Annotated in this window: 110 protein-coding genes, 1 tRNA gene, 2 pseudogenes and 1 riboswitch (2 of these 114 running past the window's edge); of the genes and pseudogenes, 52 read left to right on the top strand and 61 right to left on the bottom strand. The window is 58.7% G+C overall.

Going from position 1 to position 112,895, the window contains the following annotated elements:
- On the bottom strand, positions 1-1,022 hold the 5' portion of the coding sequence (locus tag I9185_RS12270; RefSeq protein WP_210093200.1) for an FAD-binding protein. Its footprint begins 79 nt before the window's first position; the window shows 1,022 of its 1,101 coding nt (coding positions 1-1,022); its start codon is at positions 1,020-1,022; its stop codon lies off the left edge, out of view.
- Between the two features lie 24 nt (positions 1,023-1,046).
- The gene (locus I9185_RS12265; RefSeq protein ID WP_210093199.1) at positions 1,047-2,495 is read right to left on the bottom strand and encodes an FAD-linked oxidase C-terminal domain-containing protein; all 1,449 of its coding nucleotides are present in this window, start codon (positions 2,493-2,495) and stop codon (positions 1,047-1,049) included.
- An 88-nt stretch (positions 2,496-2,583) separates the two neighbouring features.
- Here I9185_RS12265 and I9185_RS12260 point away from each other — a divergent pair, with 88 nt between their 5' ends.
- Together I9185_RS12260 and I9185_RS12255 are read left to right on the top strand one after the other, a co-directional pair.
- Positions 2,584-3,294, top strand: coding sequence for a DUF599 domain-containing protein (locus tag I9185_RS12260; protein WP_210093198.1), 711 nt, complete (start codon positions 2,584-2,586; stop codon positions 3,292-3,294).
- A gap of 35 nt (positions 3,295-3,329) precedes the next feature.
- Positions 3,330-3,677, top strand: coding sequence for a hypothetical protein (locus I9185_RS12255; protein WP_210093197.1), 348 nt, complete (start codon positions 3,330-3,332; stop codon positions 3,675-3,677).
- Positions 3,678-3,680: 3 nt separating this feature from the next.
- On the opposite strand, the gene I9185_RS12250 is transcribed toward I9185_RS12255, so the two are convergent.
- The 4 genes from I9185_RS12250 to I9185_RS12235 all read right to left on the bottom strand — a co-directional run bounded on the left by I9185_RS12250 (position 3,681) and on the right by I9185_RS12235 (position 6,559).
- A complete protein-coding gene (locus I9185_RS12250; protein WP_171724095.1) occupies positions 3,681-4,166 on the bottom strand; it encodes an NAD(P)H-dependent oxidoreductase in 486 nt (161 codons plus the stop codon).
- Between the two features lies 1 nt (position 4,167).
- Positions 4,168-4,638, bottom strand: coding sequence for a 23S rRNA (pseudouridine(1915)-N(3))-methyltransferase RlmH (gene rlmH / locus I9185_RS12245; RefSeq protein WP_171233682.1), 471 nt, complete (start codon positions 4,636-4,638; stop codon positions 4,168-4,170).
- Positions 4,639-4,682: 44 nt separating this feature from the next.
- Positions 4,683-5,042, bottom strand: a complete 360-nt coding sequence (rsfS, locus tag I9185_RS12240; RefSeq protein WP_058276550.1) for a ribosome silencing factor — start codon at positions 5,040-5,042, stop codon at positions 4,683-4,685.
- Positions 5,043-5,206: 164 nt separating this feature from the next.
- Positions 5,207-6,559: a mechanosensitive ion channel domain-containing protein gene (locus tag I9185_RS12235; RefSeq protein WP_210093196.1), complete on the bottom strand. Its 1,353-nt coding sequence runs from the start codon at positions 6,557-6,559 to the stop codon at positions 5,207-5,209.
- 115 nt (positions 6,560-6,674) lie between these two features.
- On the opposite strand from I9185_RS12235, the gene I9185_RS12230 reads away from it, so the two are divergent.
- From I9185_RS12230 to I9185_RS12205, 6 genes are all read left to right on the top strand, one after another.
- A complete protein-coding gene (locus tag I9185_RS12230; protein ID WP_224857982.1) occupies positions 6,675-6,770 on the top strand; it encodes an isopropylmalate isomerase in 96 nt (31 codons plus the stop codon).
- Positions 6,771-6,813: 43 nt separating this feature from the next.
- On the top strand, positions 6,814-8,217 hold the full coding sequence (gene leuC / locus I9185_RS12225) for a 3-isopropylmalate dehydratase large subunit (protein WP_210093195.1): 1,404 nt from the start codon (positions 6,814-6,816) through the stop codon (positions 8,215-8,217).
- 37 nt (positions 8,218-8,254) lie between these two features.
- Positions 8,255-8,797, top strand: coding sequence for a DUF308 domain-containing protein (locus I9185_RS12220; RefSeq protein WP_210093194.1), 543 nt, complete (start codon positions 8,255-8,257; stop codon positions 8,795-8,797).
- A gap of 41 nt (positions 8,798-8,838) precedes the next feature.
- Positions 8,839-9,444 carry a 3-isopropylmalate dehydratase small subunit gene (leuD, locus tag I9185_RS12215; RefSeq protein WP_171635578.1) on the top strand — a complete coding sequence of 202 codons (606 nt, stop codon included), beginning with the start codon at positions 8,839-8,841 and terminating at the stop codon, positions 9,442-9,444.
- A gap of 331 nt (positions 9,445-9,775) precedes the next feature.
- Entirely contained in the window at positions 9,776-10,606 is an 831-nt protein-coding gene (locus I9185_RS12210) for a hypothetical protein (RefSeq protein WP_171635576.1), read from the top strand.
- Complete coding sequence (locus tag I9185_RS12205; RefSeq protein WP_210093193.1) at positions 10,603-11,631, top strand: endonuclease/exonuclease/phosphatase family protein; 1,029 nt, start codon at positions 10,603-10,605, stop codon at positions 11,629-11,631. Before I9185_RS12210 ends, I9185_RS12205 begins: the two co-directional genes overlap by 4 nt.
- On the opposite strand, the gene I9185_RS12200 is transcribed toward I9185_RS12205, so the two are convergent.
- Entirely contained in the window at positions 11,623-12,531 is a 909-nt protein-coding gene (locus I9185_RS12200; protein ID WP_210093192.1) for a sugar nucleotide-binding protein, read from the bottom strand. The two genes, I9185_RS12205 and I9185_RS12200, sit on opposite strands and share 9 nt — an antisense overlap.
- 84 nt (positions 12,532-12,615) lie before the next feature.
- On the opposite strand from I9185_RS12200, the gene I9185_RS12195 reads away from it, so the two are divergent.
- Positions 12,616-13,509: a LysR family transcriptional regulator gene (locus I9185_RS12195; RefSeq protein WP_210093191.1), complete on the top strand. Its 894-nt coding sequence runs from the start codon at positions 12,616-12,618 to the stop codon at positions 13,507-13,509.
- 3 nt (positions 13,510-13,512) lie between these two features.
- Here the strand turns inward: I9185_RS12195 and I9185_RS12190 are convergent, their stop codons facing one another.
- Positions 13,513-14,040, bottom strand: coding sequence for a redoxin domain-containing protein (locus tag I9185_RS12190; RefSeq protein ID WP_210093190.1), 528 nt, complete (start codon positions 14,038-14,040; stop codon positions 13,513-13,515).
- A 91-nt stretch (positions 14,041-14,131) separates the two neighbouring features.
- Here I9185_RS12190 and leuB point away from each other — a divergent pair, with 91 nt between their 5' ends.
- On the top strand, positions 14,132-15,235 hold the full coding sequence (gene leuB / locus I9185_RS12185) for a 3-isopropylmalate dehydrogenase (RefSeq protein WP_210093189.1): 1,104 nt from the start codon (positions 14,132-14,134) through the stop codon (positions 15,233-15,235).
- Positions 15,236-15,293: 58 nt separating this feature from the next.
- Here leuB and I9185_RS12180 read toward each other — a convergent pair whose 3' ends face one another.
- Positions 15,294-17,471, bottom strand: a complete 2,178-nt coding sequence (locus tag I9185_RS12180; protein WP_171724088.1) for a PBP1A family penicillin-binding protein — start codon at positions 17,469-17,471, stop codon at positions 15,294-15,296.
- 258 nt (positions 17,472-17,729) lie between these two features.
- Here I9185_RS12180 and I9185_RS12175 point away from each other — a divergent pair, with 258 nt between their 5' ends.
- Together I9185_RS12175 and I9185_RS12170 are read left to right on the top strand one after the other, a co-directional pair.
- Positions 17,730-18,068 carry a P-II family nitrogen regulator gene (locus I9185_RS12175; RefSeq protein WP_152459713.1) on the top strand — a complete coding sequence of 113 codons (339 nt, stop codon included), beginning with the start codon at positions 17,730-17,732 and terminating at the stop codon, positions 18,066-18,068.
- A 34-nt stretch (positions 18,069-18,102) separates the two neighbouring features.
- On the top strand, positions 18,103-19,431 hold the full coding sequence (locus I9185_RS12170) for an ammonium transporter (protein WP_171724087.1): 1,329 nt from the start codon (positions 18,103-18,105) through the stop codon (positions 19,429-19,431).
- A 70-nt stretch (positions 19,432-19,501) separates the two neighbouring features.
- Here I9185_RS12170 and I9185_RS12165 read toward each other — a convergent pair whose 3' ends face one another.
- The 4 genes from I9185_RS12165 to I9185_RS12150 all read right to left on the bottom strand — a co-directional run bounded on the left by I9185_RS12165 (position 19,502) and on the right by I9185_RS12150 (position 22,441).
- Complete coding sequence (locus tag I9185_RS12165) at positions 19,502-20,686, bottom strand: amino acid aminotransferase (protein ID WP_210093188.1); 1,185 nt, start codon at positions 20,684-20,686, stop codon at positions 19,502-19,504.
- The gene (gene sseA, locus I9185_RS12160; RefSeq protein ID WP_210093187.1) at positions 20,686-21,540 is read right to left on the bottom strand and encodes a 3-mercaptopyruvate sulfurtransferase; all 855 of its coding nucleotides are present in this window, start codon (positions 21,538-21,540) and stop codon (positions 20,686-20,688) included. The genes I9185_RS12165 and sseA overlap by 1 nt, the downstream gene beginning before the upstream one ends.
- Positions 21,541-21,611: 71 nt before the next feature.
- Positions 21,612-21,881 (bottom strand): hypothetical protein, encoded by a 270-nt coding sequence (locus tag I9185_RS12155; RefSeq protein ID WP_152459709.1) that lies wholly within the window; start codon positions 21,879-21,881, stop codon positions 21,612-21,614.
- Positions 21,878-22,441, bottom strand: a complete 564-nt coding sequence (locus I9185_RS12150; RefSeq protein ID WP_210093186.1) for an XRE family transcriptional regulator — start codon at positions 22,439-22,441, stop codon at positions 21,878-21,880. Before I9185_RS12150 ends, I9185_RS12155 begins: the two co-directional genes overlap by 4 nt.
- Positions 22,442-22,548: 107 nt before the next feature.
- Here I9185_RS12150 and ilvD point away from each other — a divergent pair, with 107 nt between their 5' ends.
- Entirely contained in the window at positions 22,549-24,381 is a 1,833-nt protein-coding gene (gene ilvD, locus I9185_RS12145; protein WP_171635553.1) for a dihydroxy-acid dehydratase, read from the top strand.
- A gap of 199 nt (positions 24,382-24,580) precedes the next feature.
- Here ilvD and I9185_RS12140 read toward each other — a convergent pair whose 3' ends face one another.
- Positions 24,581-25,399 (bottom strand): sulfotransferase family protein, encoded by an 819-nt coding sequence (locus tag I9185_RS12140; RefSeq protein WP_210093185.1) that lies wholly within the window; start codon positions 25,397-25,399, stop codon positions 24,581-24,583.
- 143 nt (positions 25,400-25,542) lie between these two features.
- Between I9185_RS12140 and I9185_RS12135 the strand changes: the two genes are divergently transcribed.
- Positions 25,543-27,120, top strand: coding sequence for a DUF5928 domain-containing protein (locus I9185_RS12135; RefSeq protein WP_210093184.1), 1,578 nt, complete (start codon positions 25,543-25,545; stop codon positions 27,118-27,120).
- Between the two features lie 331 nt (positions 27,121-27,451).
- A complete protein-coding gene (locus tag I9185_RS12130) occupies positions 27,452-31,051 on the top strand; it encodes a flavoprotein (protein WP_210093183.1) in 3,600 nt (1,199 codons plus the stop codon).
- Here I9185_RS12130 and I9185_RS12125 read toward each other — a convergent pair.
- The 3 genes from I9185_RS12125 to I9185_RS12115 form a co-directional block, all read right to left on the bottom strand.
- Complete coding sequence (locus I9185_RS12125) at positions 31,048-32,211, bottom strand: hypothetical protein (protein ID WP_210093182.1); 1,164 nt, start codon at positions 32,209-32,211, stop codon at positions 31,048-31,050. The genes I9185_RS12130 and I9185_RS12125 overlap by 4 nt on opposite strands.
- A 20-nt stretch (positions 32,212-32,231) precedes the next feature.
- Positions 32,232-35,507: an adenylate/guanylate cyclase domain-containing protein gene (locus I9185_RS12120; protein WP_210093181.1), complete on the bottom strand. Its 3,276-nt coding sequence runs from the start codon at positions 35,505-35,507 to the stop codon at positions 32,232-32,234.
- 116 nt (positions 35,508-35,623) lie between these two features.
- On the bottom strand, positions 35,624-36,508 hold the full coding sequence (locus tag I9185_RS12115) for a LysR family transcriptional regulator (RefSeq protein ID WP_171635540.1): 885 nt from the start codon (positions 36,506-36,508) through the stop codon (positions 35,624-35,626).
- A 103-nt stretch (positions 36,509-36,611) separates the two neighbouring features.
- On the opposite strand from I9185_RS12115, the gene I9185_RS12110 reads away from it, so the two are divergent.
- The 6 genes and pseudogenes from I9185_RS12110 to I9185_RS20445 all read left to right on the top strand — a co-directional run.
- A complete protein-coding gene (locus I9185_RS12110; RefSeq protein ID WP_171635538.1) occupies positions 36,612-38,054 on the top strand; it encodes an aldehyde dehydrogenase family protein in 1,443 nt (480 codons plus the stop codon).
- Positions 38,054-39,028, top strand: coding sequence for a membrane dipeptidase (locus I9185_RS12105; protein WP_210093180.1), 975 nt, complete (start codon positions 38,054-38,056; stop codon positions 39,026-39,028). The genes I9185_RS12110 and I9185_RS12105 overlap by 1 nt, the downstream gene beginning before the upstream one ends.
- A gap of 4 nt (positions 39,029-39,032) precedes the next feature.
- Positions 39,033-40,721, top strand: coding sequence for a hypothetical protein (locus I9185_RS12100; protein ID WP_171635534.1), 1,689 nt, complete (start codon positions 39,033-39,035; stop codon positions 40,719-40,721).
- A complete protein-coding gene (locus I9185_RS12095) occupies positions 40,718-41,347 on the top strand; it encodes a DUF3726 domain-containing protein (RefSeq protein WP_210093179.1) in 630 nt (209 codons plus the stop codon). Before I9185_RS12100 ends, I9185_RS12095 begins: the two co-directional genes overlap by 4 nt.
- An 11-nt stretch (positions 41,348-41,358) precedes the next feature.
- Positions 41,359-42,375: an Ldh family oxidoreductase gene (locus I9185_RS12090; RefSeq protein WP_210093178.1), complete on the top strand. Its 1,017-nt coding sequence runs from the start codon at positions 41,359-41,361 to the stop codon at positions 42,373-42,375.
- A 120-nt stretch (positions 42,376-42,495) separates the two neighbouring features.
- A pseudogene (locus tag I9185_RS20445) lies at positions 42,496-42,673 on the top strand (IS5/IS1182 family transposase); the annotation flags it as partial.
- 551 nt (positions 42,674-43,224) lie between these two features.
- On the opposite strand, the gene I9185_RS12085 reads toward I9185_RS20445, so the two are convergent.
- Both I9185_RS12085 and I9185_RS12080 read right to left on the bottom strand, forming a co-directional pair.
- On the bottom strand, positions 43,225-44,160 hold the full coding sequence (locus tag I9185_RS12085; RefSeq protein ID WP_210093177.1) for a mechanosensitive ion channel domain-containing protein: 936 nt from the start codon (positions 44,158-44,160) through the stop codon (positions 43,225-43,227).
- A gap of 55 nt (positions 44,161-44,215) precedes the next feature.
- Positions 44,216-45,031 carry a response regulator gene (locus I9185_RS12080; protein WP_210093176.1) on the bottom strand — a complete coding sequence of 272 codons (816 nt, stop codon included), beginning with the start codon at positions 45,029-45,031 and terminating at the stop codon, positions 44,216-44,218.
- A 57-nt stretch (positions 45,032-45,088) separates the two neighbouring features.
- Between I9185_RS12080 and I9185_RS12075 the strand changes: the two genes are divergently transcribed.
- Genes I9185_RS12075 through I9185_RS12060 form a run of 4 tightly spaced genes read left to right on the top strand, consistent with a single transcriptional unit; the run spans position 45,089 to position 49,092 of the window.
- Entirely contained in the window at positions 45,089-45,313 is a 225-nt protein-coding gene (locus I9185_RS12075) for a NepR family anti-sigma factor (protein WP_245218085.1), read from the top strand.
- The gene (locus tag I9185_RS12070) at positions 45,306-45,851 is read left to right on the top strand and encodes an RNA polymerase sigma factor (RefSeq protein ID WP_171635524.1); all 546 of its coding nucleotides are present in this window, start codon (positions 45,306-45,308) and stop codon (positions 45,849-45,851) included. The genes I9185_RS12075 and I9185_RS12070 overlap by 8 nt, the downstream gene beginning before the upstream one ends.
- A gap of 6 nt (positions 45,852-45,857) precedes the next feature.
- Complete coding sequence (locus tag I9185_RS12065) at positions 45,858-47,618, top strand: sensor histidine kinase (protein WP_171724075.1); 1,761 nt, start codon at positions 45,858-45,860, stop codon at positions 47,616-47,618.
- Positions 47,596-49,092 carry a phospholipase D family protein gene (locus tag I9185_RS12060; RefSeq protein ID WP_210093175.1) on the top strand — a complete coding sequence of 499 codons (1,497 nt, stop codon included), beginning with the start codon at positions 47,596-47,598 and terminating at the stop codon, positions 49,090-49,092. The genes I9185_RS12065 and I9185_RS12060 overlap by 23 nt, the downstream gene beginning before the upstream one ends.
- On the opposite strand, the gene I9185_RS12055 is transcribed toward I9185_RS12060, so the two are convergent.
- The 4 genes from I9185_RS12055 to I9185_RS12040 are packed head-to-tail and all read right to left on the bottom strand — an operon-like array spanning position 49,089 to position 51,754.
- Entirely contained in the window at positions 49,089-50,090 is a 1,002-nt protein-coding gene (locus tag I9185_RS12055; RefSeq protein WP_210093174.1) for an AI-2E family transporter, read from the bottom strand. The two genes, I9185_RS12060 and I9185_RS12055, sit on opposite strands and share 4 nt — an antisense overlap.
- A 9-nt stretch (positions 50,091-50,099) precedes the next feature.
- A complete protein-coding gene (locus tag I9185_RS12050) occupies positions 50,100-50,861 on the bottom strand; it encodes a DUF883 family protein (protein ID WP_210093173.1) in 762 nt (253 codons plus the stop codon).
- Positions 50,854-51,252, bottom strand: coding sequence for a phage holin family protein (locus tag I9185_RS12045; protein WP_171724072.1), 399 nt, complete (start codon positions 51,250-51,252; stop codon positions 50,854-50,856). Before I9185_RS12045 ends, I9185_RS12050 begins: the two co-directional genes overlap by 8 nt.
- On the bottom strand, positions 51,245-51,754 hold the full coding sequence (locus tag I9185_RS12040; protein ID WP_171724071.1) for a hypothetical protein: 510 nt from the start codon (positions 51,752-51,754) through the stop codon (positions 51,245-51,247). The genes I9185_RS12045 and I9185_RS12040 overlap by 8 nt, the downstream gene beginning before the upstream one ends.
- 211 nt (positions 51,755-51,965) lie before the next feature.
- Here I9185_RS12040 and I9185_RS12035 point away from each other — a divergent pair, with 211 nt between their 5' ends.
- From I9185_RS12035 to I9185_RS12025, 3 genes are all read left to right on the top strand, one after another.
- Positions 51,966-52,163 carry a CsbD family protein gene (locus I9185_RS12035; protein WP_210093172.1) on the top strand — a complete coding sequence of 66 codons (198 nt, stop codon included), beginning with the start codon at positions 51,966-51,968 and terminating at the stop codon, positions 52,161-52,163.
- A 94-nt stretch (positions 52,164-52,257) separates the two neighbouring features.
- Complete coding sequence (locus I9185_RS12030) at positions 52,258-52,878, top strand: PRC-barrel domain-containing protein (RefSeq protein WP_209834280.1); 621 nt, start codon at positions 52,258-52,260, stop codon at positions 52,876-52,878.
- Positions 52,879-53,033: 155 nt separating this feature from the next.
- Positions 53,034-53,603 carry a PRC-barrel domain-containing protein gene (locus I9185_RS12025; protein WP_171635506.1) on the top strand — a complete coding sequence of 190 codons (570 nt, stop codon included), beginning with the start codon at positions 53,034-53,036 and terminating at the stop codon, positions 53,601-53,603.
- Positions 53,604-53,690: 87 nt separating this feature from the next.
- On the opposite strand, the gene I9185_RS12020 is transcribed toward I9185_RS12025, so the two are convergent.
- On the bottom strand, positions 53,691-54,440 hold the full coding sequence (locus I9185_RS12020) for a Crp/Fnr family transcriptional regulator (protein ID WP_171635504.1): 750 nt from the start codon (positions 54,438-54,440) through the stop codon (positions 53,691-53,693).
- A gap of 63 nt (positions 54,441-54,503) precedes the next feature.
- Here I9185_RS12020 and I9185_RS12015 point away from each other — a divergent pair, with 63 nt between their 5' ends.
- Positions 54,504-54,902: a hypothetical protein gene (locus tag I9185_RS12015; RefSeq protein WP_210093171.1), complete on the top strand. Its 399-nt coding sequence runs from the start codon at positions 54,504-54,506 to the stop codon at positions 54,900-54,902.
- A 93-nt stretch (positions 54,903-54,995) separates the two neighbouring features.
- Here I9185_RS12015 and I9185_RS12010 read toward each other — a convergent pair whose 3' ends face one another.
- Complete coding sequence (locus I9185_RS12010) at positions 54,996-55,187, bottom strand: PLDc N-terminal domain-containing protein (protein WP_171172676.1); 192 nt, start codon at positions 55,185-55,187, stop codon at positions 54,996-54,998.
- A gap of 187 nt (positions 55,188-55,374) precedes the next feature.
- On the opposite strand from I9185_RS12010, the gene I9185_RS12005 reads away from it, so the two are divergent.
- Positions 55,375-56,229: a formate/nitrite transporter family protein gene (locus I9185_RS12005; RefSeq protein ID WP_171724068.1), complete on the top strand. Its 855-nt coding sequence runs from the start codon at positions 55,375-55,377 to the stop codon at positions 56,227-56,229.
- Between the two features lie 166 nt (positions 56,230-56,395).
- Here the strand turns inward: I9185_RS12005 and I9185_RS12000 are convergent, their stop codons facing one another.
- On the bottom strand, positions 56,396-56,680 hold the full coding sequence (locus I9185_RS12000) for a hypothetical protein (protein ID WP_171635497.1): 285 nt from the start codon (positions 56,678-56,680) through the stop codon (positions 56,396-56,398).
- A 123-nt stretch (positions 56,681-56,803) separates the two neighbouring features.
- On the opposite strand from I9185_RS12000, the gene I9185_RS11995 reads away from it, so the two are divergent.
- From I9185_RS11995 to I9185_RS11980, 4 genes are all read left to right on the top strand, one after another.
- Positions 56,804-56,965 carry a DUF1328 domain-containing protein gene (locus tag I9185_RS11995; protein ID WP_093961673.1) on the top strand — a complete coding sequence of 54 codons (162 nt, stop codon included), beginning with the start codon at positions 56,804-56,806 and terminating at the stop codon, positions 56,963-56,965.
- Positions 56,966-57,016: 51 nt separating this feature from the next.
- Positions 57,017-58,642 (top strand): acetolactate synthase large subunit, encoded by a 1,626-nt coding sequence (locus I9185_RS11990; RefSeq protein ID WP_210093170.1) that lies wholly within the window; start codon positions 57,017-57,019, stop codon positions 58,640-58,642.
- Between the two features lie 70 nt (positions 58,643-58,712).
- Positions 58,713-59,213 (top strand): DNA starvation/stationary phase protection protein, encoded by a 501-nt coding sequence (locus I9185_RS11985; protein ID WP_171635495.1) that lies wholly within the window; start codon positions 58,713-58,715, stop codon positions 59,211-59,213.
- A 124-nt stretch (positions 59,214-59,337) separates the two neighbouring features.
- Positions 59,338-59,712, top strand: a complete 375-nt coding sequence (locus I9185_RS11980) for a DUF202 domain-containing protein (RefSeq protein ID WP_171635494.1) — start codon at positions 59,338-59,340, stop codon at positions 59,710-59,712.
- Between the two features lie 44 nt (positions 59,713-59,756).
- On the opposite strand, the pseudogene I9185_RS11975 reads toward I9185_RS11980, so the two are convergent.
- From I9185_RS11975 to I9185_RS11965, 3 genes and pseudogenes are all read right to left on the bottom strand, one after another.
- A pseudogene (locus tag I9185_RS11975) lies at positions 59,757-60,285 on the bottom strand (integrase core domain-containing protein); the annotation flags it as partial.
- Complete coding sequence (locus I9185_RS11970; RefSeq protein WP_210093169.1) at positions 60,230-61,300, bottom strand: AAA family ATPase; 1,071 nt, start codon at positions 61,298-61,300, stop codon at positions 60,230-60,232. The gene I9185_RS11970 and the pseudogene I9185_RS11975, both read right to left, overlap by 56 nt.
- A 308-nt stretch (positions 61,301-61,608) precedes the next feature.
- Positions 61,609-61,685: transfer RNA gene (locus tag I9185_RS11965), tRNA-Arg, on the bottom strand.
- Positions 61,686-61,800: 115 nt separating this feature from the next.
- Here I9185_RS11965 and I9185_RS11960 point away from each other — a divergent pair.
- Together I9185_RS11960 and I9185_RS11955 are read left to right on the top strand one after the other, a co-directional pair.
- Complete coding sequence (locus tag I9185_RS11960; protein ID WP_171635491.1) at positions 61,801-62,826, top strand: LacI family DNA-binding transcriptional regulator; 1,026 nt, start codon at positions 61,801-61,803, stop codon at positions 62,824-62,826.
- The gene (locus I9185_RS11955) at positions 62,823-64,043 is read left to right on the top strand and encodes a crosslink repair DNA glycosylase YcaQ family protein (protein ID WP_210093168.1); all 1,221 of its coding nucleotides are present in this window, start codon (positions 62,823-62,825) and stop codon (positions 64,041-64,043) included. Before I9185_RS11960 ends, I9185_RS11955 begins: the two co-directional genes overlap by 4 nt.
- Positions 64,044-64,046: 3 nt before the next feature.
- Here I9185_RS11955 and I9185_RS11950 read toward each other — a convergent pair whose 3' ends face one another.
- Entirely contained in the window at positions 64,047-64,745 is a 699-nt protein-coding gene (locus I9185_RS11950; RefSeq protein WP_210093254.1) for a fumarylacetoacetate hydrolase family protein, read from the bottom strand.
- A gap of 607 nt (positions 64,746-65,352) precedes the next feature.
- The gene (gene hpaR, locus I9185_RS11945) at positions 65,353-65,787 is read right to left on the bottom strand and encodes a homoprotocatechuate degradation operon regulator HpaR (RefSeq protein WP_171206457.1); all 435 of its coding nucleotides are present in this window, start codon (positions 65,785-65,787) and stop codon (positions 65,353-65,355) included.
- A 232-nt stretch (positions 65,788-66,019) separates the two neighbouring features.
- On the opposite strand from hpaR, the gene I9185_RS11940 reads away from it, so the two are divergent.
- On the top strand, positions 66,020-66,790 hold the full coding sequence (locus I9185_RS11940) for an HpcH/HpaI aldolase/citrate lyase family protein (RefSeq protein ID WP_210093167.1): 771 nt from the start codon (positions 66,020-66,022) through the stop codon (positions 66,788-66,790).
- A 4-nt stretch (positions 66,791-66,794) separates the two neighbouring features.
- On the opposite strand, the gene I9185_RS11935 is transcribed toward I9185_RS11940, so the two are convergent.
- Positions 66,795-67,937, bottom strand: a complete 1,143-nt coding sequence (locus I9185_RS11935; RefSeq protein WP_210093166.1) for a DUF3095 domain-containing protein — start codon at positions 67,935-67,937, stop codon at positions 66,795-66,797.
- 141 nt (positions 67,938-68,078) lie between these two features.
- Here I9185_RS11935 and I9185_RS11930 point away from each other — a divergent pair, with 141 nt between their 5' ends.
- The 5 genes from I9185_RS11930 to I9185_RS11910 all read left to right on the top strand — a co-directional run bounded on the left by I9185_RS11930 (position 68,079) and on the right by I9185_RS11910 (position 73,704).
- On the top strand, positions 68,079-69,251 hold the full coding sequence (locus I9185_RS11930; protein WP_210093165.1) for an MFS transporter: 1,173 nt from the start codon (positions 68,079-68,081) through the stop codon (positions 69,249-69,251).
- A complete protein-coding gene (locus tag I9185_RS11925) occupies positions 69,241-70,326 on the top strand; it encodes a glycosyltransferase family 4 protein (protein WP_245223540.1) in 1,086 nt (361 codons plus the stop codon). Before I9185_RS11930 ends, I9185_RS11925 begins: the two co-directional genes overlap by 11 nt.
- Before the next feature lie 95 nt (positions 70,327-70,421).
- The gene (locus I9185_RS11920) at positions 70,422-71,444 is read left to right on the top strand and encodes an aspartate-semialdehyde dehydrogenase (RefSeq protein ID WP_171635479.1); all 1,023 of its coding nucleotides are present in this window, start codon (positions 70,422-70,424) and stop codon (positions 71,442-71,444) included.
- A gap of 150 nt (positions 71,445-71,594) precedes the next feature.
- Positions 71,595-72,521, top strand: a complete 927-nt coding sequence (locus I9185_RS11915) for a DMT family transporter (RefSeq protein ID WP_210093164.1) — start codon at positions 71,595-71,597, stop codon at positions 72,519-72,521.
- Positions 72,522-72,786: 265 nt separating this feature from the next.
- Positions 72,787-73,704 (top strand): endonuclease/exonuclease/phosphatase family protein, encoded by a 918-nt coding sequence (locus tag I9185_RS11910; protein WP_171724046.1) that lies wholly within the window; start codon positions 72,787-72,789, stop codon positions 73,702-73,704.
- Positions 73,705-73,751: 47 nt separating this feature from the next.
- Here the strand turns inward: I9185_RS11910 and I9185_RS11905 are convergent, their stop codons facing one another.
- Complete coding sequence (locus I9185_RS11905; RefSeq protein ID WP_210093163.1) at positions 73,752-74,288, bottom strand: SRPBCC family protein; 537 nt, start codon at positions 74,286-74,288, stop codon at positions 73,752-73,754.
- 98 nt (positions 74,289-74,386) lie between these two features.
- Complete coding sequence (locus I9185_RS11900) at positions 74,387-75,037, bottom strand: carbonic anhydrase (protein ID WP_152459543.1); 651 nt, start codon at positions 75,035-75,037, stop codon at positions 74,387-74,389.
- A 144-nt stretch (positions 75,038-75,181) separates the two neighbouring features.
- On the opposite strand from I9185_RS11900, the gene I9185_RS11895 reads away from it, so the two are divergent.
- The 3 genes from I9185_RS11895 to I9185_RS11885 all read left to right on the top strand — a co-directional run bounded on the left by I9185_RS11895 (position 75,182) and on the right by I9185_RS11885 (position 77,751).
- Positions 75,182-75,571, top strand: coding sequence for a hypothetical protein (locus I9185_RS11895; RefSeq protein ID WP_170345768.1), 390 nt, complete (start codon positions 75,182-75,184; stop codon positions 75,569-75,571).
- Between the two features lie 63 nt (positions 75,572-75,634).
- On the top strand, positions 75,635-77,017 hold the full coding sequence (locus I9185_RS11890; RefSeq protein WP_210093162.1) for a leucyl aminopeptidase family protein: 1,383 nt from the start codon (positions 75,635-75,637) through the stop codon (positions 77,015-77,017).
- Positions 77,014-77,751, top strand: coding sequence for a C40 family peptidase (locus I9185_RS11885; protein WP_171724044.1), 738 nt, complete (start codon positions 77,014-77,016; stop codon positions 77,749-77,751). Before I9185_RS11890 ends, I9185_RS11885 begins: the two co-directional genes overlap by 4 nt.
- Here the strand turns inward: I9185_RS11885 and I9185_RS11880 are convergent.
- From I9185_RS11880 to I9185_RS11820, 13 genes are all read right to left on the bottom strand, one after another.
- A complete protein-coding gene (locus I9185_RS11880; RefSeq protein ID WP_117871396.1) occupies positions 77,748-78,098 on the bottom strand; it encodes a DUF2794 domain-containing protein in 351 nt (116 codons plus the stop codon). The two genes, I9185_RS11885 and I9185_RS11880, sit on opposite strands and share 4 nt — an antisense overlap.
- A 73-nt stretch (positions 78,099-78,171) precedes the next feature.
- On the bottom strand, positions 78,172-79,836 hold the full coding sequence (locus I9185_RS11875; RefSeq protein ID WP_171230091.1) for an iron ABC transporter permease: 1,665 nt from the start codon (positions 79,834-79,836) through the stop codon (positions 78,172-78,174).
- Between the two features lie 122 nt (positions 79,837-79,958).
- Positions 79,959-81,176, bottom strand: a complete 1,218-nt coding sequence (locus I9185_RS11870; RefSeq protein WP_171635786.1) for a phenylacetate--CoA ligase family protein — start codon at positions 81,174-81,176, stop codon at positions 79,959-79,961.
- A 19-nt stretch (positions 81,177-81,195) separates the two neighbouring features.
- Positions 81,196-82,029, bottom strand: a complete 834-nt coding sequence (locus I9185_RS11865) for an ABC transporter ATP-binding protein (RefSeq protein WP_171724042.1) — start codon at positions 82,027-82,029, stop codon at positions 81,196-81,198.
- Between the two features lie 107 nt (positions 82,030-82,136).
- Positions 82,137-83,420 (bottom strand): ABC transporter substrate-binding protein, encoded by a 1,284-nt coding sequence (locus tag I9185_RS11860; RefSeq protein WP_171635465.1) that lies wholly within the window; start codon positions 83,418-83,420, stop codon positions 82,137-82,139.
- A gap of 74 nt (positions 83,421-83,494) precedes the next feature.
- A complete protein-coding gene (locus I9185_RS11855; RefSeq protein ID WP_171635463.1) occupies positions 83,495-84,571 on the bottom strand; it encodes a branched-chain amino acid ABC transporter permease in 1,077 nt (358 codons plus the stop codon).
- A gap of 3 nt (positions 84,572-84,574) precedes the next feature.
- The gene (locus tag I9185_RS11850) at positions 84,575-84,832 is read right to left on the bottom strand and encodes a hypothetical protein (RefSeq protein WP_210093161.1); all 258 of its coding nucleotides are present in this window, start codon (positions 84,830-84,832) and stop codon (positions 84,575-84,577) included.
- Positions 84,833-84,835: 3 nt separating this feature from the next.
- Positions 84,836-85,822 (bottom strand): branched-chain amino acid ABC transporter permease, encoded by a 987-nt coding sequence (locus tag I9185_RS11845; RefSeq protein WP_171635458.1) that lies wholly within the window; start codon positions 85,820-85,822, stop codon positions 84,836-84,838.
- Between the two features lie 29 nt (positions 85,823-85,851).
- Positions 85,852-86,670 carry an ABC transporter ATP-binding protein gene (locus I9185_RS11840; protein ID WP_171116793.1) on the bottom strand — a complete coding sequence of 273 codons (819 nt, stop codon included), beginning with the start codon at positions 86,668-86,670 and terminating at the stop codon, positions 85,852-85,854.
- Between the two features lie 78 nt (positions 86,671-86,748).
- Complete coding sequence (locus I9185_RS11835; RefSeq protein WP_171724166.1) at positions 86,749-88,692, bottom strand: AMP-binding protein; 1,944 nt, start codon at positions 88,690-88,692, stop codon at positions 86,749-86,751.
- Between the two features lie 173 nt (positions 88,693-88,865).
- Positions 88,866-89,264: a (deoxy)nucleoside triphosphate pyrophosphohydrolase gene (locus I9185_RS11830; protein WP_171635455.1), complete on the bottom strand. Its 399-nt coding sequence runs from the start codon at positions 89,262-89,264 to the stop codon at positions 88,866-88,868.
- Positions 89,261-90,487 carry a bifunctional glutamate N-acetyltransferase/amino-acid acetyltransferase ArgJ gene (gene argJ, locus I9185_RS11825; protein ID WP_210093160.1) on the bottom strand — a complete coding sequence of 409 codons (1,227 nt, stop codon included), beginning with the start codon at positions 90,485-90,487 and terminating at the stop codon, positions 89,261-89,263. Before argJ ends, I9185_RS11830 begins: the two co-directional genes overlap by 4 nt.
- A gap of 6 nt (positions 90,488-90,493) precedes the next feature.
- Entirely contained in the window at positions 90,494-91,342 is an 849-nt protein-coding gene (locus I9185_RS11820) for a peptidylprolyl isomerase (protein WP_171635453.1), read from the bottom strand.
- Positions 91,343-91,518: 176 nt separating this feature from the next.
- Between I9185_RS11820 and secA the strand changes: the two genes are divergently transcribed.
- The 3 genes from secA (at position 91,519) to I9185_RS11805 (ending at position 96,834) form a co-directional block, all read left to right on the top strand.
- Positions 91,519-94,236: a preprotein translocase subunit SecA gene (gene secA / locus I9185_RS11815; RefSeq protein ID WP_210093159.1), complete on the top strand. Its 2,718-nt coding sequence runs from the start codon at positions 91,519-91,521 to the stop codon at positions 94,234-94,236.
- A 99-nt stretch (positions 94,237-94,335) separates the two neighbouring features.
- Entirely contained in the window at positions 94,336-95,253 is a 918-nt protein-coding gene (locus I9185_RS11810) for a hypothetical protein (protein WP_210093158.1), read from the top strand.
- Positions 95,254-95,277: 24 nt separating this feature from the next.
- Positions 95,278-96,834: a phosphate ABC transporter substrate-binding/OmpA family protein gene (locus I9185_RS11805; protein WP_210093157.1), complete on the top strand. Its 1,557-nt coding sequence runs from the start codon at positions 95,278-95,280 to the stop codon at positions 96,832-96,834.
- 3 nt (positions 96,835-96,837) lie between these two features.
- On the opposite strand, the gene radC is transcribed toward I9185_RS11805, so the two are convergent.
- The 13 genes from radC to dnaK form a co-directional block, all read right to left on the bottom strand.
- Positions 96,838-97,593, bottom strand: coding sequence for a DNA repair protein RadC (gene radC / locus I9185_RS11800; RefSeq protein ID WP_210093156.1), 756 nt, complete (start codon positions 97,591-97,593; stop codon positions 96,838-96,840).
- A gap of 35 nt (positions 97,594-97,628) precedes the next feature.
- On the bottom strand, positions 97,629-98,363 hold the full coding sequence (locus tag I9185_RS11795) for an ABC transporter permease (protein ID WP_152459564.1): 735 nt from the start codon (positions 98,361-98,363) through the stop codon (positions 97,629-97,631).
- Positions 98,360-99,088: an ATP-binding cassette domain-containing protein gene (locus I9185_RS11790; RefSeq protein ID WP_210093155.1), complete on the bottom strand. Its 729-nt coding sequence runs from the start codon at positions 99,086-99,088 to the stop codon at positions 98,360-98,362. Before I9185_RS11790 ends, I9185_RS11795 begins: the two co-directional genes overlap by 4 nt.
- Positions 99,085-99,759 carry a thiaminase II gene (gene tenA / locus I9185_RS11785; protein ID WP_210093154.1) on the bottom strand — a complete coding sequence of 225 codons (675 nt, stop codon included), beginning with the start codon at positions 99,757-99,759 and terminating at the stop codon, positions 99,085-99,087. The genes I9185_RS11790 and tenA overlap by 4 nt, the downstream gene beginning before the upstream one ends.
- Positions 99,756-100,691, bottom strand: a complete 936-nt coding sequence (locus I9185_RS11780; RefSeq protein WP_171635434.1) for an ABC transporter substrate-binding protein — start codon at positions 100,689-100,691, stop codon at positions 99,756-99,758. The genes tenA and I9185_RS11780 overlap by 4 nt, the downstream gene beginning before the upstream one ends.
- A gap of 20 nt (positions 100,692-100,711) precedes the next feature.
- Complete coding sequence (locus tag I9185_RS11775; protein WP_210093153.1) at positions 100,712-101,677, bottom strand: HesA/MoeB/ThiF family protein; 966 nt, start codon at positions 101,675-101,677, stop codon at positions 100,712-100,714.
- Positions 101,674-102,270 (bottom strand): thiamine phosphate synthase, encoded by a 597-nt coding sequence (locus I9185_RS11770; RefSeq protein ID WP_210093152.1) that lies wholly within the window; start codon positions 102,268-102,270, stop codon positions 101,674-101,676. Before I9185_RS11770 ends, I9185_RS11775 begins: the two co-directional genes overlap by 4 nt.
- Entirely contained in the window at positions 102,267-103,031 is a 765-nt protein-coding gene (locus tag I9185_RS11765; RefSeq protein WP_171635428.1) for a thiazole synthase, read from the bottom strand. The genes I9185_RS11770 and I9185_RS11765 overlap by 4 nt, the downstream gene beginning before the upstream one ends.
- 2 nt (positions 103,032-103,033) lie before the next feature.
- The gene (gene thiS / locus I9185_RS11760) at positions 103,034-103,228 is read right to left on the bottom strand and encodes a sulfur carrier protein ThiS (protein WP_171635425.1); all 195 of its coding nucleotides are present in this window, start codon (positions 103,226-103,228) and stop codon (positions 103,034-103,036) included.
- Positions 103,212-104,189, bottom strand: coding sequence for a glycine oxidase ThiO (thiO, locus tag I9185_RS11755; protein WP_210093151.1), 978 nt, complete (start codon positions 104,187-104,189; stop codon positions 103,212-103,214). Before thiO ends, thiS begins: the two co-directional genes overlap by 17 nt.
- The gene (gene thiD / locus I9185_RS11750; RefSeq protein WP_210093150.1) at positions 104,186-104,989 is read right to left on the bottom strand and encodes a bifunctional hydroxymethylpyrimidine kinase/phosphomethylpyrimidine kinase; all 804 of its coding nucleotides are present in this window, start codon (positions 104,987-104,989) and stop codon (positions 104,186-104,188) included. Before thiD ends, thiO begins: the two co-directional genes overlap by 4 nt.
- Before the next feature lie 44 nt (positions 104,990-105,033).
- A riboswitch (TPP riboswitch) is annotated at positions 105,034-105,139 on the bottom strand.
- Positions 105,140-105,377: 238 nt separating this feature from the next.
- The gene (gene dnaJ / locus I9185_RS11745) at positions 105,378-106,526 is read right to left on the bottom strand and encodes a molecular chaperone DnaJ (RefSeq protein WP_171635418.1); all 1,149 of its coding nucleotides are present in this window, start codon (positions 106,524-106,526) and stop codon (positions 105,378-105,380) included.
- 74 nt (positions 106,527-106,600) lie between these two features.
- Entirely contained in the window at positions 106,601-108,508 is a 1,908-nt protein-coding gene (dnaK, locus tag I9185_RS11740; protein WP_209834348.1) for a molecular chaperone DnaK, read from the bottom strand.
- 212 nt (positions 108,509-108,720) lie between these two features.
- Between dnaK and I9185_RS11735 the strand changes: the two genes are divergently transcribed.
- Complete coding sequence (locus I9185_RS11735) at positions 108,721-109,323, top strand: alpha-ketoglutarate-dependent dioxygenase AlkB (RefSeq protein ID WP_210093149.1); 603 nt, start codon at positions 108,721-108,723, stop codon at positions 109,321-109,323.
- Here I9185_RS11735 and I9185_RS11730 read toward each other — a convergent pair.
- Positions 109,320-110,144 carry an ABC transporter permease gene (locus tag I9185_RS11730; protein ID WP_171616598.1) on the bottom strand — a complete coding sequence of 275 codons (825 nt, stop codon included), beginning with the start codon at positions 110,142-110,144 and terminating at the stop codon, positions 109,320-109,322. The genes I9185_RS11735 and I9185_RS11730 overlap by 4 nt on opposite strands.
- 122 nt (positions 110,145-110,266) lie before the next feature.
- On the opposite strand from I9185_RS11730, the gene cysQ reads away from it, so the two are divergent.
- The 3 genes from cysQ to galE all read left to right on the top strand — a co-directional run.
- On the top strand, positions 110,267-111,064 hold the full coding sequence (cysQ, locus tag I9185_RS11725; RefSeq protein ID WP_171724025.1) for a 3'(2'),5'-bisphosphate nucleotidase CysQ: 798 nt from the start codon (positions 110,267-110,269) through the stop codon (positions 111,062-111,064).
- On the top strand, positions 111,064-111,864 hold the full coding sequence (locus I9185_RS11720; protein WP_210093148.1) for a manno-octulosonate cytidylyltransferase: 801 nt from the start codon (positions 111,064-111,066) through the stop codon (positions 111,862-111,864). The genes cysQ and I9185_RS11720 overlap by 1 nt, the downstream gene beginning before the upstream one ends.
- A 70-nt stretch (positions 111,865-111,934) precedes the next feature.
- A protein-coding gene (gene galE, locus I9185_RS11715; RefSeq protein ID WP_210093147.1) for a UDP-glucose 4-epimerase GalE crosses the window boundary here: on the top strand, positions 111,935-112,895 show its 5' portion. It continues 23 nt past the right edge of the window; only the first 961 of its 984 coding nucleotides appear in the window; the start codon lies at positions 111,935-111,937; its stop codon lies beyond the right edge, outside the window.

Genomic DNA, 112,895 nt, shown 5'->3' with positions numbered 1-112,895 from the left:
GTGGGCTCCGGATGAAATCGCCCCAGTTTTCTGATCGAGTCGTGGTCAGATCGTACCAAAGTGGCATGACCTGAAAACGCGCCAAGCCGGGCACGCACATCCGTGCCAGCCGGGACCAGCAGCCAGACAAGACCGCCGCCCCAGTCAAACAGCGCTTGATCCGCTTCGGCGCGCGCCGAAATCTCTGCCGCGTCACCCGGTTTTACCGAAAGCCGCCAGACGTCCCCGTCCTTTCCCTGAAATGGGTGAACGTCGCGGATCCCGGTCCAAGGCGCTGCGGCGTCTCCCTCGTCTGTCACCTCACCAAAATCTGCCAGTAAGGCGGTCAAACGACCGATCCTGTACGTCACCGATTCTGCAAACCCCTCGACCCTAAGCAGGGCATTGCCACCCGCCGGGTCATAGGCGGCACCCGTCACTTCAAAAGGTGATTTCAACGCAGCGGAAAGAACTTTCACCGCTCTGCCGGCATCCCGAACGGCGACGGACAAAGTCGCCGCTTTTTCCGGCTTGGGCAGTACCTTCAACGACACTTCGGTCAAAATTCCCAGTGTTCCCCAAGACCCACCCATCAATTTAACGAGATCATAACCGGTGACGTTTTTCATAACTCGCCCACCGTTCTTGACCACCTGTCCGCGCCCGTCGACGAAACGCACACCTAGCAGGAAATCCCGGCAGGCACCGACCTGAATCCGCCGCGGGCCCGAGATATTGGCCGCGACGACACCGCCGATCGTTGGTTCACCTTGAGTTTCAAGCAAACTTCGGTGATCCATCGGCTCAAACGCCAGCTGCTGACCTTCCGCCTCCAGCACGGCCTGGATCTCTGCCAATGGTGTCCCGGCCTTGGCCACAAGAGTAAGTGCTCCGGGTTCGTAAAGCGAAATGCCACGCAGAGCCCCGGTTTCGATATTCGCTTCGGGGCCGGTGATCGCGCGCGTGCCGCCACCGATGATGCAAACAGGGTCTTTCAATCCGGCCACCATGTCGGCCAGTTCAGATTCTGATTCAGGTTTCATGGCAAAATCCGTTATTAGAGCCTGTTACTCGGCAGCAATCTGCGCGTGGCGACGGGTTTCCGAAACGTTCAGTGGAAACACCTTGGCAGGGTTCAGCAGCCATTTGGGGTCAAAAACGTCCTTGACCGCCATCTGCGCCTCAAGATCGGCAGGCGCATATTGATGCGACATGAGATCCCTCTTCTCGATACCCACGCCGTGCTCACCGGTCAGACAACCGCCTTCGTCCACGCATAATTTCAGAATTTCGGCCCCGAATGCCTCGCATTTTTCCAGATCACCCGGTTTGTTGGCATCGAAAAGGATCAGCGGATGCATGTTCCCATCCCCTGCGTGAAATACGTTGCCAACAGGCAGACCGAATTCTTCACTCAACTCACCGATACGGCGCAGCACCGTCGGCAGGGCCGACACCGGGATCGTACCGTCAAGGCACATATAGTCGTTCAACTGCCCCATGGCGCCGAATGCGGATTTCCGACCAAGCCATATTTTTGCACTTTCTTCGGCTGACTGGCTTTCTCGCAGTTCGACCGGGTTGTGTCGTTTGGCGATCTCGATGATTTTCGCCAATTGATGGTCAATTTCGGCTTCAGACCCTTCCACTTCGACAATCAACAGCGCATGGCAATCGGGGTATCCAGCGTGCGCAAAGTTTTCGCAGGCTTTTATGCACAGCGTGTCCATGAACTCGATCGCGACCGGCAGAATGCCCGATTTGATAATGTCAGAAACACACTGACCCGCGACTTCGTTGTCGTCGAACCCCATCAGAACCGGCCGCGCGCCTTCGGGTTTGCGCAGAATGCGCAGTGTTGCTTCGGTCACCACGCCCAGCTGACCTTCCGAGCCGCAAATGACGCCCAACAGGTCCAGACCGGGTGCATCCAGATGCGCGCCGCCGATCTCGACGACACTGCCATCCATCATCACCATGGTCACGCCCAGAAGGTTGTTCGTTGTCACGCCATATTTCAGGCAATGGGCGCCACCTGAATTCATCGCGATATTGCCGGCAATGGCACAGGCCAGTTGCGAGGAAGGATCAGGCGCATAAAAGAAGTCTTCTTCCTCGACCGCGCCGGTCACGCTCAGATTGGTGCGGCCCGTCTGCACCCTGATGAAACGGTTTTCATAGTCAACCTCCAGCACCTCATTCATCCGCGCAACGCCCAGAATGACGCAATCAGCCGTTGGCAATGCCCCGCCGGCCAGCGACGTACCCGCACCGCGCGGCACGACCGGCACGCCTTCTTCATGGCAAATGCGCAAAACATCCGAGACTTCCTGCGTGCTCGACGGCAGCACGGCCAGCATCGGCGGGCATTTGTAAGCCGTCAGGGCATCGCACTCATAGGCTCGGGTTTCAGCCGGATCATGGATAATTGCCGTATCTGGCAGAACGCGCGACAGCCGCGAAACGATCGTGCTTTTCCGGTTCAGTACGTCCGGGCTTGGCTTTGGCATTTCCATGGCATCCCTCCCCTTCCTCTCTTTGGTAAAATAATATTACCAATTTACCACTCTGGCAAGTTGCGATGTCCGGTCTTACTGTCGCGCCATGACCTGGATCGAACGTGCCGCCCTGTTTTCCCTTCTGGATTATGCTGCCATGGTGATATTGCTGGGTGCGTGGCTATGGATCGGATGGAAGATCGAACACCCGTCACCACAGAAGCCGTCCGTCGCCCTTGTGATGGATGGCTACCGCCGCGACTGGATGCACGAGATGGTGACGCGCCAGCCACGGATGTTCGATGCGCAGGTCGTGGCTGCCATGCGGCAAGGCAGCACCTTTTTCGCCTCAACCACGATGATTGCCATCGGGGGCGGTCTGGCCCTGTTGGGCAATACCGAGCGATTGGCCGGGGTGGCGACGGATCTTGCCATCGGCAGCGCACCGGCGATGGTCTGGGAAATCAAGATACTTGTGGTTGTCCTGCTGCTGGCCAATGCCTTTCTGAAATACGTCTGGGCACATCGCCTTTTTGGGTATTGCGCCGTTTTGATGGCCTCGGTTCCAAACGATCCTGAAGACCCAAACGCCTATCCTCGGGCCGGTCAGGCGGCCGAGATCTGCGTGACCGCTGCCCGAAGCTTCAACCGCGGTCTCCGCGCCACATATTTCGCCCTTGCTTCGCTGGCGTGGTTTCTCGGGCCGATGGCATTGGTGTTGGGCACAATGATCACATTCGGTGTCCTGTATCGCCGCGAATTTGCATCGCATTCCCGCGCGATCCTCATGGCCCAAACGTCGAACACAGAGACGTGATCCCCAAGCGCGACATTAAACCCTAGGTTCGAACCATGCGATATGTGATTCTCAGCGCCCTTCTGGCTGCACCTGCCCTCGCCGACCCGCCGACAATCGAACAGGTCCGCGCCAGCACCACCGGTGACACATGGCGGTTCGATGTGACGATTCGGCATCCCGATACAGGCTGGGATCATTACGCCGACGGCTGGCGCGTTCTGGACATGGACGGGAATGAACTGGGAATGCGGGTGCTGCACCACCCGCACGAGACAGAACAACCCTTTACCCGCTCGCTTGGTGGCGTGGTGATTCCGGAAAACGTGTCACAGGTGCAGATTCAGGCCCGGTGCAATGTGGATGGCTGGAACGAAGACACGACATTGGTCGAACTGAACTGACCTTCAGAAAATCCCCATGGCCAGGCCCGCACCCAGCGCGGCGCCGATCTCGCGACACCGATCCAGCTGATCTTCAGGAATGGTTTTCCGGGCCAGAATGGCCTCGGGCGTTTGCGCATGCGTGCAGACAATCAGCGGCGACTGGACCTTTTTCAACCGCCAGCCAGTGGCGATCCGTGCGATCTGGCGGGCTGCATTCTCTCCGTCTGATCCGGCGCAAATCATCTGCGCATATGGACGACCTTCGATCTGTCCCAGAACCGGATAATAGCAGCGATCGAAGAACTCCTTCATCAAGCCCGAGATCGCCGCCAGATTCTCTGGCGCGCAGAAAATGTAGCCATCGGCGGCCAGCACATCCTCCGGCCCCGCTTGATCCGCAGGCACAAGTTCAACCTCGGTCTCAGCCCGCGCCGATTCAGCCGCCGCTTCGGCCATCTGCCGGGCACCACCTGTGCGCGAATGGTAAACGATCAGAAGCTGCGCCATGTCAGACCCGGTGATAGGGGCCACCAGACAGAATGGTCGCGGCCCGATACAGTTGCTCGGCCAGCATCACACGGACCAGCATATGAGGCCAGACCATCGACCCGAACGAGAGGGAAAAGTCGGCTTCCGCCCGCAAAGCAGGGTCTATTCCGTCCGCTCCGCCGATGATCAGCGCCAGATCCTGCCGCCCGGCATCGCGCCAACTACCCAGTTTCTTGGCAAAATCGGGCGAGGACATCACGCGCCCACGTTCGTCCAGCGTACAGATCACCGCGCCCTTGGGCAGCGCCTTGCGCAGCAACGCGGCTTCGGCCCCCATGCCTGCGTTTTTCTTGTCCTCGACCTCGATCACCCGCGCGGGACCAAGGCCCAGGCCACGACCGGTCCGGTCAAAGCGGGTCAGGTAATCATCAAGCAGGGACTTCTCCGGTCCGGCGCGCAATCGCCCGACCGCAACTATGCTGATACGCATATCTCTCTCGCCTCCGGCCCCTCAATACAGGCCGGGATGGCGCCTCAGTTCGCCGAGGCGCTGCCGCCCTGGGGCAGCCACATCTTTTCCAGCTGGTAGAATTCGCGCACTTCGGGGCGGAAGATATGGACGATCACGTCGCCCGTATCGATCAGCACCCAATCGCCGGCATCCTTGCCTTCGACCTTCGAGGTGAAACCGAATTCCTGCTTGATGCGATCCGTCAGCTTTTCCGCCATGGCCGAGACCTGACGGGTCGACCGACCCGAAGCAATGACCATGTGATCCGCGACCGACGACTTGCCTTGCAGGTTGATCTGCACGACGTCTTCGGCCTTGTCATCGGAAAGTGAGGAAAGGATACGCTCAAGCAGCTTGTCGCTGATTGACTGAGAGTGGGCCATTACACGGGACCCGTCTTCGGCGGGCAAACCCGCCTGTGTATGTAGAGACAGGACATAGTCCTCCTTTGCTGCGCGCCGTGAAACCCCGGCGCCAGGGTACTAATAAGGTAGCAAGGGGAATGCAACATTTCAATGAAAGCGCGTCCGGCCCCGCGCAGGGGTGATCACTCTTCTGCGATTTGTTGCATGTTTGCGTTTTCCGACAAAAGCCGAACCTCGCGCTGCGGGAAGGGGATCGAGATGCCTTCGTCCTGAAACGCATCCCACAGCGCAAGATAGACATTTCCCCTGATATTGGTCAGCCCTTTGGTCGGATCGCTGATCCAGAACCGCAGAACGTAATCCACGCTGCTGTCGCCAAAACCGGTGATATGGCATACCGGTTCATGTTTTCCGCCACTCAATACGCGGGTCACTGCCTTTACAGCCCGGATCGCCGTTGCCCGCACTTTGTGGGGGTCATCCTCATAGCTGGTGCCGAAATCCAGATCCAACCGCACGAATTTGTCGGAATGCGACCAGTTCACCACCTGGTTGGTAATCAGGTCCTCGTTCGGGATCAGGTATTCCCGCCCGTCCCGCGTGACAACCGAGACATAGCGTGCGCCCAGCGCATTGATCCAACCAAACGTATCGCCCAGCGAGATCACATCGCCTGGCTTGATCGACCGATCCATCAGGATGATGATCCCCGATATGAGGTTTGACACCACTTTTTGCAGGCCAAACCCGATGCCGACGCCGATTGCGCCCGACAGCAGCGCAATGCCGGTCAGATCGAAGCCCAGCGTGCGGATCGCAGCCAGAAAGACCGCGCCGTACAGCAGCACCTGAATTCCCTTGGCCAACAACACCTGCATGGATGGGGTGATGTCGTCATTGCTCTGCAATCCACGCTCGGCCGCGCGGGTGCCGATGCGGGCCAGCGTCAACAGGACCCCGATCAGCAGGATGGCCTTGAGAATGCCCAGCAAGGAAATATGCAGGTCACCGACGGAAATCGCGACCCCATCAAGGAATTTGGCCACGTCATCCGTCAGATTCAAAGCAACAAGCGTTGCATAGACCCACATTGCCCACTTGAATATCCGCCGCAGCGTCCGGTTGCGGACAAGCCTCGCGACCAGTGCAATCGCCAGCCACGCAGTTGCCAGAGTTGCAATGATCCCAATGAGATAACTGCGCGACGGCCAGGTGGCATGCTGCATAACCTGATACAAGAGCCAGGACAGCAGCACGAAATAGACCAGTGTCAGCCGCTGCATCAGCTGTACCATGGTGCGAAGCCGCCATTTCGGCCATCCGGTGCGTGCGCGTGTCCAGGCATCCCATCGTTGCTGTGTCAGAACTTTCAGAAGGAAAGCCAGCGCCCAAAGGAAAAGGATGATGACCAACTGATACTGCCGCCAGCCCGGCGTAACCACCAACTCGACCAGTTCTTGAAGCTCGGAAGAGAACCCCGCGACCATGTTGTTGTAAAGGTCTGTCAGCGAGCTGGGGATCAGGTCTTGGTTCATACGCGCCTCCTGGACGGCAGCTTGGACAGCAATGCCAGGCGATGCAAGTCTGACACCGGTTTTGAACCTTGATTGCAGCAAAGGCGCGGTATATCTGAACCGCATGAGACTCAATGTGGCCCAAGAACAGAATCTGGAAGACCGTGCGCGTCTGCGCGAACGGTTCTTTGGGGCTGCCCGCACGGTCCTGGCGCGCCTACCCGTCGCCTGAGCCAACTCGCCAGCTATTTCTCATTACATACGGGAGAGGACACATGTCCCCCAAAACACTCTATGACAAGATCTGGGATGCCCATGTCGCGCACGAAGCCGATGATGGCACCTGCCTGCTGTATATCGACCGCCATCTGGTCCACGAGGTCACCAGCCCGCAGGCGTTCGAAGGCCTGCGCATGGCGGGCCGCAAGGTGCGCGCGCCGGAAAAGACAATCGCCGTACCGGACCACAACGTACCCACCACACCGGACCGGGTGAACGGTATTGAAAACCCCGAATCGCGCATTCAGGTCGAAGCACTGGACAAGAACGCCCGGGATTTCGGCATTCACTATTACCCGGTGAATGACGTCCGTCAGGGCATCGTGCACATCGTCGGCCCCGAACAAGGCTGGACCCTGCCCGGCATGACCGTTGTCTGCGGCGACAGCCATACCGCCACCCACGGCGCCTTCGGCGCGCTGGCCCACGGCATCGGCACGTCCGAGGTCGAACACGTTCTGGCCACGCAGACACTGATCCAGAAGAAATCCAAGAACATGAAGGTGGAAATCACCGGCAAATTGCAGCCGGGCGTGACCGCCAAGGACATCACCCTGGCCGTGATCGGCAAGACCGGCACTGCTGGCGGCACCGGCTATGTCATCGAGTATTGCGGCGAAGCCATCCGCAACCTGTCGATGGAAGGCCGCATGACCGTCTGCAACATGGCCATCGAAGGTGGCGCACGCGCAGGGCTGATTGCACCGGATGAGAACACGTTCGAATATGTCAAAGGCCGTCCGCATGCGCCGAAAGGTGCGCAGTGGGAAGCCGCGATGAATTGGTGGAAAACACTCTACACCGACGAAGGCGCGCATTTCGACAAGGTTGTCACGATTCGTGGCGAAGACATCGCGCCTGTCGTCACCTGGGGCACCAGCCCCGAGGATGTTCTGCCGATCACGGCAACCGTGCCGCACCCCGAGGATTTCGAAGGCGGCAAGGTCGAAGCGGCCCGCCGGTCAATCGAGTATATGGGTCTCAAAGCCGGTCAGAAGCTGAGCGATGTCGAGATTGACACCGTCTTTATCGGGTCCTGCACCAACGGACGTATCGAAGACCTGCGTGCCGCGGCCGAGATCCTGAAAGGCAAGAAGATCAAGGACGGGATGCGCGCCATGGTGGTGCCGGGTTCGGGGCTGGTCCGCGCTCAGGCCGAAGAAGAAGGCCTGGCCGACATCTTCAAAGAGGCCGGGTTCGAATGGCGTCTGGCAGGCTGTTCGATGTGCCTGGCGATGAACCCCGACCAGTTGCAACCGGGCGAACGCTGTGCCGCAACCTCGAACCGCAACTTCGAAGGCCGTCAGGGCCGGGGCGGGCGCACACATCTGCTGAGCCCGGCAATGGCTGCCGCAGCGGCAATCACGGGACGGCTGACAGACGTCCGTGAATTGTTGTAAGGTGCCCTCATATCTAGATATTTGAGGGATTGAACAAATGAGTGACTGGGTCAAATGGCTATTGCTTGGACTTCTGTCCATAGTGTTCGGCATCTTTGTGCTGGGCGCACCGGTCGTGGCATCAATCACCGTGACGGTGGTCACAGGTGTATTGCTGCTGATTTCAGGCGCGTTACAGGTTGTTGGCGGCTTCACCGTTGATGGGGCCGGCAACAAGATACTGTCACTTATCATGGGTGTCGTGATGCTGTTTCTGGGCTGGTCCTTTCTGGATCACCCACTGCAAGGAACGCTGACACTGGCAACTGTCTGCCTGATCCTGTTCATGGCTGGCGGCATTGCCCGCGTGATCCTGTCGTTCCAGATGCGCGGAACGCAATATTTCTGGGCGACGCTGGTCTCGGGCATCATGTCGATTGTACTGGCGATCCTGATCTGGCGCTTTGCCTCAATGGACCCTTCGGTGCTGCTGCAATTGCTGGGCATCCTGCTGGGGATCGAGATGATCTTTAACGGGCTCGGCCTTGTCTTCATGGCGTTCTTCGTCAAGGACGCACCAAAAGAAACGAAACAAGCTTAACGCGGGGCCTGGGCGCGGCCCTCTCCCGCAGGAGTGTGAACATGGATAAGTTTGAAAAAGTCCACGGGGTGGCCGCCCCGATGCCATTGATCAATATCGACACCGATATGATCATTCCCAAAGTGCATTTGAAAACCATCAAACGGTCCGGCCTCGGCGTCGTGCTGTTTGACGAAATGCGTTATCATGATGACGGGCGCGAGAACGAAGAGTTCGTCCTGAACAAACCCGCCTATCGCGAGGCCGAAATTCTGGTCGCCGGAGACAATTTCGGCTGCGGCTCGTCGCGCGAACACGCACCCTGGGCGATCAAGGATTTCGGCATCAAGGTTGTGATCTCGACCAGCTTTGCCGACATCTTCTTCAACAACTGCTTCAAGAACGGCATCCTGCCGATCGTGGTCGAAGAAGAGCATCACGCGATCCTGATGGAAGACGCGCATAAAGGCGAGAATGCCCGCATGACGGTACATCTGGAAGATCAGCAGATCACCACTTCGGATGGTGTCGTGATCGAGTTTGATATTGACCCGCATCGCAAACACTGCCTGCTGAACGGTCTGGACGATATCGGCCTGACGATGGAGAAAGATCACCACATCGACAAGTTTGAGGAACACGCCAGCCAGGCCCGCCCCTGGGTGTAAGGCCCAAGCGATTCTTTGAACACTCAACCTAACGGGGTCGCCAATGTGGCCCCGTTCTCATTCTTGGGGTTGATTTTCGCAAAACCACAACATCTTGGTCTCATATTGAGATACACGTCGGATTTGCGTCGAAAATGATGCAATCCCGCACCAGTTGCGCCATCATTTTGCCCGAAATCACGTGTTTTCTGCACCCTGTCTTGAGCGAAATGCCGCTTATCGTCCATGTTGGCGCTAAAGAGGCATCCGTCAAAAACTCGAGACGATGGGCACAAGTTGGAATGTAAGTCGGCGAAGATCGACTTATCCGGTTTGAAAAAGGGTTCGGATAGTGATTGCGCGCACAACAGGGGCGGCGATACGCGGAATACTTGTGGCACTGATGGTGCTGACACCCGCGTTGTACCTGCCTGTATCATCGACGAACGGGACCGAGATTCTGGTCTTCCTCGCGATTCTCGCGTTCATCCTGACATTCGCCGAGTACAATTCTGCTTTTCCCAGTTTTATTGAATTTCGCGATGCGCCGCCGGTGAACCGTCTGCGGTTTGTCGGGCTGATGTCGATGGTCACCTTTCTGACGCTGGTTTGCAAAAACACCTATGAGCCGACTGAACTGACCGCGTTCGCCTACACCGCAGGTCTGGCCGTCGCGAATGTTGCGGACTTTCCCTATTCTCCGGTTCGGTTGATCGTGCTGATGCTACCCTTGGATGCCGGTCAGCCGTTGATCGAATTGGTTCGGATCGCAGCCAGTGTGGCCTATGTGGCCGCCTTGGTCACCGTCGCCAGCTTTGCCTATGCGGTCAAAGTGCGCGGCTGGCCCACGGGCAATGGCGCCTTCAACGTATGGACCAATCTGCCGTTGTTTGATCCCACCAAGGGCGGCGATGTTGTCACCCGCCTGCAACGTGATGGTCGCCTGAATATCTGCATTGGCGTTCTGCTCCCCTTCCTCATTCCGGCTGTCATCAAGCTCATGAGCAGCGTCGTTGCCCCGATCTCGCTGAGCAATCCGCAAACATTGATCTGGACCATGTGCGCCTGGGCCTTCCTGCCCGCCAGCATGATCATGCGCGGCATGGCGACGCTTCGCATCGCGGGTCTGATCGTGGAAAAGCGCCGCGCCTATTCGACAAACGAGACAACGCAAGCCGCATGATCCGTGCCCTTGCTCTGCTGCTGTTGCCTTTCTCGGCACAGGCAGAGGTTTATCGCATCGCCACCTACAACACTGAACTCAGCAGAAACGGCCCCGGCCTGCTGCTGCGCGACATCCAGCGGGATGATGCGCAGGTTGAAGCCGTTGTCGAGGTCATTGCTGCGGCGCGACCTGATGTCATTGCCCTGCAAGGCATCGACTGGGATCTGGACGGCGCGGCCCTGAGCGCCCTGTCCGAGAAACTGCGCGAGGCGGGCCTGGATTTCCCCTATCACTTTTCCGCCCAACCAAATGCTGGGTTGGAAACGCCGCTGGATCTGGACGGAGATGGCCAAACGCAAGGCCCCGGCGACGCGCAGGGCTGGGGGAAGTTCACCGGCCACGGAGGGGTGGCGGTGTTGTCCCGTTTCGAAATCATGACCGAAGACGTTCAGGATTACACCAATCTGCGGTGGAAAGACCTGCCTGGGGCTGATTTGCCATTCAGGGATGGGCTCCCCTTCCCGTCTGAAGCTGCGCACGACATTCAGCGCCTGTCCTCGACCGTGCATTGGGTGCTTCCGATCGAAACCCCGCAGGGGCGAATTAGCCTGATGACCTTTCACGCTGCCCCACCGGTTTTTGACGGACCCGAGGATCGCAACGGTCTGCGCAACAGGGACGAGATTCGCCTGTGGTCGGTTTTGCTGAATGGCGGCCTGGGGCCAGTTCCTCAAGGCCCCTTCGTGATGGCCGCGGACGCCAATCTCGACCCGACCCGCGGAGAAGGCCACAAGCAGGCCATTCGCGCGCTTTTGGCCGATCCCCATGTGCAGGATCCGATGCCAAAGGACCCATCGGGTTCATCAGCAACGGTCGAATGGAAAGCCACCGGGGAAATGCGCGTTGACTATGTGTTGCCGTCCAGTGATCTGCAAATCTCGGAAACCGGCATTGTCTGGCCCGTGGAAGGTGGCACGCTGTACGACAGTGCCCGACGCGCCAGCAGGCATCGACTGGTCTGGGTTGACATAATCCTACCCTAGAACCTCGCCCCTGTTCCCGGCCGTCGCCGATGAAACGGCACGTTGGGACGAAATGGCGGAACGCAAGGCATCCTCCAGCTTCGTTTCAGAAAACGAGGTCAGCAATTCTTTCATATAACCGCCATCCAATTGATGCGGCACGTGCCAGAGGTACCGCATCTCGATCAAATGAGGGGCCATGCGCCAGAATGGGCGGGCCAACTGCAGAGGCCACCATTTCATACGCCGCACTGTAACCGGCCGGCCGGTGACTTGCGAAAGCGATTGAGCGATCTGCGTCCCGGTCAAAGTGTACCCTTCAAATGGAACATCGCAGAAACGGGGAAGGTCTTGCCGCATCTCAGCCAGCGCGACGGCGGCGCGGGCCAGATCAGGCAGAAAGGCCCAAGCGTGCGGTGCGTCCGGATCACCGGGATAAACGAACTGACCGCGCGAAAGACGCTTGATCATGACCTGATCGAACCAGTTTCCGGATGCATTGGTGTCGATGAAATCCCCGGCGCGCAAAAGGATGGTGCGCACGGTTGACGCGCGATAGGCCTCTTCCATCTCGATCCGAACCCGGCCCAAAGGGTTGGTGGCTCGATGCGGCGTCCCGCCCGACCATGGGCCCGGCGTATTCCCACCAAATACGTAGACATTGCCCGGTACGATCACGGTCGCCCCCGTATCTGAGGCCGCATCTATCACCCGTTTGGTCAGTACCGGCACATCGCGTGCCCAATCGGGATAGGGCGGATTCCATCCGTTCACGATGACGTCCACGCCGCGCGCCGCCTGTGACAGCGAATCAGACCTGCGGTCAAATTCCGTCACATCCCAGCCCGCGCGCCTGAACGCCAGGGCTGCGTTGCGTCCAAAACGACCTGTTGCGCCCAGTACCAGTGCAGATTGTGCCATGTTTGCCTCCTGTCTGAGGTCAATCTACCCATTCACTTCGCGCAAGGAATTGCCGCAATTCGCAGAACGTGTATTCATTTCTGAATGGACAAAGCTCTGACACATGCAGATTGGTCTCTGATTCAATGCTTTCTGGCCGTGGCCGAGACGGGATCGTTGTCCGCCGCCGCACGACATCTCAATCGCAGCCAACCCACTTTGGGGCGGCAGGTCCAAAACCTCGAGGACGAACTGGGTGTCTCTCTTTTCGATCGCCACGCGCGTGGTCTGAAGCTCAGCGAAGCCGGCTTACAGCTTTTGCCGATGGCCCAGCAGATGCACAGCGCCATGACCGCGTTCAGTCTTGCCGCCGCGGGGCAATCGCAACAGCTTGAAGGTTCGGTGCGCATCACCGCATCTGTCTTTGCCTCGCATCACCTGCTGCCACCGATACTGGCGTCCATCCGCAGGCAAGAGCCCACGATCCAGCTTGAACTGGTGGCCACTGACACCACCGAGAATCTGCTTTATCGCGAGGCGGATATCGCCGTGCGGATGTATCGCCCTGCGCAGGTGGATCTCATTTCCCGCTATCTCGGGGATGTGCCGCTGTGTTTTTGTGCGGCAAAGTCCTATCTGGACCGGAAGGGGCGCCCCAAGACACCCGAAGAACTGTTTATGCATGATCTGGTAGGGTTTGACGCGAACCAGGAGATCATCAAAGCCATGCGTGAAAAGGGGTGGCCAGCCAGCCGCGACAGTTTTGCCACCCGCTGTGACCTGCAAAGCGCCTATTGGGAACTGATCCGGGCGGGCTGTGGCATAGGCTTCAGCCAGGTACAGGTTGCCCAAGCCGACCCCGACGTGGAAATCCTGCCGCTGGATGTGGACATCCCGATTCTACCCGTGTGGCTGGCCGCACCTCAGGCCATGCGCCAAACCCCGCGCATCCGCAGGGTCTGGGATTTGTTGGCAGAAGGGCTCAAAGCCGCTCTTTGAGGGTCAAAGCGGGCCGGTATAAGTTCCGCGCGCGGGATAGTTGTTGCCCAGTGTGAATTTCAAACCACCCGCAATATCCGACATGGACGGGCGACCGAAAGGCGTGGTCTGTTGCCATGCATAGTACAGCGTCCGGTCGGGTGCGATGTAGAAATGCCCCGGCTCTGCGAACAGGTCCGGTTCGGCGCTGCCTTCGCGCTTGGTCGAGATGTTAAGGCCCCAATCATCCCGCGCAGCGGACAGGGGAAGGCTGTGGCCCACCCGCAGGCGCGACGCTTTGGCTTTTTCGGCGGCTTCCGCCGCGCGCTCGGCTGTATCGGTGGTGATCATGATAACCTCGACGCCCAGCGCCGCAAAGTCATCCAGCGCCGCTTCGACCTCGGTCATCTGCTTGATGCAGATCGGGCAATGCAGCCCGCGATATTGAATCACCAGCGTCCCGTGTTCGCCCTTGTCCGCGTCAAGATCGAAGCTGCCATGGGCAACAGTTTCGATTTTCAGCGCAGGAACTGGATTTCCAGGTGTCAGCATGTGTTTTCCTTCTGTTTTGGCAGGTTCGTCTCATTGACCCGATGCAACGCAGACGCTAGGCCCTGTGCAACAAAACGCAAGGAGACCCTTCATGTCCAACCCTTCGCTCCTTATCCTGCCCGGAGACGGAATTGGCCCGGAAGTCATGGCCGAAGTGCGCAGAATCATCGATTGGTTCGGCGCCAATCGCGGTCTTCAATTTGACGTGAGCGAGGATCTGGTCGGCGGTGCCGCCTATGATGCCCACGGCAAGCCTCTGTCCGATGAGACGATGGCCAAGGCGCAAGAGGTCGACGCGGTTCTATTGGGCGCTGTCGGCGGCCCAAAATACGACGATCTGGATTTCAGCCTGAAGCCCGAGCGCGGCCTGCTGCGCCTGCGCAAGGAAATGGACTTGTATTCGAACCTGCGCCCGGCCCAGTGCTTTGACGCGCTGGCTGATTTCTCGTCGCTGAAGAAAGACATCGTTGCGGGTCTGGATATCATGATCGTGCGCGAACTGACCTCGGGCGTTTATTTCGGTGAACCACGCGGTATCTTCGAGGAAGGCAATGAACGCGTCGGCATCAACACCCAGCGTTACACCGAATCCGAGATTGAACGCGCCGCGCGTTCGGCCTTTGAACTGGCGATGCGCCGGAACAAAAAGCTGTGCTCGATGGAAAAAGCCAACGTGATGGAATCGGGCATTCTGTGGCGCGAAGTGGTCAACCGCGTTTCCGCTGACTACCCCGAAGTTGAGCTGAACCATATGTACGCCGACAACGGTGCCATGCAGCTGGTGCGCGCGCCGAAACAGTTCGACGTGATCCTGACCGACAACCTGTTCGGTGACATCCTGTCCGACTGCGCCGCGATGCTGACCGGCTCTCTGGGCATGCTGCCGTCGGCGTCGCTGGGCGCGCCGATGGCCAATGGACGCCCCAAAGCAATGTACGAGCCCGTACACGGGTCTGCCCCCGATATCGCGGGTCAGGGCAAAGCCAACCCGATCGCCTGCATCCTCAGCTTTGCGATGGCTCTGCGCTACAGCTTTGATCAGGGCGAGGAAGCGGATCGGCTGGAAGCTGCGATCGAGAAAGTTCTGGCCGACGGCGTTCGCACCGGCGACCTGCTTGCGGATGAGGGCGTTCAGCCCGTCTCGACCAGCGAAATGGGCGACGCCGTTCTGGCGGCCCTCGACGAAAGCCTCTGATCCGACCCAAATTCAATTGCAAAGGCGGTGCCCGGCGCACCGCCTTTTTTTTGGCCGGTCAATTCCCGAAGATATTGTTCAACAGGTTGTTTATAGCCCGGTCCAACCCGGTTTGTTTCTTTCGCCGTTGTTGCTGCGGCTGCGCCGTTTGCACCGGAGGTTCCGGCGCCATCATCGGCAACGGGGTGGGCGTCATCCCCTCGGTCACGCGCAGCATGGTTTCTTTCCAGATCTCGGCCGGTAAGCCACCACCGGTCACGCCGGACAAGGGCGTGTTGTCATCATACCCCATCCAAACCCCGGTCACATAATCCGCCGTGAACCCGATGAACCACGCGTCGCGCGCGGCCTGGGTCGTTCCGGTCTTGCCCGCCACCTGCCAGCCGGGCAATTTGGCCCGCCCGCCGGTCCCTTCAGAGACCACGCGCTCCATCATCCAGGTCAGCTGTTTGGCAGCCTTTTCATTGATGACCCTCTCGCCAATACCGGTCGTCGTGACCATGACGGGTGTTTCGTCGCCCAGCAGCTTCAGTTCGGTCAGCCCATAAGGTTCAACCTGCGACCCGCCATTCAGGATGCCTGCATAAGCCCCGGTCATCTCGATCAACGTGCTTTCCGATGCACCAAGCGCCAGCGCAGGCCCCTGTGCCAGGTCGCTGGCAATCCCGAAGCCGCTGGCAACCGTCCGAACATTGTCCAGGCCGGAAATCTCGGCCACTTTCACCGCCGGTATGTTCAGCGAGTTTTTCAGCGCATCCGCCAAGGTCACCCGCCCATAATACTTGTTGGTGTAGTTCTTGGGGCACCACTGGCCTGACCCCGGAATATCGACGCAATAGGGTTCATCCATCACCGTATCCAGCGGCGAATACCCAAGTTCCAGCGCGGTGGCATAGACGAATGGCTTGAACGATGATCCCGTCTGTCGCAACGCCTGCGTCGCCCGGTTGAACGCGCCAGACACGCGTGTCTTGCGCCCACCAACCATCGCGCGCACCGCACCGTCGGCCGACATCACCACAATGGCCGCCTGCGCCTTTGATCCTTCGCGCACTTTTTCCTGAAAGATGAATTTCAGCGCCTCTTCCGCAGAGGTCTGAATGCGCTGATCCAGGGTGGTCCGGATCACCACATCTTCGGTCGTGTTGCGGGTAAAGAACTCGGGCCCGCTGGCCATAACCCAATCCGCAAAATATCCCCCGGCCCGTGCAGCCGCCGCCTCGGACAGTTGGGCTGGGCGGGCCCGCGCTTCGCTGGCCTGCGCGGCGGTCAGATAGCCCTGATCCTCCATCAGACCGATCACAAGGCGGGCCCGGTCCTGCGACCGTTGCAGATTGTTCGTCGGTGCATAACGTGTGGGCGCAACCAACAGCCCGGCCAACATCGCTGCCTCGGCCGGCGAGACTTCGGCGGCGGACTTGCCAAAGTACCGCTGGCTTGCGGCCTCGAACCCGCGCGCGCCTGCACCAAGGAAAGCCCGGTTCAGGTAGATCGTCAGAACCTCATCCTTGGAGTATTTCACCTCCATCGCCATTGCATAAATGGCCTCTTTGGCCTTGCGCAACAGCGATCCCTGTCGGCAATCGGCTTCATAGGCGGCCTCTGATTCCCATTCAGTCGGATCATAAGGCACGCCCAGACACAGCAATTTGGCCGTTTGCTGCGTTATGGTTGACCCGCCATGCCCGGACAACGGGCCGCGCCCTTCGCTCAGGTTGATGCGAACGGCGCTTGCCACACCGCGCGGGCTCACCCCGAAATGGCGATAGAACCGTTTGTCCTCGGTCGCGATGACGGCGTTTTTCAGATGCGGCGACACCGTATCGGCAGTGATCACCCCGCCAAACTGGTCGCCCCGCCAGGCAAACACTTTGCCGTCGCGGTCCAGCAGCGTGACAGACCCGCGCGCACGGCCGTCCAACAAGGCATCCAAGTCCGGCAACGAGGAATAGACGACACCCACCGCCAGGGCGATCAGGATGGCCACGACCGCTCCGACCCGCCAGGTCAGCCCCCAGACCATGCGCCAGACCCAGCGGAAAAAACGACGCAGGATGCCGCCGCCTTTGCCCCCCGATCTCTTGCGCGTCTTTTTGCGCGCAGTTTTGCGTGTGGTGGTTTTGCGAGCCGTCGCCTTCTTGCCCGCCGGGCGCTTGGATGCCGACGGTTTACGACCCTTTGACGGGTACCTTTTGTCCGCAACCAATTTCGGCTTGCGTCGCTTGGACTCAGTCATGCTCAAACTCTGCCCGGGTTTTCTTTTGCGCCACCATACCCCGGTGATCCGAGTATGTAGAGGTCCGAATTTCCGAAAATTCCCCTCACAACACTGCCCGTTATTTAATCAACGCGACCGAGTTGTGCAAAAAATGTGCAATCTTCTGCCATTTGGCAGCCCTTTGACCCCCAAGAGCCGTTTCATACCGCGATCCGTCGCGCATTTTTCTGCAGGTGCAAACAAACCGGTTCCACCGGAGAACCAGAGGGGAAAGACGTGAAACTGATCATTGCGACAATCAAGCCGTTCAAGCTGGAGGAGGTGCGCGAGGCACTGACCGAGGCCGGCGTGCGCGGCATGATGGTGACCGAGATCAAGGGCTTCGGCTCGCAATCCGGCCACACCGAAATCTATCGGGGGGCCGAATACGCGGTGAATTTCGTGCCCAAGATCAAGCTGGAAATCGTGGTGCCTGCCGCGATGACCGACCAGATCGTCGAGACCATCACCAAAACCGCCAAGACCGGCAAGATCGGCGACGGCAAGATTTTCGTCCTCGATGTCGAGCAGGCCCTGCGCGTGCGGACCGGGGAAACCAACGAAGAGGCGCTGTAAGGCGCCGCGACCGACAATCATTCGAGGACTGAACATGAACCTGATGAAATCCCTCATCCCTGCCGCCGCGATCGTCGCGCTGCCGCAGATGGGCCTGGCGCAGGAGGCCGCCGCAACCGGCGAAACCGCGCAGCATACACAATACATCCTGACCTCGCTGCTGTTCCTGATGGGCGGCTTTCTGGTGTTCTGGATGGCCGCGGGCTTTGCCATGCTCGAGGCCGGTCTGGTGCGCTCCAAGAACGTGGCCATGCAGCTGGTCAAGAATATGGGTCTGTTTTCCTTTGCCGCCATCATGTACTGGCTGGTGGGCTTCAACCTGATGTATCCGGGCGACGGCTGGACGATCACCGGCATTCTGGGCGCGTTCTCGCCAACGTCACTGGAACCGGTTGGTCTGGAAGGTGTCGAAACCGACCTGTCTTATGCATCCGTCGGTTCGGACTTCTTCTTCCAGCTGATGTTCTGCGCCACCACCGCGTCCATTGTATCGGGCACCATGGCCGAGCGCGTCAAACTGTGGCCCTTCTTCTTTTTCGTGATCGTTCTGACAGGCATCATCTACCCGATCGAAGCGTCCTGGCAGTGGGGTGGCGGCTGGTTGTCCGAGATGGGCTTCAGCGACTTCGCCGGCTCGACCCTGGTGCACGCCGCAGGTGGATTCGCAGCTCTGGCCGGTGCCATCGTACTGGGCCCGCGCATCGGTAAATACAACAAGGAAGGCAAAGTTGTGCCGATCCCCGGCTCGAACCTGGCGCTGGCAACCCTGGGGACGTTCATCCTGTGGCTGGGTTGGTTCGGCTTCAACGGCGGCTCGCAGTTGGCCATGGGCACGATCGGTGACATGGCCGATATCAGCCGTATCTTCGCCAACACCAACATGGCCGCCGCCGCCGGCGCCGTTGCCGCCCTGATCCTGACGCAGGTGATGTATGGCAAGGTCGACCTGACCATGGTTCTGAACGGCGCGCTGGCCGGGCTGGTCTCGATCACCGCCGAACCGCTGGCACCGTCGCTGTTTCAGGCGCTGATCATCGGCGGCATCGGTGGCGTGATCGTGGTCTACACCGTGCCGCTGCTGGACAAGATGAAGATTGATGACGTGGTCGGCGCCATCCCGGTTCACCTGATCGCAGGCTTCTGGGGCACCTTCATCGTGGCCTGGACCAACGGTGATGCGTCCTTCGTGACCCAGATCATCGGCTTCGCGGCTATCGGGATCTTCGTCTTCGTAGTCAGCTTCATCCTGTTCTCGATCCTCAAGGCCACCGTCGGCCTGCGGGTTGGCGAGGAAGAAGAGATCAACGGCCTCGACATGGGCGAACTGGGCATGGAAGCCTATCCCGAATTCTCGAAAGGCTGATCCCACTTCCACCCAAACAAAAAAACCCGGGCATTCGTGCCCGGGTTTCTTGTTTGGCAATGCCCGAAAATCAGACGCCGACGTCGACAATCGCCTGCGCAAGGATCGGAACGGTGTTGGCGTTCAGACCGGCGATGTTGAGGCGGCTGTCGCCAACCATGTAGATGCCGTGTTCAACGCGCAGTTTCTCGACCAGTTCAGGGGCCGCACCCAAGCGCGAGAACATGCCGCGGTGCTGGGCGATGAAACCAAAGCGGTCCGAGCCGCTCAGACGCTGGAGTTCGTCGGCCAGTTGGCGACGCAGGCCCAGCATCGACAGGCGCACCTCTTCCAGTTCTGCCACCCAGTCGGCGCGCAGGGCTTCGTCCATCAGGATCGTGGTCACAACACGCGCGCCGTGGTCGGGCGGGAAGGAATAATTCTGGCGGTTCAGGAATGCCAATGTACCCTGGTTCAAAGCGGTCTGCCCGGCATCGGCGCTGATGGCCATCAGCAAACCGGTGCGTTCGCGATACACGCCGAAATTCTTCGAGCATGACGCCGCTATCAGACATTCCTTGACCGAAGACGCGACCAGACGTGTCGCTTGCGCATCCTCTTCCAGGCCGTCGCCGAAGCCTTGATAGGCGATGTCGATCATCGCAACGAGGCCAAGCGCGTTGATCAGGTTCACGACCTCCTGCCATTGAACCATGTTGAGGTTGGCACCGGTCGGGTTGTGGCAGCAACCGTGCAGCAGAACCACGTCACCCGCTTTTGCGGTCTTCAGGTCTTCGATCATGCCATCGAAATCGACGCCACGCGTGTCACCATCGAAATAGCGGTATGGAACCGTCTCGATCCCCAGGTAGTTCAGGATCGACAAGTGGTTCGGCCATGTCGGGTTCGACACGAAGACGCGGGCCGACGGGTTGGCCATACGGATCATCTCGAAGGCCTGACGGCAGGCTCCGGTGCCGCCCGGTGTCGCCACGGCGGCGATATTGCCGCGCTCAACCGAGGTGCCGAGGATCAGCCCGATCATCGCATCCGCATAGGCCGGATCGCCGGCCAGCCCGGTATAGGCTTTGGTTTCCTGCTCTTCCCAGACGCGCTGCTCGGCCGCTTTGACGGCGCGCATGACCGGGGTGATGCCTTCCGCGTTTTTGTAGACGCCGACGCCCAGGTCGATCTTCTGATCACGCGGGTCTTCGCGATACATCTGCATCAGCGCCAGGATCTTGTCGGCAGGCTGCGGTTTCAGGTTCTCGAACATCAGGTCTCTCCGGTTGCGACGGGCAGGGTCGGGAAGGCGCCCCATTCAGCCCATGAGCCGTCATAAAGCGAGTGGTCTTTCTTGCCCATGCGTTCAAGCGCAAGGCTGAGGATCGCGGCGGTCACGCCAGACCCGCACGAGGTGATCGCCGGTTTCGACAGATCGACGCCCGCGGCCTCGAATATGGCGCGGCACTCTTCCGGCGACTTCATGGTACCATTGGCGTTCAGCAACTGGCCAAAGGGGACATTGCGTGAACCCGGAATATGCCCCGAGCGCAGACCCTCGCGCGGTTCGGCCTCGGCCCCGGAAAACCGGCTGGCAGAGCGGGCGTCGATGATCTCATGATCACCCAGCTTGGCGGCGGCGGAAACTTGCGTGACGTCCCGGACAAGCTGATTTTGCACCCGGACGGTCATATGACGATCACGGATGACCGGCGGCAGGTCTTCGACCTCGCGCCCTTCCGCCTGCCATTTGGGGAATCCACCATCCAGAACCGCGATGTTTTCCTGCCCCATAAGACGGAACAGCCACCAGACGCGCGCAGCCGACATCAGCCCAGCGCCATCGTAAACCACGACCTGATGACCGTCGCCCACACCCATCGCGCGCAGGCGCGACATGAATTTCTCGACCGGAGGCGCCATATGCGGCAAGTCGGAACGGCGATCTGATATCTCGTCTATGTCAAAGAACCGCGCCCCGGGGATGTGGCCTGCGTCATATTCCGCCCGTGCATCACGATTTTGCGCGGGCAAGTACCACGACCCGTCCAGAATCCGCAGATCCGGATCCTTTATATGCGCGGCCAGCCATTCGGTGGATACGAGGGTTTTTGGATCGTCCTGCATCAAAGCCTCCCCTAAGCGCGCTTGATTTTTCCCTATACCCGGCGGCATAGGGGTTCAAGGCTGGATAGCGCTCACTTGGCGCTGCGCAGGCGGAAATGTTGGATAATCCCAATGAGGCTGATCAGAATCCAGAACCCCTCGATCAACATTGATGCGAGATTGAAATTCTGGAGCAGGGAATAGACGATCAGCACCGAGCCCAGCAGGTTGATCACCGGAAAGGCCAGATCATCCGAGTTCATCATCCGCATCTGTGTTGCGAAATACGCGGCGACCACGATTAGAGCCCCGAAAGAGCCGATGGCGTCGACGATGGTCAGGCTGTCGAAAAATGCGGTCATGAATGGGCCTTGCCGTTCTCTACAAATTCGGTGTGTTGGGCGTAATGATGCATGTTCAGAAAGGCCGCCCCCTCGGGGCCGGCGCGATACCCGTGCGGAAGATCGGCCGCGAAACGCAACCCCTGCCCGGCCTGTAAGGAAACCCACTCGTCTCCGCGCAGGATCTCAAGCGTGCCGTTCAGAACAAAGACCTCCTCGGTCACGCCTGTCGCGTGGGCGGGCGACTCGTGGCTTTGGTTCAGCTTGAGGTTGACGTGGAATGTCTCGGCCCCCAGAGCGGGATCGAATGGAAAGACGATCTTGACCTCGATCGTGCCGGGGAAAGTTACGGTCTGAAAAACCGAAGGGTCCCCGTTCATCGTATCGATCAGCGCGCTGAGCGGCAGTTGAAACCCCTTGGCAATTTTCCACAGCGTTGCGATGGTTGGGCTGGATTCACCGCGCTCGATCTGCCCCAGCATGGCTTTGCTCACGCCAGTCATCTCGGCCACTTTCGACAGGCTCAGGCCCGATGCCGCACGCACGTCTCGCAGTTTCAGCGTTATATCGTCAGAGTCCATCTCATCGTCCCGCGAATCCTCTTGTGCGTTATAGCGCACATGTGGTACGTGCGCTATAACGTACGAACCCCAAGACATGCAACCCGAGGCAAAAGGGAAACAGCATCATGCCATTGTACCGATCCAGAACCTCAACCCATGGCCGCAACATGGCTGGCGCACGCGGCCTTTGGCGCGCCACCGGCATGGGAGACGATGATTTTGGCAAACCGATCATTGCCATCGTCAACTCGTTCACCCAATTCGTCCCGGGCCACGTGCATCTGAAGGATCTGGGCCAGATGGTTGCGCGCGAGGTCGAGGCTGCAGGCGGTGTGGCCAAAGAATTCAACACGATCGCGGTGGATGACGGCATCGCAATGGGCCATGACGGGATGCTGTATTCGCTGCCCTCGCGCGAAGTGATCGCAGATTCGGTCGAATACATGGTCAACGCCCATTGCGCCGATGCGATGGTCTGCATTTCGAATTGCGACAAGATCACCCCCGGCATGCTGATGGCCGCGATGCGCCTGAACATCCCTGCCATATTTGTCTCGGGCGGGCCGATGGAAGCCGGCAAGATCGATATCGCCGATCTGGAGGCCAAGAAAATCGACCTCGTCGACGCCATGGTCGCCGCGGCGGACGACAAATTCACCGACGAACAGGTTCAACACATCGAAGAGAATGCCTGCCCGACCTGCGGCTCCTGTTCTGGCATGTTCACTGCGAACTCGATGAACTGCCTGGCCGAAGCATTGGGCCTGGCCCTGCCGGGCAACGGCTCGACACTGGCGACACATGCCGACCGCAAAGAGCTGTTCCTTGAGGCAGGCCGCCGCATCGTCGAGATCACCAAGCGCCATTATGATCTGGATGAAAAAGGTTTTCTCCCACGCGAGATTGCCACCTTCGAAGCATTCGAAAACGCCATGAGCCTCGACATCGCCATGGGCGGGTCCACCAATACGGTGCTTCATCTGTTGGCCATCGCGCATGAGGGTGGCGTTGATTTCACCATGTCCGACATGGACCGCCTGAGCCGCCGCGTTCCCTGCCTGTGCAAAGTCGCGCCCAACACCGAAAATGTGCACATGGAAGACGTCCACCGCGCCGGAGGTATCTTCTCGATCCTCGGAGAGCTCAGCCGCGCAGGCCTGCTGCACGAGGAATGCAACACGGTACATTCGGCCACAATGGGTGAAGCGATCGCCAACTGGGACATCAAGGTCGCCAACAATCCAAAGGCGCAGGAGCTGTTCAAGGCCGCCCCCGGTGGTGTGCGCACCACACAGGCGTTCAGCCAGTCCAACCGGTACAAGGAACTGGACACCGACCGCGAAGGCGGCGTGATCCGCTCGAAAGAACACGCGTTCAGCCAGGATGGTGGTCTGGCCGTTCTGTTCGGCAATATCGCTCGCGACGGCTGTATCGTGAAAACTGCTGGCGTGGACGCCAATATCCTGAAATTCACCGGCTCGGCCTACGTGTGCGAAAGTCAGGATCAGGCGGTCAACGACATTCTTACGGGCAAGGTGAAAGAAGGCGATGTGGTCGTCATCCGCTATGAAGGCCCGCGCGGTGGCCCGGGGATGCAGGAAATGCTGTATCCGACGTCATATCTGAAGTCCAAAGGGCTTGGCAAAGCCTGCGCGTTGCTGACCGATGGTCGCTTCTCGGGCGGCACATCAGGCCTGTCGATCGGCCACGTCTCACCCGAAGCGGCCGAAGGCGGTGAGATCGGTCTGGTTCAGAATGGCGACACGATCGAGATCGACATCCCAAACCGCACCATTCATCTGGCAGTTTCGGATGAAGAGCTGGCCGCCCGCCGCACTGAACAGAACGCAAAGGGGTGGGAGCCCGCCGCGCCGCGCAAACGTAAAGTGTCCACCGCGCTCAAGGCCTATGCCAAGCTGACGACCAGCGCAGCAAAAGGGGCTGTTCGCCAAGTCTAAGCACATACGCGACCGGCTTGCCGAGGCGGCGAGCCGGGTAATCAACCGTCCTCAAGAGCTCCCGCGCCCGATCCGTACCATCGGCTTCGCCGATGCCACGTTCGACCTTGGGCCCGGCGCCGCGCAGCGCGCGGCGCCGGGCCCAACCGGAGGAGATGTTTCGCAAGAAATATCGACGACGGGCGGGAGCACCCCACCGTCAGTCGCCCAATTTGGCGTGGATTTCATGCAGATCGATTTCACCGATCGGCATCTTGTTCGCCGGGTTTTCGAAGTCGTATTTGAACAGCTCGAAATCCTGCTTGTAGATCTCGTAGACCAGATGCATTGATAGATCGTCAAAGTAGTCCTCGACCGGATGCGCACGTTTTGGCCCATGCCCTTCGGATTCATTGAACCGTGGAATCTCGGACAGTTTGACCGGGTGCTTCAGCTCGACATTGTCCAGAACATCCTGCATCCCGTCATTGAACGCTTCTGTCCAGAATATCCGGTCATAGTGACCGCCGTTCACGATGAAAGTAGACACGTGGCCTGACATCGCAGACCAGTGAATGTCCGGGTCCATCGGGCGCCGCCACCGGATCGTATCACGCGCAAACAGCAGAAACCGGCGGAAGCTGGCGATCTGGTCAAACTCTCCCTTGCCGTCGTCGCCGCCCACTTCGATCCCGTAGTTATAGATCAGCGTCGGCACCAGATTGCCGCGGTATCTCTTGCCGTTGCGCTGAATGCCGCAGATCTTGTCAAAGAATGAGCTGAGGATGCGGGTGTAGGGATTGCGCACGCAAGTGAAAGAATAGGACGCGTGATTGCGCACATTGTTCGAGATCAGCTTCTGGCTCTGATCAAATGCCCATTTGTGCATGCCGTCCTTGGCATCATGGATATCACCGTCGAAGAACTGACCATGATCCGAGAAATACATGATCTGACCAATGGTCGAGCAAGCACATTTGGGCACCACGCGGTACACCATGCTTTCGCTCTCGGTCATCCAGGTACCGGGAAACCCCATCTGCTGTGCCTCCTGCGCTGGCCAGGTCTCGATGCGATACGCCAGCTTTTGGTAACAAAGAACCAAAATTATTCTGTTTATTCAATCGCTCATCCTCAGTATCACGGTTGAAATCAGGCAGAAACGGATATTGCGTAATCTCAATGGCAAAAGTCGCCTATATATTGCTGTGTCACAAGGACCCTGAAGCCATCATTGCACAGGCCGAACAACTGACCGCTGTCGGCGATTGCATGGCCATCCATTTTGACGCCAGCGCCAGCGCCAAAGCCTATGAGCGCATTCGTTCCGCACTGGATCAGAATCCCAATGTGACCTTTGCAAAAAAACGCGTCAGATGCGGCTGGGGAGAATGGTCGCTGGTCCGGGCCACGCTGAACGCCCTGGAAGCCGCCGTGGAAAATTTCCCCCGCGCCACACATTTCTACATGCTGTCGGGTGACTGCATGGCGATCAAAACCGCTGAATACACGCACCGTTACCTCGACGATAACGACAAGGATTTCATCGAAAGTCACGATTTCTTTGAAAGCAACTGGATCAAGACCGGCATGAAGGAAGACCGGCTGATCTATCGCCACTACTTTAACGAGCGCACGCAGTCCAAGCTGTTCTATGCCGCCTATGAATTGCAAAAGCGCCTCGGTCTGACGCGGGACATCCCCCAGGACATTCAGATGATGATCGGCAGCCAATGGTGGTGCCTGCGTCGCAGAACCGTCGAAATGATACTGGATTTCCTGCATCAGCGCCGGGATGTGATCCGTTTTTTTTCGACCACGTGGATTCCTGATGAAACCTTTTTTCAGACGCTGGTGCGTCACCTGATCCCAAAAAACGAGATTGAAAACCGAACGCCAACATTCCTGATGTTCTCGGACTATGGAATGCCGGTCACATTCTACAATGACCACTATGACATGTTGCTGGGCCAGGATTATCTGTTCGCACGCAAGATCAGCGCCGAGGCGCATGAGTTGAAGGCCCGGCTCGGCTCGCTCTATGCCAGTGAGGGCGTCGATTTCCCGATCTCGAACGAGGGGCGCAATCTGTACGCGTTTCTCACTGGTCGCGGGCGTATCGGCCGCCGGTTCGGACAACGCTTCTGGGAAGCCGGGAGCGTACTCGGCCCGGAACGGGAACTGTTCGTGATCGTCTGCAAGAAATGGCATGTCGCCAAACGTCTTGTCGATCAGATCGCATCTGAAACGGATATTCCTTGCGTTGAATACCTGTTCAACGAAGAAAATACGTTGCTGCCGGATCTGGGCGGGATCGACTCCACACTGACCAAGCGCTCTCGTCACCGGCGTGCCGTTCTGCGCCTGTTGTTCGACAGTTTCGGGTCGGATCAGCTGGTGCTGTGCCTTGACCCGGCCAATCTTGACGCGCTCGAGGATTTCTGCGGCGGCCAGGCCAAAACCCACGTGCTTGAGATCGAATGCGAATACTCGGACGACTATCTGATCGGCCACGCGCGTCGGGTCGGGCTGGCCGGAGACAACAGCCCAACGGAAACCGTTGCTTCCTTGCTGCCGACCCTTCGCAACGATCTGGGCTATGAATCCGAACGGATCCGCGCTGCCCGGCTGGACAATTACCTGCGCCTGCGGGAAACGGCCCCGCGCGCCGACAATGAAGCGGTTATTGCCAAGTTTCTTGGGGTTGGTGAAGACAAAGCCCAAGCCGTCATGCAGTTGGATTACCTTTTCCTCGACTGATCCCCAAAGCCCTTCACAGATTGTCTGCCCGAAGGCTGGCACCCGTGACCCGCGCAATCCAAATCGCGGATGGCAAGTGTTCCGCCATGCAAGGCAGCCGCTGCCGCTGCAACTGCACTCGTGATTTTTATTCAATTATCGGATACTGTGCAGCCAATTGGGCCATTTTGTTCATACTTTTTTCATCAGAAACACGGCCCTTGCCAGAAACAAACACTGAAAACAGGCAGGTCTTTTATTCTGAATGACCGTTGTCCGAGCTTCGAAGAACCAGAGGCGCTGGCGGACCGAAGATTGAAATATTGCAACGCAACTCCGGGGGGACACAGTTGTGACCATAGATCAAATTTCCAAATCCAGACCTTACACCCCAAGCGACGCAGACTGGAAGATGATATATGATGTCCTTCCGGGTAAGGCTCAGATCGCCGACCCAGCCGTCATCAACCCACAATTCGAATGTATCGAGGTGACCGGAAACGCGGTTCTGCCAGCGAACGGCATGTATATCGTGCTGCGTGGCGTGGTTCAGCTGCGCCAGAACGGAAATCCATTGGCCAGCGCGGATGTCGGTGATTACTTCTATGAAGAACACCTTCAGATCTCGGATATCCCTGTCAGCCTAGAAGCGCTTGCGCTGGATGGAACCCGGTTGGCGTATCTGTCCAGCCAGAACTGGCTTCAGATACCAGAGAGCGTCCGGCAACCCTGTTTTGCAACGATGTTTGGTGATCTGGTCAGCGTTCAGTTGCAGAATTTTCAGCAGCCGATCAATTGTTGCAGTGTCACGGCGGCCGCTCTCAGCATGTCGGCGCTGGGGTTCAGCTGCGAAGTGAATGACATCTTCCGCGAATGCGCATTGCCCTCGTCCTTTGTCGTGAACGACGGAATCTCGCTGGGCGAGCTTTTTGACGTCGCCTGCACCTACATTCACACGCAGGGGCTGCGCGAGAGGGTTCAGGTTCAGGCCTATTTCATGGACGCAGACACAACCAGTGTGCCGCTGCTGCTTGAGGCGATCGACGAATCCAACCGGCTGGGCGGTGACAACGACATTCTGGTCGCTAATTTCCAGGTCGGTCTTGCCCATGGCAACGAGACTATGCCCGGCGGCCATTTTGCCGTCATCGCCAAGTGCAACCCAAGCACGGGGCTGGTGCATATGATGGATGTGCACCCTGAGAAATACGGCAAGCTTTGGGTGACAACCGTCGAACGGTTGTGGCAAGCCATGTCGGATCGTGACGGAACCTCGATGCGGTCCCGCGGCCTTTTGCGGTTTTCAGCACGGGCCGCGGTCAAGACGCACCTGAAGACCTTCAAGCAGCGGTGCAATTACGTCGACAGCACACGTTATCTGGCGAAAGATCCCAAGAAACGCCGCAACCTGTTCCGCCGGGCAACGCCCAACATGAACTCGATCGGCGTTTTGGTGGAAAGCCTCGCCATTCACGGCGACTACAGGGTGGACGAGGACGAGTTGCTGCGGGCGGCCCAGGTGTCGTTCACGGATACTGTCCGCCGGGTCGCCACCGCCAAAGACATGCACGACATGGTCGAAAAGTATATCAGACAATCCGAGAACCTGCATCTGAGCAGTTCGTTCCAGAGCTTTGAGACCCGCGACGACAAATCAATCCAAACCCCCGAAGACTGGTTCAAGGCGCAATTGAAAAGCCTGACCCCCGACAGCAACCGTCACCTGATGATCAACATCGACTTCAATCGCGTCACCGGGATCGAGGCGATCCGCCCGCCGGACAACGTGTTCCGGGAAACTGCGTTGCTCGAAGAGTTCTGGTGCCTATGCATAGACTATGACGAGGATGAAGACGTTGTGACCATAGTCGATATGAGTCCGGCAACCTCGCAAGTCTGGCAAGCGCCGCGGGGCAACATTTTCCGCGGTCTGCGGGATCTCGAAGACCCTGCATTGCTGGTGATCGAAGAGGTCGAGCCGCCCGAAAACCCAAGCGATGTTGCCAGCATCATCAAGCACAATACGATGGTTCTGTTCTACGAGGACGAGGACCCGTGGTCCTATATGCTGCGCAGCATTCTTTCGAATATCGGGGCAACGACCGTCAAGCAGATCGACGTGGGCGGGCGCGATCCCAATATGATCAGGATGCGGCGGCAACTGGTGACGCTGGGCGAAAGACCGGACGTGCCGTATTTGTTTTTCAAAGGAAAATGCATCAGCAAAAGTGAAAAGTTGGAAGACATCGTAGACATGATCCAGGCCGGTGAATTGCAAGCCAGAATGCGCAGGGAAGGGCTGCCGGTATCCGAACTGAATGAAACCCCAAGCCTTGAGAAGAACCCGTTCGGCTATCCCAAGGGGGTGATGAATCAAGTAAACGCCGGAAAGCGAAACGTATTGCTTTGCGCCTGCGGGTCATCGGCGGCGGACAAGATCCCCGAGCTTGTCGAACGCATTGTCGACGCGGGGCATAACGTGAAACTGATCCCGTCTGTTTCGGCCGAGAAATTCTTTCGGGATTTCGGCGCCGAACGGATCGACGCCAAGATCACCCACAATGACTATTACCGCGACGATGACGAGTGGAATTTCCGCTATTTGAATTTCGACATGCCGGTGCGCGCCTCGCATCTGGCACTGTGTGACTGGGCAGATTGCGTCATCGTGGCCCCCATCACCTGCAACACGATGGGCAAGGTTGCCAATGGCATCGCCGACAATCTTTTGACCTCGGTCTTCGTGGCATGGCAATACCAGAAGAAACCCGTGATCCTCTGCCCCGCGTGCAATACGAATATGTGGAACAATATCACCACACAGAACAACGTCGACAAGCTTAAGACGCTTGGGGTCGATTTCGTCGGACCACGTGAAGGTCGCCTGTCGAACGGCCGGATGGGCATCGGCATGATGGCAACGCCGGACCAGATCATGGAAGCTTTGGCGGATGCGTTCGAGGAATTGGACGACCAGAAGTATCGCGTCTGCAAATGGGCGCGCGAGGCCGCTGCCGCCGATGACATCAACGAATGGAAGCGCGTGTTCCGCGCCATCGACGAAGGGGTTGTCGGGGTCAACATCGTGGACGAGGCCCATGGAGATTCACTGTTGCACTATGCAGCAGGCGGTGAAGGCGAACTGGGCGAAAGCGGCCATGATCTGGGCAAGCCGGATTATGAGGCCGCCCAGAACCTGATCGACAGGGGTATCGACGTCAACATTGTCAACGATCACGGATTCAGCGCATTGCATGTGGCGGTGATGAACAAGGCACCGAAGATGGTGGAAATCCTGCTGCGGGCCGAAGACATGGATGCGACCTCGTGCATCGAATTCGTTCAAAGCATGCAGATCGAACCGGAAATCCGTTCCATGCTGGACGCCTGGGCGCAAGATCACAACCTGAGGATGGCAGACCCCGAACAGGGGCGTGACGAAAGCTTCGTGGCGGTGAACGAACCCTCTTACCTGTATTTCACCTATGGATCACTGAAGCAGGGGTTCCCCAATCATGACGCACACAGCGCGGTCCTGAATGAATTCGTGGGAACGGCGCGCACCCGGCAACCAATGCCCCTGATCATCCCGAAGGAACCATTCTGCGACAATCCCAACTGTGGGTATCTGCATCGCATGGCAACCCTTGTGGATCAGCAGGGGATGGGCAAGCAAGTGGGTGGAGAGGTCTACCGTGTCACCGAATCCGGCCTCGGCGAACTGGACAGGCTGGAAGGGTATTACGGCCCCGGCTCACCCGAGAATGTCTATGTGCGCAAGAAAATCAACGTCGTCATCGAGGGTGCGATGAAACCCGCATATGCCTATGTGATCGCTGATCCGGAAAAATACCTGAAAAGCTGGCGCGAGGGTACATCCGAAGTGGTGAGCGATTACACGCTGGACATGGCGCAGGGCGAACCCAAACCCGGGTTTGAACCCGTGGCCTAACAATCCCGCGTGCTGATCGGTGGCGGTTCCGAGCTGTCCTTGATGCCGAGGTTATAGGCCGTGATCGCCACCATACACAGCAGCACGAAGGGCCAGAAACTGGCCTTTGGGATCAGGTTGTCTCGATAATGGATGATCCGCAGCGACGGCACCGCCTCTGAGGCGAACAGGTACGTATTGATCGAAACCGCCAACAGCATGAAGTACATAAGGAAAAAGAACGACTCCATGTAGATCACGGGCGATCCGGCGAATCCTTCGCGCAGTTGCACATGGGCCAGCAGGATCACGAAGAACAGAACCGAACAGGTGCCGATCACGCTGGACGTGCTGAAGTCATGCCGCTCGACCAACCCCTCGCGGCGCGTGACGGTCATGACCGCACCGAACAGCAGCATCACCACGACCAGCAACGGGATCATGTGAACGATGAACGCGTTTGCAAAATTGCGTTTGATGACGAAGTTGTAATGCAACTCGGGCGTGTTGGTCTGGTAAGCGTTCTGCCGGATGCCCAGCGTCGTATCCAGTTTCGACAGCTTGTAGTCGAAATAGGTGTTTTCTCGCTCCCACGTGCCCATCACGATCCGGTTGTCGATCCCGAAAATGTCATCCGATCCGGTCGCCGGATAAGCCTCGAAGTCAGGAACCAGCGCGATATTGACCTCGAAAGAAGCGGGCGAGAACCGCACCCAAACCGTTTTGTGATCGAAGGGATAACTGGTGTAGTCGAAGCTCTGGCGCAGGGTTTGTTCAAAATACCAACCAATCAAGACGCCGTCGGGTTGCGACAAGCGGTATGCCTCTTCAACAAGGCCGTTTGCCGTATCGACCGCTTCGGGCAGAAGAAACCCAACCTCACCTTCGGCAGGAAGGATCGCATCATGTTCCTTTGCTTTGTAGTGCTGCCAGATATAGCCGGTAAGCCGCACATCGCTGGCGCCCAGAAAGCTGAATGACTTTATGAAAATCCCCGTTCTCAAACGATAGTCCGGCGCCACGTCCAATCTGCACAGATACGCATCTACCGAAGCCTGATCGGGCAGCTGCGTCAGGTCTTCCTCGAAATGGTTCAGTTCGACCCAAAGCTTGAGCAACAAGGCGGCCAACCCAAGGGTCAGCAAGCCAGAGAAAAGCCAAACCTTTTTTTCGACGCTCATTCAGCCTCCTGCCTTGCCGCCTAACTGGTCAGAAAATCCGCGCGGCCCAGCAAGGATTGGGTAATGCCCATCGCGGCAAAATGCTCGGTCATACCGGCAAAACCGCTATGCTCTGACGGTGGAATATTCTGCCTTCCGCTCTCGGCCAACAGCCGTGTTTGACGAATGGACAGGTCCACCATCGGCAACGGCTCGTTCTTGGTGAACGCGGCAAGGCCATCCGCATATTCAAGTGCGGCATCCCAATCACCACGCGCCAGCATGACGGCGCTGGCATCGGGGAAAAAGTGCAGATGGCTGTGGCCAACACATCCCTCGGCGATGATCTCGGAACCCAGTTTCAAAAGGCGCGTTTGCTCATCCGGGTTCGTTTCGGCCATCGCCAGGGCTGACAGGGCCTTGGGTCCAACAAAGTTCCGGCCATGTTCAAGCGCGATTTCGACTGCTCGCAGACCGGTTTCACGTGCGCGCCCGACCTGGCCGGCATAAACCTGCGTTCTGGCCAAATGTTCCAACGCCTGCGCTTCAAGGCGTTTTGCGCCCACGCGCTCTGCGATTTCGGCAGAAACCCCAAAGGCTTCCAGCGCACGGTCGAGACTGCCCAGAAAGGTCTCGGCCACACCAAGGCATGTTTGCGCGACACATTCCGGAACGAAGGCGAAATAGGTCTGCGAGATTTCAATCGCCTCATTGGCATCTGCTCGGCCCTGCCCGACATCGCCAGTATAGCTGCGCGCCACGCTGAGATTGTGCAGATTGGCTGCAAGGTCCCGAACCAGCCCTTTTTCGCGTGCCCGTTCAGCGGCTTGGGTATAGAACCCCGCCGCCGTCTTCATCGAGGCTTTCATGAAATTGGCGTCGCCAAACCCACTCAGCGCCCCAACCTCAAGGCGCGGGGATTCCAGCTTGCGGGCAAGCGAGAGCGCCCGCTCGTTGGCCTTCAGCGCTTCTTTGTTCCGGCCCAGCGGGAAATAGACGTTGCCGCGCACATAGCTTATCTGGGCCTCATCTTCCTCGGACCCGCAGCGCTGTGCCGCTGCCTCGGCCGTGTCGAGCGCTTCCAGCGCGTCCTGATACAGGCTTGCTTGCCGCGCCGCCTGCGCAAGCCCGATATGGGCCCGGGCGATTTGTTCGTCTGTTTCAGCCAAACCGGCGGCGTCTTTGAACTCGTCCAAAGCTTCGTTTGACAACCCCTGCAACCGATGGGTTTCGCCCCGCGCGCACAGCAGGTCAAATCGGACACCCGCCGGGGACGGCAATTCCAAAGCACGCTCGATCAGCGGGCTGGCATCGTCGAATCGGAAGGCTTGTATCAATTTGTCGGCTGCTTCCAGATAGGCTTGCGCCGCGTTATTGGCCCCGGCCCGGTCCAGATGCTGGGCGCGCAAGGTTGCATCCTTGTCTTCGAACCACTGAGCCGCCTGCCGGTGCAGGCGGGCGCGCTCGGATTTGACCAGTGTTGCATAGGACCCGTCCCGGATCAGCGCGTGGGTAAACATGAAATCGGGCCCTGCCTCTCGGATCAACGCCGAGCGGATAAGGTTGCTGGTATCCAGATGCCCTTCACCCAGAATGAAATTCAGAACTTCGGGCGAGAACCGTTGACCCAAAACCGATGCGGCCTGAATGGCGGTTCGGCTGGCGCGATCCAGCGCGTCCAATCGCGACTGAACGATACCCTGAATACTGCCCGGCACAGTTTCCTGTTTGAGCACATCCGTGTTTCGCAGCAGCTGCTCCAGAAACAACGGATTTCCACCGGCGCGCTGGACGCAGGTTTCCAGCAAGTCGCGATCGATGGCCCGGAACTCTTCGACCAATTGCCTGACGTGCTCTTCTCCCATCGGTGCCAGTTCCAGTTTTGACACCAGCGCGCCATCCGTGGCCATCTGCCAGTTCCTGTCGATCGGATCGCCCTCGGCCCGGCTGGTCATCATCAACACACAGGGCGTGTTCCGCGTCACCGCGGCGATATGAGAACACGCCGCCAGGATGTCGGGCGTCGCCCAGTGGATGTCTTCAATCTGAATAAGCAGGGGCGATTCCCGACTGCTGGCGGAAAGCAGCTCCTCCAGCACCTGACGCCGCCCCCGCAGACGGGTCTTGTTGTCCATCACCGCATAGACCTCGGCCAGGCCCGGATCCTGCTCGAGTTCAAGCAAAGCATTGAGGTGCGCAGCGTTGGAAGGGCTGACCCAGCCCTTGGTAATGGCCTCTTTTGCAACGGCCGCCCCGGTTTCCGCCCCGTCCGACGCCTCAAGCCCCAGAATGCTGCGTGCAACGGTCTGAATGGCTGAATGACCTTCGCGCGCACCGAAATCCATCACAACGCCGTTGTGGATCGTGTAGGACAGGCTTGTCGCCAATTCCGCCACTTGCTCGGACAAATGGGTTTTTCCAATTCCGGGTTCGCCCAGAACGATGTGCACTTCACCTTTTCCATGGCGTTGGCATCGGTCGAATGTGGCCGAGAAAATCGACATCTCACGCTCGCGCCCGATGAATTTATGCCGTCTGGTCCGAATGTTCCTGGCCAGCCGGTCCAGACGCCAGACCTCAACCGGCTCGTTCAGCCCCTTGATCGCCTTGACCCCGATGGAGTCGCCCACGAACAACGGGCCCAGCGCGCGTTGAATGTCATGTGAGACCAGAGTCTCGCCGCCCCCTGAGATATCTGTCAGCCGAGACGCCAGATTCACCCCATCCCCTGTCACCGTATATTCCGTATGCGACTGGCTGCCTGTCGTACTGGCGATGACCTGACCCGAAGAGATACCGATATGACAGGACAGCGGCGGTGATAACGTCGGAAGAACCGCATGAATTTCAGCTGCCGCCCGTGCTGCCCTTTCCGTGTCATTGGTATGTGAGATCGGCGCTCCGAAAACGGCCATGACCGCATCACCGATATGCTTGTCGATGCGGCCGCCGTATTTTTCGACCACATTGTCCACTTTGCTGAAGAACTGGTTGAGCAGCGCGTGCAGATCCTCGGCATCCAGCTTGCTGGACATTTTCGTGAACCCGGTCAGGTCCGCAAACATCACCGTGACCTGCCGCCGCGCAGGTTCGTGCGGCGCTGCGGGTTCAGGCTCTGCGGCGATCTGCGCGGAATCAAGTTGCTCGATGGCACGCAAAAGCCGCCGACGATCGCCGACAGCGGTCACACCGATTTCGATCAGATCCTCGGCCGTCAAATCAGGCAGAATGGAAAAGTCGATCTTATTATCAATGAAGGCCTGCGCGTACTCGTTTAATCCATTTGCGCTCAACCAGCCCCTCAGATCTTGAGACATATCGCCCCTCTGAAGTCCCCCACTTCAAGCGAGAACCTAGCATGGCATCGGGCGTGAGTCTGCAAAAACCAAATTAATTTGTGATTTTGAGCAGGGTTAATCCCCTTTTTATGCATTCACAGGCTTGAATTTCCAAACCCACTCGACAGGACAAATGAACGACAGGCCTCCGAGATTTCTCGGAATCGCGACCTTTCCCGCACATAAAGATACACCTCGCGCCTGTCCGGCAAATCCGAAATCGGACGAAAGGCGACTGCGTCCGGGATGAACTGCGCGACGGTCTGCGGCAGGACCGTGATCCACTGGCCTGCCCTGACAGTCGTGATCAGGGAATGCGTGTTGTGGATGGTAACCTCGGCCCTGTCCAGAATTTCTCGGAAAGGCGCGGACTCGATAAAGTCACACAGGGCGTTTCGCACGAAAGGCTGAGCCACCAGATCGCAAATGGCTGGCGGTTCCGCCCGTGTCATCAGCGGATGATCGGACGCTGCAACCAAGCCGAAACGGTCCTGAAACAGCGGCTCTGCACTGACCCCGTTCAGCGGAAAATGGCCGGATGCTATGCCGATATCAGACGTATCCCCGGCGACCGCATCCAGAACCTGCTGCGAATCTCCGTCTCGCAGCTCGATCTTCAGGCCGGGAAAACGAGACGTCATATGGCCCAGCAGGGCAGGAAAGACCAGCGCCCCCACGGACGGCACGGATACGATCCGGATCAACCCGTGCTCGGCCTGTGCCGCCAGTTCAATATTCTGAACAGCCTGATCGAAATCCCGCACCTGTTTGAGCGCAAGGTCGAGAACTTGCTGACCGAGCGGAGTAAGGTGGTTTTTCCGTTCGCCTTCAAACAGTTTCTTGCCAAGATGCTCTTCGAATTGTTTCAACATCATTGAGACCGCGGATTGCGTGCGGCCCAAACGGCTGGCTGCCTCGGCAAGATTTCCGGTTTGGGCCACGGTGCAAAAGCACCGCAGCATCTCTATTTTCACGGCCATGCTTCAATCTTTCTGAAGTTTTCTAAAGTTATTTGAGTTTGACTGATGTCGTCAGCAAGTTCCATTCTTTCGCAAACTGAAATTTGCGAATTTGGGGCCTGACGTGACCAAACTGAATCTGATTGCCGGCGAATGGCTGGCTGGCGAAAGCGAAATCGAAAACCGCAACCCATCGGATCTGAGCGATCTGGTCGGCATGTTCACACAAGCCAGCGCCGACCAGCTTGAGGCGACCCTGGATCAGGCGCGCGTCGCGCAGGCCGAATGGGCCGCCTACGGGCTCGAGCGCAAACAGGCCGTCCTGAACGCCATCGGCAACGAGTTGATGGCCCGCGCCGAAGAGCTGGGTACTTTGCTGAGCCGTGAAGAAGGCAAGCCGCTGGCCGAGGGCAAGGGCGAGGTTTACCGCGCCGGTCAGTTCTTCACTTACTATGCGGCCGAATGCCTGCGACAGATCGGTGAGAACGCCGATTCCGTGCGCCCCGATATCGAGGTGGACGTGCGCCGCGAAGCTGTTGGCGTGGTTGCCATCATCAGCCCGTGGAACTTCCCCACTGCAACCGCCTCGTGGAAGATTGCCCCGGCGCTGTGCTATGGCAACGCGGTTGTATGGAAGCCCGCCAACATCACCCCTGCCTCGGCCGTGGCCCTAACCGAAATCATCGAACGGCAGGACATCCCGAAAGGTCTGTTCAGCCTGGTGATGGGCTCGGGCCGTTCCATCGGTCAGCGGCTGGTGGAAAGCCCCAAGGTCAATGCGATTTCCTTCACCGGGTCTGTGCCCGTAGGCAAAGGCATCGCCGCCGCCGCGATCCAGAACCTGACCAAGGTGCAGATGGAAATGGGGTCCAAAAACGCGCTGGCCGTGATGGACGACGCCGATCTGGATCTGGCGGTAACTCTGGCGCTGGGCGGGGCATTCGGCGGCACCGGTCAGAAGTGCACGGCTTCGTCGCGTCTGGTGGTTCACGCGGGCATCCATGATGCCTTTGTCGAGAAACTGGTTGCCGGTGCGCAGGCAATGAAAGTGGGTCACGCGCTGGAAGCGGGCGTGCAGATGGGCCCCGTCGTCAGCCAGCAGCAGTTGAATGAAAACCTCGCCTATGTCGAACTGGGCAAATCCGAAGGGGCCGAGCTGGCCTGTGGCGGTCAGCGCCTGGAGATGCCCCATGACGGGTTCTACATGTCGCCGGGCGTGTTCCTGAACACCACCAACGACATGCGCATCAACCGCGAAGAAATGTTTGCGCCCCTGACCAGCGTCATCAAGGTCGGCAGCTATGACGAGGCGCTAAGCGTTGTGAACAACACCAATTTCGGCCTGACCTCGGGCATCGTGACCAAATCGCTGGCCCGCGCCACCCATTTCCGCCGCAACGCGCGCACCGGCGTGGTGACGGTGAACCTGCCCACCGCGGGCACCGATTACCACGTGCCTTTCGGTGGCCGCGGCGACAGCTCGTACGGACCCCGCGAACAGGGAAAGGCGGCGGCTGAATTCTACACGACCGTCAAAACCGCCTATATCAGCGCAGGCCCCGTCTGATGCGGATCGATGGCCTGCAATATGCCAACTGGTCGGAAAAGATCTTTCGCCAGTTGCGCGAAGGGGGCGTGGATGCGATCCACGTCACCATCGCGTATCATGAGAATTTCCGCGAAACGGTACTGAATTTCGAGAAATGGAACCGCTGGTTTGAGCAATACCCGGATCTGATCATGAAAGGCCGGTGGGCCAGCGATATCGACACGGCCCGTAATACGGACCGAACCGCCGTGTTTTTCGGGTTTCAGAACCCGTCGCCCATTGAAGACGATATCGGGCTGGTCGAAATCCTGCACGATCTGGGCGCGCGGTTCATGCAACTGACCTACAACAACCAATCCCTGCTGGCGACAGGTTGCTACGAGGCCGAAGACACCGGCATCACCCGCATGGGCAAGCAGGTCATCAAAGAGATGAACCGCGTGGGCCTTGTGGTAGACATGAGCCATTCGGCAGACCGTTCCACGATCGAGGCGGCTGAAATCTCGGACCGGCCCATCGCGATTACACACGCCAATCCGCACGAATGGTCCCCGGCCCTGCGCAACAAGCGGGATGACGTCATCCGTGCGGTAACGGAAAAAGGTGGGATGCTGGGCTTTTCGGTCTACCCTCACCATCTGAAAAACAAGTCCGATTGCACGCTGGAAAGCTTTTGCGAAATGATCGCACGCACTGCTGACAAACACGGGGCCGAACATCTGGGGATTGGCACTGACTTGTGTCAGGATCAGCCCGACAGCGTCGTGGAATGGATGCGTGTGGGGCGTTGGACAAAAGAGATTGACTATGGCGAAGGCTCGGCCTCGGCTCCGGGATTCCCACCGATGCCGGGTTGGTTTCAGGACAACCGAGACTTTGGCAACATCGAAGATGGGTTACGCGCGACCGGCCTGAACGATGACGAAGTGGCCGGGATCATGGGCGGGAACTGGTATCGGTTCTTTGCCGAGAACTTCGTCCCACAAAGGTAACCAAATGGAACCACACGCGCAGACAGAGATCGCCAGACGTGACCCATCCACGGTCATGCGGCTGTCACGTTTGGGATCGTTGCACCAATGTCGGCTCAGCTTTATGCGGCAGCTGACGCGTCGCATGGCCGAGGAAAACTGGAGCTTTTCGCGCCCCGCGTTCGAAATTGACAACAAGGGTGTGGGCCATGCGGTCTATACTGCGCAAGGCCCCGATCGGGCTTATTCGCTGGTCGCTTTTGCCCATGACCTGCCACCCGATCAACGATCGGACCGGGTGATTGCCGAGGCCTGGGATGCCACCTTTACCTTGTTTGACGGCATTCCAACGTCAGAGGATATCGACCGTCTGTCGCAGAATGTTCCGTTGCAAGAAGCCGGACGCGTCAGCGAAGCCGAACTGTCCCTGTCGCGGGCGAACCGTTCCGTGCGGCTTTGGGCTCATGTGGTGGATCAGCTTGCTGCGGGGCGGCAACCCGACCTCGAACAGATCTACAAGGTCGGCTATCTGATGCGGACCACGGCCGTTTATGGTTCGGGCAAATTCGGCGCGGCGGACCGCGAAAAGACAGCCGGCCGGGCCGAAGTCAGCGGTCCGTTCCAGATCGAGATGCTGTCGGTCTATCTGACCCGCGCCTTTGTGCGCGATCTGGTGCAGCACATGGCGCGGGTCAAAGGCCAAGACCAGACCGCAGAGCTTGATCCGGACATCGCGCGCTGGCTGGGCATCGGGAATTCGACCGGCCTGGGCATGGCGCCGTTCATCGTCAATCACCCGGTGCTGTTCAACAACTGGATCATGGTGCGCGAGGAGGCGATCTCGCGCGTTCGGTCCATTGATGCGGCTTCGGAAGATGAAGCACGTGTCTTTTGCGATGTCTTTGCACGCTGCAAACAGTCAATCGCCTGGTGGCGATCTGAACACCCGGTGCAGATGGAAAAGCTGGCGGCGCTGAATTCGGATCTGCAAGAAATCGAGAAATACCTGGCCAAGGATGATCTGACACAGGATCACCCCTGGAACCGACTGATCCTTTGGTCCGAAGCCGCGCTGACCGAAGAAGGTCAGGAGCTGCTGGCCTCTTTGATCCTTGAACCTTACGGCGCGCTTGTTGACGGGCTTGCGAGCTGCATGGCAGACACCGACGCCTCTGCACAGGTGATTGATGGGACCATGCCGGTATCAGCGGTGCGCGCTTTGATCCGGAACAGTTTTGACTGGGCTTTGAACCTTGATTGGGCCGCCGCCGAAAACTGCGCGCGGGCCTGGTACGTATCCGAAGAAAAGCTGGAACCCCGGCTGGGCGAGCGGTTCGAGGAGCCGATCTCGGATTATGAACAACCTCTTGCACCGGCGCGGGATGCAACCTTGGCTTTCGAAGCGTTGCAGAACTGGCCTGATGACGCTCCGATAGCAGAGTTTCTGTTGCGCCATCCGGAACACCGCCACAGCGTGCGCCGCGCGCAAATCAGCCGTATCGCTCCCTACGGTGAAATTCGAGACAACACGATCAGCGCGCAGGTGATGCCCATTGATATGCTGCGCGCCAAACTGTCCTTCTTTGGGGCGACGCATTTCGACCCGCGTTCGGATCGGTGGGTGCGTATCTGCATGTATGCGGGCGCGCCCTACCCGGAAGAGCTGAACACCGCGAATGCCGATCTTTGGGTTTATCCGGAGGTTGTGCAATGACCTTCTCGTTGAACGAAGTGGAAGCCACCGCCAAACGCGCAACCCGTGGGGCTGGATATGCCTGGGGTGTGGCGGAGGAGGCCGCGAAAGCAACCCGATGGCTGTGCGTCCAGGGGTTTGACGGGCCTGCGATCCTGTCCCAGTTGCTTGAGCTAGAATTTGCGCCGCACCTGGAACATCACATCCCAGAGGCCCGGGACGGCATGTGGGCCGGCGCCCGGGATCTGTGCCCCCTTATGACCGGATCGGCGCTATCAGATTGCCCGGACGCCCTGTCGCAAGGCAAAGTTCTGATTTCCAATGTTGCCGCACCTCTTCTGTTGCTGCCCTTTGTCGCCACCATGGCGAAAAAGCGGAAATCGACTGTGGAAATCACTTTGGACGGGGTTTCCGCGACCACTGATGGTGTTCATCTCAGCTGTGAAGATTTCGGAATGGACAAGGCAAACCGCGTAGGGATAACCGAAACCGGCCGCAACAGACCCACCCGTTCCTTGCACAGCCGCGCTGACCCGGATCCGGGGGCGTGGCAATTCCTCAACACTGTGGCGCATCGCACCTATGCCCCCGCAACTGAAGAATCCCGGCTGCTTGGCGCTGGTGCAGGCTTGTCAGACAACGATTGAAGGACCACCCGATGACCGAAACCAGAACCCTCTCGCTTGCCGAAATCGAAGAGCTGTCATTCAATGCGCTGGTTGCCGCCGGCACAAGCGAAGAAAACGCACGCCCTCTGGCTGTTGCCACAGCCGCGACCGAAGCGGACGGCGTGGCCAGCCATGGGCTGGCGTATATCCCGATCTATTGCGAGCATGTTCAATGCGGCAAGGTGGACGGTCACGCAAAACCGGCCCTTGAAACCCCGCGTCCGGGCCTCATCCGCGTCGATGCCAAAACCGGGTTTGCACATTCGGCCATCGATCTGGGTTTCGAGGCGCTGATCCCTGCGGCACGGGAACAGGGCATCGCCGCATTGGCGATTACAAACAGCTACAATTGCGGTGTGCTGGGCTATCATACGTATCGGCTGGCCCAGGCAGGGCTGGTCGGATTGGGGTTCACCAATGCGCCAGCATCCATCGCACCCTCGGGCGGATCGAAACCTGTTGTTGGGACCAATCCGTTCTCGATCGCTGCACCGGGTACGGATGGTCAACCCGCGCTGCTGATAGATCAAAGCGCCAGCACCATCGCCAAAAGCGAAGTGATGAAGCATGCAAGAGAAGGCAAGGCCATTCCTGTCGGATGGGCGCTGGACGCTGACGGCAACCCGACAACCGACCCTGACGTTGGTTTGAAAGGCAGCATGGCCCCCTCGGGCGGCTACAAGGGCGTGGGTGTTGCTTTACTGACCGAAGTCATGGCCGCTGCCCTTACCGGATCGACACTTGGGTTGAACGCATCGCCTTTTTCCGGAACGGCCGGTGGCCCCCCGAAGACAGGGCAGTTCTTCATTGCGATTGATCCCGTGGCGTCCTCTGCAGGTTTGTTTTCAAATGCCATGGCAACTCTGGTTGAGTCGATCAGATCTCAGGACGGCGCGCATCTGCCCGGTGATGGCCGCCGCAAGAGCCGGCTTTCGTCAAGCAAAGCGGGTGTCGCAGTGAACTCCGCAACCCTGTCAAAGATTGAAGCGATTTTGGGCTCCGGCTAGGCGACGACCTCACCTTCCATTGGGTGCAGTGACCAATTGGCGGCAATCCCCAAAACTGCGCTGGACAATTCAGTCAAAGGATTTGCCTGTCTCTGATTTACAGGCGCGTTGATAGGCAACGGGATATGCGCCTGTATCCCGGGCCGCAAAAAGCGCAAGTCGCGTGTGAAATCCGATATGCGGCGATCCGTGCCGCGCGAAAACGTTCGGCAGACTAAAAGACTGGCAGCGCGTTGAAACCCGACAAGACCGATGTCTCACGGTCTTTCTATCGGCTGTCGTGACGTGTTGGCGTTGAAACACAACTGGGCCAGACCCAAATCGCCGCTCGCTGCACGGCCCAAGAACCTGTGATTCTCGCAGCCATTCGCTGCGCATGCTGCCAAGGACAGCCAAAGCAGCGATTTAGCGGAGTATCCGGCACTTGGCGGTCGTTGCGCAAAAAAGTTGCAAAACGGTCCGTTTGATTGCCTGCAGCAAGCCACATTGCGGCTCTACTGCAGGCTCTGCCTCTCAACTTTCCAGGAAATCGGATATGACTGTAGCGGCCTGTTTCAGTTTCGGAGCAAAAAGGGGCGCACTCCAAAACCCGGTCAGTATTGAATGCTCATTGACAGGCTTTGCGACGAGAGTTCCTTCTCAACGACCCTGGTCTCGTCGATCACGCAAGTAGCAGTTTTTTCACCAGATACATCCAGTCTCACATAGTAAGTTCATGGCCATCCCATTTTGTTGTTTCAGTCGCTGCAATCATTGCAGCGTCCCAGCCGATGACCGCATCTCAATTGCTCAAAACGCTACATCTGTCCGATGAGCTCTGGCTTCAGACCCCAGGTTCAACAGTCAAGGTTATTCTGCCGCGATCGCCTTCTCTTGCCGTCTCTCGACGTCTTCGATCAGCAGCGTGCGGGTTGGGAACGGAATATTGATATCGGCTTCGTCCAGCGCCTCTTTGACTTTGCGCTTCATGTCCGCCTGGTATTGGAAGTAGTCCGAAGACTTGCACCACACGCGGACAAGAAAATCGACGCTGCTGCTGCCAAGATTGTTCACCTGGATGAACGGTTCGGGATCAGCCAGCGAACGGGCGTCCGACATGATCGTCTCGCGAATGACGCGCTCGGCCTCCGCCAATTTTACGCCGTATCCAACGCCGAACGTCCACTCGGCACGACGGGTCTCGTAGACGGAATAGTTCTTGATGGTGTTTCCCCACACCTCGGCGTTGGGAACGATAACCTTGACGTTCCCCATATCCGCAATTTCGGTGTAGTTCAGGGTGATATCTTTTACGGTTCCGAGCACGCCATTCACGTCAACGAAATCGCCGATCTTGAGCGGTCGGAACAGGATGATCATCACGCCGGCTGCAACGTTGGACAATGTGCCTTGCAGGGCAAGACCAATGGCCAAACCCGCGGCACCGATCAGCGCGATGATCGACGTCGTCTGCACCCCAAACGTATTCAGAATGAACAGCCCTGTAAACGCCAGGATCGTATAGCGCGCCAGATTGCCAAGAAAGTTGAAAAGCGTGTCGTCCAGACGTTCCGAGTTTTCACCGACGCCCCGGATCTTCCGGCCGACATATCTTGAAATCACAATCCCAAGAACCAATAGAATCAGCGCCGCGATCGCGTTCGCGACGAGGCCAAGAAGGGCCTCGAGCGTCAGCAGGTCGCTCAGCGATTTCCCGTCATACAGCTCGGTATTCAGAACTTGTGACAGTTTGGCCCAAACGGTGTTCGTCACGGTCTCTGCGGTCTGTGCAATCTCGTTTTCCATGGTGTTCCTCGTGTTTCATCGCCTGAGTTTTTTCTTGCAGCGCGGTCCTGCCGCGTCAGACCTCGATCACGGCGCTAGAGGCAAAGAACATGGCCTGGCTGACGGCCGATTTGACCTGTTCTTCGGTGTAGGGTTTGGAAATCAAAAAGGCCGGTTCGGGCCCTTTGCCCGTCAGTAGGCGCTCGGGGAAGGCGGTGATGAAAATGACGGGGCAATCGCCGTGCTGGGCAATGATGCGGTTCACGGCATCGATTCCGCTGGACTTGTCCGCCAGTTGAATGTCCGACAGGATCAGGTCGAACGGCTCGCGCTCGGCCAAGTCAATGGCGGCCGTCTCGGTGCGTGCGACCCCTGTGACCCGGTGGCCCAGGTCGGTCACCATCGTTTCAAGATCCATCGCGATGATTGCTTCGTCTTCGATGATCAAAATGCGCCCAGAAGTGTGGCGGGCCATTTCCTCGTAGGCGATATCGATCAGCTTCTGAGCCTCGGCGGGTTCTATCTGCATGATTGCGGCGATATCGCTGACCGAGAACTCTTCGACCGTGCGCAGCAGCAAGGCCTCGCGCGTATTGGGCGTCAGGCGTGCCAACTGGGCGTGAGCGCGCGATTGAATGTCAGAACTGCCGCCATCGGCGTCAACGGGCATTCCCGACGTTGACCAAATACCGTGAAAAACACGAAACAGCGCGACCCGCGGCGCGAGATCGGCTTCGAACTGGGCGGGATCTGCAAGGATCGCTTCAAGCGATGCAGCGGCGTAGGCGTCGCCACTGTCCTGTGAGCCGGTGAGGGCACGGGCATAACGGCGCAGAAACGGCAAGAGCGGGCCAATTTTATCTGCGACGGAAACTCCGGTCAGCTCGGTCATCTATGTTTTCCTCATTTTTTTCTCTAAACTCGGGAACCAAACGCATACTGGGGCGTTATGGTTCCAGCAAAAGTAAAAATTTTTGATGATGCCATGACAAAACCACAGCCAAGCCGAAGCCATCGGCAAGAAATAGAGCAAAGGATCGACGAGAACCTCAAGCGGGCTTTCGATGAGGTAGCCAACGAACCGGTTCCGGATCGATTCGTCGATCTTCTTGAAAAACTTCGCAATCAGACCAGTGTTCCCAAAAGCGGTGACACGGGAGGCTCGGATGGTTGATCCGCGAGAAGAGCTTGTCGAACATATTGGTGCGATGCGTGCCTTTGCGATCAGCCTGTGCCGAAACGGCGCCACTGCCGATGACATCGTGCAGGACGCATTGATCAAGGCATGGAGCAATATCGACTCGTTCCAGGAAGGCACCAATATGCGGGCGTGGTTGTTCACCATCGTCCGGAACACCTATTTTTCGTTGCACCGCAAGCGCAAGCGCGAAGTCGAGGATGTGGATGGCGCCATGGCCGAGAGCCTGTCGCAAAAGCCCGACCATGACGGACGGCTGGCGTTGAAGGATTTTGCGGTTGCATTTGACCAACTGACGGATGAACAGCGCGAAGCGTTGGTGCTGGTCGGTGCACAAGGGTTTTCCTATGAGGAAGCGGCCGAGATGTGTGGCGTCGCCCTTGGAACGATCAAAAGCCGGGTGAACCGGGCCCGCGCGCAACTGGCCGAACTGATGGGTTTGGAAGATGACGAACCCATCGAATTGACTGATGCGGTGACGGCGGCGATCGTTCAGACGCAACCGGCGGCCTGACGATCGATGGGTGCGAAACCGCGCAGCCTGACCGTCTATCTTGCCGCGCTAGTCACCCTGGCGCTTTTGCCTTTGGGGCTGATTGCGGTATTGCAGACACGCGCTGTGATTACCGAGGCCGACGAAAGATCTCGGGCCTCGGTTTTGGCGCGCACGATCGAAGCTGCCACCCGCGAACGGGAGCTTCTGCAGAAAGCTGTTGGTGCCAGTTCGGGACTTACAGCCGCGCTTGCGGAGGGAAGCCTGGACAATGCCGCTTGTTCGGACCTCATGCGCCGGTTCGTTGAACGCCAGCCCGAGTTCGTATTTGCCGGATTCATCCAGCCAAATGGGATTATGGCCTGCTCGACCGTCGAGAAGGACATCGATTTGTCGGACGCGCCCGGTTTCGGGCAGATCTCGGAAAATCCGCAGCTTACTTTTTCTGTCAGTCGTGCCGGGGCGGCGACAGGGCAATCAGTGATCATCGTAACCCAGCCGGTCATGAACAGGACCGAGCTTATGGGGTTCGTCTCCATCTCGATACCTCATGCGCTGGCGCGCACGCCCATGGATGTTGGCAACATTGGTAGTGACGTGGTCATCGCCCTGTTCGACGCGACCGGAGAAGTGCTGTCATCAAATGTGGGCTTGGATGAGGTCAAACCATTCCTACCGCCCGCGAAAGAAAACCTGTTGGTTCTGTCCAGTTCCGGCAAAACATTTTCGGCTAAAACGGCCGACGGAGAGGATCGGGTTTTTGCAGTTGCCAGCATCATTCCGGGCGAAGTCGCCGTGATTGGCAGTTGGCCACGCGAGGCGGCGCTGGCCTCTGTCGGTGCAGGCAGCACTGCCCTGACCATTGCTTTTCCGATCCTGATGTGGGTGACCGGTCTGGGAGTTGCCTTGTGGGGCCTGCATCGATTGGTGATCCGGCATCTCGACAGCTTGCGTTCGGCCGTGCGTCGTTTCGCGTTGGGCGAGCGCGACCCGATTGAAAGCCTCGCAGGCGCCCCGCAGGAGTTTCAGCAAATACAGACTGCATTCAACCGCATGGTCTTGTTGATCCGCGAGGCTGAGGCGCAGCACGAACGCGACCTTGTCGAAAAAACGCTCTTGTTGCGCGAGGTACACCATCGCGTCAAAAACAATCTTCAACTGATCGCTTCGATCATGAACATGCATTTGCGCAAGGCCGAAACCACCGAGGCCCGGCGCTTGCTGGAACAGTTGCAGCGTCGGGTTCGCGGCCTGGCCATGGTGCACCAGAGCTTGAACCAGAACTCGCAGATGACGACGATCAACACCGAGGCACTGATCGGACATTTGGTCGCCGAACTGGCGCATCGACCGCCAATTCTGGGTCAGGTGGTCGAGGTTGACTGCCGGATCGCGCCTGTCGAACTGGGGCAGGATCAGGCAGTCACGCTGTCGATGCTGGTGGCCGAGGCACTGACGAACGCGGTCAAATACGTAGGCGTTCCGCAGAACGGACCGCCGACAATTTCGGTGGAATTGACCCGACCCGAGGAGAACACCCTGCACCTGAAAATCTTCAACACGCGCGGGCAGACAGACGACGGTGCGGATATGTTCCATAGCGGCGGGATCGGTCAGCGGCTGATGCAGGCCTTCCTCCGCCAATTGGACGGTTCCGAAGACATAACCGAGACGTCATCGCATTATGTGTATGAGGTGACGTTCGAAATCTCCGAAGTAGAAGCGGATAGCGAACCACAGTCCATTGCGGATGAGAGAAGCGGTGATGCCCGTGCCGCAGCAGAATGACTTTGAGGTCCTGATCACGGCCGAGCAAGCCTGGCCCGCCTTGGAAAAAGCGGTTCTTGAGGCCCGGCACCAGATCAAGGCAAGTTTTCGGATATTCGATTTCATGACACGGCTGCGCAGCGACGAGGCGCGCCAGATTGGGGAAACCTGGTTTGACCTGATCGAGCATGTCATTCGCAAGGGTGTAACGTTTCATTTGGTCATCAGCGATTTCGATCCGATCTTCGCGACCGAGTTGCACGAGCTGAGCTGGCGCACGAAACGGCAGGCGGTTGCGCTGGCGGAAATCCTGGGTCAAGAAATCGCCTCGCGCTTGACCGTTCGCGTGTCCATGCACCCGGCGCAGGCTGGCGCATTGCCGTGGGCCGCGCTGTTGCCGGCGGTTCTTCGGAAAAAGGCGCAGCGGATTCAGAAGCTGTCCCGCGAACGACGCGAACGGCAGGCAGTACGGCTGGGGTCGGACACGTTACCCCGGCTTCACACCGTGTCGCACCATCAGAAAGTCGCCGTGATCGACAATGAGATCTGCTACCTCGGCGGATTGGACTTGAACGAAAGGCGCTTTGACACACCGGATCACGATCGTCTGGCCAAAAACACCTGGTCAGACGTTCAGTTGCTTGTCCGCGGACCCGAGGCCGCCGAGGCCGCGCGCCATATCGACCGGTTCGAACATGAAATCGCAACCGGACAACCGGACCCTCAGGCAACCCACCTGCGCCGCACCCTGTCCAGCCCGCGCCGGTTTGCGTTCTGGCGGCTGTCGCCAAAGACCATCGCGCATGAGATCGAGGATGAGCACATAGCCGCCTTTCAAGCCGCGCGGCAACTTCTGCACATCGAGACCCAGTATTTCAGATCGACTCGATTGGCCGAGGCTCTGGCTGAGGCGGGCCTTAACAAGCAGGACCTGAAACTGGTGCTTGTTCTGCCAGCTTTACCCGAGGAAGTGGCCTTTGGCGGGCATGACGGACTGGACGCGCAATTCGGGTTGGACCTTCAAGCCAAATGCCTGGAGATCATCCAGCAGGGGTTCCAAGACCGTGTATCGCTTTCGACCCCGGTCCAGCCGATTTCCGCAAGCGGGGCCGATGACCGCGCCGAGGTTCTGAGCGGGTCTCCGATAATTCACGTTCACAACAAAGTTCTGGTGGTGGATGACAATCATGCCTTGGTCGGGTCCGCCAACCTGAACGGACGGTCTTTGCGGTGGGACACAGAAGTCGCCCTTCGGGTCACCGACCGGCAGCGGGTGGCGGTTCTGCGGCAAGCCTTGGTGGACCATTGGTGGTTCTCGGATGATCTGAGCAAACAGATCGAGCCCGATGCCATGTTCGCGTGGTGGGGGCGAGAGATTCAGGCCAACGGTGTGCGGCGCCCCGAAGCGCGCAGCGGCTTCCTCGTCCCGCATGACGCCGACGTTGCGCGCGACATGCGGCAACCGCTGCCCGGGGTAACTGAAAACATCGTCTAGCTGGTTGTGATCGGGCTCATGACCTTGGGGTTCATCAACACGCCGAACCACAGCAAGATCGGCAGCGCGACGATGGCGCCGACCGGCCCCCAAAGCCAAAGCCCAAAGATGATGGCGATGAACACGACCAGCGGATTCACCTGCAGACGTTGGCCGACGAAGGCGGGTGTTACGAATTGTGCTTCAGAAAGATTGATCGCCAGGAAAACCAGGGGAGGCAACAGGGCCGCGGCTCCACCGAACTGGGTTAAACCGGCGATCAGAAGGCCGGTCAGGATCATCAGCGGGCCGAGATACAGCACAAAATTCAGAAGGCCGGCGGCCACCCCCCAGATTACGGCGTCATTGATGCCGATCAGCCCCAAGGCCACAGCCGTAACAGTCCCAAGGCCGATATTGACCGACGTCACGGCAGCGAAATAGCGATAGACCGCGCGGTCAGCCAGATACAGGCGCTCTTTCAGGGGACCGGCTGCGGCATAGAGCTCGGGCCGGGTCAAAACGAAAAAGAACAGCGTGCCGATGAAAATCAGGATCTTTGATCCGAAATTGGGCGCCAGCCACAAGGCATCCATCACTGACGGAAGGGCGGACTCCGTTTCCGCTGCCCCATCGGCGCCGACGGTTTCCTCGATCTCGCGTCCAAGCGTTTCGATGCCCCGAATGAACTCGGACATCGCGGCGACCCAAGAGCGCAACTCGCGTTTGATGGCGGGCAACTGTTCGACCAGCGTGGACAGCAACGGTTCAAGCAGAAGGAACGCCGCGACGATGACGGTGCTGGTCACGAACAGCAGTGCCGAGGCGGATATCACACGCGGGCAACCGACCTTCTCAAGCTTGTCGGCAAGCGGGGCGACCACGACCCCCAAAACCAAAGCGAATGTGATCGGCGCGACGATGGACCGGGCCAGGTACAAAGCGGTGATGCTGGCGATCCCGGTCAGGATCGCCAGCATTGCACGCAAGGCCGATGGAGAGCTGAAAGCAGTTGGCATGGGCGCGCTTCACTGACTGCGCAAAGCGCCAGAGGCCCGATCTGCCGCGTCATCCAGCCGTACATTGGCCGCGGCATGCAGCTTGTCCAGTTCTTCGTTCAAAACCTTTTGGGCGTGACGCATCAGCTGACCGCGCCGATGGCCCAGCAGCTCGTCCTCTTTGCGAGTGTTGGGCAGCAGAGCGCCAGCCAGAATACCTACGCCCAGCGCCAATGCGCCGGCCGCCAGCGGCTGATCATGGACGAAGGTCTGCGAGGCCTTCGCCGCCTTCCGCGCACGCTTCTCGACCGCTTGCTGCGCACCGATTGCGGCCTTGCGCGCTTCGATCACACGGGCACGGGCTTGGGGTGAGAGCTTGTCCAGACCACGTTCCAAGGCGGCGGACAACACGCTGGCAGATTGGCTGTTTTCAGTCATTCCTGTCATCTCCTGTTTCATTCGGCTGTCAGCGTCGGCGACACGCCGGTCAAACCCGTCGAAGGCCTGCTGCGGAGGTACGGCCTGGGGCGGGGATTGAGTTCTTTTTGCGCCAGACCCGGGACCCGCAACCAAAAGGGCTGCTCCTGCACCGAGCAGAGCAAAGGCGGCCGGATTTTTTTGAGCCATGGACCAGAGTTGCGCACCGATCTGCCCGCCATAGGCTTCGAGCGTCGATTTCGCCTCGTCTGCCAGGCGTGGCGGTGCCAGCGTATCCGACAGAGCATTCAGCGAGTGTGCAAGAGCGCTGCGTTCGTATGCGATCTGCGTTTCAAGAGGTGTCAGGTCAGACATGGGTCGACTCCTTCATCGCTTCGATGTCGCGCTGCAGGTTTTTCATGGTTTGCTCGGGGACCAGCGCGGTGGCGGACAGGCGGGATCGGCCAAAAAGCGCCAGGCACGCAGCAACCAGAACGAAACCCGCGCCAACGAGCAACGAGGCCATACCCACCGACAGTCCATTGGCGGCGACATACGCGACCAGGGCTGTGGCCATGAGGTTCAGCGCGATCATCAACAGGATCAGAGCAATGCCAATGCAGGCCAGCCCTAAGCCCGCTCGCGTCAGGTTTCGGGACAACTCCTCCTTGGCAAGCTTTACCTCAGCCTGAAGCAAACCCGACAGATGTTTGAGCGCGTTTGCCACAAGCCCCGGTGCAGATCGCAGATCGTTGGGGTTATGCATCGCGGCCACCATTCATCCGCGCCAGCGCGCTGGTGTGGCCCGACGTATCGACCGAGGTCCCATGCAGCAGCGACGGATCAATATCCCAAGGATCTGCACCAAAAGATGCGGACTGGGCCGCGCCCGTATTGCGCGCGCTCAGGAAACGGGCTGCAGCAAACCCGGCCAAGGCAGCCGATCCGACGAACAACAGCGGGTTTTCGCGGGCGAAATCAGACACCTTTCGGCTCATACTGGCCAAGTCGGCAGAGCGGACTTGCCCAGCCACAGCTTCCATGTTGTCCGCAATCCTCGACAAGACCTGATGCTGCACCGATTGGTCGGGAAATTCATCGGCAGCTGCGTCGGCTGCGTGAGCGGCGCTCTCAACCTCCTGCGCTGCGCTGTTCTTCAGCGATTCGGCCCGGGCCGAGGCCTCGGCGGTCACGGTGTCCTTGACCTTGCCGGCCAGATCCTGGGCATGGGCTTTTGCTTTCTCCGTGGTCTCGGTTCGACGTGGCATGGTTCGATCTCCTGTGTTGAGGTCTCTTTCCCCCAACGCATGGAAGGCGAGATTGTTCCCAAGACCAGTTCGAACACCACTGAAGACACAGTTCGGTATCTGCCCGAACCCCCATTTTTCGGGCCAACGCAGAAATATCGCCGGTGCCCGGAACCAGTTCGAGTTTGGTGCGTTTCACTGGCAGCGACGAAGCAATCGAAAGGAATTTACGATGAACTGGGACCAAATTCTTGGACGCTGGACCGAATTCAAAGGCAAGCTGATCGAGCGTTTCGGCGATTTGACCGATGATGAGATCGAGCAAGCCCGCGGCGATCGCGAGCAACTGGAAGGCATCATCCAAAAGAAATACGGAGATTCGAAAGAAGACGTTCGGGAAATCGTGGATCGCCTGATCGCGGACATGTAGCCCAAAGGTGGATGCCCATATTGTGTGTGGTGGCGTCAAATCGGTGGCGCCCCACGCACTCCCAAGATAGACCCCAAAGGTAATCTCCACCGCCATGAAACTGTCTGACCTCATCAATAAGCCCGTTGTCCCAGCTGGGACCGACCACGCGATTGGTCGCGTTTCCGATATCGCTATTAGCGCTGGGCAGACCGAGTTGGAGTACGTCTTGGTCAATTTGAGCGTGGCCGGAGGGAATGACCCGGTGGCTTTCACCGCCGATACGCTCGAACTTGGTGCAAGCGTGATAGAGTGCGCGTTTTCCCATCAGCAATTTCATCACCTTCGCCAGCGCAAAGAAGACGAAGATCCCCTTGCAGTGGACATCAAAGGCCTACCGCCCCTGGTCGTAGGGCCGTTCGGCAACGCGATTGCGCCGGTTGTGATGGGGGCGGTCCTGAATGACGCTCTCCGCCAACGCCCGCAACCCACGCCACCTGGTAGCAACTTCCGATGGTTTACGAAGTTGCGGGGCAACCCCGTGTTTGACGCTACTGGTGAGTTGGGCAAATTAAAGGAAATTGAGTTCGACCCTGACACCAAGGTTCTGCGGTTTCTCTTGATCGACGGGCGACCAGATATCCTGAGTTTTCCGTTCGCTGAGTTACGCAATATTCCCGACGACGAACACTACATGGTTCTGTCCACATCTTCCGATCCGCTGCACCCGGTCTGAAGGTCTGACCACGGCTTGTCAAACCGCGCAGTTGCGCGGTTTTTTTCTTTTTAAAACAAATATTTTTGCACTTTTCTGGGAACAAGTCGCGGCGTCATTCGTTTGTTCAATAAGACCGCGGGAAATGCGGTCAGAACAGACCAAAGGAGTGAGCTATGAAACGTTTTCTGACCACAACTTCGATCGTTCTGGTGATGTCGGCATCGGCCTATGCAGAAAGCTCGAATGTCGAAGAAGTCGGCAAGAACCTGGAAGAGGCAGCCGAGGCAGCCGGTGATGCGCTGTCCAATACCGCGCAGGACATCAAGAACGCCGCCCGGAACACGGCGGAAGACGTCGACCAGGCAGCCGAAGCAACTGGTGAGTACATCAGCGAAAAAGCCGGACAGATGGCCGATGCAGTTGATCCAACCACCATCGACATCACGGGCTATGTCCCCGTTGCCCAAGGCACCATCCCGGCCAAAGATCTGACCGGCATGCGCGTCTATGACGTCTCGCAAGAGTGGATCGGTGAGATCGAAGAGGTTGTCGTCGACATGGACGGATCGGTTGATGGGGCCGTGATTGGCGTCGGCGGGTTCCTCGGCTTGGGGGAAAAGGATGTTCTGATCGATTTCTCGCGCGTGTCGCTGATGCGTGAAATCGATGGTGACACCACCTATGCCTTCGTTCATGCCGACAAGGAGATGCTGAAGGATATGCCGGCCTACGAAGGGTCGTAAACCGGCTCTTCAGTCGCAAAACTCGTGATCAAGCCGCCGGCCGATTTTTCGGTCGGCGGTTTTTCAATTCCTGTCCATCCACCACGTTTAGATCAGCGGGCGCGGAACGGCTTCGGTGATTTCGACCAAGCCAAGCTCGGCCAGACCCTCAAGGTCGTTAATCTGCAGCACATTGTTGGACCACTCGGCCAAGCCGAGATCCTTCAGTCGGCGCAGGGTCTTGTTCGTGTGAACCAGAGACAAGCCCAACGCATCCGCAAGATCCTGCTGCCGGTAGGGCAGCGGACACCGCAAGCCTTTTGCCAATCCGACGGCCTGCGACCGTGTGTAAAACCGGTGCAGGCTCCACGCGATCTTCTCGATCGCGCCGCGCTGGCCAACGGTTGTCAGGGCGTCGCCCAGAAAATGCTCTTCGACGGCGGCCAGGAATGTCAGGTCAAAGGCGCGATCAGGCTGGTTCTGATATAATTCGAACAGCCGCGAGCGATTGAACACGCACAGCCGCATCGCGGTTGTCGCTTCGACGGAGTGCCGCATCTCGCCCATGACCCCAGCCTGCAGCCCGACGAGATCGCCTGGAAGCACAAAGCCGATGACCTGCCTGCGACCATTTTCCAGCGTTTTATAACGAACGCCCATCCCGCTCAGAACCGTGAACAGATGCGCGGATTTCGCACCCTCGATGAACAGTTGCGTTCCGGGTTCGGCCTGCATCTCGCCGGTTTTGAACCTCTGCATGAATCGCAGGTCGTCTTCCGAGAACGGCAGGAAGACGTCCATCTGCCTCAGCGGACAGTCCGCACATGCGATTAGAGAATTTTTTCGTTGCTGTGTCATAGTTTATTGCGGCGCTGTGGGATTGCCCTAGGGTGGCATCGAACAGATTTCAGGATGGTATTTATGGAAGCCTCTTCCCGCAGCGTAGCAGATGTTTTGATTGTTACGGAAAACTTTATCGAAGCAGCGGACATCAGTGACGCCATCCCCGGAGTTCCAACCGATCGCATTGTCCATATCCGCGAGCTGCAGGCGGGCAGGCATTTCTGGCAGGAGCCCAAATTCGCCCCGGCCTTGAGCGTTCTGAGCTATCGCAGAAGTGAGACGTCATTTGACGCCGTCGCGCGGCTGTTGGCCGAGCGCGGCAGTGCGCTGTTGCTGTTGGACCCGTCCCCCGAGGTGCAAGCGCAATTTGAATGTGCGGCACTGATACGGCCTTTTACGGCCGCAGATCTTGCCCGCAAGATCGCAGCCATTGATTTTAGTGGGAACGGCTTGAAGATCGGTTCTGATACTGGGTGAGACGGCGAAGGGTGCATTGTGCCCCCCAGATCCTTGAACCAAAAAAAGCGCGGCCGATGCCGCGCTTTTTTGTACCGACAATCTCCGCGCTGATCAGATCGCGCTGCGCGCTGCCTTCGGGCCAAAGATCAGCCAGCAAATGAAGCCGACGACCGGAAGCAACAGAACGAAAAGGACCCACAGGATTTTTGCACCGGTCGTCGCAGACGAGCCGATGATCGAGATAATGGCCCAGATCGACAAAACCAGGACGATCAGACCGCCAATGCCATACACTTCCACCATACCGAAGTTCCTTTCGAGTTACTTGTCGTTGTTCCTACAAGGACACAACGCGATAGGTGGCCAAAAGTTCCCGACAAAGATCTGGGTGTAATCCCAGCTCTCGCACGAGGCTTGAGGATTTTTGCGCCTAATGGAACCAAAACGACCGGCAGAACGTTGGGTTTGAAGGTCGATACAAGGGGTCAAAATGTCCAATACACACAACGCGCCGCGAAAAGATCTTGTCGAGAAAGAGAGCGAGCGCGAAGCGGTCGAAGAAGCGTCCGGCCTGTCTCCGCGCCTGATATTCGAGACCATCCGCCAAAACGGCGAGGAGGAACTGGACCGCCCGACCAAAGCGTTGTTCTGGTCCGGGATTGCCGCTGGAGTGCTGATCAGCTTTTCGGTGCTGGGTGAAGCGATCTTGCGGGCACATCTGCCCGAAACCAGCGGGCGCTTCCTGGTCGAGAACCTGGGCTATTCCCTCGGCTTTGTCCTGGTCATTTTGGGGCGGATGCAGTTGTTCACAGAGAACACGATAACGACCGTCGTTCCAGCCATGATAAATCCGTCCGTCGCGTGCTTCACCAAAACCGCCAGGCTGTGGGCAATCGTTCTGGGTTCCAATGTGCTGGGGGCGTTTGCGATATCTGCCTTCCTGATCCATACGCCGGTGTTGTCGCCCCAACTCGTCGCGGTCATCAACGACCTAAGCCACCACGCCACCGGCATGGGCGCCTGGGTTGGCTTTCTGCGCGGAATACCGGCGGGGATCCTGATTGCGGCGATCGTTTGGATGCTGCCTTCGGCACAGAACAACGAGGTGCTGGTCATCGTAATCTTCACTTGGATGATTGCGGCCGGTGACTTTACCCACGTCGTTGCCGGATCGGTGGAAATGGCGGTTCTGATGCTTCAGGGGCAGTTGCCACCAGGCGCAGCCGTTTTCAGCTTTTTCCTGCCCGTTCTGGCCGGCAACATCATCGGAGGAACCGCTGTCTTCACGATGCTGGCCTACGCCCAGATCAAACCCGAAATAGAAGAAGACCCAAAGCGCGGCTGAGGCGCTTTGGGCCTTTGGGATGGCGGGTTGGTTGGCGTGGCAGTGACGAATAGCGCTGTCAGCGATTCCTGATGAAGAACCAGATCAGTAGACCGGCCAAACCCAAGCCGAGCATGGCCGGCAATACGTACTCGATGCCCATATCGGTCGCGAAGTATCGCGTCTTCTAACCGCGGTCCGCCTTGCGCAACGCGAGGCCCAGCAGGACACCCACGCCCAACGCTCCGACCATAGCCAGACCCGGGTTCTCGCGCACGAATGCGGCACTTTTCTCGGATGTCAGTGTCAGCTGCTTTTGCGCCTCGTCGCGCGCCGTCTTCAACGTGTCACGCGTTGCGGTTACGCCATCTTCCAACGCTGATTTGGCCTCTTTGGCCACTTCTTCGATCCGCGCCGCCATCTCCACATGCGGAGTGTCCTGAGGGGCCTTTTTCGCCGTTTTCTGTGTCATGTCAGATCTCCTTTCATCGACCCAACGCGGGCGCTCGTCAAAGGTTCCACCAAAATGACCCGGAACCAATCTGGGGTTCCAAGCGTTAACCCGTCAGTAGCCACAGAAATGAAAGGAAATCCCATGTTGTCCTGGGCGCTGATCTTTTTCGCACTTGCTATCGTTGCTGGCATCTTCGGGTTTGGCGGCATCGCGTCGGCCTCGGCCGGTATTGCGCAGATCCTTTTCGTGATCTTTCTGGTCCTGTTCATCGGTTCGCTGATCTTGCGGCTGATCCGTGGGTGAGCCCCCGCGCATCCCCATTCCCTGAAACAGTACCCCGAGGTTCAAAGCTCTATGAAAGATGCCGTCCATACCCAAACCGCCGCCGAATTGCTGGTTGCCTGCCTGGAAGCCAACGGCGTGGCCTGTGCATTCGGTGTTCCGGGTGAGGAAACAACCGATCTGATCGCCGCAATCGACAAGTCGAGCATCGACTTCGTCCTGTGCCGGCACGAGCAATCGGCGGCGTTCATGGCATCGGTTCACGGGCGTTTGACGGGGAACCCTGCGGTATGCCTCTCGACACTTGGACCTGGGGCGACCAACCTTGTCACCGGTGTGGCTGACGCCACGCTTGACCATGTGCCGCTGATCGCCCTCACGGGACAGGGTGCGCGGTCCAGGCTGGGCCGCGAAAGCCATCAGATCATCGATCTCGAAGCACTCTTCGCGCCAGTCACCAAGTTGAGCCGAACGCTGATGGTCGCGGATGAAATTCCCCAAGTCGTTGCCGAGGCCGTGCGGTTGAGCAAGCTCGACAAGCCCGGTGCCGTCCATCTTTCCCTGCCCGAGGATCTGGCCGAGGTCCCGATTCTGGCCGAACCTTTCGTGGCGCCGCCGACAGCCGAGGTGCGGCCGGCGGCCGATGCGGTCATCCGTTCAGCGCGCCTGCTGGCCGAGGCGAAAAAGCCCTTGATTCTTGCAGGACACGGGGTGATCCGATCCGGCACGGCAAGCGACGTGCGGGCACTTTCAGAAAGCCTTTCCGCCCCGGTCGTCACGTCATTCATGGCCAAAGGAGTTTTGCCGCCGGGGCACCCGCTCTCGCTGCATTCGGTCGGTCAACCGGGCAAAGAATTGGTGTCTGAAGCCTTCGACCTGTGCGATCTGATCATTGCCATCGGGTTTGACCCGGTTGAATATCCAACCTCGAACATCTCGATGGGCGGTAAGAAGCCGGTTCTCGAGATCTCGGACGTGGCCTCGGCGGTTGATGTGGACTGGCCGGTAAAGGCCGCTCTGACTGGGGATCTTCCGCACTGCATTGACGTTCTGGCGAAGGCCACCGCCGAACGCCCCGCGCAAAACTGGTTCAAAAGTCTCCAGCAAAAGATTGACGCCTCGCTGGAAGGTGGGCCAACACCTTCCGATGCCGCCTGTGTCGCGCCGTCGAACATTTGTCAGGCGATTTCCGAAACGCTTCGCGAAGGCGACGTTCTGTTGTCCGGCGTAGGCCTGCACAAACTTTGGGTAGCCAGCAAGGTTCAAGCGCGCCGGGCGGGGCAAATCATCATTCCGAACGGCCTGGCCGGTATGGGCCTTGCGCTGCCCGGAGCGATTGAGGCGGCCCGCCTGTTGGACGAGGGTCGGGTAATCGCCGTTTGCGGTGATGGGGACTTCCTGATGAACGTTCAGGAGATGGAGACGGCGGCCCGGTTGTGCGCGCCCGTGACTGTTCTGATCTGGGAAGACAACGGCTATGGTCTGATCGACGAAAAACAACCAGGTGCGCGCGAGTTTTCCTTCCGCAACCCCGATTGGGAGTCACTGGCCCGATCCTTTGGCTGGGTCTATCACGACATCGAAAGCCACAGCAAACTTGCTCCTGCGCTGCAGGCGGCTGCCGACGTCGCCGTTCCGACTTTGCTGCGGGTGTCGGTCGACTATTCGGCTGATGGCGGAATGCCCACTGTCACCTGATTTTTTTTGTCGAAAGTGGAACAACGCCAGGCTTTGGGCGTTTCTTCCGCAGTAGAAAAAAGGAGTTGTCATGACCGACGCATTGAACGTTGTCCCGAACGAAAACCCCGTTTCCACTGGCGTGCGCGACACCGCGCCCTTGGCCAAGGGTCTGGCTGATGTTCTGGCCGACACCTACCGGCTGACCTTCAAGACACATGCGTATCACTGGAACGTAGAAGGCCCGCTGTTCTATTCGATCCACAAGCTGACCGAAGAACAGTACGAAAACATGTTCGCCGCTGCTGATGAGATCGCGGAACGCATCCGCGCGCTGGGTCATCTGGCACCCTCGCGCATGTCCGACATCCTGGATTTCTCGGTCATCAAGGACCGCGAAGGGGACCTGACCGCCGCCGACATGATCGAAGATCTGGCTGCTGATCACGAGCGGGTGGCGCACCGCCTGCACGCCCTGACCGAGCTTGCAGGCAGCCGCAAAGACGTCGTGACTGAAGATCTGGCGACCGAACGTTCGGCATTTCACGAGCAGGCAGCTTGGATGCTGCGGGCGATCTCCAAATCAAGCTGACGCGGTGTCCGGGCGCGTTTGGCATTTCGAGATCCAACTGCGCGCGCTTAAGGTCTTGTGCAGGCTTGCCGAAAAATAGGCTAGCCTGCACATTCTGATCTGGTGACCAGTCCAAAGGGTGGCAATGTCTGATAAAAACACGAAAAGCCAAAACTTGGCCGAAGAGCGGACCGACTGGGCCGAAGACCGCACCATTTTGGCCAATGAGCGCACGTTTGCGGGTTGGATGAGAACCGGGATGGCATGCGTGGCCATCGCCCTTGGCCTCAAGGCCGTATTTTCCGCCGTCGAGCCCGAGTGGTTGGCGAAAGCCGCAGCCACTCTTTTTGGGTTGATCTCGCTGCTGATCTATTGGGGAGCGTGGATGAACGCCCGCCGCGTGTATTCCCGATTGGAAGCGCACAGCGCCCAACCGGCATCTCGCTTCCACTTGCAATTGGTTGTTGGAAGCCTGTCCCTCGGATCAATCGCATGTTGCCTTGTGTTGTGGCTTGTCTAAGTAAGGCACCTGGCGTGCCCCCGTCGGGTGGTCCGGTCTGATTGTTAGTGCATCGTCGGCCTCTGGTCCACCGGCACGATGCATTCTGACGCGGGCGGACGGTAGCCCAGTGCACTGTGGCCTGACGGTATTGTAGTGGACACGCCATTGCTCGATCAGGAATCTGGCTTCCTTTAGGCTATAGAATAGCTCGCCGTTGAGCAGTTCATCGCGGAACCGTGCGATGAAGCTTTCGCAGTAGCCGTTTTCCCAAGGCGACCCCGGCTCGATGTAGGCCGTTTTGGCGCCGACGGCCGCGATCCAGTCCTGCACCTTCTGCGCAATGAACTCGGGGCCGTTGTCGGACCTGATGTATTCCGGCGGTCCCCGCAGAATGAAAAGGTCCGTCAGCGCATCCAGCACGTCGGTCGAGTTGAGCTTGCGATCAACGCGGATCATCAGCGCCTCACTGGTGTACTCGTCGATGATGTTCAGGGTACGGTAGGCCCGCCCATCGGCGGTTCGATCTTGGACGTAATCATAGGACCAGACGTGGTTGGGCCGCTCTGGCCGAAGCCGAACGCACGACCCGTCTGCTGCCCGGCAGGGCATTGCGCAGCAATGTCCCGAGAGGGTTCAGCCAGAGTCCCCGCCGCGCCGCTTCGTTTATGGCGAAGTCCCTTAACTGCCCCGTGGTCAGGTCCGGCAGGTCCAGCACAACGCAGCGGCTCTGAAACGGTTCTGGCAGGCCCTGCCGGCTGTTCGCCGTCATCACCCAGTTGACCCAGGACATGTCCATCTTGACCTGGAAGAACGGGCATTCCCAGGTCGCCGCCGTCATCCGCTCCAGCAGCGGCAGCAGGGCGTCAGTCAGCGTGTGCCGCGTGCCTTTGTTGGAGTGGACCTCGTCGGCCTTTTCGATCTCGTCGATGATGACCAGCGGCCCGCCATGCCGGTTGTTCAGGACCGTGTTGACCAGTTTGCCCGCATGGGCGCTGCCCCAGCCGCGCTGGGATCCGGTGAGCGCGAAGGACGCCGGCTTGCCCGTTGCATCAATATTGGTCGCAGGGACCTCCAGATGGTGGGCCAATCGCCGGGCCCAGAAGCTCTTGCCGATACCGGGCGGGCCGTTCAGGATCAGCGGGGCGAAGCGGACACCCGGCAGGCCCTCGCGTGTCGAGGCCCGCAACCCGTGCCAGACGGCTTCGGTGGCGGGCGCCATCCAGGGCATCTCAGCATGCAAGGCGGTCGCGATCTCGTCCGCCTCGTGTTCGGTGGTGATGCGGCTGACCGGCAGTCCGCCACGAATGGGCGTCAGCTTCGCGCGGTTTTCCTCGCTGAGGTGAGACAGACCAGACAGGGCGTCCAGCCGTTGCACGTAGCGGTGCGCGCGACGCCGGATCTTCCGCCGCTCGGCCTCATTCAGATAGTCGAAGAACTGGTCCATCTTGTCGCGGGCGCCTTCATCGTCACCGGTCTGCGCCGCCTGGCGTTGCCTGCGGAGGCCGCGCAGGAATGTTTTCAGGCGCCGTTCGACCTCGTGCAGCGCCGGCAGGTCGTCTTCGAAACGCAGCGCATGAAATGGATTCGTGGTGGTGGCACGGGGCATCGCAGAATCCTTTCGAGGCGCGACGGGGCTTGCCGCGCCGTTGTCCACACCGCCGGGGCGGGCGGGACTGATGGGTGTGAAAGGTTCCGGAACCTGTGAAACGATTAGGGAACAACTAACGTGCTGCGTGTCAACGCATCCTGGTTGGGTTGCGCCATCGAACCCGGCCGGAATGAACGAACCGATCCACGACACACAAGTTGTTGAAAGAACTGCGCTAAAAGGAAGGTAGATTCGAGGGCAATTCAAAAAAACCGTTTTTTGTCGTAAAAACGGACTTTGGATGTCGAACGTCAATCTGGGAAAACTGGCGACCCCGGCAGGATTCGAACCTGCAACCTGCCCCTTAGGAGGGGGCTGCTCTATCCAGTTGAGCCACGGGGCCGCGCCCTGCCTTCTGTAACCGGGATTTTCCGGGTTGTCATCGCCTTTGCACAATTGTTGTACACACCGACCTGTTCACGCTAGCATCGGACAAAACAACAACGCAGGTGCCTCCCGTGAACAGTGAAACCAAACGCCCGCTTACCCTTCGTGATGTGTCCGAGGCTTCCGGTGTCTCAGAGATGACGGTGAGCCGGGTTCTGCGTAACCGGGGGGATGTGTCCGACGCCACCCGCACCCGCGTTCTGGCCGCCGCCAAAGAGCTGGGATATGTCCCCAACAAGATCGCGGGCGCCCTGGCATCCAGCCGGGTCAACCTGGTCGCGGTGATCATCCCCTCACTTTCGAACATGGTATTTCCCGAGGTGATGACCGGCATCAATCAGGTGCTCGAAGATACCGAACTGCAACCCGTGGTTGGCGTGACGGATTATCTGCCCGAAAAAGAGGAAAAAGTGCTGTACGAGATGCTCTCGTGGAGACCCTCGGGCGTGATCATTGCAGGGCTGGAACACACCGACGCGGCGCGCGCCATGCTGGATTCGGCTGGCATTCCGGTGGTCGAGATCATGGATACCGACGGCAAACCTGTCGACGCGATGGTCGGCATCTCGCATCGCCGCGCCGGGCGCGAAATGGCGCAGGCGATCCTGAAGGCCGGGTATCAGCATATCGGCTTCATGGGCACCAAGATGCCGCTGGATCACCGCGCCCGAAAACGCTTTGAAGGGTTTACGGAAGTGCTGGGCAAACACGGGATCGAGATCGAAGATCGCGAGTTCTATTCCGGTGGCTCTGCCCTGGCCAAAGGGCGCGAGATGACACAGGCCATGCTTGATCGGTCACCCGATCTGGATTTCCTGTATTATTCCAACGACATGATCGGAGCTGGTGGTCTGTTGTACCTGCTGGAGCAAGGCGTGGATATCCCGGGGCAGATCGGTCTGGCGGGGTTCAACAACGTGGAACTTTTGCAGGGTCTTCCGCGCAAATTGGCGACGATGGATGCCTGTCGTCTGGACATAGGACGTCAGGCCGCGCAAATCATCGCTGAACGCCTGAAGGACCCGGAGGCCGAAATCGAGACACGGGTCACGCTGACCCCCAAGATCAGCTATGGCGACACTCTGAAACGACGATGAATGCGCCCCTGAAGCGGCTCGACAACCGGACGGCCCGCGCCGTTTTCCTGGATCGCCATGCTTTGGCCGAACAGCCTGCGGGCGCGGCCAAGGGCGCCGGGCTTCTTGACCTTGTCCAGCGGTTGGGGTTCGTGCAGCTCGACAGCATCAACACCGTTGCCCGCGCTCATGACATGATCCTGTTTTCCCGACGGCCTGCGTATCGCAGCGCCAACCTGAAAAGGCTCTATGAAAGGGAAAAAGCGCTGTTCGAACACTGGACACATGATGCGGCCGTAATCCCCATGTCGTTCTATCCGCACTGGCATCTGCGCTTTCAGCGTGATGCGGATCTGTTGAAGGCACGCTGGAAGAACTGGCGGCGGGATGGGTTCGAGCAACAGTTCGAGACTGTCTTGCAACACATCCGCGACCACGGGCCCGTGTGTTCGTCAGACGTTGGCAAGGATGAAAAGAAAGGCTCGGGCGGTTGGTGGGACTGGCACCCGTCAAAAACCGCATTGGAGTTTCTGTGGCGTTCCGGGGCCCTGACCGTTGTGGGCCGCGACGGGTTTCAGAAACGGTATGATCTGACTGAACGTGTGATCGAAACCCGCCTGTGCCCCGGGAACATGGCCTGTGATGCGACGGCGACCGTGGATTGGCTGTGCAACGCAGCGCTGGACCGGTTGGGCTTTGCCACGTCCGGCGAGCTGGCCGCGTTCTGGGGCACGGTTACCACCGCCGAAGCCAAAGACTGGTGTGCCACGGCGTTGGCTCAAGGCAATATCGAAGAGATCGAGGTCACTTGCGCCGATGGACGCCTGCGCAAAACTTTTGCCCGCTCTGAATTGATGGATCGGGCAACCGACTTGCCGCGACCGCCCGGTCGGATCCGAGTGCTCAGCCCGTTTGACCCCATGCTTCGGGACAGAAACCGGGCCGAGCGGCTGTTTGGCTTTCACTATCGCATCGAAATTTTCGTGCCCGAAGACAGGCGCACATATGGGTATTACGTCTTCCCCGTGCTTGAAGGCGATCGATTGATCGGCCGGATCGACATGAAGGCGCATCGCGATCGCGACCTGCTGCATGTCAAAGCGCTCTGGCCCGAACGCGGAGTGCGCTGGTCTGACGCCCGCACCCGCCGCCTGAACGCTGAGCTGGACAGGGTGCGTAGGCTGGCAGGCGTCACGCATGTAGAGTTCGCAATTGACTGGCTGAAAGACCCTAAATAGGGTCTATTCGACGTCAGACAGCGTGAGCTGAATCGGCTCCAGCCCATCGATTTCACCAGTCAGAACATCTCCTGCTACAACCGGGCCCACGCCAGCGGGCGTGCCGGTCAGGATCAGATCGCCGGGGCGCAGATGGTAAAAACCGGACAAGTGCACAACGATTTCGTCTATCTTCCAAATCAGCTCTTCCAGTGTCGCGTTCTGGCGCAGTTCGCCGTTTACACTGAGGCGGATGTGTTTGTTTTCGTCCGGTGACCAGGCAGCGGCGGGCGTCAGCGGTGCGAATACCGCTCCGTTTTCGACGTCTTTGCCCAGATCCCAGGGTCGCTGCTTGTTTCGCTCGCGGATTTGCAGGTCGCGGCGGGTCATATCAAGCGCACAGCCATAGGCGTAGACAGCATCCCATGCCTGCGCACGGGTGGTCCGAAACACAGGCTTTCCAATCGCCAATGCCAATTCCATTTCATGATGGTAATTCTCGGTCCCGGCTGGATACGGGACGGTCGAACCAGTCAGAATCGCGTTTGGCGCAGATTTGGTGAAATAGAAAGGTGCTTCGCGATCCACTTCATTCCCCATCTCGGCAGCATGGGCCGCGTAGTTTCGACCGACGCAGAAAATGCGCCCAACAGGATACCCTGCGGTCTCGCCAACAATGGGGATGATGATTGGATCGGGAAGGGAAAACACACTGTTCGACATGTTGGTTCCTGAATATTGCTTTGCCGTCATCTTACGCCTGCCAGAACAGTCAGCAAGCCGGGAAAGCGCGCTGGATTTCGCCGCTATCCAAGAGTTGTTTCAGCGCGAACCTGCTCAATTCTGACCTGAAAGAAAACCGCCGTATCAAAACAAGTGCATATCCGTCTTTATGGACGCATCAAGGTACAAACAAATCGGGTTAACACTTGGCTCAGACGAAAGTCGGGCTAGGTACTGAGGAAGACTGGTTTGACGCATCCATCTTATGAGATGCGAAGACAGCAACACCGCGCCCTTGGCACCATAAGCGACCAAAGTGACGCGAGGAAACCACTTGCGGACCCACGTAACGATCGGCAATTGCCTAAGTCTGTTTCGGAGAGCATAGGTGCATGGCCCTTCCCCCAAGGGCCGAAAGACCCTAGTCAGAGCCACATTTCCGGCTCTTCAATACTCCGATGCGCAGGCCGGACCGTCAGGCAAGGCGTGACGCAACCGGCCTCAGGCCAGGCCTAACCCAAATCCAAGTCTGGCCACCCCGTCGGAGATCGCCCCTAAAATCTCCGGCGGGGTCCTTGCAGATGACACCCATGTTCTGCGACCGGCATCAGGTATCCAGGTCGTTCAACTCGTTCAGAAGATCCAGCAACAATTCGTGTTTTTCCGGCCCCAGAAGGGAACGAATGCGTTTCGCCTGTGCCATGCTGGCGGGCTGATTAGCATGAATGATCTGAACGCCACGCTCACCGATCTCGACAATCTGGCGACGCCGGTCCGCCGGATGGCATCGTCGGGAGATCAGGCCGCGATGCTCCAGTTTCTGCAATATCCGTGTCAGGCTTGGCAACAACAGACAGGCGCGTTCGGCAATATGCGTCGGTTCCTGCGGGCCTTCTTCGTTCAATACGCGCAACACGCGCCACTGCTGTTCGGTGACACCGGCGTCGGCCAGCATTGCTCGGATGGGTCCCATAACCTTTTCCCGCGCCCGCAAAAGCGCAATGGGCAAAGATCGCGACGTCAGTGGGAGGTCGTCGGTCATGCCAAAATTATCGCCGAAATCCGTGATTTACGCAAGGGAACCCTCGGCTTTCGGTTTTAAGCACAAGAACCGCAGGGTCGCCGCCACCCTTGCGTGGCGCGCCTTTGCCGCCGTCAATCCGATGACGCCAAATTGCATTAAAACTGGACAATTTCGCGCCACGGAAGAAGATGTGGAAACGGCCACTTTCGCGACCACGTCGCGCCGAAGATTTTGCAACAAAGGAAACAGTATGGCTGCGCAGCAAAACGCGTTCAAACAGGCTCTGAAAAAGGGAGAAATGCAGATCGGGTGCTGGATGAGCTTTGCCGAGCCCGCAGCGGCCGAGATGATGGGAACCGCGGGTTTTGATTGGCTGGTAATCGATGGAGAGCATGCCCCTAACGATATCCGGTCGATCCGGGACCAGCTTCTGGCACTTGCGGCAAGCGACTCTCATGCGGTTGTGCGGGTTCCCGTGGGTGAGACCTGGCTAATCAAGATGGTTCTGGATGCGGGTGCTCAGACCATTCTGGTTCCGATCGTGGAAAGTGCCGAGCAGGCGCAAGATCTGGTTCGGGCCTGCCGTTATCCCCCTGCCGGTGTCCGTGGCGTGGGCGCGATGGCATCGCGGGCGACGATGTACGGATCGGTCGGAGATTATATTCAGACCGCAGATCAGGAGATTTGTTTGTTGTTGCAGGTGGAAACCCGCGCCGGAATTGCTGCTCTGGACGACATCCTGGATGTTGAAGGCGTGGATGGCGTATTCATAGGCCCTGCTGATCTGTCGACCGATATGGACCATCAGGGCAACAGCGCGGCACCCGAGGTGCGCGCGGTTATCCGGGATGCACTGACGCGGATCAAGGCCGCAGGCAAAGCGCCGGGCATTCTGGCCACAAATGACGAGGCCCGTCAGGCATATCTGGATATGGGCGCACAGTTTTTGGCGGTTGGCATTGATGTGATGCTTCTGACGCAAACGGCACGTGATCTCGCCGCACGATGGAAAGCCGACTAACCGCTCAACGGACCATGGCCGCTGCGGCTTGGGCGTATCCGCCCGAGGCACCGTCGACGAAATGCACATGATCGTCCCGTGTGGCCGACGGGACGAAACAGGTCATCATCGCCTCGTCCTGCACGTGCAGACCGTATCGGATTTTGCCGCGCCCGCGCGCTTCTTTCAGCAAGTGTTCGATCTGTCGCAAAGTGGCCGGGTCACAATCCAACGTCATCTTCAGGCCGTCATCGAACTTGCGGAAATCGGCATTGCTGCTGACCATCGTCCTGTAGTGTTCGGGTTCGAACTGTCCCAGCTTCTTGCGTGTTTTGAACAATATCGCGATCAGCAGGTTCTGAAACAGAAGAACGAGCTTGTGCAGAAACAAATTCCGCCCGTTGCGCGAAACATGCGCATCAATGTCGAGGCCGGGGGGCGGCCACGTCATGGGCGGACCATTTACAGGCACCGGATGACCTGCGCGCTCCAGCTCTTCTGACGCGGACAGAACCGATTGCGCAAGGTCGGCAAAGTCGCGTTCAGTTGCCGACGCAGTGGGTTCAACGACCAGTGACACGATCTGACCGTGCCGCGCCGGGCTGTTTGACCATCTGCATGACAGGCCTGTCAGGTCCGGCTGCGCACCCGGTTCGGCAGGCGCGATCATGTGATGGCCCGCTTTCATCTCTGCCTCGGCCCAGGCCAAGCCTCCGCCCGAGAACATGGCATAATCCACCCCGGAAGAGGGCGCAAAACGAGCGACGCGCAAGTCCCTGCCTGCTTTTCGGATATCCGCCACCGACACCAGCGCCGCACGCAACGGCATGGAAAACTCTTCTTCCGCCCATCGCCGCATGGCTGACAGAGTATCCCGCGCTGCTTCAACTTCGCTGGGGGGGATCGCAAACGCCGCCCCGTCGCCGCCAAAGACATAGGGAAACAACTTGCCGTCCATCGCGTTTATCATCGCCGAGATAACAGCAGCCCCCACGGTGTTGACGGTTTTGTATCGCCCCCGCGCGATCTCGCCGGTTGAATCGACGATGTCGGCAACCCCCAGAAACCAGTCGTCGGGCACCGGCGAAAACTGCGCCGGATCCGCCAGACGGGTGAAATCCCTCAACAGGGGCAGGTTTTCGTAAAATGCGGAATGGAGGTCTTTCATTTTCCCCCTCGAAATCAAACTTCTGGCAATGATAGCCGGAATGCGGCCCGAGTCCTCGTTTTGAAACATAGTACACATGCTTGTGCGTTGCATCATTGCGTGCCAAGCATTCCTTGCGGAAAAGCGGAAAAGAGGCGGAATATGCAGGCGGGTTTGGTGGTTTTGTGCCTGGGCTATGTGCTCAGCCAGTTTTTCCGTGCATTTCTGGCTGTGCTCAGCCTGGATCTTGAACGCGATATCGGCGCTACACCCGAAGATCTGGCCTTTGCATCCGGCCTTTGGTTTTTGGTGTTCGCTGCAATGCAAATCCCGGTCGGCTGGGCGCTGGACAAGGTTGGGCCCAAGCTGACCGCAGCCGCGCTTCTTCTGGTTGGCGGCGCAGGAGGATCCGCAATTTTTGCGGTCGCGACCTCACCGTTGCATGTCAGTGTTGCCATGGGCCTGATCGGGGTTGGGTGCTCTCCGGTTCTGATGGCTTCCTATTTCATCTTTGCCCGCGAATACCCGCCCGCGAAATTCGCGACACTGGCTGCCGTCATGCTGGGTGTTGGCTCGGTGGGCAATCTCGTGGCCTCTTATCCGACTGCGCTGGCTGTCGAATGGATGGGATGGCGCGCCACCATGGTTGGGCTGGCCGTGATATCTGCTGCGATCGCTTTGGGTATTTGGCTGAGCCTGCGTGACCCAGCGAAGGTTGATACGGAACACAAAGGTTCACTTCTGGACCTGCTGAAAGAGCCTGCACTGTGGCTGATCATGCCCTTGATGCTGGTGGCCTATGCGCCCTCTGCCGCGCTGCGCGGGCTATGGGCCGGGCCGTATCTGAACGATGTCTTCGGGCTCAGCACCACCCAGATCGGCACCGCGACACTGGTCATGGGGTCTGCGATGATCGCCGGTACCTTTGTCTACGGACCGCTGGATCGTGTCTTCGGCACTCGGAAGTGGGTTATCTTCACGGGCAACGCGCTGGGTGTCGTGGCGCTGACCCTGCTTTGCGTTTGGATCGACCATGCCACATGGCTGTCCGTTCTGCTGTTGGCCATCATAGGGTTCACCGGGGCCAGTTTTCCGGTCATCATGGCCCATGGTCGGGCCTTCGTTCCCGCCCATCTGGTGGGCCGAGGCGTAACCCTGTTGAACCTTTTCGGAATCGGAGGGGTCGGCATCGCCCAATTTGTCACCGGACGCATTCATGCCGCCACGGCCCAGGCCGGAACGACCGCGCCCTACACCGCGATTTTCGGGTTTTTTGCGGTAACCCTTGCCATCGGTTGCGTGATTTATCTATTCAGCCAGGATAATGTGGATTGAAGCAATTGCGGAGCAAGCCGTGCAGGATATCGAGGTTATAGCGCCGAACCTGAAACACAGCCTCTCCGGCGTCACCACAACCGTCATCCGCCTGTTGCCGATTCAAAAGCATATGATCAGGATCGTCGCCACGGGACCCGGCCTGCCGGGTGATCTGCCCCATATCCGGTTGATCAAAGTTCCGTTCCTTTCGAACAGAACGCTCCGGGTGTGGCATGCACGGCGCAACACCGAAATGCTGATGGGTTTGTTTCTGAAACATGTGCTGCGACGCAATCTGAAACTTCTGTTCACCTCGGCTGCGCAACGAAATCATTCGGGGTTCACCAAGTGGCTGATTTCGAAGATGGATGCGCTGATCGCCACAACGCCGCAAGCGGCGTCGTTTCTGGAACATCCCGCAACCGTCATCATGCACGGTGTGAACACCGAACTGTTTCACCCGGCCGAAGACAAAACCGCCCTGCGGCAGAAGCTGGGGCTGCCGGAAGGGACCTTGATCGGGTGTTTCGGGCGTATTCGACCTCAGAAAGGTGTCGATCTGCTGGTGGATGCGGCGATCGAGATTCTGCCGAACCATCCCGACGCCAGCATCGTGTTCACCGGGCGCGCCACCAAAGAATTTGAAACCTTCCAACAAGAGCAGGAAGCCAAACTCAAAGCTGCCGGGCTGTCGGAACGGGTGCACTTCCTGGGCGAGCGCCCTTGGGAGGAGATCGTTGAAACCTACCGCGGCCTTGACCTGTTCGTGGCCCCGGCCCGTCACGAAGGGTTCGGCCTTACACCGCTTGAGGCGATGGCCTCCGGCGTGCCTGCAATCGCCTGCCACGGGGTCGGAGCGTTCAGCGCCCAGATCGAGGACGGGAAAACCGGCCGCTTGATCGAAAAGGACAACGCCGGGGCGCTGGCTGAAGCACTGGAACAGATGTTGAGCGATCCGGACAAGCTGGTGCAATCCGGTCAGGCCGCAAGACAGCGTGTCGAGCAGCATTTTCGAATCGAAGGTGAGGCTGAGGCCATCGTGCGGGTCTATCGGTCTTTGCTGAACACGGGTGAAAAAGCGCATTCGGGTTAAAATCGACGTCAATTCGGCCAATTCACCCGTGATAGCCCTTTTTTCTTTGCTGCAACGCGGCTATGAACGCGCGTCCTTAACTTTGGAGACATGAAATGGGCTATCGCGTCGTTGTCGCCGGCGCCACGGGTAACGTGGGCCGCGAAATGCTGAACATTCTGGCAGAACGCCAGTTCCCGGTCGATGAACTTGCCGTGCTGGCAAGCCGTCGTTCGCTGGGTACGGAAGTAAGCTTTGGCGACAAGACACTGACCACCCAGGACATTGACACCTTCGATTTCACCGGCTGGGACATGGCCCTGTTCGCCATCGGCTCGGACGCAACCAAGACCTATGCCCCCAAAGCGGCTGCGGCTGGCTGTGTGGTGATCGACAACTCGTCGCTCTATCGCTATGACCCGGAGATTCCGCTGATCGTGCCGGAATGTAACCCGCAAGCGATCCACGACTATAAGAACAAAAACATCATCGCCAACCCGAACTGTTCGACCGCGCAGATGGTTGTCGCGCTCAAGCCGCTGCATGACCGTGCCAGGATCAAGCGCGTCGTGGTGTCGACCTATCAGTCGGTGTCGGGCGCGGGCAAAGAAGGCATGGATGAGCTTTGGGATCAGACCAAGGCCATCTACAACCCGACTACCGAAGTTGAGCCGAAGAAATTCCAGAAGCAGATCGCCTTCAACGTCATCCCTCAGATCGACGTCTTCATGGAAGACGGCTCGACCAAGGAAGAGTGGAAGATGGTTGTCGAGACCAAAAAGATCGTCGACCCGTCGATCAAGGTCACAGCCACCTGCGTGCGCGTTCCCGTGTTTGTCGGCCATTCTGAGGCCGTGAACATCGAGTTCGAGGAATTCCTGGACGAAGACGAAGCCCGCGACATCCTGCGTGAAGCACCGGGCATCATGGTGATCGACAAGCGCGAAGCCGGTGGCTACGTCTCGCCCATCGAATGCGCGGGCGATTTCGCCACCTTCATCAGCCGTATCCGTCAGGATTCGACCATCGAGAACGGCCTGAACCTGTGGTGCGTCAGCGACAACCTGCGCAAGGGCGCCGCCCTGAACGCGGTGCAGATCGCGGAGCTTCTGGGCCGCGAGGTTCTGAAAAAGGGCTGACATCCCGATTTTCGTCAAAGCTTGAAAACCAGGAAACCCGCTGATTGTTCGGCGGGTTTTTTGCGTTTCCCAATAGCTGGTTTACAGACGACGTGACGGTTCGGTCAGGTTGCTGATGCCAACGGAAATACTGCATGGTAGGTGTTAAAGATGGGCCGACCAACATCAACCAAGCACGATCCAATACCCTACGCCCTTGCCGGGGCGGGAGTGTTCTTTGCATCCATCTGTTTTGGCTTTGTACCCTATTTCAGCCGGGGTCTCACTGACCAGGGACTCGCGCCCTACGCAGTTGCGTTTTATCGGTACATCTTGACGGCGATCCTATTGTTGCCAACCCTTCTGAAGCATCGTTCAAACCGGCGGGAAATAGTCTGGGGTATGGCTGCGGGGGCAGTCATGGGGCTTGGGTGGGTCGGATATGTTACCGCACTTGAAACAGTGCCGGCATCAACGGTGGGTGTTCTTTACATGACCTACCCGGTGTTTACGATCATCATCGCTTGGGCGATATTCGCCGATCCGCCGACGCGGCGCAGCCTTGTTGCGGCCGGTTTGATTGTTCTTGCGGCAGGCATTGCAGGGTCTCCGGCATCCGTACCGATTGCCCAAATTCCAACGCTGCTTGTCTCTTTGGCTGCACCTTTCGGATTTGGCTTCGGCATATGCGTGCTTGTACACCGTCTTTCGCGAATTGCTCCTTTGGCCAGGATAGCGTCGGTTTCGTTGGGGTCGGTCGTCGGGCTAACCCCTTTGATTATCTCTTCGGAAATTGGCGAAGTCCTGCCAGCAGGCGGCAGTGACTGGTTTCTGATCGTCGGGATCGGTCTTATGACGGCACTGGTTCCCCAGCTGATTTACACCGTCTGTTCCCCTGTCATCGGGGCATCGCGCACGGCCGTTATCGGCAGCATTGAACTGCCGACAATGTTTGCCGTGGGCGTTTTTGCCTTCGGTGAAACAATCACAGGTGCGCAAGCAGTGGCCTGTGCCTTGGTTTTGAGCGCCATTGCACTTGCACAAAGTCGCGCAACACGAACCTTTACCACCGTGATCAGCAGTCAACGCCACAGGTGAGTCCGCGCCCGAGGTGGCCCGTCAATGCGCTCAACAGAACCGGCTCGGATCACCTCTTCCACCAAATCGGCACCTTCCGGTCCATCACCCGCATCCATCATGGCTGCGCTATGAACCTCGGTTAGGGTACAGTCTTGCGCGCGGTGAAAATCGCCAACCTGTTGACAAAACCAGACACGCTTGCCACCTAAAACTGAACCTTGTTCGTGGCGGATGTCGGAAGTCCGGAAAAAAACCGCCCGGTGCAAGGTAAAAGAGGCAGGGCATGCACATTTCGACCAGACGCAGGATTGCCAGAACCCTGACCATCGGATGCACATGCGTTCTGATGATACTGGTCGTCATTGGCTTTACGGGGCAGGTTTTTGCCGTGGGAGATTCAATCGCTCTGCTCCGGCCTCAGGCTGGTGTTTTGCTTCTCCCCTGCGCGGTAATTCTTCTTTTCATGCGCGCCAGATATCTTGCATTGGCCACCTTGGTCTTTTCCGGGATTGCCATCGGGTCAATTGCGGCCAGCGTTGCCGCGCCCTCGGACGATTGTGACGACACCTGCCTGACGCTGTACCAGAAGAACCTGATGAGCAAAGCCTGGCCCCGGTATTCGCTGGCCGATGATATCCTTGAATCAGACGCTCAGATCGTGACCTTGCAGGAAGTCTCCAGCCACAATCGCAAGTACATGAGCAATCTGTTCGAGCACTACCCCGAACAGGTGATCTGTGAATTCCGTCCTGAACAAAACGTCGCCATCCTGACGACCTTGCCGATTGTCGAGAATTCCGAGTTCTGTCTGCAAGGTTATGGGCTTGTGGGGTTACAGGTCAAAGCGCCCGGCGGTGACTTGGTCTGGGTTGTTTCAGTTCATCTAAACTGGCCATTTCCTTACGACCAGTCCAGACAAAGCCAGGTGATTGCCGACCGCATCAGCCAACTTGAAGGACCGGTTCTGATTGCCGGGGATTTCAATATGGTGCCCTGGGGCGAAAGCGTCAGACGGATCGGAGCAGCCGCAAACAACCAAAGCTTTGGAACCGTCCTGAACACCCACAACCTCGGCAGTTGGAAAATCCCATTGCCGATAGACAACCTGTTGTTCCCCAAAGGCACAACCGGAACAGTTGAGCTGCGCCCCTTCATGGGATCCGATCACCTGGGAAAGCTTGCCCGGTTTCGACTGGGCTAGGGCTTCGGTCAAGCACACCTCCGCATGCTTTCCCACAAACAAGCAGCCTAGCTTTGGTTTTCAACCAGTGCTTTCAGATTGGTCAGACCACGGTCATAGTCCTCGCCCACCCACGTATCCATCATCAAACCCATCCAGCGGGACATGGGATTCAGACCCAGATCCGAGTCAAACCCCCAGGTCACTCTGGTTCCCGCCCCGTCAGGCTCAAGGATGAAGGACGCTGTGGCAGTACCCATCGGGCCAAAATCCAGCGCCGTTTTGACCCGTTGGTTTTCCACGCTTTCGACGATTTCCTGTGATCCCGTACCGACCTGCGGGTGATCCGACGCCCAGTTCAGAGTGTTCCCGACTCCGGCGGCAGGGCCAGAATAGGTCAGTTTGGTTTCGGGGTCCCGGTGCAGCCACGGAGACCACTTTTCGGTTTCCTGCATCGAATTCACGTACGGAAAGATGGCGCTTGCCGGCGCGTCGATCGCGATGCTACGCGAAACTTCCGCCTTGCCCGGCAACAGATAGGAAACCGCGACCAGAACCAGAATACAAACGACCAATCCTGCGAAGATGCGCTTGATGACTTTCATGGCAGGCTCCAATCTTCAGGTGTAATGGGTGGAGTATACCAAAAACGGCCCTGAATCAGAGCCGCCATTGTTGTTTCGGATTTCCAGCTCTGTCACTGTCAGACCGGGACGAACTTTTTTTGGTAAGGGTCATAGCTTTCAAGCCCGCCTGCGCCGATATCCGTCCACAAGCCGTGCAAGCTCAGCGCGCCTTGATCAACGGCTGACGAGACGAAGGGGAAGGTCATCAAGTTTTCCAGCGAAGCGACAACCGATTGACGTTCGAACTGCCGGGCCTGTTCGACACCGTCCTCGATATCCGCGACCAGTTCGAATTTCGGCTTCAGAATATCCATCCAGCGGCCAACAAAGCTGTCCTTGGCATCCAGTTGCGGCGCCTGCCCCTTGCACATGTCGATGCAGCCCTGCACGCCGCCGCATTGCGAATGCCCCAGCACGATCAAATGAGCGACCTTGAGCGCCGTTACGGCGTATTCGATCGCGGCGCTGGTGCCGTGGTGGTCCCCGTCCGGTGCATAGGGCGGCACCAGGTTGGCGATATTGCGGTGAATAAAGAAATCGCCCTGGTCAGCGCCGAACATGGACGTGACGTGAACCCGGCTGTCGCAGCAGGATATGACCATGGCGCGGGGGCGTTGCCCTTCATCGGCGAGACGGCGATACCAGACCTGGTTTTCCGAATATGTTGTGGCCTTCCAACCGTGATACCGTTTTACAAGGTAGCTCGGCAGAGGTTTGGCAAATTCCATTTCAATGTCCCCGTTCTTGTCGCTGAAGGATGATCTAAACCGAATTCAACGAAAATTCGAGCCATTATCCAGTTTCCCCGCAAGGTTTTGCAAAGGAATTTTCTGCCAGGATCAACACCGCGCCGTGGGGGCGTTTGAACTAGGGTGAATGTGGTGGAAAAGATTATCACGCTTGAACATAAGGAATCCGTCCGTCTGGACTCGGATCAACTGAGCGGGCTGTACCGGCAACTTGGCGACAAGAATGCGCTGGATGTTCTGTGTCGCACGGTCGAAGAGCTTGCCGTGCGCCTGTCAAACTGCGAACGCTACTGGCGTCAGCGCGAATGGGCGGACCTGCGCAAATGCGCCAGGTCACTGGTCGCTATATCCGAACAGATCGGGATGACGGCCCTGGCCCGGGTGGCGGGTGACGTGGCCCACACCGTCGATGCCGGTGACGCCGTTGCGGCGGGCGCGACGCTTGGGCGTTTGATCCGCGTGGGCGAACGATCGCTGACCGCCGTCTGGGACCAGCAGGACCTTTCCGTCTGACAGGGGTTGCGGGCAGATCATGCGCGGCTAGTCTGTGCGCAGAAACCATCAGCCGAGACGCCCATGACCCTGTCCTTCGCCCCATCCTCTGACCCGTCCATACCGCTTCATGTGATTGCGCAGCCGGATTTGGACAGTTGGTTGCAGGACCAGCCGGATACCGTCCGGGCCTGGGTTGCCGCAAGCGGGTTTACAGGTGCGATGGGGCAGACCCTGCTGGTGCCAGGCGCGCATGGCGTGGTTGATTTTGTGCTGGCCGGGTATGGAACAGAAGACAAGCGCGCGCGAAAAAGGTTCCCATTGGCCGCCGCAGCCATGGCATTGCCCGAAGGAACCTATCATATCGCGTCCGGAATTCCCGCTGATCGTCTGGAAATGGAGTGCTTTGGCTGGTTGATGACAGGTTACACCTTCGATCGCTACGCGTCTCAATCTGCTGGAACCGCGGCGCTGGTTGCGCCCGAAGGTGTCGACGCCAACCGTATCGAAGCGATGGCCAATGCCGAAGTTCTGACCCGCGATCTGGTGAATACGCCAGCCTCGGATATGGGTCCTGAGCAGTTGCAGCAGGCGGCCGAGGCTCTGGCCGGTGAATTCGGTGCCGCGTACAGCGTGATCAGCGGCGCGGCCTTGCTGGAACAGAATTTTCCTATGATCCACACCGTAGGGCGCGCCGCCGAACAAGCCCCCCGGTTGATCGAGCTGAATTGGGGCAGCAGCGGCCCCAAACTGACTCTGGTCGGCAAGGGGGTGTGTTTCGATACGGGCGGATTGAACCTGAAACCGGGCGCATCCATGGGTCTGATGAAGAAAGACATGGGTGGCGCGGCCAATGTGTTGGGGTTGGCGCGGATGATCATGCAGCTGGGTTTTCCCCTGCAATTGAAGGTCTTGATACCGGCAGTCGAAAACGCGCTTGCCGGAAATGCCTTCCGCCCAGGGGACATCCTGACCTCTCGCAAGGGACTGACGGTCGAGATCAACAATACGGATGCCGAAGGGCGTCTGGTGCTTGCTGACGCGTTGGCGCTTGCTGAGGAAGGTGAACCCGATCTGGTGATCTCGATGGCGACGCTGACCGGGGCCGCCCGTGTGGCTGTGGGCCCCGATCTGGCACCTTTCTATACCGATGATCAGCGCTGCGCGTCTGCCCTGTCGAATGCCGCTGAGGCTTCGGCTGATCCGGTCTGGCGCATGCCGTTCCACACGCCCTATGAAGCGATGATTGAACCCGGCATCGCCGATCTGGACAACGCGCCGTCGGGCGGGTTTGCAGGGTCGATCACAGCCGCTCTGTTTCTGCGCAGGTTCGTGGGCACACGCCGCTACATCCATTTCGACATCTATTCCTGGCAGCCCAGCAAAGAGCCGGGGCGCACCAAGGGCGGTCTGGGTCAGGGACCTCGTGCCGTGCTGACGGCGTTGCCGGAGATATTGGGACTGTGACACGCCATCGAGTTTCCGCACCCGTTGTCGATTTGCTGCGCAGCCCAGACGGGCCACGCGACCGGCAATTGTTGTTCGGTGATACGGTTCAGATCGAGGAAACAAAGAGCGGGTGGAACAGGGTCATCGCAGACAAAGATGGGTATACCGGCTGGTTGCGAACAGATCAGCTGACGGCGGATGCGCCTGCGACGCATTGGATCACGGCGCCTGCAACGCATGCCTACCAGGAAGCGGATTTCAAAAGCCGCGATCTGGTGTCGCTGAGTTTCGGAAGCAAAATCCAAGCCAGGACCGAGACGGACCGGTTTGTTGAAACCGAACTGGGATATATCCCAAAGGTACACACGGCGCCGATGACCGAAAAGCCTGACGACCCGGTCGAAGTGGCCCAGCTGTTTCTGGGCACACCCTATTTGTGGGGCGGCAACAGCCGGTTCGGCATCGATTGTTCCGGGTTGGTTCAAGCGGCGCTTTTGGCTTGTGGCCTGCCGTGCCCCGGCGACAGCGGCGATCAGGAACGCGCTTTGGGCAAAACCGTGATCGAAGGGGGCCCTGCGCAACGGGGTGATCTGTTGTTCTGGAAAGGGCACGTGGCCTGGGTTTCGGGCCAAAACATGCTTTTGCATGCGAACGCCAGCCATATGGCGGTGGTATTCGAACCAATGGATCAGGCGATCCGCCGCATAATGGATCAGGGTGACGGGCCGGTCACGGCCCACAAAAGGCTCTAATCCGGGTTTACGGCCCGGATCAGCTTGCGTTCCAGTACCCGCAGTACTGCCCGCAGATCGTGGCCGCGTTTCAGGATGCGGCCATCCATACCTATGACGGAATACATTCCCTGCCGGGACCTCAGGCGCGGGTGCTTTTCGACGCGGTAGATCGGATGTTCTGCGGTGCGCCGAAAGATCGAGAACACCGCCATGTCGCGCAGGTTGGAAATACCATAGTCACGCCATTCTCCGGCGGCGACCATCCGACCATAAACGGATAGGATTTGAGACATCTCATGCCGGTCGAAAGCCACGGGCATCTGCGCTGCGCTTGCCGAGAACCGGCTGGGAGGCTGCATATTCATACCTCCAGCCTTGCCGGAAATCGTGTTTGAATCAAGCCTGATGCGCAGTTGTCCTACAATTGCGACACAAGTGTTACCGTCGGCCGACCTGACGGCAGATCAGGATTACAGGTAACAGACCCACCGCCAGAATGACCAGCGAAGGCACGGCGGCGCCCTCCAGCCTCTCATCCGAGGCCAGCCGATACGCCTGCACCGCCAATGTGTCGAAATTGAACGGGCGCATGATCAGCGTGGCGGGAAGTTCTTTCATCACGTCCACGAACACGATCAGCAGGGCCGTCAGCAGCGAGGGGGTCAGAATCGGCAGGTGAACCCGTCGCAATGTTCCCAACGGCGTCTGCCCCAGTGAACGGGCTGCGGCGTCCATATTCGCATGTACAGTGCTTTGGCCCCCCTCATACGCGCTAAGCGCGGCAGCCAGGAAGCGCACCATGTAGGCAGCGACCAGCAGCCAGATGGAACCTGTCACCAACAGCCCCGTGGATACGTCGAAGGTCTGTCGCATCCAGACGTCCAGCGCGTTGTCAAAACTCGCAAAGGGGACGATCAATCCAACCGCAATGACGCCACCGGGAACGGCATATCCCAGACGCGCCATATATGCGGTCGCAGACGAGGCGCGCCCGGGCCTCAGACGTTGAAAGAACCCGACACTGATCGCCGCAAAGACGGTGATGACCGCCGCCGTACCAGCAAGTATCAACGAATTCTGGATGAAACCGATATAACGCTGCGACAGCAGGTTCTGTTCGGAGTCCAGGCCCATCTCGACCAGAATGATGACGGGCAGCAAAAAACCGAAAAGAACGGGTATTGCACACAGCAGAAATGCCCCGCAGGCGCGCAGACCCGTCAGATTTGCCGCCGGTTGCGCCACATGCTGTTTCCCCGCCTGATAGTATTTTGCCTTGCCACGCTGGGTGCGCTCGGCCACGGCCATGATCAGGGCAAAGACCAGCAGGCACAGGGCCAGTTGCGCCGCTGCCGCACGATCGGCCATGGAAAACCAGCTTGTGTAGATCCCGGTGGCAAAGGTCTGTACGCCGAAATACGACACGGTTCCGAAATCTGCGATGGTCTCCATGACGGCCAGCAGAACGCCGCCTGCAATGGCGGGTCGCGCCATCGGCAGTGACACGCGCCGAAAAGCCAGCCATGGATTGTTACCCAGCGCCCGCGCTGCCAGAAACGCGGTTGCGCTTTGTTGCAGGAACGCAGCCCGCGCAAGCAGATAGACATAAGGGTAAAGCACAAGGATCAACATGACCGCCGCACCCTCGGTCGAGCGGATTTCCGGGAACCAATAGTCGCGCGGGCCCCACCCCGTTACATCACGCAGCGTGCTTTGAACGATGCCCGGGTGATCCAGAATGAAGGTGTAGGCATAGGCCAGAACATACGCCGGAAAGGCCAGCGGAAGGACCAGTGCGATCTCCAGAAACCGCACGCCGGGAAAACGGGTCATCGTTACCAGCCAAGCCGCCCCGGTGCCGATGCTGAACGTGCCGGCCGCAACCAGGACCACAAGAATCAGGGTCGTCGCGATATAGCCGGGCAGCACCGTCTCCATCAGGTGCGAGATCGTGTCCGTTCCCCCGGTTACAGCCGCCAGGACCACGGCGATCATCGGCAAAAGGCACGCGGCAGCCACGACATAGGCGATCCCCGCCAGCAGTCGGGTACCGCGTACACCGCGATTGCGCGATCCGTTCTGTGAAAACTCGATTTCGGCCATCATCCCGGCTTGTGATTGGCAAAGGCGAAGGGTTCGCCTTTAATCGACCAAAAAGCTCGGAAACACCAGTGCATCGGTCAACAAATCTGCGGCACAAACTGCCGCAGATCTGAAAAACACCGCTATTCGTAGACGCGCTGATCCTCGATCACCACCCCGTCCTTGGGAAGGGATCCGGGGGCCACGACCTCGATCGCACCTTTCAGTTTCAACACTTCGGCCACTGACTTGGCATATGCCGGGTCGTCACCGCGCGGACTTTCGATCCGGACCGTCATCGTGTCCATCTCACCCTGGCGGGCTGCAATAACGCGGGCTTTGACAATTTCCTCATGCTTGTCGACCAGGGCCGCAACCTGTTCCGGGCGCACAAACATACCCTTGATCTTGGTGGTCTGATCGGCGCGACCCATCCAGCCTTTGATCCGGGTGTTGGTCCGGCCACAGGGCGAAACACCCGGCATGACGGCAGAAAGATCCCCGGTCGCAAAGCGGATCAGAGGGTAATCCGGGTTGAGAGAGGTTACAACAACCTCGCCCACCTCGCCCGGCTCTACCGGGGTTCCGGTTCCGGGCGTCACGATTTCGACGATCACATGTTCGTCGATGATCATCCCTTCCATCGCGGCGCTTTCATAGGCGATATTACCCAAATCCGCCGTCGCATAGCATTGCAGGCACGAAATACCGCGATCCGCATATTCCTGACGCAAAGACGGGAACAGCGCGCCACCACCAACAGCGGCCTTGGAGAAATTCAGCGAAACGCCCATCTCGTCAGCCTTGTCCAGGATGACTTTCAGATAATCAGGCGTGCCCGCATAGGCGGTGCAGCCAACGTCACGCGCGGCTGTCACCTGCAATTCGGTCTGCCCGGTTCCCGCCGGCAGAACGGCAGCACCAACAGCGCGGGCGCCGTTTTCAAAGATCATGCCAGCCGGTGTCAGGTGATAGCCAAAGCAGTTCTGAACAATATCGCCAGCTGCAACACCAGCGGCATGCAGGAACCGGCCCATGCGCCACCAGTCGTGATCGGTGCTGCCCGGTTCATAGATCGGCCCGGGGGACTGGAACACGTGATGAAAGTGGCGCGCGGGCTTCACGGTGAACCCACCAAAAGGGGGGCGTTCCGCCTGCGCCCGGATCAGGTCCGATTTGCGCAGCACCGGCAACATCGGCAAATCATCTGCCGAGACCACCTTGTTAGTGTCTGATTCAGAAAAATGTGCAGCAAACCCGGGGGCAGATGCAGCACGTTTGATTTGCTCTACCAGCGCCGCGGCCTGATCCGAAGCGCGTTCGTCCGCCGAGCGTGTTTCGAGTGCGTCGAAATACATCATCGCCATATCCTCCATCCGCTCACAGCCACCTCTTGCGGCGACGATAGGACCGCACATCGCGAAAACTTTTGCGGCCTTCATCCGACATGCCAAGGTAGAATTCCTTGACATCCGGGTTCTCGCGCAGTTCGGCGGCCGGGCCATCCATCACTACGCGCCCGGATTCCAGAATGTATCCGTAATGCGCGAACCGAAGGGCAACATTTGTGTTCTGCTCGGCCAACAGGAAGGAAACGCCCTCTTTCTCGTTGAGATCCTTCACGATGCCGAAAATCTCTTCGACCAACTGCGGCGCAAGCCCCATCGAAGGTTCGTCCAGCAGGATCGTCTCGGGGCGCGACATCAAAGCCCGGCCCATGGCAACCATCTGCTGTTCACCACCCGACGTATAGCCTGCCTGCGAGCGGCGGCGCTCTTTCAGGCGGGGGAAATAATTGTAGACCAGCTCCAGATCCTGTTGGATCGCTGCGCTGCCGTCCTTGCGGGTATACGCGCCCGTCAGCAGGTTTTCTTCAACCGTCAGGTGTTCGAAACAGTGACGGCCTTCCATCACCTGAATCACGCCTTTTTCAACCAATACGGCGGGGTCGCTTTCGTGTACGTTCTGGCCACGATACTTGATCGTGCCTTTCGTGACTTCGCCGCGTTCTGAATGCAGCAGGTTCGACACTGCCTTGAGCGTGGTCGTCTTGCCCGCGCCATTGCCCCCCAGCAAGGCCGTAATACCGCCCTTGGGCACAGTCAGGCTTACGCCCTTCAGCACGAGGATCACGTGGTTGTAGATCACCTCGATATTGTTGACCTCAAGCAGGTTTTCCGCCTGCACGTCAGTGGTTTGTGCCGCATCAAGCATCAGCGCGTGTCCTCATGCCTGTCCCCTTCGGGACTGTTCGTGAGGAGCGGCGGCAAACCGCCGCTCCGGAGTTTTGAGAGCCGGCCTCAGCCGGGAAGAAACCGACTTTATTCGCAGCGCGGTTCGATGTTGTTTTCGGCCGCATACGCTGCCGAGTCTTCCGCGATAAGCTGGCCGATCACTTCCTGATCAGTTGGCATAAAGTCCTGAAGCTTGTTCCAGGTACCGGTCGAGGCATCCCATTGAACAACACCCACCAGACCCGGGCCGCCATGGTTTTCACAAGTCACGCTGAATTCGGGACCAAATCCACTCATGCCCAGAGATTCCATCTTGGCATTGGTGATCTCCAGCGCCTCCATACCGTCGCGCATCATCGCTGGGGTGATATCGGTCACGCCATGGATTTCTTGTGCGGTCTTGATGGCTTCAGCCGCCAACATCGCTGCGTAGAGACCACGGTTGTATTGCACCGCGCCCAGTTGATCACCGGCGCCCGCAGCTTTACCCGAATCGACGACGTATTTCTTTAGGTCGTCGTAAACCGGGTAGTCATCGCCCAGACCGGTGAATGTAAGCGCCTTGTAACCGGTTGCTTTATCACCAGCAGGCTCAACGTCGAATTCTGCGCCCGACCACCAGACACCGATGAAGTTTTCCATTGGGAAACGGATGTTCGCAGCTTCCTGAATTGCGACCTGGTTCATCACGCCCCAGCCCCACATGACCACGTAATCCGGCTTTTCACGACGGATTTGCAACCACTGCGACTTCTGCTCCTGACCCGGGTGGTCCACTGGCAGCAGCGTCAGCTCATACCCATGCTTTTCAGCCAGCATTTCCAAAGTGCGGATCGGCTCCTTGCCATAGGCAGAGTTGTGATAGACCAGCGCGATTTTTTTACCGTTCAGGTCACCATCGTTTTCGCTCAGCAGATAGTTGATCGCGCCCGAAGCTCCGTTCCAATAGTTGGCCGGATAGTTGAACACGTTGCTGAACACCTTCCCGTTTGCAGCCGAAGTGCGGCCATACCCCATCGTGTGCAGCGGAATTCCGTCTGCCGTCACTTTGGGGATCAACTGATAGGTGATACCAGTCGACAAAGGCTGATAAACCAATGCACCTTCGCCTTTGGTCGATTCATAGCATTCCACACCCTTTTCGGTATTATAGCCGGTTTCACATTCAACCACCCGGATCGGTTCTCCTCCGATACCGCCATCCCGCTCATTGAGCAGAGTGAAATAGTCGTTGTAGCCGTCCGAGAACGGGATACCGCCTGCAGCATATGGCCCGGTGCGATAGCTGAGATCAGGGATCACAAGATCCGCCATCGCTGGCCCAGCGGCCATAAGGGCGCTCAGCGCCACGGTTGCCAGTTTCTTGTTCATCGGGTGTATCCTCCCTTGATTGATCCGATGGTGTATTCGGGTTTTCGCACCCGTCTTTTTGATTGGGCCTACCCTTAGTGCGGGAACGGCCAGAGTCTGAGTTTCTCTTTCGCGACGCGCCACAGCTGTGCCAGCCCATGGGGTTCGAGGATCAGGAACATGATGATCAGGGCGCCGACAATCACCAGCTGAAGATGGGCAACGATATCTGTGGGCCAGCCCAGCACATCGACGCCGACCACTTTCAGGACCACCGGCAAAAGCACAAGGAATGCAGCGCCCGCAAAGGATCCGAAAATAGAGCCTAACCCGCCGATAATGACCATGAACAGAACCAGGAACGATTTTTGGATGCCAAAGACTTCACCGACCTCAACCGCGCCCAGATAGACCGCAAAGAACAGTGCGCCCGCGATGCCCACGAAGAACGAGCTTACGGCAAAGGCGGTCAGTTTCGCCTTGAGCGGGTTCACCCCGATGATCTCGGCGGCGATGTCCATATCGCGGATCGCCATCCATGTCCGCCCTGTCGTACCGCGTGTCAGGTTGCGCGCAACGAGGGCGCAGACGGTCAGGAAAATCAGACAGAACAGATAGGTGGCCCAGGCCGATGCATTCGGACCGGTGATGATGATGCCGAAAACATCCCGTTCCGGCGCGTTGATCTGCCCCGAAGCCGAGTAATTGTAGAACCACGGCACTCGGTTGAACAGCCAGACCAGAAAGAACTGCGCCGCCAGCGTCGCCACCGCAAGGTAAAACCCCTTGATCCGCAATGACGGCAAGCCGAACAGCACGCCCACGATGGCGGTGATGCCACCGGCCAGGATCACATGGATGAACATCGACACGTCTGGAAAGGCGGTCATCAACTTGTAGCAGGCATAGGCCCCAACGGCCATGAAGCCCCCGGTACCCAGGCTGACCTGCCCGCAATACCCCACAAGAATGTTCAGCCCAATGGCCGCGATCGCATAGATGAGGAAGGGCAGCAGAAGTGCGTTGGCCCAATAGTCGTTGATGATGAACGGAATGATCCCGAAGGCCACCGCCAGCACCACATAGTACCGATACCGATCGAACTTGATCGGGAAAGTCTGGCTGTCATCCACGTAGGAGGTTTTGAAATCTCCGGCCTCACGATAGAACATGTCTTACTTTCCCCATTGTTCCTGCGCCCGATTCCGGGCTTCGGCGTCCAGTTGATTGGACCCTTTGGCATATCCGCTCGCCTCCGAGGCGCGCACCAGTTTCAGGTAGGCCAGAACCCCCATGATCAGCCCGGCAAAGGCCAGGATCGCTGCAATCGTCAGTTGGCTTTCGGTCAGATCGTCTGATGTGAGGGCGATGTAGCCAAAAGCCCAGAACCCCGCCCATGCGATCACGTTGATGATGGCGATCAGCTTGGTCATGCCCTATACCCTCTCGATGATCTTCTCTCCGAACAGGCCTTGCGGCCTGAACACTAGGAAGATCAGCGCCAGCACATAGGCAAACCAGTTCTCGGTTGCGCCACCGACCATCGGTCCGATTGCGAATTCGAACAGCTTTTCACCCACGCCGATGATCAGGCCGCCCACGATGGCGCCTGGGATCGAGGTGAACCCGCCCAGCATCAGCACCGGCAACGCCTTGAGCGCGATCAGCGACAGCGAGAACTGGACGCCTGATTTGGTGCCCCACATGATGCCCGCGACCAGAGCGACAAACCCGGCCACCGACCAGACCATGACCCAGATGAAGTTCAGCGATATGCCCACCGAAAGCGCCGCCTGATGGTCATCCGCCACCGCGCGCATGGCCCGGCCCTGCTTGGTGTACTGGCTGAACGCCACCAGAGCGGCTACCAACAGCGCCGCGATGACCGTCGCCACGATGTCCAGATTGTCGATGAAGAAGCCGTAGTCGAAGATGTTATAGGTGGTCTCGTCAATCCACAGATTGATACCCTGCGGCAGACCCACATCCAGCGTCTTGATTTCAGACCCCCACATCAGGTCGGCCACGCCTTCAAGGAAGTACGCCAGACCGATGGTCGCCATAAACAGAATGATCGGTTCCTGCCCCACCAGATGGCGCATGACGAACCGCTGCACGGCCCAGGCCAGCAATACCATCACACCCATCGTCAGAATGATCGCGAACAGCGCTGGCACATTCCACCCGAAATAATGGATATGGGTGCCGAAAGTCGCGTTGATCAGATGGGCAAACGGCACCTGCCCATTCATAATCCCGACCAGCGTCATCGCCGCGAACAGGGCCATAACCCCTTGGGCATAGTTGAAAATACCGGACGCCTTGTAGATCAGCACAAAGCCCAGCGCGACCAGCGCATAAAGCACCCCGGCCATCAGACCGTTGAGGATGACCTCCATCGCGAAGATAAGTTGTTCAGGCATGCCAGCCCCTCCCCAATTCTGCCCAGAGCTTAATCATGGCTGACCCCCAGATAGGCGTCGATGACTTCCTGGTTGTTGCGCACCTCATCCGGTGTGCCGTCGCCGATCTTCTTGCCGTAATCCATCACGACCACCCGGTCGCTCAGATCCATCACAACGCCCATATCGTGCTCGATCAGGGCGATGGTGGTGCCGAATTCGTCATTCACGTCGAGGATAAAGCGGCTCATGTCCTCTTTCTCTTCGACGTTCATGCCCGCCATGGGCTCATCCAGCAGCAGCAGCTTGGGCTCTGCCGCCAGCGCGCGGGCCAGTTCGACGCGTTTCTTCAGACCGTAGGGCAAGCGCGATACCGGCGTCTTGCGGATGTGCTGAATTTCAAGGAAGTCGATGATCTTTTCGACCGCCTCGCGGTTTTGCACCTCTTCCGCTTCGGCCTTGCCGCGCCAGATCGCCTGCTGGAGGATGTTGGTCTTCATGAAGTTCAGACGACCCGTCATCACGTTGTCCAGAACGCTCATACCCTCGAACAGCGCGATATTCTGGAACGTCCGCGCGATTCCCTGCTGGGCGACTTCAAAAGGCCGCATCGGCGGGCGTCTGGACCCATGGAACCAGACCTCGCCTTCCTGCGGAACATAGAATCCCGAGATCACGTTCAGCATCGAGGATTTCCCGGCGCCGTTCGGCCCGATGATGGCGCGGATCTCGCCTTCGCGGATATCGAACGAGATATCCTTGATCGCCACCACACCGCCAAAGCGCAAGGTGATGTTCTTCATCTCCATCACCACACCGCCGATCTTGCGACCGTCTTCGGTGACATATCCTTCGGAATTATCCAGCATCGGTCACTCCCTGACTTGCGCGAAAACGGGACGGCGGGCGGGGCGATGACCGCAGGTCGAGCGGCGCTCGTGCGGCCCTCATTCTGCGGCAACCTTGTGTTGGGCGACGGGAACAACCGGCGCGTCCACAATCTCCAGCGTCGCCGAGATCGATCCTTTGCGACCATCCTCATAGGTCACCTCGGTCGTGGTCGAAACCGTCTTGGACCCGTCATAAAGCGCGGCAATGATGTCGCTGAACTTGTCCTCGACAAACCCGCGCCGCACCTTTCGGGTCCGGGTCATCTCGCCATCGTCGGCATCCAGTTCCTTGTGCAGAACCACAAAGCGGTGCACCTGACAGCCCGACAGCATCTCGTCAGCGGCGACCGACTTGTTCACCTCTTCCACATGGGCCTTGATCGTCTCTAACACACGCGGATGTCCCGCCAGTTCCTGATACGAGGCATAGGCCACGTTGTTGCGCTCGGCCCAGTTGCCGACCGCGGTCAGATCGATATTGATGAAGGCGACGCAGCGATCCTTGCCATTGCCGAACAGCACCGCCTCCAGAATATCCGGATAGAACTTCAGCTTGTTCTCGACATATTTCGGCGCGAACATCGACCCGTCGGCCATCTTGCCCACGTCCTTGGCGCGGTCGATGATCCGCAGATGACCCGAGCTTTCCTCGATGAACCCCGCGTCGCCCGTGGCCACCCAGCCTTCAGGGTCCTTGGTTGATGCGGTCGAGTCCGGGTTCTTGAAATATTCGACGAAAACGCCGGGCGAGCGGTAGTGTATCTCGCCCTTGTCGTCGATCCTGATCTCGACATCGGGGGCCGGGACGCCAACGGTGTCGGCGCGCACCTCGCCGTCGGGCTGGACGGTGATGAACACGGTCGCCTCGGTTTGGCCGTACAACTGTTTCAGGTTGATGCCTAAAGAGCGATAGAAATCAAAGATCTCCGGCCCGATCGCCTCACCCGCCGTATAGCCCACCCGAAAGCGCCCATATCCCAGCGTGTCTTTGAGCGGCCCGTAAACCAACAGATTGCCCAGCGCATATTTCACCTTGTCACCCAAGCTCACCGGCTTGCCATCCAGCAACCGACCGCCGACCTTCTTGGCATGCGCCATGAAGTAGTGGAACATGCGCTGCTTGAGCTTGCTGGCATCCTCCATTCGGATCATCACATTGGTCAGCTGGCTTTCAAATACGCGCGGCGGCGCGAAGAAATAGGTCGGCCCGATCTCGCGCAGGTCGGTCATCATCGTGTCGGCGCTTTCGGGGCAGTTCACGCAGAACCCGCACCAATAAGCCTGACCGATGGAAAAGATGAAATCCCCGACCCAGGCCATCGGCAGATAGGACAGGATGTCTTCGTTGCGGGTCAGGTGGTCGAATTCGGCTGAGTTCTTTGCACTTTCGATCACGTTGCGGTTCGACAGCACCACGCCCTTGGGCTTGCCCGTGGTACCCGAAGTATAGAGCATCACGCAGGTGTCGTCATAGGTGATCTCGCCGATGCGCCTGTCCAGTTCGGCGTCGAAACGCGCATGACCGGCGCTGCCCTCGGCCTTGATGTCGTCAAGGGCATTCATCTGGCTGTGGTCGTATTTCCGCATACCGCGCTTGTCGGTATAGAGGATGTGTTTGACCTGATGCAGGTTTTCCTGAATCTCGATGACCTTGTCGACCTGCTCCTGATCGCCGCAGACGACATATTTCGCCCCGCAATGCTCCAGCACATAGGCCATCTCTTCGGCAACCGCGTCTTGATAGAGAGGGACCGGAATGGCACCGACCATCTGCGCCGCAACCATTGACCAGTAATGTGCCGGACGGTTGCGCCCGATTACGGCGATGTGGTCACCCTTTTCAACGCCAAGTTCAAGAAATCCAAGCGCCAGCGCGCGGATTTCGGCGGCCGTTTCCGCCCAGGTCCAGCATTGCCAGATCCCGAATTCCTTTTCGCGGTAAGCCGGGGCATCCCCGAACTGCGTCGCATTGCGATGTAGCAGCGCCGGAAGGGAGTGCATCCCCTCGGCGCCCGACTGCGTCTGAGCCAATTCTATCTCTCCTCCCCATCCGGCCCCGGGTCGGGCCGGAACGGCGTCGCCGGGTCAGACCGGAACGCTGCTGCCCCGATTAAGGACAAGGAGGACGATCAGCGTCAACTTTTTCGTAATGTTTTCTCAATTCTTACGAATTGTTACAGCCAATCCCGCAAAATCGGAATCAGCGGCACATCCGCCGCCGGCATCGGAAAGTTCCGCAGGTCATTCGCGCGCACCCATTTCAGCGCCTGGCCCTCTTTCGACTGCGGAATACCCTCCCATTTGCGGCAGGCGAACAGCGGCATCAGCAGGTGGAAATCATCATAGCTGTGGCTGGCAAAGGTCAGCGGTGCTAGGCACGAGGCCCAGGTGTCGATGCCCAGTTCCTCGTGCAATTCCCGGATCAGGGCGGCCTCGGGGGTTTCGCCGGGCTCGATCTTGCCACCGGGGAATTCCCACAGTCCGGCCATGGATTTGCCTTCGGGACGTTGGGCCAGCAGCACGCGGCCCTCGATGTCGATCAGGGCGACAGCAGAGACTAACACGGTTTTCACGAGCGATAATCCGCGTTGATCTCGATATAGCCGTGGGTCAGATCACAGGTCCAGACGGTGGATTTCCCTTCGCCCAGCCCCAGATCAACCGCAATCACGAGGTCCTTGCCTTTCATATAGGCGGCGGTGGCGTCTTCGCGATAATCCGGGCTGACCCAGCCGTTCTCGGCCACAAGAATATCACCGAATGAAATGCTGAGCGTGTCGCGATCCGCTGCCGCGCCCGACTTGCCGATGGCCATGACGATGCGGCCCCAGTTCGGGTCTTCACCGGCGATGGCAGTTTTCACCAGAGGGGAGTTGGCGATGGCCAGACCGTGGGTCTTGGCGTCAGCGTCCGAGGCGGCTCCGGTCACGCGGATTTCCACGAATTTCGTGGCGCCTTCCCCGTCACGCACCACTTGTTGCGCGAGGTCCAGCATCACTGTTTCCAAAGCCCGCGCAAAAGCGGCATCGCCGGTGGCATCAACGCCCGAAGATCCGGTCGCACACAGCAGCAGACTGTCCGAGGTCGAGGTGTCGCTGTCCACAGTGATGCAGTTGAAGGTGCGATCTGTCTGGGCGCTCAGCATTTCCTGCAACGCCGATTGCTCAACCTGTGCGTCGGTGAAGATATAGACCAGCATCGTCGCCATGTCTGGCGCGATCATTCCAGAACCCTTCGCAATCCCTGCAATAGAGACTGTTTTGCCACCGATTTCGACCTGTGCGCTCGCCCCTTTGGGAAACGTGTCCGTCGTCATGATCGCCCGCGCGGCATCTTCGATGGCATGGCGGCTGAGGCCGGATTTCAACGCTTCAAGCTGCGATATGATGCGATCATGTGGCAGCGGTTCACCGATGACACCGGTGGATGAGGTAAAGACCCGTTCGACGGGGACGCCGGTCGCTTTGGAAACGGCCTGTGTCACCTCGGCAACCGATGTCTGGCCATAGTGGCCGGTGAACGCGTTCGCATTGCCCGAGTTCACAAGGATCGCCGCAGGTCCATCACTGGGGCCTCCTATTTTCTTCTGACAATCCAGAACCGGTGCCGCGCGGGTGGCCGAGCGGGTGAAGACACCCGCCACCGACGTGCCCGGATCAAGAACAGCCAGCATGACATCCGTGCGACCCTGATAGCGCACACCCGCTTCGACGGTGGCAAAACGCACACCGTCAATCGCAGGCAGTTCAGGGAAAGACGCCGGCGCCAGCGGCGATACCTTCGTGATCGTGGCCACTGGTCTTTACTCCTGAATCAGGTCCAGCTGGCGCATGATCTCGGGGCCTGCGCCTTCCAGCGCGGGGCGTTCGATCTGTGCCTGCTGCGTCAACTCGTCGATCCGCGCCTGAATGGCATCTTGCTGGATCGTTTGGGCCAGCTCATCGCGCACCGCGTCCAGTTCGGGGGCTTCGGTTTTGCGCTTGTCGTTCAGCTTGACCAGATGCCAGCCAAACTGAGTTTGCACCGGATCCGACACCTGCCCTTTTTCCAGCGCGATCACGGCTGCCTCGAATTCAGGTACCATCTGGCCTTTTCCGAACCATCCCAACGCGCCACCATTCGGACCGGACGGACCGGTCGAGTTCTCGCGGGCAAGTTCCGCAAAATCTGCACCATCATCAAGCTGAGTCTTGAGCGCTTTGGCTTCTTCTTCCGATTCCACCAGAATATGGCTGGCGTCGAATTCGTCTTCACCCGCAAAATCATTGAAACGCGCATCGTAAGCGGCCTGAATGGCTTCCTCTGTGACGAGATCGTTGGTCAGAGCCGCGACCGTCTGAACCGCCTGAAGCGACCGCTTTTCATTGTCGAGTGTCAGCGCGTTCCGCATGTTCAGGCCATCCTGTTGCTGTCCCAGCAATTGCTGCTGGATCAGCTGTTCCAGAATGAAATCGAACAGCACGTCGTCTTCCGCCTGCTGATATTGCGGTGGCAGAGAAGCGACGGTGGCGATCACGTGACCCAATGTGATCTCATCCCCGTTTACCCGAGCGACCACGGTCGACGCATCCGGCTGGGTTTCGGCGGCCAGCGGCAGGGCCATCACGGCGGCCAGGGCCAGCGATGGCAGAAAAGTGAGACCTTTGGGCATTGAATCATCCTATTTTCTTGCCGCGACAGGGCGCGGCGTTGACACTCTGGAACCTGCCGCTTACATCGCTTTGAAGCCTTGGACAGGGCCGCCTTTCACCCCCCGTATCTATGGGTTGCGCGCAAGGTGGGCAAGCCTGTCGCAACCACGAAAAGAACAGATCCTCTGGAGTGAACATGCTGGGACTCGGAACGCTCGCCAAAAAGGTGTTCGGAACACCGAACGACCGCAAGATCAAGGCGACCCGCCCTCTGGTCGAAAAGATCAATGCGCTGGAACCAGAGTTTGAAACGCTTTCAGATCAAGGTCTGATCGACAAGACCGAAGACCTGCGCAAGCGCGCACTGGATGGCGAAAGCCTGGACGACCTGCTGCCCGAGGCCTTTGCCAACGTACGCGAGGGCGCCAAGCGCGCACTTGGCCTGCGGGCCTTTGACGTGCAGCTGATGGGCGGCATTTTCCTGCATCAGGGCAACATCTCGGAAATGAAGACGGGCGAAGGCAAGACTCTGGTCGCCACCTTCCCGGCCTATTTGAACGCGCTGACCGGCAAGGGCGTGCATGTTGTCACGGTGAACGAATACCTGGCCAAACGTGACGCGGAATGGATGGGTAAGGTGTTTGCGGCCGTAGGCATGACAACTGGTGTGATCTGGTCCGGCCAGCCCGACGCGGAAAAACTGGCCGCGTATTCCTGTGACATCACGTATGCCACCAACAACGAGCTGGGTTTTGACTATCTGCGCGACAACATGAAGGCGGATCTAGAGCAGGTTTACCAGAAACACCACAACTTTGCGATTGTGGACGAGGTCGACTCGATCCTGATCGATGAAGCGCGGACACCGCTGATCATCTCGGGTCCCGCGCAGGACCGGTCGGATCTGTACACCGCCATTGATGGCCTGATCCCGACGCTGAGCGACGATCATTACACCCTGGATGAAAAATCGCGCAATGTGACCTTTACCGATGAAGGCAACGAGTTTCTTGAGGCACAGCTGCTTCAGGCCGGCCTGATTCCCGAAGGCCATTCCCTGTATGATCCGGAAAGCACCACCGTTGTGCATCACGTCAACCAGGCGCTGCGTGCACACAAGCTGTTCCAGCGCGACAAGGATTACATCGTGCGCGACGGCGATGTCGTTCTGATCGATGAATTCACCGGCCGCATGATGCCGGGCCGTCGCCTGTCCGAAGGTCTGCATCAGGCGATCGAAGCCAAGGAAAAGGTTCAGATCCAGCCGGAAAACGTCACATTGGCCAGCGTGACATTCCAGAACTATTTCCGCCTGTACGACAAACTGAGCGGCATGACCGGCACCGCGTTGACCGAGGCCGAAGAATTTGCCGAGATCTACGGTCTGGGCGTGGTCGAAGTTCCGACCAACCTGCCGATTGCCCGTATCGACGAAGATGATCAGGTCTATCGTACGGCCGCCGAAAAATACGATGCGATGATCGCCGAGACGAAAAAGGCGCAGGAAAAGGGCCAGCCGGTTCTGCTGGGGACCACGTCGATCGAAAAATCCGAACTGCTCAGCCAGATGCTGACCAAGGAAGGCATCAAGCACAACGTTCTGAACGCCCGCCAGCACGAGCAAGAGGCACAGATCGTTGCCGATGCCGGTCGTCTGGGTGCGGTAACCATCGCCACCAACATGGCCGGTCGCGGCACCGACATTCAGCTTGGCGGCAACGTCGAGATGAAGGTCCTGAAAGCGATTGCCGAGAATCCAGACGCGGATCCGTCCGAGCTGCGGGCCGCCGAAGAAGCACGCCACGCCGAAGAAAAAGAAAAGGTTCTGGCTGCTGGCGGCCTTTACGTTATGGCATCGGAACGCCACGAAAGCCGCCGCATCGACAACCAGCTGCGCGGTCGTTCCGGTCGTCAGGGCGACCCGGGCCGAACGGTATTTTACCTGAGCCTCGAGGATGACCTGATGCGCATCTTCGGCTCGGAACGGCTGGACAAGGTATTGACCACGCTGGGCATGAAAGAAGGCGAGGCGATCATTCACCCCTGGGTGAACAAGTCGCTGGAACGCGCGCAGTCCAAGGTCGAAGGCCGCAACTTTGACATGCGCAAGAACGTTCTGAAGTTCGACGACGTGATGAATGACCAGCGGAAGGTGATCTTCAGCCAGCGCCGCGAAATCATGTCTGCAAACGACCTGTCCGAGATCGTCTCGGATATGCGCGAACAGGTGATTGACGACCTGATTGACGAATACATGCCGCCGAAATCCTATGCTGATCAGTGGGATACTGAGGGTCTGCACGAGGCGATAAAGGACAAGTTGAACATGGACGTCCCGGTTCAGGACTGGGCCGCCGAAGAAGGCGTGGATGACGAGCAGGTGCGCGAACGTCTGATCAAGGCCGCGGATGAGATGATGGCCCAGAAGGCCGTCGCCTTTGGCCCTGAAAACATGCGCAACATCGAAAAACAGGTTCTGCTTCAGACCATTGACAGCAAATGGCGCGAGCATCTGCTGACCCTGGAACACCTGCGCTCGGTCGTTGGGTTCCGCGGTTATGCCCAGCGCGATCCTCTGAACGAATACAAGAACGAAAGCTTCCAGCTGTTCGAAAGCATGCTGGATTCGCTGCGCGAGACCGTGACACAGCAATTGTCGCGCGTACGTCCGCTGACCGAAGAAGAACAGAAAGAAATGCTGGCGCAGATGGCCGGGCAGCAGGCTCAGGCGCAGGAGGCCGTGGACAAGGCCGCGAAACAGGCCGAAGCCAAGGCCGAGGCTGCGGCCTCGGGTGATGCGCTTCCGGGGTTCGACGAAAGCGATCCATCGACCTGGGGCAACCCGTCGCGAAATGATCCGTGCCCGTGTGGCTCGGGCAAGAAGTTCAAACACTGCCATGGCCGACTGACCTAACGTTACCCGCCGAATCCACAATGTGTTCGTCTTGCGGCCACAAATTGGCCGCGATTCGTGGCGAATGTGCGATTTGCTCCTTCAACTGGGGAGGGTGTCTTGTTTGTAGTTCGAAACTACGTGACCATGTGCGGCACGGTCGCTTGTGCTTTGGGCATAGGCTACCTGATGCAGAACGGACCAACCGCGCAGCCTGCGAACGCGGGGGGTAGTGTTGATGTTGCCTCGGCATCTCAGCAATCCTCGGTTCTGTCGGGGTTGGATGCTATCGTACTGACTTCGGCTCCGGCGTCTGACGCAGATTCCGGGGCGGCAGCGCCCGAACCTCGCGCAGCTCCGTCGGCACCGAAAACAACGGATTGCAACATCAGCGCGCGCGCCGTCGCCGTCCCCGGCGCCATGGCACACCTGTCGCTGCGGGCACGCTGCCACCGAAACGAACGCGTTGAAATTCATCACAGCGGCCTGACGGTCAGCCAGAACACCGACGATTCCGGTGCCTTGAACATGTCCATCCCGGCACTGTCGGAATACGCGATTTTCCTGATTTCATTCGAAGATGAAACAGGCACGGTCGCCACCACTCACGTGACCGACATTGCCGAATATGACCGCGTCGTCCTGCAATGGCAGGGTGATACCGAGTTGCAGATTCACGCGCTGGAATTCGGGGCAAGCTATGGCAACAGCGGCCATGTGTGGAATGATTCCTCGGCAAATGGCGCAGGAGAGGTTCTGCGCCTGGGCCAGACGGGTCTGGGTCGTGCCAAGAATATCGAAGTATATTCCTTTCCGACGGGCGCGTCGGATCGGTCCGGCAGCATCGACCTGACGGTCGAAGCCGAAGTGACCGAATCCAACTGCGGGCAAACGCTGAATGTGCAGGCGCTGGAACTTCTGTCAGATAGCCGCCTGCGGTCGCGCGACATGTCCCTGACCCTGCCGGATTGTTCACAGGCCGGTGAGTTTCTGGTGTTGAATAATCTGCTCTCAGACCTGACAATCGCGGCAAAGTAATCCGCAGGCAGGCTCGACTCTCTTATGACTTTCTTTCGTGCGGCTGTGACCGCGCTGTTTACCGTTGCAGGTGCGACCTGTGCAATGGCGCAGGACATCACACTGACGTCTCATGACGGCAAGGTCGAAGTAACAGGCAACCTGCTGGGCTTCGACGGCGAATTTTACCGCGTTGATACGCAGTTCGGTGAGTTGACCGTTGATGGCTCGGGCGTCACCTGCGACGGACCTGCGTGCCCCAGCCTGACGGATTTCGTAGCCGAGTTGCGATTTTCCGGATCGTCTGTCATGGCCGAAACGGTCCTGCCCGCCCTGATCATCGGGTTTGCGCAGCAGGAAGGCTTGACCGCAACGCCTGCCCGCGTGGATTCTGACACCTTCGTCTATGAGCTTTTTCAGTCAGGCCGTGACGCCCCGTTGGCGCGGTTCTACTTTGACGTCGGGACCACGGATCGCGGCTTCGCCAAGTTGATCGGGAATCAGACAGATATCGTGATGGCCCTGCGCGAAGTACGCGAGGCAGAGCGGGATGCAGCCGATGCCGCGGGGCTGGGTGATTTGAAACGGGCCCGGCGATCCAGGGTTGTTGCATTGGACGCCATGGTTCCGGTGGTGGCATCCGATAGTGTGATGCGTCAGATTTCGCTGGCCGACTTGGCCCGCATTCTGTCAGGTGAAGTGAAGAACTGGGTGGACCTGGGCGGGCCGGATGCTCCGATCGCATTGCATGTGCCGGATCCGGGATCGGGGCTGGCGCAGGCTGTCGAGGATCAGGTATTGAAGACCGCTGGCGTGGAACTGACCGATACCGCAATCCGTCATATTCGAACGAGCGATCTGGCCAAGGCCGTGGCAAAGGACCCGTTTTCCATCGGAATCGCCAGCAAAGCGACAGCCGACAATACCCGAGCCCTGCCGTTGACCGGAGGGTGTGGGCATCCGCTGGCCGCCACCCGTCAATCGATCAAGACCGAAGATTATCCGTTGAACATGCCGATGTTTCTGTATCTGCCCGAACGCCGCCTGCCGCGGATTGCACGGCAATTTCTGGCCTTTAGCCTAAGCCCCGGGGCCCAGATGGCCATTCGTGACGCAGGTTATGTGGATCAATCGCCTGAAACCTTGCCGGTTGGCGTACAGGGCGACCGGCTTGCCAATGCCATCGCCACCGGAGGGCCCGAAGTTGGGCTGGATGAGCTTCAGCGCATGATCGAAACCCTGCGTCCGCTGTCACGGCTGTCCCTGTCGGTTCGGTTCGAGCCCGGATCATCCCGTCCGGATGCGCAGTCACGTTCCAATATTCAGCAACTGGCACATATGCTTGACGCCGGCACATTGAAGGCGCGCAAGCTGGTGTTTGCCGGTTTCAGCGACGGGGATGGCGGGGCCGCCGCCAACGCCCGCATTGCCCTGCGACGTGCACAGACGGTACGAAACGCGGTTCTGGCCGCAGCCGAGACATCGATATCAGACAGTATCGAGGTGGTCGCGGAAGGGTTTGGCGAAGCAATGCCGATGGCCTGTGACGACACCGAATGGGGCCGCAAGGTCAACCGCCGGGTTGAAATCTGGGTGCAGTGAAGCTCACAGATACCCTTCGGACCGAAAGCTCAACTCGGTCGATTTTCCAATGATCAGGTGGTCGTGCAGGGTCAGGCCCAAGGCCGCACAGGCATCCTGAATACGGTTGGTCATGTCGATATCCGACTGCGAGGGCGTCGGATCACCCGACGGGTGGTTGTGCACCAGAATCAGGGCCGAGGCATTCAGTTCCAGCGCTCGTTTGGCAACCTCGCGCGGGTAAACCGGCACGTGATCCACGGTGCCTTTGGCCTGTTCCTCATCCGCGATCATTACGTTCTTGCGATCCAGATAGAACACGCGAAACTGTTCGATCTCACGATGCGCCATGGTGGTGTGGCAATAATCCAGTAGCGCATCCCATCCCGAGATCACATGCCGCTGCATCACCCGGGCGCGGGCCATCCTGTGGGCGCAGGCCTCAAGAATTTTCAGGTCGGTAACCACGGTATCGCCAACGCCCTTGATCTGGCGCAGCCGTTCCTCGGGCGCGGTCAGGACACGATTGAAATCACCAAAAGTGTCCATCAATGCCCGTGCCAGTGGCTTCACATCCTGACGGGGAATGGATCGGAACAGGACGAGTTCAAGCAGTTCGTAATCCGGCATCGCCGCCGATCCACCGGTCATGAACCGTTCGCGCAGCCGCTTGCGGTGGTCTTTTATGTAGGAGGGTAACCGGCCAGAGGGCAGCGGCTGTGCCGGCGCTTCGTCCGTATCAAACAGCATCGGGGCTTCGGCAAAGGCGTCCTGTGTCATGGGCGCACCCTGACCCAGAATCGGTTTCTGATTGGTTAACGCACCTCACCCGCCATGCGTGCCGTGGCCCGGCGGACAATCATGTGCAGAAGGATCGAGAATACGCCCAGGGTCAGCATCGCGGCAAACATGAGATCGGTCTTGGCACGTCCATTGGCCAGCAGCATCAGATAGCCCAGCCCCTGCGACGAGCCGACCCATTCGCCGATCACCGCTCCGATCGGGGCATAGACCGCCGCCAGCCGCATCCCCGACGCCAGCGACGGCAGAGCGGCCGGAATACGGATATGCCACAATACGGCGCGCTTGCTGGCCTGCATCGTTCGGGCCAGATCCAGATACCCCGACGGGGTGCGCATAAGCCCGTCAAAAAAGGATGAGGTGATCGGGAAATAGATGATCAACACCGCCATGGCGACCTTGGACCACAGCCCATAGCCCAGCCATAGCGTTAGCAACGGCGCCAATGCGAATACCGGCAGAGCCTGCGTGAACACGAGCATCGGCTGCACCAGGACCCGCGCCGCCCGCGAATTCGCCAGTTGCAACGCAGTGACGACACCCAGCAGCGTTCCGCATGCCAGACCGATCACCACTTCGATCGCTGTGATCCAGGTATGCTCGGCGATCACCCAGCGGTTCTGCCACCAGGTTTCGGCCACGACGGCGGGTCCGGGCAGGATGAACTTCGGCAACCCGGTCAGGGTCACGATGCCCTGCCAGATCAGCAAGGCAAACAAAGTTGCGGCCAGTGCAGAAAAATACTTCATGCCACGCCCTCGCGGAGAAGACGCAGCAAGGCACCCTGGGTTTCCAATGTCTCCAAATCATCCACGCGGCGCGGGGCCTGGGCCCGGGGCGGTTCGCACTGCGTCAATCCGTGTTCGGTCATCACCACGATGGATTGCCCCAGACGCGCGGCCTCTGCGGGATCATGGGTCACAAGAAGGACGGTGCGACCGTGCAATGCTTCGGCGGCCAGATCCTGCATGTCAGCGCGGGTGCGGGCATCAAGGGCCGAAAAGGGCTCGTCCAGCAAAACAACGGGGCGATCTTCCATCAGTGTCCGGGCCAGGGCGACACGCTGACGTTGCCCGCCGGACAACGCATTGGGCTTCTTGTTCATGTGATTCTGCAACCGCATACGCTTGATCAGGCGGTCACGTCGATCAAGATCAACGTTTTCCCCGCGCAGACGCGCACCCAGCGAGACATTCTGCGCGACAGTTGCCCAAGGCAAAAGAAGATCATCCTGCGCCATGTATGCGACACGCTCAGCCGCAGGCAAGCCATCACTGGCCGTGATCCGCCCGGCGAAGACAGCCCCGGTCTCGAGCCCCGCAATCAACCTCAGAACCGTGGTTTTTCCCACGCCCGAACCGCCCAGCAGGCATGTCCACGCCCCGGCCCCTAGGGTCAGGGACAACGGCGCAAACAGGGTCGCGCCGTCGATCGTGGCAGTGCCGTTGATGGTCAGTTCGGGCGCAGGTGTCATGGCGTCAAACCCATCTGCCAGAAGTCGACTTCAAGCTCTGTCGCCTTGCGGAAGGTCTGGCACAGTCGATCCCAGCGTGGCGAACCTTGGAAATCAGCCCCAATACGTTTTGTTAGAGTCTGATCCAGCAACTCGCCAACCGCCACACACGCGGCTTGGTAATCTTCGCCGGCATAAGTGTCGATCCAGCCGCGATATGTCTCGGACGTTGCCTTGGCGGACAGGCGCGTACCGATCTCACCATACCCCATGACGCAAGGAACAAGGGCCGCCAGCAGGTCCAGAAGATCTCCGCTGTAGCCTGCTTCCAGGACAAACCGGGTATAGGCCAGATTCTCGTGCCGCTCTGGCGTGGCAAACAACTCTGCCTGCGAGATACCTTCCGCCGCGCAGATACCGATATGCAGTTTCATCTCTTCGCTGATCAAACCGTTCACAGTTCGCGATGCGGCAAGCATTTCTTCATGCGTTTCTGATTTCACCACGGCCAACGCCCAGGCACGTGAGAAGTGGATCAGAAACACATAATCCTGCCGCAGATAGTGCAGAAACGCATCGCGTGGCAGCGTTCCGTCTTTCATACCCTCTACGAAGGCGTGGCGGGTATAATCCCGCCACGGATCCGCCGCAGCATCGCGCATCAGCGCAAAGGCTTTGCCATAATTGCTCATTGCGCGGTCACGTCGATGGTGATGTCACTGACCGGAAGGACGCTGTCGATCATCCCGCTTTCATTCAGGAAGGTTTCGAACCGGGCATAACGACCGGCATCAAAACCTGCCGGACGCAGCGCAAAGCGCGGCAGTGTATCGACCCAGGCGCGGGCATTCAGCTCGTCCTGAAGTTCAGGCGAGGTCGCCGCGAAGATTTCCCAGCTTTTTTCCGGATTATTGACGATAAATTGGGTCGCTTTTTCAGTCGCGGCGAGGAACCGGGCGATCTTGTCCTTGTCCATCGTTTCCGGATTGGCGACATAGATCAGTTCATCATAAGACGGAACGCCCTCTTCCTCGATATAGAAGCAGGTGCCGGGACGACCTTCGATATCCATCTGGTTCAGTTCGAAGTTGCGATAAGCGCCAATCACCGCGTCCACCTGACCGGTCATCAGCGACGGCGAGAGGGAAAAGTTGACATTGATCAGCTCGACATCGCCCAGCGCAACATCGTATTTGCCCAGAACGGTGCCAAGGATGGCTTCTTCGACCCCCGCGACCGAGAAGCCGATTTTTTTACCCTTGAGGTCAGCAGGCGACTTGATCGGCCCGTCTTCCAGCACCAGAAGACAGTTCAGCGGCGTTGCAACCAATGTGCCGACACGCTTCAGAGGCAGGCCCTCGTGAATCTGCAAGTGCAATTGCGGCTGGTAAGACACCGCCAGGTCGGCTTGGCCGGCAGCCACCAAACGGGGCGGGGCGGACGGGTCGGCGGGCGGAACGATCTCGACCTCAAGCCCTTGTTCAGCAAAATAGCCGTTTTCCTGCGCCACGATGATAGGACCATGGTCAGGGTTGATGAACCAGTCCAGCAGGACGGTCATTTTGTCTTCGGCCCATGCCGGCGCGGCGGCCAGAAGGGCGATGGCTGTCATCAGCTTTTTCATATCTCGCGTTTCCCTTTTCTTCACGAGGTTGAGGCCGCGACGAGGACAATCTCGCCCGGCCAATCTGGTTGAATTTGTTCTGCGGCACGCCATGCCCGCAAACCGGTGGCACAGCAAAGAGCCAGCCTTTTTCCGCCATTAGGGTCTATTTCGCGCAAATTATCCGGCGAAATGCGCGTCGCGTTCGAATGGATGGGAACAGGGGCTTCCTGCGAACTGCGCAGCTCGATGATCTGATCCGTGCCCTTCAGCTGGCTTGCGGACAGAAAGCGAAAGCAGTTGCCGGGCTCGGGTGCGTCATCAAAGCGAAACCCGGTGCTGCGCAGGGTTCTTGCGTCATATTGAACCAACTGCCCAAGGGGTGAGGGATCAAGTCCAAGGATCAAGCTGAGCGCCATCTGCGCCTGCATCGCCCCGATCACGCCAACCACGGGGCCCAGAACCCCCGCAGTGGCGCAGCTGGCGCCACTGTCCGGTGCATCGGGAAATACAGCGCGCAGCGATGGGCCCCCGCCGCAGAAACCGCCCACATAACCCGAAAGCCCCAGCACCGAGGCGCTGATCAAAGGTTTGCCCTGCGCCAGACACGTATCCGACAGGATGTAGCTGGCTGCGTAGCTGTCGGCACAATCCAGAATGATATCGGCTTGCGACACCGAACCAGGCGCATTTTCAACGGTCAGAGCCTGATTCAGACCGATGACATCGGTGTCATCATTCAGCGCGCGGCAACGGGCGGCGGCGGTTTCTGCCTTGGGTTGCCCGCAATCGGCCTCGGAGAAAAACGTTTGACGGTGCAGGTTCGACAGATCGACGGTATCCCCGTCCATGACCGTGATCCGTCCCACCCCGGCCCCTGTCAAAAGTGGCAGAACCGGTGCAGCCAGACCGCCCGCACCAACGACCAGAACACGGGCCGCCGACAGGCGTACCTGCCCCTGTGCCCCGACTTCGGGCAAAAGCGTCTGGCGGGCATATCGACTCATCGTGTGACCTCGATCCACGCGCGCACCCGTGCTTCGGGGTCGGGGTTCAGGGTGATATCCGTGACTGCCGAGACCATGTCCGCCCCGGCCTTCAGCACACCGGCTGCGCGCTCGACACTCATGCCGCCAATACCGACCAAGGGAATATCACCAACCCGCGCCTTCCATTCCGTTACGCGGGGCAGGCCCTGCTGGTGCCATTTCATCTTTTTCAGAATGGTGGGGTAGACCGGGCCCAATGCCACGTAATCGGGATCCATGGCCAGCACACGCTCAAGCTCATCGTCGTCATGGGTGGAAACGCCCAGTTTCAGACCCGCTTTTCGGATGGCTTTTAGGTCGGCGTCGTCCAGATCTTCCTGCCCCAGATGGATCCAGTCGCAGCCCAGATCGATCGCGTGTTGCCAATAGTCATTGATCACCAGAACCGCCCCATGGTCGCGGCACAATTCGCGTGAGACTGCGATCTGGTCGCGCACCGCATCGTCTGGCTGATCCTTTATGCGCAGCTGCACCAGCTTGACACCCAGCGGCAACATCCGCCGCAGCCAGTCCGGGTGATCAAAGATCGGATAGAAACGGTCCAGCGTCATGACAGGAAGGCCTTTCCAACAACAGGAGTAGAAGGTTCCGCCATATCGCGCGGCTCGATCGGGTCGGCCTGATGGGCCAATTGCCCGGCAAGGGTAGCCTGCGCCATCGCCTTGGCCATCAGAACCGGATCTCCGGCACGGGCCACAGCGGTGTTCAGCAGAACCGCGTCAAAGCCCAGCTCCATCGCGCGGGCCGCGTGGCTGGGCAAGCCGATACCGGCGTCCACCACCAGGGGAATATCAGGAAATTCGGCCCGCATCGCACGCAGGGCGTATTCGTTGTTCAGCCCGCGTCCTGACCCGATCGGTGCGCCCCAGGGCATCAGCACCTCGCATCCTGCTTCCAACAGGCGTTCGCCCACGATCAGATCATCGGTGGTGTAGGGAAACACCTCGAACCCATCCTCGGTCAGAATGCGGGCGGCTTCTACCAGTTGGAAAACGTCCGGTTGCAGACTGTCCGTATGTCCGATGAGTTCCAGCTTGATCCATCGGGTCTCGAACACTTCGCGGGCCATATGGGCGGTCGTCACGGCCTCTTTCACCGTATGGCAACCGGCCGTATTGGGCAGGATCAGAACTCCCAATTCGCGGATCATGTTCCAAAAGGTCTGGCCTGCACCCGCTTCACGCCGCAAGGATACAGTGGCAACGCCTGCACCGCTTTCGCGAAACGCCTGTTCCAGAATGGCCGGGCTTGGATATTGCGCCGTGCCCAGCATCAGTGAGTTGGGCAGTTCAGTGCCGTAAAACGTTTTCATCTTCAGCCCCCCTGCATCGGTGCGACGACCTCGACCCGGTCACCTTCGGCCAGCTTGTGAGCGACGCGCAGGCTTGAGGGTACGAATTCTTCGTTCACGGCGGTGGCCACACGGCCCGAGAAACCGCATTCGTCCAACAATTCCGACAGGGTTTCGGCGCGCACCTCGCGCGTCTCGCCGTTAAGCACGATCTTCATCTACCATCTCCGAATGTGTGTTGTTCAGCGCCAGATCCGCAACACCCCGCGCCAGCGCCGGTGCCAACAGATATCCGTGGCGATAAAGCCCGTTGGCATAGATCGTGCGGCCCAAACGCCGGATGCGCGGTAAGTTGTCGGGAAAGGCGGGGCGCAGATCGACGCCTATCTCCAACACTTCGGCTTCACCAAAAGCCGGGTTCACGGCATAGGCCGCGCTGAGCAATTCCAGCATCGAACGGGCGGTAATGCGGCTGCTATCCTCGGATTCGATCATGGTCGCACCCAACATGTAGACGCCGCCGCCGCGCGGAACGATATAAAGCGGCATTCGCGGGTGCAGCAAACGAACCGGGCGCGTCAGCTCCACGTCAGGGCATCGTATGACCAGCATCTCACCCTTCACGCCGCGCAGATCATGTAGGTATTCGCGGGCGTGAAGGCCACGGCAGTCAATTGCATTCTCCAACTGGGCGGGCGCCAGCTTCCGGTGGAACACGACGCCCTGGCTTTGCAGTTGACGATACAGATCTTGCAGCGCCTGACGCGGATCAACATGGGCTTCGCGTTCGAAGAACAGGCCTTGGCCAAACCCCGTCAGATCAGGCTCTAATTCAGATATTTCTGCCCGTTCGACCTTGGTGAACTCTTTTGTTCGACGCGCAAATCGGCGCAGGTCCGGCACATCACGGGCACTTGCGACAACAAGCGTTCCCCGCTGGGTCACTTTGGTGCGTTGGGCCCACCATTCCATCGCGGACTGCCCCAGACGCAACACCGGTTCTTCCGCGTTTTCATATTCGCACCAAGGTGCCAGCATTCCTCCGGCCCACCATGAACACCCATGCGGGCCCGGTGGCCCGCCGGGGTCGAATATCTGCACTTTTGCACCGCGCGACACCAGTTCGCTGGCAACGGCAAGACCGGCAACCCCTGCCCCTATGACAGACCAAAGCGTCACGAGGGCCAAACCCGGTGGAAATGATGCACCGGCCCGTGCCCAGCGCCGACATTCAACTCATCCGCGCGCGCGATGGCCCCTTGCAGATAGTCATGCGCCTGCGCAACTGCGTCCTTCAGGGTCAGCCCCCTGGCCAAACCGGCGGTGATGGATGACGACAGGGTGCATCCTGTTCCATGGGTGTTTTTCGTATCCTGACGTGGGGCCTGAAACTCGGCCATGACACCCGACGGATCGATCAGCAAATCGTGGCAGATATCACCTGACCCGTGTCCGCCTTTCATCACGACTGCACCCGCACCCAAGGCGCACAATGCCCGGCCCTGTTCAGCCATCAGCTCACGCGTTTCTGCCGCTGGCATGTTCAGCAGGCACGCCGCCTCAGGCAGATTCGGCGTAAGAACAGTCGCCGTTGGCAACAACACATCGCGCAGCGTCCGGACCGCCTCTTGCTCCAACAGAGCGTCGCCGGATTTTGCAATCATAACCGGATCAAGAACCACGGGACCGTCGAACGCCGCCAGGCCCCTGGCGACCGTATGAATGATCTCAGGTGTCCCAAGCATGCCGATTTTAACGGCCCTGACGTCAAGATCGTTCAGAACCGCGTCGATTTGGGCGGAAATCACATCCAGCGGAATTCCATGCACAGCGGTGACAGCTTGCGTGTTCTGCGCGGTAACGGCGGTGATGACACTTGTGCCAAAAACACCCAGCGCCGACATTGCCTTCAGGTCAGCCTGAATGCCCGCGCCGCCGCCACTGTCGGATCCTGCTATGGTCAGGGCAATTGCCACCATGTCGTTGCTCCATCTTCTATGGGCAACGGAGTAGAGAAAACGTCTGTGTTCAAGAGACCGTTCCCTACGCCGGAATTGCCCGGATCAGGTTCGATGGGTTAACGCGGTTGCGTCTCTCAGCCCTGTCAAAGGGCACCCCAACGGTTGAAGCGGACAATCTCAGGGTCGAGGGCCGGAATCAAGACTCAATTTTCCAGATGTATTGCCACTTTCAGCTTTCTGCTAAGGCCAAAACTGCATGTTTAGGACAGTGACATGCGAGGCTCTGCCTCGCGCTCCGGGATATTTTTCGCCAGATGAATACAGGGTCCCTTGCTTCATCTGGCTGAAAATATCCCGGGGGAGTCGCCCAAAGGGCGGCGGGGGCAGAGCCCCCGTTCCTGGTCGTTCAGCCTTTCATGCCATCCCAGAAAGACTTGACGGACGAAAAAAAGCTTTTTGATTCCGGATGGTTGTCTTCACCCAGATCATCAAACTCGCGCAGAAGTTCTTTCTGGCGGCTGGTCAGGTTGACCGGGGTTTCCACGGCCAGTTCAATGAACATGTCACCAACACCACCGCCGCGCAACGCAGGCATGCCTTTGCCGCGCAGGCGCATTTGCCGACCCGACTGGCTTCCGGCCGGAATCTGAACACGGCCGCGACCGCCATCAATGGTCGGAACCTCGATCGATCCGCCCAGCGCCGCCTTGGCCATGCTGACCGGCACGCGGCAGTAGAGGTTTACGCTGTCGCGTTCGAACAGTTTGTGCTCGGCCACTTCGACGAAAATATACAGATCGCCCGGAGGGCCGCCGCGCATTCCCGCCTCACCTTCGCCTGCCAGACGAATTCGCGTACCGGTTTCGACACCGGCAGGAATGTTCACCGACAAAGCGCGGTCTTTTTCGACCCTGCCGGCCCCCTGACAAGATTTACAGGGGTTCTTGATGATCTGACCCAATCCCGAACAGGTCGGGCAAGTCCGTTCCACCGTAAAGAAGCCCTGTTGTGCCCGCACTTTCCCCATGCCCGAACAGGTGGGGCAGGATGTGGGTTCAACGCCACCTTCAGCCCCGGTACCTTCGCAGGACGAACACGCCACGGCCGTTGGCACGTTGATGGTTTTTTGCAGGCCCGAGTAGGCTTGTTCCAGCGTCACACGCAGGTTGTAGCGCAGGTCCGAGCCGCGCGCGGCGCGACGTCCGCCGCCGCCCCTTTGACCACCCATGAAATCACCGAACAGGTCGTCAAATACATCCGAAAATGCACTGGAGAAGTCGCCTTGACCGCCAAAGCCGCCACCGGGGCGGCCACCGCCGCCCATGCCGTTTTCAAATGCAGCATGGCCAAAGCGATCGTAAGCCGCCTTCTTTTCGGCATCGCGCAGCACGTCGTAAGCCTCGTTGGCTTCCTTGAACTGCGCCTCGGCATCCGGGTTGTCCTTGTTGCGGTCTGGGTGCAGCTCTTTGGCTTTCCTACGAAAACCCTTCTTGATCTCATCCGCCGAAGCGCCCTTGGACACGCCGAGCACTTCGTAATAGTCGCGTTTTGACATCAGTGTTTCCTTCCGCCTCAACGTAAATAGGCCGGCCCGGCATCCGGACCGGCCCATACTGGCCCGGTTACCCGTTACTTACGCTTGTCGTCGTCGAGGTCTTCGAACTCGGCGTCAACGATGTCATCGTCGCCTGGTGCAGCGTCTGCGGCAGCAGGTTCCTCTTCGCCTTCTTCGGCTTGCGCCTTATAGATGGCTTCGCCCAACTTCATCGCGGCTTCGGTGACGTTCTGGATGCCCGACTTGATCTTGTCGGCATTTTCGGTTTCCAGCTCGTCCTTCAGCGCGGCGATCGCCAACTCGATGGCTTCGATCGTGGTCGGGTCGACCTTGTCGGAATGCTCTTCCATCGACTTTTCGGTCGAATGAATGAGGCTTTCCGCCTGGTTCTTCGCCTCGATCAGCTCGCGGCGTTCCTTATCGGCTTCCGCGTTCTCTTCGGCGTCCTTGACCATCTTTTCGATATCCTCATCGGACAGCCCGCCCGATGCCTGGATGGTGATCTTCTGTTCTTTGCCAGTGCCTTTGTCTTTGGCCGAAACCGAGACGATGCCGTTGGCGTCGATGTCAAAAGTCACCTCGATCTGAGGCATGCCGCGCGGTGCCGGCGGGATGTCTTCAAGGTTGAACTGACCGAGGATCTTGTTGTCCGCAGCCATTTCACGCTCACCCTGGAACACGCGGATGGTCACGGCGTTCTGGTTGTCCTCGGCGGTCGAGAAGACCTGAGACTTCTTGGTCGGGATCGTGGTGTTGCGGTCGATCAGGCGGGTGAACACGCCACCCAGCGTTTCGATACCCAGCGACAGCGGGGTCACGTCCAGCAGAACCACGTCTTTGACGTCGCCCTGAAGAACACCGGCCTGAATGGCGGCGCCCATGGCAACCACTTCGTCCGGGTTCACGCCCTTGTGCGGCTCTTTGCCGAAGAATTTGGTGACCTCTTCGATCACTTTCGGCATCCGGGTCATACCACCGACCAGAACAACTTCGTCCACGTCAGCAGCCGACAGACCCGCGTCTTTCAGAGCGGCCTGGCACGGTTTCAGCGACTTCTTGATCAGGTCCGACACCAGCGATTCCAGCTTGGCACGGGTCAGTTTCATGACCATGTGCAACGGCTGACCGTTGGCGCCCATCGAGATGAAGGGCTGGTTGATCTCGGTCTGCGAGGTCGAGGACAGTTCGATCTTGGCTTTTTCAGCGGCTTCTTTCAGACGCTGCAGGGCCATCTTGTCCTGAGACAGATCGACACCGTGTTCCTTTTTGAACTCATCCGCCAAGTAGTTGACGATGCGCATGTCAAAGTCTTCACCACCCAGGAAGGTGTCGCCGTTGGTCGACTTAACCTCGAACAGGCCGTCGTCGATTTCCAAAATGGTCACGTCGAAGGTACCACCACCAAGGTCATAAACCGCGATGGTTTGGGTTTCTTCCTTGTCCAGACCATAGGCCAGCGCAGCCGCTGTCGGTTCGTTGATGATCCGCAGCACTTCCAGACCGGCGATTTTACCGGCGTCTTTGGTGGCCTGACGCTGGGCGTCGTTGAAATATGCCGGAACGGTGATAACCGCCTGCGTGACATCTTCACCCAGATAGCTTTCGGCGGTTTCCTTCATCTTGCCCAGAGTGAAGGCCGAGATCTGGCTCGGGGAATACTTTTCACCGCGGGCTTCAACCCACGCATCACCATTGCCGCCATTCACGATGGAATACGGCACCATTTTCTTGTCTTTTTCGACTTCTGCATCATCCACGCGACGACCGATCAGACGTTTGACGCCAAAAATCGTGTTGTCGGGGTTGGTGACCGCCTGACGTTTTGCAGGCTGACCGACCAGTCGCTCATCTTCGGTGAAGGCGACGATCGAAGGCGTGGTCCGCGCCCCTTCGGCGTTTTCGATGACCTTCGGCTGCGAGCCTTCCATGATGGCCACGCAGGAGTTCGTGGTTCCCAGGTCAATCCCGATTACTTTTCCCATTTTTGCAATCCCTTTCTCTTCAAGGCGATGTCCCGAGGGTCGGACCCTTTATGGCATCCCACCCCCGATCTGATGTGCGCGACAGCACTACCATCGCGCGTCCCGGCGTATATAAGGGCGAGGCAAGAGGCCTGCAAGCACCGTAGAGTGCAGGTTTTCGGGAATTTGAGGTCTTTTTTGGCAAGAAATTGGAAAGGTTTGGGGTTTCCGGAATGACGCGAGTTGTCTTGCGAGGGTTCGAAATCAGGAAAGGCTATATTGACCCTGCTGCCCAGGCACGGCTGATCGCGGCCCTTCGACCGATTCTGAAAGCGGCACCCTTGTTTCGACCCGTCACGCCTTCGGGCAAGGAGATGTCGGTAAGAATGACCTCGGCCGGGGATCTGGGATGGGTGACCGACAAGGCAGGCTATCGCTATCAGGACAAGCACCCGAAAGGCGGGGTCTGGCCTGAAATCCCCACGAACATTCTTGATATCTGGCACGATCTGGTCAGCACCGAGCGCGCACCGGATTGCTGTTTGATCAACTACTACGGGGAAGGCGCCAAAATGGGCCTGCATCAGGACAAGGACGAGGCAGATTTTTCCTGGCCCGTTCTGTCGGTTTCCCTGGGCGATGACGCCCTGTTCCGGATTGGGAACACGACCCGTGGCGGCAAGACCGAGTCGATCTGGCTCGGCTCGGGCGACGTGGTAGTGATGGGCGGCCCGGTACGATTGGCCTATCACGGAATCGATCGGATCAGATACGGATCATCCCGGCTGTTGCCAAAAGGCGGACGGATCAACTTGACGCTGCGGGTCGCATGTTAGCGGCGCGCGTTCCAGCTTTGTGAAACATGCTGGCGCGTGAAAAACTCAGCCATCAAACCGATCATCAACAAAGCTATCCCGACCCATAGCGCGTATTCCCAACTTGTGTTTCTCGGAAAGTAGTTTCGGAAGATGAAGCCCCGGCACTGGTCGATAATATGAAACAGCGGGTTCCAGGCGAACATCATCAGCAATCCGCCGCCCAGCGTGTTTGCGACGAACATCTTTCCCGAAAACACCATGTTCAGGCGACGGTAGATATTGGTGAGCATTCCCACAGTCGTCGGAAACCAGGGTTTCATCGCCATGAACACCAAACCCACGGCGCATCCGGTAAACCAGGCCAATATCAGCATCGCGAAAGCACCGCCGGGATCCTGCACCTCGATCGGGGCGACCGCGACGCTGTAGATGAACAGGATCACGAACATAGCCAGCAGTTGCTTGTAAAGAATACCGAGCGCCGCAGACAGGATCGTCACCATCACATTCATCGGCGAATGGAGCATCATCGGATTGTTCGCGGACCCAACCCCTGAAATCGCGCCTATTGACTGGATGTGCAGCATGAAAGGGAACACGCCGGACAGAACATACAGCAGAAATTCGCCCCTGATCTTTGGAATTCCGCCCCGGCCCATCAGTGACATGAGCAGGTAGAAAGTGGTTCCCATCACCACAAGCTGCAAAACATTGATCAGGATGGCGACTATTGCATTCGGATGTTGCGAGCGCACCTTTCGCACGGTGGCATGGAATACCAGCTCAGCCGTCGTGAAAGCGCCGCCCAGCAGCGTTTGGTTGCGCTTGAAATAGAACATTCAAAGGGTCTTTTCTGCTTCGTCGCCTCTAAACTGGCATGAATATCTTGCCGTTCCGTAACCGCCGCATCATAAGTCGATCGCGATTTTGGATCAACAAACCACAGGAACGGAGCTTTTTTGTGACCTACGATGCGCTTATTCCCGTCATCCGGCGACTGGCTCTGGAGGCAGGCGACAAGATCATGGAAATCTACGAGGCGGATGATTTCGATGTCAAAGTCAAATCCGACTCCAGCCCTGTGACCGTGGCAGACGAAGCCGCTGATGCATTGATTTCGGCAGGCTTGCGTGCGGCATTCCCGGATATTCTTCTGATCACCGAAGAACAGGCCGCTTCGCATTCGGAAAAAGGCGATACTTTCCTCATTGTTGATCCGCTGGACGGCACCAAGGAATTCATCAACCGTCGCGGCGACTTTACCGTCAACATCGCGCTTGTCGAAAACGGAGTGCCAACCCGGGGAGTGGTCTATGCCCCGGCGCGGGGTCGTATGTTCTTCACGCTGGCTGATGGCCGCGCGGTCGAGGAAACGGGCGCTTTCGACAAAAACGAGACCGGTTCTTTGACGCCCATATCAGTCTCTGAACCGGATAATTCCGGGCTTTTGGTCGTGGCGTCGAAGTCCCACAGGGATCAGGCCACCGAGGACTACATCAACAAATATCATGTGAAGGACAGCAAAAGCGCGGGTTCGTCGCTCAAGTTCTGTCTGGTTGCCACGGGCGAAGCGGATATCTATCCGCGCGTCGGGCGCACGATGGAATGGGATACGGCGGCAGGCCACGCGGTACTGGCCGGAGCCGGTGGCCAGGTTGTGCGTTTTGACGACCATACTCCGTTGGTTTATGGCAAGGACGGCTATGCAAATCCGTTCTTTATTGCTTACGCTCCGGGTGTTGAACTGAAGGAAGCCTGATGTCCGTTCTGATTGCCATTCCCGCCCGTTACGCCTCGACCCGCTATCCCGGCAAGCCACTGGTTCCCCTGACCGGCGCAAAAGGCGCATCCATGACACTGATCGAACGGTCCTGGCGTGCAGCCATGTCAGTCTCGGGTGTCGATCGCGTTGTTGTTGCGACGGATGATGAGCGCATTCGCGACGTGTCCGAGGGTTTTGGGGCCGAGGTCGTGATGACCTCGGAAAACTGTCAGAACGGCACCGAACGATGCGCCGAGGCGCATGAGGTTCTGGGTGGCGGGTATGAAATCATCGTCAACCTGCAAGGCGACGCTCCGCTGACCCCGCATTGGTTTGTCGAAGATCTGGTTTCCGGCCTGCGCGCCGCCCCGGATGCCGGTGTTGCGACCCCTGTCCTGCGCTGTGACGGCAGCGCGTTGAACAGTCTGCTGAACGACCGCAAGCATGGCCGTGTAGGTGGAACGACGGCAGTGTTCGGACGCGATCACAGTGCGATGTACTTCTCGAAAGAGGTTGTTCCCTTCACGTCGCAGACATACGCCGGCGATGAAGCGACACCCGTGTTTCACCATGTCGGCGTTTACGCCTATCGGCCCGACGCCCTTGCGGCGTATCCGGGCTGGCCAGCCGGGCCTCTGGAACAGCTGGAAGGCCTGGAACAGCTCAGGTTCATGGAAAACGGGCGCAAGGTTCTGTGCGTCGAGGTCGAGGCAAGGGGCCGTCAGTTCTGGGAACTGAACAACCCGCAGGACGTGCCCAAGATCGAAGAGATGATGGCAGCCATGGGGCTGGAGTGACGTCTTTTCCCCATGACTCTGACGGCGCCCCTGTAGAAACTGTGCCTCAACCAGCCCCAATGGATATGCCATGAAGACAATTCTTGTCACCGGTGGTGCCGGGTATATCGGCTCACATGCCTGCAAGGCGCTTGCGCAGGCAGGTTACCTTCCTGTGACCTACGACAACCTGATCACGGGTTGGCAGGATGCGGTGCAATTTGGCCCTTTTGAACAGGGCGACCTTTTGGACCGGGACCGCCTGGATGAGGTGTTCGCGAAACACAAGCCAGATGCGGTGATGCATTTCGCGGCGCTCAGCCAGGTTGGCGATGCCATGCGCCAGCCCGGCGTGTATTGGTCGAACAATGTCACGGGCTCGCTGACTCTGATTGAAGCAGCCGTCGAGGCCGGCTGTCTGGATTTCGTATTTTCGTCCACATGTGCCACATATGGCGAGCACGACAATGTGGTTCTTGATGAATCCACTGCCCAGTATCCCCTGAACGCCTACGGGGCATCAAAACGCGCGATCGAAGATATCCTCAAGGATTTCGAGGCGGCTCATGGGCTGCGCCATGTCATCTTCCGGTATTTCAACGTTGCAGGTGCAGACCCCGAAGGGGACGTGGGCGAGTTTCACCGCCCCGAAACCCATCTGATCCCGCTGATGTTGGACGCGATTGACGGCAAGCGGGACGGTCTGACCGTCTTTGGCACAGATTATGATACGCCCGACGGCACCTGTATCCGCGATTATGTACATGTTTGCGATCTGGTAGATGCGCATATTCTGGGGCTGGGCTGGCTGGAACAGGGCAAAGGCAGCCGTGTCTTCAATCTGGGCACCGGGTCCGGGTTTTCCGTTCTTGAGGTGATCGAGCAATCCAGGTCCGTCACCAACCGTCCCGTGCCGTATACAGTGGGCCCTCGTCGGGCAGGAGATTGCACCAAGCTGGTATCTGGTTCTGTGCGGGCTGAAATTGAACTGGGATGGAAGCCAAAAAGATCTACGTTAGAGACGATGATCGCAGACGCCTGGCGCTGGCACC

The organism is Ruegeria sp. HKCCSP346, assembly GCF_017872595.1.
Taxonomy (GTDB): Bacteria; Pseudomonadota; Alphaproteobacteria; order Rhodobacterales; family Rhodobacteraceae; genus Ruegeria.
Note: the sequence above shows the minus strand (reverse complement) of the source record. Positions and strands in the feature narration are given on the sequence as shown.

Excerpts from the sequence above, each read along its gene's own strand:
- I9185_RS12265 (WP_210093199.1), bottom strand. The coding sequence starts at position 2,495 with ATGGAAATGCCAAAGCCAAGCCCGGACGTACTGAACCGGAAAAGCACG.
- I9185_RS12260 (WP_210093198.1), top strand. The coding sequence starts at position 2,584 with ATGACCTGGATCGAACGTGCCGCCCTGTTTTCCCTTCTGGATTATGCT.
- I9185_RS12255 (WP_210093197.1), top strand. The coding sequence starts at position 3,330 with ATGCGATATGTGATTCTCAGCGCCCTTCTGGCTGCACCTGCCCTCGCC.
- I9185_RS12250 (WP_171724095.1), bottom strand. The coding sequence starts at position 4,166 with ATGGCGCAGCTTCTGATCGTTTACCATTCGCGCACAGGTGGTGCCCGG.
- rlmH (WP_171233682.1), bottom strand. The coding sequence starts at position 4,638 with ATGCGTATCAGCATAGTTGCGGTCGGGCGATTGCGCGCCGGACCGGAG.
- rsfS (WP_058276550.1), bottom strand. The coding sequence starts at position 5,042 with ATGGCCCACTCTCAGTCAATCAGCGACAAGCTGCTTGAGCGTATCCTT.
- I9185_RS12235 (WP_210093196.1), bottom strand. The coding sequence starts at position 6,559 with ATGAACCAAGACCTGATCCCCAGCTCGCTGACAGACCTTTACAACAAC.
- leuC (WP_210093195.1), top strand. The coding sequence starts at position 6,814 with ATGTCCCCCAAAACACTCTATGACAAGATCTGGGATGCCCATGTCGCG.
- I9185_RS12220 (WP_210093194.1), top strand. The coding sequence starts at position 8,255 with ATGAGTGACTGGGTCAAATGGCTATTGCTTGGACTTCTGTCCATAGTG.
- leuD (WP_171635578.1), top strand. The coding sequence starts at position 8,839 with ATGGATAAGTTTGAAAAAGTCCACGGGGTGGCCGCCCCGATGCCATTG.
- I9185_RS12205 (WP_210093193.1), top strand. The coding sequence starts at position 10,603 with ATGATCCGTGCCCTTGCTCTGCTGCTGTTGCCTTTCTCGGCACAGGCA.
- I9185_RS12200 (WP_210093192.1), bottom strand. The coding sequence starts at position 12,531 with ATGGCACAATCTGCACTGGTACTGGGCGCAACAGGTCGTTTTGGACGC.
- I9185_RS12195 (WP_210093191.1), top strand. The coding sequence starts at position 12,616 with ATGGACAAAGCTCTGACACATGCAGATTGGTCTCTGATTCAATGCTTT.
- I9185_RS12190 (WP_210093190.1), bottom strand. The coding sequence starts at position 14,040 with ATGCTGACACCTGGAAATCCAGTTCCTGCGCTGAAAATCGAAACTGTT.
- leuB (WP_210093189.1), top strand. The coding sequence starts at position 14,132 with ATGTCCAACCCTTCGCTCCTTATCCTGCCCGGAGACGGAATTGGCCCG.
- I9185_RS12180 (WP_171724088.1), bottom strand. The coding sequence starts at position 17,471 with ATGACTGAGTCCAAGCGACGCAAGCCGAAATTGGTTGCGGACAAAAGG.
- I9185_RS12170 (WP_171724087.1), top strand. The coding sequence starts at position 18,103 with ATGAACCTGATGAAATCCCTCATCCCTGCCGCCGCGATCGTCGCGCTG.
- I9185_RS12165 (WP_210093188.1), bottom strand. The coding sequence starts at position 20,686 with ATGTTCGAGAACCTGAAACCGCAGCCTGCCGACAAGATCCTGGCGCTG.
- sseA (WP_210093187.1), bottom strand. The coding sequence starts at position 21,540 with ATGCAGGACGATCCAAAAACCCTCGTATCCACCGAATGGCTGGCCGCG.
- I9185_RS12155 (WP_152459709.1), bottom strand. The coding sequence starts at position 21,881 with ATGACCGCATTTTTCGACAGCCTGACCATCGTCGACGCCATCGGCTCT.
- I9185_RS12150 (WP_210093186.1), bottom strand. The coding sequence starts at position 22,441 with ATGGACTCTGACGATATAACGCTGAAACTGCGAGACGTGCGTGCGGCA.
- ilvD (WP_171635553.1), top strand. The coding sequence starts at position 22,549 with ATGCCATTGTACCGATCCAGAACCTCAACCCATGGCCGCAACATGGCT.
- I9185_RS12140 (WP_210093185.1), bottom strand. The coding sequence starts at position 25,399 with ATGGGGTTTCCCGGTACCTGGATGACCGAGAGCGAAAGCATGGTGTAC.
- I9185_RS12135 (WP_210093184.1), top strand. The coding sequence starts at position 25,543 with ATGGCAAAAGTCGCCTATATATTGCTGTGTCACAAGGACCCTGAAGCC.
- I9185_RS12125 (WP_210093182.1), bottom strand. The coding sequence starts at position 32,211 with ATGAGCGTCGAAAAAAAGGTTTGGCTTTTCTCTGGCTTGCTGACCCTT.
- I9185_RS12120 (WP_210093181.1), bottom strand. The coding sequence starts at position 35,507 with ATGTCTCAAGATCTGAGGGGCTGGTTGAGCGCAAATGGATTAAACGAG.
- I9185_RS12115 (WP_171635540.1), bottom strand. The coding sequence starts at position 36,508 with ATGGCCGTGAAAATAGAGATGCTGCGGTGCTTTTGCACCGTGGCCCAA.
- I9185_RS12105 (WP_210093180.1), top strand. The coding sequence starts at position 38,054 with ATGCGGATCGATGGCCTGCAATATGCCAACTGGTCGGAAAAGATCTTT.
- I9185_RS12100 (WP_171635534.1), top strand. The coding sequence starts at position 39,033 with ATGGAACCACACGCGCAGACAGAGATCGCCAGACGTGACCCATCCACG.
- I9185_RS12095 (WP_210093179.1), top strand. The coding sequence starts at position 40,718 with ATGACCTTCTCGTTGAACGAAGTGGAAGCCACCGCCAAACGCGCAACC.
- I9185_RS12090 (WP_210093178.1), top strand. The coding sequence starts at position 41,359 with ATGACCGAAACCAGAACCCTCTCGCTTGCCGAAATCGAAGAGCTGTCA.
- I9185_RS12085 (WP_210093177.1), bottom strand. The coding sequence starts at position 44,160 with ATGGAAAACGAGATTGCACAGACCGCAGAGACCGTGACGAACACCGTT.
- I9185_RS12080 (WP_210093176.1), bottom strand. The coding sequence starts at position 45,031 with ATGACCGAGCTGACCGGAGTTTCCGTCGCAGATAAAATTGGCCCGCTC.
- I9185_RS12075 (WP_245218085.1), top strand. The coding sequence starts at position 45,089 with ATGGTTCCAGCAAAAGTAAAAATTTTTGATGATGCCATGACAAAACCA.
- I9185_RS12070 (WP_171635524.1), top strand. The coding sequence starts at position 45,306 with ATGGTTGATCCGCGAGAAGAGCTTGTCGAACATATTGGTGCGATGCGT.
- I9185_RS12065 (WP_171724075.1), top strand. The coding sequence starts at position 45,858 with ATGGGTGCGAAACCGCGCAGCCTGACCGTCTATCTTGCCGCGCTAGTC.
- I9185_RS12060 (WP_210093175.1), top strand. The coding sequence starts at position 47,596 with ATGCCCGTGCCGCAGCAGAATGACTTTGAGGTCCTGATCACGGCCGAG.
- I9185_RS12055 (WP_210093174.1), bottom strand. The coding sequence starts at position 50,090 with ATGCCAACTGCTTTCAGCTCTCCATCGGCCTTGCGTGCAATGCTGGCG.
- I9185_RS12050 (WP_210093173.1), bottom strand. The coding sequence starts at position 50,861 with ATGTCTGACCTGACACCTCTTGAAACGCAGATCGCATACGAACGCAGC.
- I9185_RS12045 (WP_171724072.1), bottom strand. The coding sequence starts at position 51,252 with ATGCATAACCCCAACGATCTGCGATCTGCACCGGGGCTTGTGGCAAAC.
- I9185_RS12040 (WP_171724071.1), bottom strand. The coding sequence starts at position 51,754 with ATGCCACGTCGAACCGAGACCACGGAGAAAGCAAAAGCCCATGCCCAG.
- I9185_RS12035 (WP_210093172.1), top strand. The coding sequence starts at position 51,966 with ATGAACTGGGACCAAATTCTTGGACGCTGGACCGAATTCAAAGGCAAG.
- I9185_RS12030 (WP_209834280.1), top strand. The coding sequence starts at position 52,258 with ATGAAACTGTCTGACCTCATCAATAAGCCCGTTGTCCCAGCTGGGACC.
- I9185_RS12025 (WP_171635506.1), top strand. The coding sequence starts at position 53,034 with ATGAAACGTTTTCTGACCACAACTTCGATCGTTCTGGTGATGTCGGCA.
- I9185_RS12020 (WP_171635504.1), bottom strand. The coding sequence starts at position 54,440 with ATGACACAGCAACGAAAAAATTCTCTAATCGCATGTGCGGACTGTCCG.
- I9185_RS12015 (WP_210093171.1), top strand. The coding sequence starts at position 54,504 with ATGGAAGCCTCTTCCCGCAGCGTAGCAGATGTTTTGATTGTTACGGAA.
- I9185_RS12010 (WP_171172676.1), bottom strand. The coding sequence starts at position 55,187 with ATGGTGGAAGTGTATGGCATTGGCGGTCTGATCGTCCTGGTTTTGTCG.
- I9185_RS12005 (WP_171724068.1), top strand. The coding sequence starts at position 55,375 with ATGTCCAATACACACAACGCGCCGCGAAAAGATCTTGTCGAGAAAGAG.
- I9185_RS12000 (WP_171635497.1), bottom strand. The coding sequence starts at position 56,680 with ATGACACAGAAAACGGCGAAAAAGGCCCCTCAGGACACTCCGCATGTG.
- I9185_RS11995 (WP_093961673.1), top strand. The coding sequence starts at position 56,804 with ATGTTGTCCTGGGCGCTGATCTTTTTCGCACTTGCTATCGTTGCTGGC.
- I9185_RS11990 (WP_210093170.1), top strand. The coding sequence starts at position 57,017 with ATGAAAGATGCCGTCCATACCCAAACCGCCGCCGAATTGCTGGTTGCC.
- I9185_RS11985 (WP_171635495.1), top strand. The coding sequence starts at position 58,713 with ATGACCGACGCATTGAACGTTGTCCCGAACGAAAACCCCGTTTCCACT.
- I9185_RS11980 (WP_171635494.1), top strand. The coding sequence starts at position 59,338 with ATGTCTGATAAAAACACGAAAAGCCAAAACTTGGCCGAAGAGCGGACC.
- I9185_RS11970 (WP_210093169.1), bottom strand. The coding sequence starts at position 61,300 with ATGCCCCGTGCCACCACCACGAATCCATTTCATGCGCTGCGTTTCGAA.
- I9185_RS11955 (WP_210093168.1), top strand. The coding sequence starts at position 62,823 with ATGAATGCGCCCCTGAAGCGGCTCGACAACCGGACGGCCCGCGCCGTT.
- I9185_RS11950 (WP_210093254.1), bottom strand. The coding sequence starts at position 64,745 with ATGTCGAACAGTGTGTTTTCCCTTCCCGATCCAATCATCATCCCCATT.
- hpaR (WP_171206457.1), bottom strand. The coding sequence starts at position 65,787 with ATGACCGACGACCTCCCACTGACGTCGCGATCTTTGCCCATTGCGCTT.
- I9185_RS11940 (WP_210093167.1), top strand. The coding sequence starts at position 66,020 with ATGGCTGCGCAGCAAAACGCGTTCAAACAGGCTCTGAAAAAGGGAGAA.
- I9185_RS11935 (WP_210093166.1), bottom strand. The coding sequence starts at position 67,937 with ATGAAAGACCTCCATTCCGCATTTTACGAAAACCTGCCCCTGTTGAGG.
- I9185_RS11930 (WP_210093165.1), top strand. The coding sequence starts at position 68,079 with ATGCAGGCGGGTTTGGTGGTTTTGTGCCTGGGCTATGTGCTCAGCCAG.
- I9185_RS11925 (WP_245223540.1), top strand. The coding sequence starts at position 69,241 with ATGTGGATTGAAGCAATTGCGGAGCAAGCCGTGCAGGATATCGAGGTT.
- I9185_RS11920 (WP_171635479.1), top strand. The coding sequence starts at position 70,422 with ATGGGCTATCGCGTCGTTGTCGCCGGCGCCACGGGTAACGTGGGCCGC.
- I9185_RS11915 (WP_210093164.1), top strand. The coding sequence starts at position 71,595 with ATGGGCCGACCAACATCAACCAAGCACGATCCAATACCCTACGCCCTT.
- I9185_RS11910 (WP_171724046.1), top strand. The coding sequence starts at position 72,787 with ATGCACATTTCGACCAGACGCAGGATTGCCAGAACCCTGACCATCGGA.
- I9185_RS11905 (WP_210093163.1), bottom strand. The coding sequence starts at position 74,288 with ATGAAAGTCATCAAGCGCATCTTCGCAGGATTGGTCGTTTGTATTCTG.
- I9185_RS11900 (WP_152459543.1), bottom strand. The coding sequence starts at position 75,037 with ATGGAATTTGCCAAACCTCTGCCGAGCTACCTTGTAAAACGGTATCAC.
- I9185_RS11890 (WP_210093162.1), top strand. The coding sequence starts at position 75,635 with ATGACCCTGTCCTTCGCCCCATCCTCTGACCCGTCCATACCGCTTCAT.
- I9185_RS11880 (WP_117871396.1), bottom strand. The coding sequence starts at position 78,098 with ATGAATATGCAGCCTCCCAGCCGGTTCTCGGCAAGCGCAGCGCAGATG.
- I9185_RS11875 (WP_171230091.1), bottom strand. The coding sequence starts at position 79,836 with ATGGCCGAAATCGAGTTTTCACAGAACGGATCGCGCAATCGCGGTGTA.
- I9185_RS11870 (WP_171635786.1), bottom strand. The coding sequence starts at position 81,176 with ATGATGTATTTCGACGCACTCGAAACACGCTCGGCGGACGAACGCGCT.
- I9185_RS11865 (WP_171724042.1), bottom strand. The coding sequence starts at position 82,029 with ATGCTTGATGCGGCACAAACCACTGACGTGCAGGCGGAAAACCTGCTT.
- I9185_RS11860 (WP_171635465.1), bottom strand. The coding sequence starts at position 83,420 with ATGAACAAGAAACTGGCAACCGTGGCGCTGAGCGCCCTTATGGCCGCT.
- I9185_RS11855 (WP_171635463.1), bottom strand. The coding sequence starts at position 84,571 with ATGTTCTATCGTGAGGCCGGAGATTTCAAAACCTCCTACGTGGATGAC.
- I9185_RS11850 (WP_210093161.1), bottom strand. The coding sequence starts at position 84,832 with ATGACCAAGCTGATCGCCATCATCAACGTGATCGCATGGGCGGGGTTC.
- I9185_RS11845 (WP_171635458.1), bottom strand. The coding sequence starts at position 85,822 with ATGCCTGAACAACTTATCTTCGCGATGGAGGTCATCCTCAACGGTCTG.
- I9185_RS11840 (WP_171116793.1), bottom strand. The coding sequence starts at position 86,670 with ATGCTGGATAATTCCGAAGGATATGTCACCGAAGACGGTCGCAAGATC.
- I9185_RS11835 (WP_171724166.1), bottom strand. The coding sequence starts at position 88,692 with ATGCACTCCCTTCCGGCGCTGCTACATCGCAATGCGACGCAGTTCGGG.
- I9185_RS11820 (WP_171635453.1), bottom strand. The coding sequence starts at position 91,342 with ATGCCCAAAGGTCTCACTTTTCTGCCATCGCTGGCCCTGGCCGCCGTG.
- secA (WP_210093159.1), top strand. The coding sequence starts at position 91,519 with ATGCTGGGACTCGGAACGCTCGCCAAAAAGGTGTTCGGAACACCGAAC.
- I9185_RS11805 (WP_210093157.1), top strand. The coding sequence starts at position 95,278 with ATGACTTTCTTTCGTGCGGCTGTGACCGCGCTGTTTACCGTTGCAGGT.
- radC (WP_210093156.1), bottom strand. The coding sequence starts at position 97,593 with ATGACACAGGACGCCTTTGCCGAAGCCCCGATGCTGTTTGATACGGAC.
- I9185_RS11795 (WP_152459564.1), bottom strand. The coding sequence starts at position 98,363 with ATGAAGTATTTTTCTGCACTGGCCGCAACTTTGTTTGCCTTGCTGATC.
- I9185_RS11790 (WP_210093155.1), bottom strand. The coding sequence starts at position 99,088 with ATGACACCTGCGCCCGAACTGACCATCAACGGCACTGCCACGATCGAC.
- tenA (WP_210093154.1), bottom strand. The coding sequence starts at position 99,759 with ATGAGCAATTATGGCAAAGCCTTTGCGCTGATGCGCGATGCTGCGGCG.
- I9185_RS11780 (WP_171635434.1), bottom strand. The coding sequence starts at position 100,691 with ATGAAAAAGCTGATGACAGCCATCGCCCTTCTGGCCGCCGCGCCGGCA.
- I9185_RS11775 (WP_210093153.1), bottom strand. The coding sequence starts at position 101,677 with ATGAGTCGATATGCCCGCCAGACGCTTTTGCCCGAAGTCGGGGCACAG.
- I9185_RS11770 (WP_210093152.1), bottom strand. The coding sequence starts at position 102,270 with ATGACGCTGGACCGTTTCTATCCGATCTTTGATCACCCGGACTGGCTG.
- I9185_RS11765 (WP_171635428.1), bottom strand. The coding sequence starts at position 103,031 with ATGAAAACGTTTTACGGCACTGAACTGCCCAACTCACTGATGCTGGGC.
- thiS (WP_171635425.1), bottom strand. The coding sequence starts at position 103,228 with ATGAAGATCGTGCTTAACGGCGAGACGCGCGAGGTGCGCGCCGAAACC.
- thiD (WP_210093150.1), bottom strand. The coding sequence starts at position 104,989 with ATGGTGGCAATTGCCCTGACCATAGCAGGATCCGACAGTGGCGGCGGC.
- dnaJ (WP_171635418.1), bottom strand. The coding sequence starts at position 106,526 with ATGTCAAAACGCGACTATTACGAAGTGCTCGGCGTGTCCAAGGGCGCT.
- dnaK (WP_209834348.1), bottom strand. The coding sequence starts at position 108,508 with ATGGGAAAAGTAATCGGGATTGACCTGGGAACCACGAACTCCTGCGTG.
- I9185_RS11735 (WP_210093149.1), top strand. The coding sequence starts at position 108,721 with ATGACGCGAGTTGTCTTGCGAGGGTTCGAAATCAGGAAAGGCTATATT.
- I9185_RS11730 (WP_171616598.1), bottom strand. The coding sequence starts at position 110,144 with ATGTTCTATTTCAAGCGCAACCAAACGCTGCTGGGCGGCGCTTTCACG.
- I9185_RS11720 (WP_210093148.1), top strand. The coding sequence starts at position 111,064 with ATGTCCGTTCTGATTGCCATTCCCGCCCGTTACGCCTCGACCCGCTAT.